The sequence below is a fragment of the Pseudomonas sp. CP4 genome, from assembly GCF_047758505.1.
GTDB lineage: Bacteria > Pseudomonadota > Gammaproteobacteria > Pseudomonadales > Pseudomonadaceae > Aquipseudomonas > Aquipseudomonas fluorescens_AO.
On sequence record NZ_CP180489.1, the window covers coordinates 3,344,397 to 3,459,165 of the forward strand.

98 protein-coding genes and 4 pseudogenes (2 of these 102 only partly in view) are annotated in these 114,769 nt (G+C 59.8%); 60 read left to right on the plus strand and 42 right to left on the minus strand.

Annotated elements, in window-relative coordinates; all coding sequences use genetic code 11:
• On the minus strand, positions 1–2,681 hold the 5' portion of the coding sequence (locus ACMYUN_RS14865) for a ZirU family protein (protein ID WP_415761002.1). It extends 586 nt beyond the left edge of the window; the window shows 2,681 of its 3,267 coding nt (coding positions 1–2,681); the start codon lies at positions 2,679–2,681; its stop codon lies off the left edge, out of view.
• Positions 2,682–2,839: 158 nt separating this feature from the next.
• Between ACMYUN_RS14865 and ACMYUN_RS14870 the strand changes: the two are divergent.
• A pseudogene (locus ACMYUN_RS14870) lies at positions 2,840–3,983 on the plus strand (IS3 family transposase).
• 815 nt (positions 3,984–4,798) lie between these two features.
• On the opposite strand, the gene ACMYUN_RS14875 reads toward ACMYUN_RS14870, so the two are convergent.
• Complete coding sequence (locus tag ACMYUN_RS14875; protein ID WP_415761004.1) at positions 4,799–5,557, minus strand: hypothetical protein; 759 nt, start codon at positions 5,555–5,557, stop codon at positions 4,799–4,801.
• A 317-nt stretch (positions 5,558–5,874) separates the two neighbouring features.
• Here ACMYUN_RS14875 and ACMYUN_RS14880 point away from each other — a divergent pair.
• Positions 5,875–6,840: pseudogene (locus ACMYUN_RS14880) on the plus strand (IS3 family transposase).
• 17 nt (positions 6,841–6,857) lie between these two features.
• Here ACMYUN_RS14880 and ACMYUN_RS14885 read toward each other — a convergent pair.
• Positions 6,858–7,442, minus strand: coding sequence for a response regulator (locus tag ACMYUN_RS14885; RefSeq protein WP_415761005.1), 585 nt, complete (start codon positions 7,440–7,442; stop codon positions 6,858–6,860).
• 559 nt (positions 7,443–8,001) lie between these two features.
• On the opposite strand from ACMYUN_RS14885, the gene ACMYUN_RS14890 reads away from it, so the two are divergent.
• On the plus strand, positions 8,002–8,187 hold the full coding sequence (locus tag ACMYUN_RS14890; RefSeq protein ID WP_415761006.1) for a hypothetical protein: 186 nt from the start codon (positions 8,002–8,004) through the stop codon (positions 8,185–8,187).
• A 699-nt stretch (positions 8,188–8,886) separates the two neighbouring features.
• Here ACMYUN_RS14890 and ACMYUN_RS14895 read toward each other — a convergent pair.
• Positions 8,887–10,074 (minus strand): EAL domain-containing protein, encoded by a 1,188-nt coding sequence (locus ACMYUN_RS14895; RefSeq protein ID WP_415761007.1) that lies wholly within the window; start codon positions 10,072–10,074, stop codon positions 8,887–8,889.
• A gap of 517 nt (positions 10,075–10,591) precedes the next feature.
• On the opposite strand from ACMYUN_RS14895, the gene ACMYUN_RS14900 reads away from it, so the two are divergent.
• The 3 genes from ACMYUN_RS14900 (at position 10,592) to ACMYUN_RS14910 (ending at position 12,894) form a co-directional block, all read left to right on the plus strand.
• A complete protein-coding gene (locus tag ACMYUN_RS14900) occupies positions 10,592–10,984 on the plus strand; it encodes a DUF6957 family protein (RefSeq protein ID WP_415761008.1) in 393 nt (130 codons plus the stop codon).
• 252 nt (positions 10,985–11,236) lie between these two features.
• Positions 11,237–12,163: a LysR family transcriptional regulator gene (locus tag ACMYUN_RS14905; RefSeq protein ID WP_415761009.1), complete on the plus strand. Its 927-nt coding sequence runs from the start codon at positions 11,237–11,239 to the stop codon at positions 12,161–12,163.
• Positions 12,164–12,267: 104 nt separating this feature from the next.
• Positions 12,268–12,894: a glutathione S-transferase family protein gene (locus ACMYUN_RS14910; protein ID WP_122692273.1), complete on the plus strand. Its 627-nt coding sequence runs from the start codon at positions 12,268–12,270 to the stop codon at positions 12,892–12,894.
• On the opposite strand, the gene ACMYUN_RS14915 is transcribed toward ACMYUN_RS14910, so the two are convergent.
• Positions 12,877–14,313, minus strand: coding sequence for a glycosyltransferase family 4 protein (locus ACMYUN_RS14915; RefSeq protein WP_080769338.1), 1,437 nt, complete (start codon positions 14,311–14,313; stop codon positions 12,877–12,879). The genes ACMYUN_RS14910 and ACMYUN_RS14915 overlap by 18 nt on opposite strands.
• Positions 14,314–14,838: 525 nt before the next feature.
• On the opposite strand from ACMYUN_RS14915, the gene ACMYUN_RS14920 reads away from it, so the two are divergent.
• The 6 genes from ACMYUN_RS14920 (at position 14,839) to ACMYUN_RS14945 (ending at position 23,125) form a co-directional block, all read left to right on the plus strand.
• The gene (locus ACMYUN_RS14920) at positions 14,839–16,416 is read left to right on the plus strand and encodes a glycosyltransferase (protein ID WP_415761010.1); all 1,578 of its coding nucleotides are present in this window, start codon (positions 14,839–14,841) and stop codon (positions 16,414–16,416) included.
• Positions 16,410–17,711: a glycosyltransferase gene (locus ACMYUN_RS14925; protein WP_415761012.1), complete on the plus strand. Its 1,302-nt coding sequence runs from the start codon at positions 16,410–16,412 to the stop codon at positions 17,709–17,711. Before ACMYUN_RS14920 ends, ACMYUN_RS14925 begins: the two co-directional genes overlap by 7 nt.
• The gene (locus ACMYUN_RS14930; protein WP_310402860.1) at positions 17,708–18,862 is read left to right on the plus strand and encodes an acyltransferase family protein; all 1,155 of its coding nucleotides are present in this window, start codon (positions 17,708–17,710) and stop codon (positions 18,860–18,862) included. The genes ACMYUN_RS14925 and ACMYUN_RS14930 overlap by 4 nt, the downstream gene beginning before the upstream one ends.
• Complete coding sequence (locus ACMYUN_RS14935; RefSeq protein ID WP_039757225.1) at positions 18,856–19,683, plus strand: class I SAM-dependent methyltransferase; 828 nt, start codon at positions 18,856–18,858, stop codon at positions 19,681–19,683. The genes ACMYUN_RS14930 and ACMYUN_RS14935 overlap by 7 nt, the downstream gene beginning before the upstream one ends.
• Before the next feature lie 135 nt (positions 19,684–19,818).
• The gene (locus ACMYUN_RS14940) at positions 19,819–21,003 is read left to right on the plus strand and encodes a DUF3142 domain-containing protein (protein ID WP_415761013.1); all 1,185 of its coding nucleotides are present in this window, start codon (positions 19,819–19,821) and stop codon (positions 21,001–21,003) included.
• Positions 20,990–23,125, plus strand: a complete 2,136-nt coding sequence (locus ACMYUN_RS14945; protein ID WP_415761014.1) for a hypothetical protein — start codon at positions 20,990–20,992, stop codon at positions 23,123–23,125. The genes ACMYUN_RS14940 and ACMYUN_RS14945 overlap by 14 nt, the downstream gene beginning before the upstream one ends.
• Here ACMYUN_RS14945 and ACMYUN_RS14950 read toward each other — a convergent pair.
• Positions 23,122–23,751: a LysE family translocator gene (locus ACMYUN_RS14950; RefSeq protein ID WP_415761015.1), complete on the minus strand. Its 630-nt coding sequence runs from the start codon at positions 23,749–23,751 to the stop codon at positions 23,122–23,124. The two genes, ACMYUN_RS14945 and ACMYUN_RS14950, sit on opposite strands and share 4 nt — an antisense overlap.
• Positions 23,752–23,896: 145 nt before the next feature.
• On the opposite strand from ACMYUN_RS14950, the gene ACMYUN_RS14955 reads away from it, so the two are divergent.
• Entirely contained in the window at positions 23,897–24,370 is a 474-nt protein-coding gene (locus ACMYUN_RS14955) for an Lrp/AsnC family transcriptional regulator (protein ID WP_024014870.1), read from the plus strand.
• Positions 24,371–24,471: 101 nt separating this feature from the next.
• Here ACMYUN_RS14955 and lpdA read toward each other — a convergent pair whose 3' ends face one another.
• Positions 24,472–25,872, minus strand: coding sequence for a dihydrolipoyl dehydrogenase (gene lpdA / locus ACMYUN_RS14960; RefSeq protein ID WP_415761016.1), 1,401 nt, complete (start codon positions 25,870–25,872; stop codon positions 24,472–24,474).
• A gap of 202 nt (positions 25,873–26,074) precedes the next feature.
• Here lpdA and hflK (ACMYUN_RS14965) point away from each other — a divergent pair, with 202 nt between their 5' ends.
• From hflK (ACMYUN_RS14965) to cfaB, 5 genes are all read left to right on the plus strand, one after another.
• Positions 26,075–28,036 (plus strand): protease modulator HflK, encoded by a 1,962-nt coding sequence (gene hflK, locus ACMYUN_RS14965; protein ID WP_415761017.1) that lies wholly within the window; start codon positions 26,075–26,077, stop codon positions 28,034–28,036.
• Positions 28,033–29,055: a protease modulator HflC gene (gene hflC / locus ACMYUN_RS14970; RefSeq protein ID WP_415761018.1), complete on the plus strand. Its 1,023-nt coding sequence runs from the start codon at positions 28,033–28,035 to the stop codon at positions 29,053–29,055. The genes hflK (ACMYUN_RS14965) and hflC overlap by 4 nt, the downstream gene beginning before the upstream one ends.
• Positions 29,052–30,101, plus strand: a complete 1,050-nt coding sequence (gene hflK, locus ACMYUN_RS14975; protein WP_415761019.1) for a protease modulator HflK — start codon at positions 29,052–29,054, stop codon at positions 30,099–30,101. Before hflC ends, hflK (ACMYUN_RS14975) begins: the two co-directional genes overlap by 4 nt.
• Positions 30,098–32,008 carry a cation-translocating P-type ATPase gene (locus ACMYUN_RS14980; protein WP_415761020.1) on the plus strand — a complete coding sequence of 637 codons (1,911 nt, stop codon included), beginning with the start codon at positions 30,098–30,100 and terminating at the stop codon, positions 32,006–32,008. Before hflK (ACMYUN_RS14975) ends, ACMYUN_RS14980 begins: the two co-directional genes overlap by 4 nt.
• Before the next feature lie 176 nt (positions 32,009–32,184).
• The gene (cfaB, locus tag ACMYUN_RS14985) at positions 32,185–33,372 is read left to right on the plus strand and encodes a C17 cyclopropane fatty acid synthase CfaB (protein WP_415761021.1); all 1,188 of its coding nucleotides are present in this window, start codon (positions 32,185–32,187) and stop codon (positions 33,370–33,372) included.
• Between the two features lie 10 nt (positions 33,373–33,382).
• On the opposite strand, the gene cls is transcribed toward cfaB, so the two are convergent.
• Positions 33,383–34,822, minus strand: a complete 1,440-nt coding sequence (cls, locus tag ACMYUN_RS14990; RefSeq protein WP_415761022.1) for a cardiolipin synthase — start codon at positions 34,820–34,822, stop codon at positions 33,383–33,385.
• A 131-nt stretch (positions 34,823–34,953) separates the two neighbouring features.
• Here cls and ACMYUN_RS14995 point away from each other — a divergent pair, with 131 nt between their 5' ends.
• Complete coding sequence (locus ACMYUN_RS14995) at positions 34,954–35,472, plus strand: DUF3617 domain-containing protein (RefSeq protein ID WP_415761023.1); 519 nt, start codon at positions 34,954–34,956, stop codon at positions 35,470–35,472.
• Positions 35,473–35,554: 82 nt separating this feature from the next.
• On the opposite strand, the gene ACMYUN_RS15000 is transcribed toward ACMYUN_RS14995, so the two are convergent.
• From ACMYUN_RS15000 to ACMYUN_RS15020, 5 genes are all read right to left on the minus strand, one after another.
• Positions 35,555–36,430, minus strand: a complete 876-nt coding sequence (locus tag ACMYUN_RS15000; RefSeq protein WP_415761024.1) for a metal ABC transporter substrate-binding protein — start codon at positions 36,428–36,430, stop codon at positions 35,555–35,557.
• Positions 36,431–36,441: 11 nt separating this feature from the next.
• The gene (locus tag ACMYUN_RS15005) at positions 36,442–37,311 is read right to left on the minus strand and encodes a metal ABC transporter permease (RefSeq protein WP_415761025.1); all 870 of its coding nucleotides are present in this window, start codon (positions 37,309–37,311) and stop codon (positions 36,442–36,444) included.
• Positions 37,311–37,979 carry a metal ABC transporter ATP-binding protein gene (locus tag ACMYUN_RS15010; protein ID WP_415761026.1) on the minus strand — a complete coding sequence of 223 codons (669 nt, stop codon included), beginning with the start codon at positions 37,977–37,979 and terminating at the stop codon, positions 37,311–37,313. Before ACMYUN_RS15010 ends, ACMYUN_RS15005 begins: the two co-directional genes overlap by 1 nt.
• The gene (folE2, locus tag ACMYUN_RS15015) at positions 37,976–38,872 is read right to left on the minus strand and encodes a GTP cyclohydrolase FolE2 (protein WP_415761027.1); all 897 of its coding nucleotides are present in this window, start codon (positions 38,870–38,872) and stop codon (positions 37,976–37,978) included. The genes ACMYUN_RS15010 and folE2 overlap by 4 nt, the downstream gene beginning before the upstream one ends.
• Before the next feature lie 83 nt (positions 38,873–38,955).
• Positions 38,956–39,333, minus strand: coding sequence for a glutamine synthetase (locus ACMYUN_RS15020; RefSeq protein WP_415761028.1), 378 nt, complete (start codon positions 39,331–39,333; stop codon positions 38,956–38,958).
• 203 nt (positions 39,334–39,536) lie between these two features.
• Here ACMYUN_RS15020 and zigA point away from each other — a divergent pair, with 203 nt between their 5' ends.
• Together zigA and ACMYUN_RS15030 are read left to right on the plus strand one after the other, a co-directional pair.
• Complete coding sequence (gene zigA, locus ACMYUN_RS15025) at positions 39,537–40,742, plus strand: zinc metallochaperone GTPase ZigA (protein ID WP_415761029.1); 1,206 nt, start codon at positions 39,537–39,539, stop codon at positions 40,740–40,742.
• Entirely contained in the window at positions 40,742–41,392 is a 651-nt protein-coding gene (locus ACMYUN_RS15030) for a DUF1826 domain-containing protein (RefSeq protein WP_039757254.1), read from the plus strand. The genes zigA and ACMYUN_RS15030 overlap by 1 nt, the downstream gene beginning before the upstream one ends.
• A 3-nt stretch (positions 41,393–41,395) precedes the next feature.
• On the opposite strand, the gene ACMYUN_RS15035 is transcribed toward ACMYUN_RS15030, so the two are convergent.
• On the minus strand, positions 41,396–41,752 hold the full coding sequence (locus ACMYUN_RS15035; RefSeq protein ID WP_039757255.1) for a hypothetical protein: 357 nt from the start codon (positions 41,750–41,752) through the stop codon (positions 41,396–41,398).
• A 40-nt stretch (positions 41,753–41,792) separates the two neighbouring features.
• On the opposite strand from ACMYUN_RS15035, the gene ACMYUN_RS15040 reads away from it, so the two are divergent.
• A complete protein-coding gene (locus ACMYUN_RS15040; protein WP_415761030.1) occupies positions 41,793–42,758 on the plus strand; it encodes a CobW family GTP-binding protein in 966 nt (321 codons plus the stop codon).
• 6 nt (positions 42,759–42,764) lie between these two features.
• Here ACMYUN_RS15040 and ACMYUN_RS15045 read toward each other — a convergent pair whose 3' ends face one another.
• Positions 42,765–43,178 carry a DUF3301 domain-containing protein gene (locus tag ACMYUN_RS15045; RefSeq protein ID WP_076564658.1) on the minus strand — a complete coding sequence of 138 codons (414 nt, stop codon included), beginning with the start codon at positions 43,176–43,178 and terminating at the stop codon, positions 42,765–42,767.
• A gap of 117 nt (positions 43,179–43,295) precedes the next feature.
• On the opposite strand from ACMYUN_RS15045, the gene pdxY reads away from it, so the two are divergent.
• A complete protein-coding gene (pdxY, locus tag ACMYUN_RS15050; RefSeq protein WP_415761031.1) occupies positions 43,296–44,168 on the plus strand; it encodes a pyridoxal kinase PdxY in 873 nt (290 codons plus the stop codon).
• Positions 44,169–44,283: 115 nt separating this feature from the next.
• Here the strand turns inward: pdxY and ACMYUN_RS15055 are convergent, their stop codons facing one another.
• Positions 44,284–44,766, minus strand: coding sequence for an acyl-CoA thioesterase (locus tag ACMYUN_RS15055; protein ID WP_016772447.1), 483 nt, complete (start codon positions 44,764–44,766; stop codon positions 44,284–44,286).
• A 278-nt stretch (positions 44,767–45,044) separates the two neighbouring features.
• Here ACMYUN_RS15055 and ACMYUN_RS15060 point away from each other — a divergent pair, with 278 nt between their 5' ends.
• Positions 45,045–46,808, plus strand: a complete 1,764-nt coding sequence (locus ACMYUN_RS15060; RefSeq protein WP_039757259.1) for a cation:proton antiporter — start codon at positions 45,045–45,047, stop codon at positions 46,806–46,808.
• A gap of 21 nt (positions 46,809–46,829) precedes the next feature.
• Here the strand turns inward: ACMYUN_RS15060 and ACMYUN_RS15065 are convergent, their stop codons facing one another.
• The 3 genes from ACMYUN_RS15065 to uvrD all read right to left on the minus strand — a co-directional run bounded on the left by ACMYUN_RS15065 (position 46,830) and on the right by uvrD (position 50,735).
• Positions 46,830–47,237 (minus strand): SMI1/KNR4 family protein, encoded by a 408-nt coding sequence (locus tag ACMYUN_RS15065; protein ID WP_024164487.1) that lies wholly within the window; start codon positions 47,235–47,237, stop codon positions 46,830–46,832.
• A 136-nt stretch (positions 47,238–47,373) separates the two neighbouring features.
• On the minus strand, positions 47,374–48,249 hold the full coding sequence (locus tag ACMYUN_RS15070) for a Tim44 domain-containing protein (RefSeq protein ID WP_039757261.1): 876 nt from the start codon (positions 48,247–48,249) through the stop codon (positions 47,374–47,376).
• 302 nt (positions 48,250–48,551) lie between these two features.
• On the minus strand, positions 48,552–50,735 hold the full coding sequence (uvrD, locus tag ACMYUN_RS15075) for a DNA helicase II (protein ID WP_415761032.1): 2,184 nt from the start codon (positions 50,733–50,735) through the stop codon (positions 48,552–48,554).
• A gap of 257 nt (positions 50,736–50,992) precedes the next feature.
• Between uvrD and ACMYUN_RS15080 the strand changes: the two genes are divergently transcribed.
• The 3 genes from ACMYUN_RS15080 (at position 50,993) to ACMYUN_RS15090 (ending at position 55,297) form a co-directional block, all read left to right on the plus strand.
• A complete protein-coding gene (locus ACMYUN_RS15080; protein ID WP_129997987.1) occupies positions 50,993–53,866 on the plus strand; it encodes a GGDEF domain-containing phosphodiesterase in 2,874 nt (957 codons plus the stop codon).
• Positions 53,867–53,993: 127 nt separating this feature from the next.
• On the plus strand, positions 53,994–54,860 hold the full coding sequence (gene hexR, locus ACMYUN_RS15085) for a transcriptional regulator HexR (protein WP_007962240.1): 867 nt from the start codon (positions 53,994–53,996) through the stop codon (positions 54,858–54,860).
• Positions 54,861–55,093: 233 nt separating this feature from the next.
• Positions 55,094–55,297 carry a PA3496 family putative envelope integrity protein gene (locus tag ACMYUN_RS15090; protein ID WP_080769340.1) on the plus strand — a complete coding sequence of 68 codons (204 nt, stop codon included), beginning with the start codon at positions 55,094–55,096 and terminating at the stop codon, positions 55,295–55,297.
• Here ACMYUN_RS15090 and ACMYUN_RS15095 read toward each other — a convergent pair.
• Positions 55,239–56,201, minus strand: a complete 963-nt coding sequence (locus tag ACMYUN_RS15095; RefSeq protein ID WP_415761033.1) for a LysR family transcriptional regulator — start codon at positions 56,199–56,201, stop codon at positions 55,239–55,241. The two genes, ACMYUN_RS15090 and ACMYUN_RS15095, sit on opposite strands and share 59 nt — an antisense overlap.
• Positions 56,202–56,391: 190 nt before the next feature.
• Between ACMYUN_RS15095 and ACMYUN_RS15100 the strand changes: the two genes are divergently transcribed.
• Positions 56,392–57,807, plus strand: a complete 1,416-nt coding sequence (locus ACMYUN_RS15100) for an acetyl-CoA carboxylase biotin carboxylase subunit (RefSeq protein WP_024014853.1) — start codon at positions 56,392–56,394, stop codon at positions 57,805–57,807.
• Positions 57,808–57,908: 101 nt separating this feature from the next.
• Positions 57,909–59,717 (plus strand): sodium-extruding oxaloacetate decarboxylase subunit alpha, encoded by a 1,809-nt coding sequence (gene oadA / locus ACMYUN_RS15105; protein ID WP_415761034.1) that lies wholly within the window; start codon positions 57,909–57,911, stop codon positions 59,715–59,717.
• A gap of 211 nt (positions 59,718–59,928) precedes the next feature.
• On the opposite strand, the gene ACMYUN_RS15110 is transcribed toward oadA, so the two are convergent.
• Both ACMYUN_RS15110 and ACMYUN_RS15115 read right to left on the minus strand, forming a co-directional pair.
• Entirely contained in the window at positions 59,929–62,118 is a 2,190-nt protein-coding gene (locus ACMYUN_RS15110; RefSeq protein ID WP_415761035.1) for an autotransporter domain-containing protein, read from the minus strand.
• Positions 62,039–62,314 carry a hypothetical protein gene (locus ACMYUN_RS15115; protein WP_415764021.1) on the minus strand — a complete coding sequence of 92 codons (276 nt, stop codon included), beginning with the start codon at positions 62,312–62,314 and terminating at the stop codon, positions 62,039–62,041. The genes ACMYUN_RS15110 and ACMYUN_RS15115 overlap by 80 nt, the downstream gene beginning before the upstream one ends.
• A 174-nt stretch (positions 62,315–62,488) precedes the next feature.
• Between ACMYUN_RS15115 and ACMYUN_RS15120 the strand changes: the two genes are divergently transcribed.
• From ACMYUN_RS15120 to ACMYUN_RS15130, 3 genes and pseudogenes are all read left to right on the plus strand, one after another.
• On the plus strand, positions 62,489–62,650 hold the full coding sequence (locus ACMYUN_RS15120) for a hypothetical protein (protein WP_415761036.1): 162 nt from the start codon (positions 62,489–62,491) through the stop codon (positions 62,648–62,650).
• Positions 62,635–63,231, plus strand: a pseudogene (locus tag ACMYUN_RS15125) (HipA domain-containing protein); the annotation flags it as partial. The gene ACMYUN_RS15120 and the pseudogene ACMYUN_RS15125, both read left to right, overlap by 16 nt.
• Positions 63,228–63,506: a helix-turn-helix domain-containing protein gene (locus tag ACMYUN_RS15130; protein WP_039757273.1), complete on the plus strand. Its 279-nt coding sequence runs from the start codon at positions 63,228–63,230 to the stop codon at positions 63,504–63,506. The pseudogene ACMYUN_RS15125 and the gene ACMYUN_RS15130, both read left to right, overlap by 4 nt.
• Before the next feature lie 6 nt (positions 63,507–63,512).
• On the opposite strand, the gene ACMYUN_RS15135 is transcribed toward ACMYUN_RS15130, so the two are convergent.
• Both ACMYUN_RS15135 and ACMYUN_RS15140 read right to left on the minus strand, forming a co-directional pair.
• Positions 63,513–64,349 (minus strand): amino acid ABC transporter permease, encoded by an 837-nt coding sequence (locus ACMYUN_RS15135; protein ID WP_039757274.1) that lies wholly within the window; start codon positions 64,347–64,349, stop codon positions 63,513–63,515.
• Positions 64,346–65,164, minus strand: a complete 819-nt coding sequence (locus ACMYUN_RS15140) for an ABC transporter substrate-binding protein (protein ID WP_415761037.1) — start codon at positions 65,162–65,164, stop codon at positions 64,346–64,348. Before ACMYUN_RS15140 ends, ACMYUN_RS15135 begins: the two co-directional genes overlap by 4 nt.
• Before the next feature lie 113 nt (positions 65,165–65,277).
• Here ACMYUN_RS15140 and ACMYUN_RS15145 point away from each other — a divergent pair, with 113 nt between their 5' ends.
• Entirely contained in the window at positions 65,278–66,180 is a 903-nt protein-coding gene (locus ACMYUN_RS15145; RefSeq protein WP_415761038.1) for a homocysteine S-methyltransferase family protein, read from the plus strand.
• A 121-nt stretch (positions 66,181–66,301) separates the two neighbouring features.
• Here the strand turns inward: ACMYUN_RS15145 and ACMYUN_RS15150 are convergent, their stop codons facing one another.
• Genes ACMYUN_RS15150 through ACMYUN_RS15160 form a run of 3 tightly spaced genes read right to left on the minus strand, consistent with a single transcriptional unit; the run spans position 66,302 to position 68,066 of the window.
• A complete protein-coding gene (locus tag ACMYUN_RS15150; RefSeq protein ID WP_415761039.1) occupies positions 66,302–66,973 on the minus strand; it encodes a GNAT family N-acetyltransferase in 672 nt (223 codons plus the stop codon).
• 12 nt (positions 66,974–66,985) lie between these two features.
• Positions 66,986–67,432: a GNAT family N-acetyltransferase gene (locus tag ACMYUN_RS15155; protein WP_415761040.1), complete on the minus strand. Its 447-nt coding sequence runs from the start codon at positions 67,430–67,432 to the stop codon at positions 66,986–66,988.
• 10 nt (positions 67,433–67,442) lie between these two features.
• The gene (locus ACMYUN_RS15160) at positions 67,443–68,066 is read right to left on the minus strand and encodes an FMN-binding negative transcriptional regulator (RefSeq protein WP_415761041.1); all 624 of its coding nucleotides are present in this window, start codon (positions 68,064–68,066) and stop codon (positions 67,443–67,445) included.
• 92 nt (positions 68,067–68,158) lie between these two features.
• Between ACMYUN_RS15160 and ACMYUN_RS15165 the strand changes: the two genes are divergently transcribed.
• The gene (locus ACMYUN_RS15165) at positions 68,159–69,709 is read left to right on the plus strand and encodes a PLP-dependent aminotransferase family protein (RefSeq protein ID WP_415761042.1); all 1,551 of its coding nucleotides are present in this window, start codon (positions 68,159–68,161) and stop codon (positions 69,707–69,709) included.
• On the opposite strand, the gene ACMYUN_RS15170 is transcribed toward ACMYUN_RS15165, so the two are convergent.
• The 7 genes from ACMYUN_RS15170 to aspA form a co-directional block, all read right to left on the minus strand.
• Positions 69,666–74,270, minus strand: coding sequence for a dermonecrotic toxin domain-containing protein (locus ACMYUN_RS15170; RefSeq protein WP_415761043.1), 4,605 nt, complete (start codon positions 74,268–74,270; stop codon positions 69,666–69,668). The two genes, ACMYUN_RS15165 and ACMYUN_RS15170, sit on opposite strands and share 44 nt — an antisense overlap.
• Before the next feature lie 138 nt (positions 74,271–74,408).
• Positions 74,409–75,503, minus strand: a complete 1,095-nt coding sequence (locus ACMYUN_RS15175; protein ID WP_415761044.1) for a polyamine ABC transporter substrate-binding protein — start codon at positions 75,501–75,503, stop codon at positions 74,409–74,411.
• Complete coding sequence (locus ACMYUN_RS15180; protein WP_415761045.1) at positions 75,500–76,525, minus strand: histone deacetylase family protein; 1,026 nt, start codon at positions 76,523–76,525, stop codon at positions 75,500–75,502. Before ACMYUN_RS15180 ends, ACMYUN_RS15175 begins: the two co-directional genes overlap by 4 nt.
• Before the next feature lie 155 nt (positions 76,526–76,680).
• On the minus strand, positions 76,681–77,676 hold the full coding sequence (locus ACMYUN_RS15185) for an AraC family transcriptional regulator (protein ID WP_415761046.1): 996 nt from the start codon (positions 77,674–77,676) through the stop codon (positions 76,681–76,683).
• Positions 77,677–77,848: 172 nt separating this feature from the next.
• Positions 77,849–78,853 (minus strand): asparaginase, encoded by a 1,005-nt coding sequence (locus tag ACMYUN_RS15190; protein WP_415761047.1) that lies wholly within the window; start codon positions 78,851–78,853, stop codon positions 77,849–77,851.
• A 171-nt stretch (positions 78,854–79,024) separates the two neighbouring features.
• Complete coding sequence (locus tag ACMYUN_RS15195) at positions 79,025–80,473, minus strand: alanine/glycine:cation symporter family protein (protein WP_039757286.1); 1,449 nt, start codon at positions 80,471–80,473, stop codon at positions 79,025–79,027.
• A gap of 559 nt (positions 80,474–81,032) precedes the next feature.
• On the minus strand, positions 81,033–82,457 hold the full coding sequence (aspA, locus tag ACMYUN_RS15200) for an aspartate ammonia-lyase (protein WP_016772472.1): 1,425 nt from the start codon (positions 82,455–82,457) through the stop codon (positions 81,033–81,035).
• A 180-nt stretch (positions 82,458–82,637) separates the two neighbouring features.
• Here aspA and ACMYUN_RS15205 point away from each other — a divergent pair, with 180 nt between their 5' ends.
• The 5 genes from ACMYUN_RS15205 to ACMYUN_RS15225 all read left to right on the plus strand — a co-directional run bounded on the left by ACMYUN_RS15205 (position 82,638) and on the right by ACMYUN_RS15225 (position 86,450).
• The gene (locus tag ACMYUN_RS15205; protein WP_122748256.1) at positions 82,638–83,546 is read left to right on the plus strand and encodes a LysR substrate-binding domain-containing protein; all 909 of its coding nucleotides are present in this window, start codon (positions 82,638–82,640) and stop codon (positions 83,544–83,546) included.
• A gap of 332 nt (positions 83,547–83,878) precedes the next feature.
• On the plus strand, positions 83,879–84,370 hold the full coding sequence (purE, locus tag ACMYUN_RS15210) for a 5-(carboxyamino)imidazole ribonucleotide mutase (protein ID WP_007920220.1): 492 nt from the start codon (positions 83,879–83,881) through the stop codon (positions 84,368–84,370).
• Between the two features lie 10 nt (positions 84,371–84,380).
• Positions 84,381–85,463: a 5-(carboxyamino)imidazole ribonucleotide synthase gene (locus ACMYUN_RS15215; RefSeq protein ID WP_039757289.1), complete on the plus strand. Its 1,083-nt coding sequence runs from the start codon at positions 84,381–84,383 to the stop codon at positions 85,461–85,463.
• A gap of 111 nt (positions 85,464–85,574) precedes the next feature.
• Positions 85,575–85,820, plus strand: a complete 246-nt coding sequence (locus ACMYUN_RS15220; protein ID WP_039757291.1) for a GlsB/YeaQ/YmgE family stress response membrane protein — start codon at positions 85,575–85,577, stop codon at positions 85,818–85,820.
• Positions 85,821–85,913: 93 nt separating this feature from the next.
• Positions 85,914–86,450, plus strand: a complete 537-nt coding sequence (locus tag ACMYUN_RS15225) for a DUF3299 domain-containing protein (protein ID WP_016772476.1) — start codon at positions 85,914–85,916, stop codon at positions 86,448–86,450.
• Positions 86,451–86,663: 213 nt separating this feature from the next.
• Here the strand turns inward: ACMYUN_RS15225 and ACMYUN_RS15230 are convergent, their stop codons facing one another.
• A complete protein-coding gene (locus ACMYUN_RS15230) occupies positions 86,664–87,563 on the minus strand; it encodes a D-hexose-6-phosphate mutarotase (RefSeq protein ID WP_415761048.1) in 900 nt (299 codons plus the stop codon).
• Between the two features lie 57 nt (positions 87,564–87,620).
• A complete protein-coding gene (locus ACMYUN_RS15235) occupies positions 87,621–88,025 on the minus strand; it encodes an acyl-CoA thioesterase (RefSeq protein WP_003229628.1) in 405 nt (134 codons plus the stop codon).
• Positions 88,026–88,402: 377 nt separating this feature from the next.
• Here ACMYUN_RS15235 and ACMYUN_RS15240 point away from each other — a divergent pair, with 377 nt between their 5' ends.
• The 8 genes from ACMYUN_RS15240 to ACMYUN_RS15275 all read left to right on the plus strand — a co-directional run bounded on the left by ACMYUN_RS15240 (position 88,403) and on the right by ACMYUN_RS15275 (position 99,163).
• The gene (locus ACMYUN_RS15240) at positions 88,403–89,701 is read left to right on the plus strand and encodes an MFS transporter (protein ID WP_039757299.1); all 1,299 of its coding nucleotides are present in this window, start codon (positions 88,403–88,405) and stop codon (positions 89,699–89,701) included.
• A 233-nt stretch (positions 89,702–89,934) separates the two neighbouring features.
• Complete coding sequence (locus tag ACMYUN_RS15245; protein ID WP_038359380.1) at positions 89,935–90,933, plus strand: phosphate ABC transporter substrate-binding protein PstS; 999 nt, start codon at positions 89,935–89,937, stop codon at positions 90,931–90,933.
• Between the two features lie 472 nt (positions 90,934–91,405).
• Positions 91,406–93,439 (plus strand): ABC transporter permease subunit, encoded by a 2,034-nt coding sequence (locus tag ACMYUN_RS15250; RefSeq protein WP_200890451.1) that lies wholly within the window; start codon positions 91,406–91,408, stop codon positions 93,437–93,439.
• Between the two features lie 16 nt (positions 93,440–93,455).
• Positions 93,456–95,126: a phosphate ABC transporter permease PstA gene (gene pstA / locus ACMYUN_RS15255; protein ID WP_129997970.1), complete on the plus strand. Its 1,671-nt coding sequence runs from the start codon at positions 93,456–93,458 to the stop codon at positions 95,124–95,126.
• 94 nt (positions 95,127–95,220) lie between these two features.
• A complete protein-coding gene (pstB, locus tag ACMYUN_RS15260; RefSeq protein WP_016772482.1) occupies positions 95,221–96,054 on the plus strand; it encodes a phosphate ABC transporter ATP-binding protein PstB in 834 nt (277 codons plus the stop codon).
• A 111-nt stretch (positions 96,055–96,165) separates the two neighbouring features.
• Positions 96,166–96,927 (plus strand): phosphate signaling complex protein PhoU, encoded by a 762-nt coding sequence (phoU, locus tag ACMYUN_RS15265; protein WP_039757305.1) that lies wholly within the window; start codon positions 96,166–96,168, stop codon positions 96,925–96,927.
• A gap of 177 nt (positions 96,928–97,104) precedes the next feature.
• Positions 97,105–98,058 (plus strand): response regulator, encoded by a 954-nt coding sequence (locus tag ACMYUN_RS15270; protein WP_415761049.1) that lies wholly within the window; start codon positions 97,105–97,107, stop codon positions 98,056–98,058.
• Between the two features lie 208 nt (positions 98,059–98,266).
• Positions 98,267–99,163 carry a peptidoglycan DD-metalloendopeptidase family protein gene (locus tag ACMYUN_RS15275; RefSeq protein ID WP_039757307.1) on the plus strand — a complete coding sequence of 299 codons (897 nt, stop codon included), beginning with the start codon at positions 98,267–98,269 and terminating at the stop codon, positions 99,161–99,163.
• Between the two features lie 172 nt (positions 99,164–99,335).
• On the opposite strand, the gene ACMYUN_RS15280 is transcribed toward ACMYUN_RS15275, so the two are convergent.
• The 3 genes from ACMYUN_RS15280 to phoB all read right to left on the minus strand — a co-directional run bounded on the left by ACMYUN_RS15280 (position 99,336) and on the right by phoB (position 102,914).
• On the minus strand, positions 99,336–100,676 hold the full coding sequence (locus tag ACMYUN_RS15280) for a hemolysin family protein (RefSeq protein ID WP_016772486.1): 1,341 nt from the start codon (positions 100,674–100,676) through the stop codon (positions 99,336–99,338).
• A gap of 123 nt (positions 100,677–100,799) precedes the next feature.
• Complete coding sequence (gene phoR / locus ACMYUN_RS15285; protein ID WP_310403681.1) at positions 100,800–102,086, minus strand: phosphate regulon sensor histidine kinase PhoR; 1,287 nt, start codon at positions 102,084–102,086, stop codon at positions 100,800–100,802.
• Between the two features lie 138 nt (positions 102,087–102,224).
• On the minus strand, positions 102,225–102,914 hold the full coding sequence (gene phoB, locus ACMYUN_RS15290; RefSeq protein ID WP_007896474.1) for a phosphate regulon transcriptional regulator PhoB: 690 nt from the start codon (positions 102,912–102,914) through the stop codon (positions 102,225–102,227).
• Positions 102,915–103,065: 151 nt separating this feature from the next.
• Here phoB and ACMYUN_RS15295 point away from each other — a divergent pair, with 151 nt between their 5' ends.
• Positions 103,066–103,449 (plus strand): hypothetical protein, encoded by a 384-nt coding sequence (locus tag ACMYUN_RS15295; protein ID WP_039757314.1) that lies wholly within the window; start codon positions 103,066–103,068, stop codon positions 103,447–103,449.
• 115 nt (positions 103,450–103,564) lie between these two features.
• On the opposite strand, the gene ubiA is transcribed toward ACMYUN_RS15295, so the two are convergent.
• Both ubiA and ACMYUN_RS15305 read right to left on the minus strand, forming a co-directional pair.
• Complete coding sequence (ubiA, locus tag ACMYUN_RS15300; RefSeq protein ID WP_415761050.1) at positions 103,565–104,455, minus strand: 4-hydroxybenzoate octaprenyltransferase; 891 nt, start codon at positions 104,453–104,455, stop codon at positions 103,565–103,567.
• Positions 104,455–105,015 carry a chorismate--pyruvate lyase family protein gene (locus tag ACMYUN_RS15305; protein WP_415761051.1) on the minus strand — a complete coding sequence of 187 codons (561 nt, stop codon included), beginning with the start codon at positions 105,013–105,015 and terminating at the stop codon, positions 104,455–104,457. Before ACMYUN_RS15305 ends, ubiA begins: the two co-directional genes overlap by 1 nt.
• 201 nt (positions 105,016–105,216) lie before the next feature.
• Between ACMYUN_RS15305 and ACMYUN_RS15310 the strand changes: the two genes are divergently transcribed.
• The 3 genes from ACMYUN_RS15310 (at position 105,217) to ACMYUN_RS15320 (ending at position 107,019) form a co-directional block, all read left to right on the plus strand.
• Positions 105,217–105,384: a rubredoxin gene (locus ACMYUN_RS15310; RefSeq protein ID WP_003177199.1), complete on the plus strand. Its 168-nt coding sequence runs from the start codon at positions 105,217–105,219 to the stop codon at positions 105,382–105,384.
• Positions 105,385–105,404: 20 nt separating this feature from the next.
• Entirely contained in the window at positions 105,405–106,553 is a 1,149-nt protein-coding gene (locus ACMYUN_RS15315) for an NAD(P)/FAD-dependent oxidoreductase (protein ID WP_415761053.1), read from the plus strand.
• Between the two features lie 190 nt (positions 106,554–106,743).
• Positions 106,744–107,019 carry an HU family DNA-binding protein gene (locus ACMYUN_RS15320; protein ID WP_003213368.1) on the plus strand — a complete coding sequence of 92 codons (276 nt, stop codon included), beginning with the start codon at positions 106,744–106,746 and terminating at the stop codon, positions 107,017–107,019.
• Positions 107,020–107,116: 97 nt separating this feature from the next.
• On the opposite strand, the gene ACMYUN_RS15325 is transcribed toward ACMYUN_RS15320, so the two are convergent.
• A complete protein-coding gene (locus ACMYUN_RS15325; RefSeq protein ID WP_415761054.1) occupies positions 107,117–107,473 on the minus strand; it encodes a hypothetical protein in 357 nt (118 codons plus the stop codon).
• Positions 107,474–108,095: 622 nt separating this feature from the next.
• Between ACMYUN_RS15325 and tssA the strand changes: the two genes are divergently transcribed.
• The 9 genes and pseudogenes from tssA to ACMYUN_RS15370 all read left to right on the plus strand — a co-directional run.
• A complete protein-coding gene (gene tssA / locus ACMYUN_RS15330) occupies positions 108,096–109,658 on the plus strand; it encodes a type VI secretion system protein TssA (RefSeq protein ID WP_415761055.1) in 1,563 nt (520 codons plus the stop codon).
• Between the two features lie 32 nt (positions 109,659–109,690).
• Positions 109,691–110,194, plus strand: coding sequence for a type VI secretion system contractile sheath small subunit (tssB, locus tag ACMYUN_RS15335; RefSeq protein ID WP_016772498.1), 504 nt, complete (start codon positions 109,691–109,693; stop codon positions 110,192–110,194).
• Positions 110,195–110,222: 28 nt separating this feature from the next.
• The gene (tssC, locus tag ACMYUN_RS15340) at positions 110,223–111,698 is read left to right on the plus strand and encodes a type VI secretion system contractile sheath large subunit (protein ID WP_016772499.1); all 1,476 of its coding nucleotides are present in this window, start codon (positions 110,223–110,225) and stop codon (positions 111,696–111,698) included.
• 9 nt (positions 111,699–111,707) lie between these two features.
• Positions 111,708–112,115, plus strand: a complete 408-nt coding sequence (tssE, locus tag ACMYUN_RS15345) for a type VI secretion system baseplate subunit TssE (protein ID WP_007920274.1) — start codon at positions 111,708–111,710, stop codon at positions 112,113–112,115.
• Between the two features lie 11 nt (positions 112,116–112,126).
• Positions 112,127–112,420: pseudogene (locus ACMYUN_RS15350) on the plus strand (PAAR domain-containing protein); the annotation flags it as partial.
• 1,108 nt (positions 112,421–113,528) lie between these two features.
• Entirely contained in the window at positions 113,529–113,912 is a 384-nt protein-coding gene (locus ACMYUN_RS15355; RefSeq protein ID WP_039757329.1) for a hypothetical protein, read from the plus strand.
• Entirely contained in the window at positions 113,909–114,316 is a 408-nt protein-coding gene (locus ACMYUN_RS15360) for a hypothetical protein (protein WP_205884319.1), read from the plus strand. The genes ACMYUN_RS15355 and ACMYUN_RS15360 overlap by 4 nt, the downstream gene beginning before the upstream one ends.
• Positions 114,317–114,338: 22 nt before the next feature.
• The gene (locus ACMYUN_RS15365) at positions 114,339–114,716 is read left to right on the plus strand and encodes a hypothetical protein (protein ID WP_039757332.1); all 378 of its coding nucleotides are present in this window, start codon (positions 114,339–114,341) and stop codon (positions 114,714–114,716) included.
• Between the two features lie 40 nt (positions 114,717–114,756).
• A protein-coding gene (locus ACMYUN_RS15370; protein WP_415761056.1) for a hypothetical protein crosses the window boundary here: on the plus strand, positions 114,757–114,769 show its 5' end (the start). The gene runs 347 nt beyond the window's last position; the window shows 13 of its 360 coding nt (coding positions 1–13); its start codon is at positions 114,757–114,759; its stop codon lies beyond the right edge, outside the window.

Genomic DNA, 114,769 nt, shown 5'->3' on the forward strand with positions numbered 1-114,769 from the left:
ATGCTATCGGTGTTACCCACTACACCAGCGCCGTTCTTCGCCGTTACTTCAAACTCCAGCACCAGCCCCACGTCGCTGGCATCCAGCAGGTAGGACGCGTCGGTGTCGGCATGACCACCGTTTTTCCATTGCATGGTCGAAGCATCAGTGGTGTTGCCACCGTTGGCATCGAAGGTGTACTCACCAGTCAGGGTTTGGCCAACCTGCAGCACACCCTTGATGTCAGTGACGTCCACAATCGGATTGCCTATCGGAATGATGATCGAAGGCGCAGTGGACGTGTCGATGCTGTCGGTGTTACCCACTACATCAGCGCCGTTCTTCGCCGTTACTTCAAACTCCAGCACCAGCCCCACGTCGCTGGCATCCAGCAGGTAGGACGCGTCGGTGTCGGCATGACCACCGTTTTTCCATTGCATGGTCGAAGCATCAGTGGTGTTGCCCCCGTTGGCATCGAAGGTGTACTCACCAGTCAGGGTTTGGCCAACCTGCAGCACACCCTTGATGTCAGTGACGTCCACAATCGGATTGCCTATCGGAATGATGATCGAAGGCGCAGTGGACGTGTCGATGCTGTCGGTGTTACCCACTACATCAGCGCCGTTCTTCGCCGTTACTTCAAACTCCAGCACCAGCCCCACGTCGCTGGCATCCAGCAGGTAGGACGCGTCGGTGTCGGCATGACCACCGTTTTTCCATTGCATGGTCGAAGCATCAGTGGTGTTGCCCCCGTTGGCATCGAAGGTGTACTCACCAGTCAAGGTTTGGCCAACCTGCAGCACACCCTTGATATCAGTAACATCAACAATCGGAGTCGCTTCCGGCTCGACAATAGGTGCATTGAGTATCAACGTGTAAGCGGCCTCCCTTACAATCTCTCCTTTATCCATTTCTTGCGCAATTATGTGCACGCTTCGCGGACTAATGCCCGGCGGGATATCAACATGCCCAGTAACAGGATCAACCGTTGTGTCAAGCTGAGTAGATCTCGAGGCTGCGCCACCACTAAAATCGATACCACCCTGGACATACGTGATCGGCATACTTGACCGAACTCCCTTCAGAGCTGGACTCGGTTGGCGAACAGCGCTCGCACCAGAGGCCGGAGCAAACAAAGTTAACGTGTTGACCACAAATTCCAGTGGATCGACTTTTTTCTCTTTCTGCTTATAGTCCAGCACTACGTTGTATTCGCGCTGAACAAAGTCCTTACGCGCCTCGGACAATGGCTTAAGCGCTGTTGCATTATCCGGATTAAGTTGCGATTGTAGTTCGCGATCAAAGGTCCAGGTAAAGCTGGCCCCGACCTGCCACTGCCCATCGCCTCCATGAATTTTCTGGTGCTCTGCGGTAAATCCAACGAGGGGAATCGGCTGCCACTTGGCGCCGATGCTATAACCCTTGGGGTCCTTTTCCAGCTGACCACCACCGAAGGCGTCGACCCCCTCACCATTCCATTGGAAATATTTGGCTGTACCCGCCAACTTGGGCGCACCAGGCAATGCCACTTCTGCCCGCACATCCCAGCCGGAAGCCGCGCGCTCAAGCAGATCAAAACGCTCTGGGTTAGTGTTCAGATGATCCCGACCTGACTTTTTCCAACCGCTCAAAGGAGCGTAAGCGTTGGCTGCCAGGCGAGCTTTTTCGGTCCAAGCCTCAATACCCGCGCCACCGCGGGTATGGTTATTGCTGAAATCTTGGTCAACAAAGGCGTTAGCACCCAGGATCAGGTCTGGGCTTACCTGTTTGCGATACCCCAAACCAACGTTTGCTATGTGGCGCTCATCGAAGGTGCGCGCACCTACCTGACCAAAAATGATGTCCTCATTACCTTCCAGCAGAGGATGAAGGTAGTCGAATTCAATGTCGGTATTTTTGGTATCAGCATTGATGCGCACATTAACCTTCGCCCGACCATGAGGACTGAGGAACTCCTCGACACCCTGTGATAAAGCGCTGCTCGCACTTGAGGCCGCCTGCTCCGTAAGCAGATTACTCGCCGACACACCACTGCCAGAATCCTGCGAGGCAGTGTAACTTTGAGCGACTTGCGACACGCCTTGCGCCAGGCGCTGTTCGAATGCGCGACTTTCGCGCTCAGCCAACTCGTCGACCGCTTTAAAATCCTTTGCCTGCTGGGCAGGCAACACAACTGCATCACCAGCTTTCAAGCCAGCGGCTGCGGCGTCGCCCATGACCTGAGCATTGAGGCGAACCAGCTCGCGAACGGAGCGGTTGACACGCAGCGCCAACGAGTCAAGGCGCTCGCCTTTCTTCAGGGTATAAAGCACATAGCCCGGATAAAGGGCCGCTTCGCCAGTTGCCTGCTTAGGCACCAGCCACACGCGCCCAAGCCAACCGTAGCCAGCCACCTGAGCTCGCGAGGCCGCCATTGCGGATTCTTCTACATTAAAGCGCTGCGCCACTTTGGCAAGAGTTTCTCCCTGCTGGGGGGAATACAGCAGATATGAGTTCTCTGCTGCAACATCAGTCACTTGCTGCGAGCTTTCGATTCGTGTCGCGGCTGCAGCAAGTGGCATCGCTAAAGCCTCGCAGCCATATATAGCAAGAATGACGCTGGCCGTCAGGAAGTTACGCTTACGCTTGGCAAACTCAGAATTCGCGGCATTAACCTGATCGCGGGCTACACGAGATCGACGTAGCTGATTTTTTTCTTTCACCGGGGGAGTACCGTCGTTTAATTTTTGATGGGAGCAATTTTGCCCCCTCCCCCTCTTAAACCCGACCAGCAAACCCTTCACTTAGCGTAGGGATTTCCTTAATCACCCCTAGTTTCATAAACCACTCCAGGCCCTAATACGGCCCATTAGGAGGTGCCATGAGCAACCCGCGTTATCCCGAAGAATTCAAAATCGAAGCAGTCAAACAGGTGAGCGAGGTCCGCCGATGGCTGAGGTAGCGGCTCGTTGGGCATGTCAACGCACAGCCTGTATGCTTGGATGAAGCGCTACAGCAAGCCCCTAGAACAGCGGGCGCAAGAGGATGATCAGCACGCAGAGCTACGTCGCCTGCGCGCTGAACTCAAGCGTGTGTCCGAAGAGCGAGACATCCTAAAAAAGGCCGCCGCGTACTTTGCCAAAGAGTGCGGCTGAAGTACGCCCTCATAATTCAGCTATCCGCAGACTATCCCGCTCGTCACCTGTGCCTGCCCCTTCAAGTACATGCCAGCGGTTATTACGCCTGGCTGGCTGAGCCGAAGTCGGCACGAGCTAAGGATGAGCAGCGACTGCTGGGATTAATCAAGCACCCCTAGTTAGAGAGCGGTGGCGCCCATGGTTACCGCAAAATCCATGACGACCTGCGTGAGCTTGTAGAACAGTGAGGCAGACATCGCGTTGCTCGATTAAGGCGCCAGGAAGGACTGCGCTCGCAGACAGGGTATCGGCGTCGACCGGGCAGTTATGATGGCAAGCCTCCGGCGGCCTCCCAGAATCATCTTGAGCGTCGATGCAATGCTACCGAACCCTACAAGATGGCGGTTACGGACATAACCTACATCCGCACCGATGAGAGCTGGTTATTTTTCGCGGTCTTGATCGATCTGTTTTCGCGGCGGGTAATGGCCTGGTCAATGAAGCCACAGATGACAAGCGATCTGGCTATCGATGCATTGCTGATGGCGGTTTGGCGGCGCAAACCCAGCAGGAGGCGATGATTCACTCAGACAGGGTAGTCATTTCAATGGCGGCGATTGGCAGAGCTTCCTGAAAGCCAACAACTTGCCTGGCAGCATGAGTCGACGTGGCAACTGCCATGACAATGCGGTGGCCGAAAGCTTTTTCCAGCTGCTGAAGCGGGAGCAGATCAGGCGAAAGATCTACAGTACCAGGCAGGATGCTCTCGCTGATGCTTTCGATTACATCGAGAAGTTCTACAACCCAAAACGCCGGCACGGTTTCAACAACCAACTGTCGCCGGCAGAGTTCGAAAAACGCTATTTCCTGAGCCTGAAGAGTGTTTAGAAAACTCGGGGCGATTAATCTCTTCAGGCTCATTGGGATCTGCCCATCACCATCAGAGTCAGCGGCACCGTCTAAGACAGCTACCTCAAGACCTTCCGAGGCATCGGTGATGGCAGCATAGGTGTGCGGCACAGCAAACAGCGCAATGTATTTGCCCGCATCGCGCGATTCAATTCCTTAAACCGCTGCGGTACTGACCTCAGTACCATCAACCATCCAGCGATATGTCGAAGCAAGGGTCACCGTCGCCAGTGCCGAGGCGCCGTAGCACCCATTGATAAAGCCAATAACTGACGCCGCATGTTCGTTATGCATTCATTTTTTTACTTCCCTCTTAAAAATCATCGCGATGCTTTTAGGGGCTGAATTAACGCCTAATCACTCGCAAACTTCCCGTAGCTGAACTCAGCCAATCGAAGCGCTCGCACACTTACTAGTGGTAGCCAATCGCCCCTGACAGCAACAGCCAAAGTGGAGTAATCCGCAGCTCACACAGTAAATTCGTCCAAAACATCACCTGCAATACGTTAATAGCCACACGCTGGTCATCTGCGACATCATGACCGAGTCATTAACTGACGCGAAAACAGACCGAGTATCACGGACACATATAACGCGGCCTCGCAGGTACGGATTACGTTATGTCCGTTACTCAGATCTCGCTGGGCTTACTGACGCTGAGCTGAATAGACGCTTTAGATAATTCGGTGACTCGATCAACTAACTCACTGAAGAGGGATCATTCCCGAGCGTCAATGCTGCCTCCTGCTCCGATCCAACCAGCCAAAAGCAGGGATAATTAAAGGCAAAAATCCTCAACGTATGCAAGTGACATGGCGGCCAGCAGCATCAGCAGAATCGAGTAAACTACCGTTGCTCAGGTCAACTGCGATGTGGCCGGTCGCGCTGGGGGCGCTGCTCGTCCAGTAGCGGTTGTCACCACCACCGCACGCCGCGTTGAGCGGCCAACCGTACTTTGAGCACATCTCAGTATTGGAAGAGTTGCTGGTTGCGCTTGCAAACAATTGCACCAATTCAGCAGATGTAGGAAGGCGCGCACTGTTACTCAAGCAGTAATTTTCGGCAACACTCCAGTTCTGCCGATTGGTGACCGGCGCTAGGAATCTACCGATATCCACTGCTCCCACACGCCCCCCATTAGCAACCACTGCGACACCCACGCTTGGGTCTGTATTTAGCGCTGAAGTACGCGGCGTTACAACAACACTCAGGCTGCTACTGGCAAAGACCCCTCTTGGGGTGAAGGTATCTCCCGTAGCGCCGTTAATGTCCCTGCCGTCTTGCTGCCACTGATAGGTGCTACCGCTTTGTGCATCACCATCCGGATCGCTAAAGGTATAATTAACCACCGCTGTATCACCCACCCTTAGGCCCAGACCGGGGTTAGTTTGATTGGCCACTACAGCGCCACTGGCCACTGGCGCACGCCCTTTAACTGTGCCGGTGGTTGATTCCACAGCCTGCGCCGCCAAGCAGGGCAGGCTAACGCCCACCACCACACGTGCCACCAGCAGGCTCAAGGACCAGGTGCGCAGTGTTTTCATCTTTGTCATCGGTGTTGTCCTCTTAAACAAATCATTGTGTATCGTGCAAGCCACAACGCACCCAACCTGATCACAGGCAGCACAGGATCGATTTGGCTGACTTTTTTCTTTCACTTGGGGAGTAACGTCGTTTAGTTTTTACGGGGAGTATTTTCCCCCTTTCCCTCTCTAACCCCAGCCAGCAAACACTTCACTTGACGTAGGGATTTCCCTCATTTGATCACTCTTCATTTCACAACCCGAGGACGTCGCGCACCACACATGTAGTTGTCTAATGAAACCGGACACCCATTTAGGCGAGAATGCTCGCCAGATAGAGGTGTCTGATGACCAAACAACGTCGTTCTTTTTCCGCTGAATTCAAACGCGAGGCCGCAGGCCTCGTGCTCGATCAAGGCTACCGCGCTCTTGATGTCTGAAAAGCACGAGCGCACGCGCTGATTGATCAACTGAGCCCCAAGAGCCGGTTGATTGGCTTTGCGCAGTCTTTGATGTCACTCGTTCGTGTTGCTACGCCCACCGTCTCAGGCGCCGAACTCCAGACGTTGAGCGGCTTCGGTTGCGCAGCCGGGTTAACGAACTGTTTACGCAAAGTCGAAGCGCCGCCGGTAGCCGCAGCATCGTGTCGATGATGCAGGAAGATGGCGAGCAAATTGGGCGGTTCAAGGTGCGAGGCCTGATGCGGGAGCTGGAGTTGGTCAGCAAACAACCTGGATCACATGCCTACAAACAAGCGACGGTTGAGCGGCCTGACATTCCGAACATTGAATCGAGAGTTTGATGTGCCGGAGCCGAATCAGGTTTGGTGTGGCGACATCACCTACATCTGGGCACAAGGGAGATGGCATTACCTGGCTGTGGTTATGGATCTTTACGCGCGCCCAGTGGTGGGCTGGGCGCTGTCGAACAAGCCGGATGCCGATCTGGTCATCAAGGCGTTGGACATGGCTTACGAGCAGCGTGGCAAGCCTCAAGGGCTTTTGTTTCGCTCGGATCAAGGCTCGCAATATGGCAGTCGCCAGTTTCGCCAACGACTCTGGCGTTACCGCATGCGCCAGAGCATGAGCCGTCGTGGAAACTGCTGGGATAACGCGCCGATGGAGCGTGTGTTTCGCAGCTTGAAAACTGAATGGATACCGACCGTGTGCTACATGACAACTCAAGAAGCGCACCGCGACATCAGTCATTACCTGATGCATCGGTACAACTGGATTAGACCGCACCAATTCAACAATGGACTGGCCCCAGCACAGGCCGAGAAAAAACTTAACGTCGTGTCCGGGATTAGTTGACCACTACATTACAACGCTCAAGCCAGCCCATTCCGCTTTGCCAACTCGACCAACTCAACAAAATTGCCCACCTGCAATTTAACGATAAGTCGAGCTTTATAGGTGCTAGCGGTTTTCTCACTCAACATCAACTCTCGAGCGATGTCCTTGACACGATGGCCGCGCGCTAAGCCCCGCAGAACAGATAGCTCTCTATCCGAAAGGGTTTTGAGCAGAGTTTCTTCCGATGCCAACATAGAAGAGCTGTCAACTGAAGAAAAATCCATTATAGGGAAAAGCGTATAGCCCGCCAGGACAATCTCAACAGCACTCAGCAACTCGGCCAGATCGCCGTCTTTACTGACAAACCCTGACGCCCCCGATCTGGAGCAGCGAATGGCATAGCGATCCGCCTGCAGGCCGGAAAAAACGACAATCTTACAGCGATCGCTTTCACCACAAAGCCTACGCAATACGGCAAAGCCATCCAACTGTGGAAGGTCAATGTCCAGTATGACCAACTCAGGAGCTAACTCTCTCGCAAGCGCAATAACATCTACTCCGCTACCAGCCTCTCCCACGACCTCATGGCCTGCTTTTTCGAGCAAAAGACGCACAGCCATGCGAACTACTGCATGGTCGTCTGCAACAAGAATTCTAGCCAAAAGTTACTCACTCCTAGAGAAGATGCGACAACCCCAACTCACCCATGAGAGCCAGAAATATTCTGGCGCGCTTGCTTTCAGGCTAGTTGGTAGCCTCGGACCATTAGACCTGGGAAGCAACGAATTTCAGCTTACCGAGTAAAGCATAGCTGCGACCAGCATGCCTAACCATCACGACAAACGACCCACCCGCCAGCCTGAAAAATAAAATACCAGATAGTCCCGCTTATCGCTGTAGGTAAACCCTTCAACTGCTGGCGACATGTGGTCCTTAGATGAGCGGTGAGCTTGCAGGGCTCACGGCAAGGGTGAGCGATTGCATGGCTAACGGAGAGGCGCGCGATTGACCCAGAAGTTGCTCCCATAATTACTTCGTTCCACGAATATCTGGCTATTTCATTGGCAGTGCGCCTTGCTTGAACGGATGTGGGGCGATCGCAAATCAGAAACCCCCTACGGTCAGTACCCCCTGAGAGCTGATAGCATTCGCACCTAATTTCGGAAAAGGGCAAAGCAAATGCGCGAGCTGAATGACACCGAGAGGAAACTGGCGGTACTGGTTATCCGTGAAATGAATAAGAACAAGCGAAGCTTGAAGGATTTGGAAAAGGGCGCAGATGAGGTCCTGAAGGTATTCCGCAAGGTAACCGCGGCGCCGAAACCAAGCCTATGGAAGCAGCTGCTTCCCCTTAGGAAGCACTGAGGACATCTGCAAACGTCCTGTTTTCAGGTGATGCATGGATACCAGCATTGAGGGGTCAAGGAGCTGAATTTGCAAAAGTAGTTGCTGATCGCGCTGTTGTTGCTATCTAGCACCGTCCAAGCGACCCTTCAAATCAAATGTCTCCGTCTTCCGGAAAGCCAAGATAACGCCCGAGCTTCGCTACTACCTCTAAGGTGCCTTTGCAGCTTGCGCCGTGGTCAGTGAAACCAAGGTGGTTAACCGCGTGGCAAAGCTCTATTGCCAACCACCAGGAATGGTCGACGCCAATGTCGACCTAATCGATCTGATCGAGGAACAGACTCCAGAGCCCTTGAAGAATTACGCAGGTGGCATCGATCGACTGCCGATTGAGTTCGTTCTGCTTGATTTGCTCCAAAGCCATTTCCCCCCCTCAATAGATTATTTGGCTTGACCGTGGGTTATGGAGTATTGAAGGGTGGTGATAATTTGACACGTGTGAAGCAGTCTAATCCGTACGCACTGGGTTACTGCAACGCAGCTCAGGGGGGCAGCAGGCGCACTGACTATTGGCTGGCTCAACCAAGAAGGGCCGTTGAAGGCTCCACTTGCAATTCGCTGTTTTTCATTCGGGATGATCTGCTCAATTCAGCCGAAGGGGACTTCACTGGTTACACCAAGGAAGTCAAAGGCTCCGGTGTAGTGCTTAAACTCCATCCATTAGAACCGGTACCGGTTCAAGCAATGCAGCCATGCCACAAAGCTACTCGCAGAAAGAGGGCGCGAAAAACGATCCCCCTGACCAATCGAGCAACCCAACGCACTCAACAATGAAAACTGCTCTGTAGTCTCAACCCCCTCTACGACCAACTGAATACCTAATTTCCTTGCAAGCAACAAAAGACTTTCTACTATCGCCAGCGTTCTTGAATTCAACGTCACACTTTGAGCGAAACTAGCACCCAACTTGAGCTCGCTACACGGCATCTCACAGATACGCTGCAGAGACGAAAATCCTGCCCCGAAGTTATCGATAGAAACCCCGCAACCCATAAGCCGCAGACGAACCAAGTTTTCAATACTTGTAATTGGTGCGTCCAAAAGCCCAGCTTCTGTCAACTCCAAAATCAAACAGCGGGCTGGTACAGCTGTTTCCTCCAAAAGCTGACGAACTATTTCTGGCAATCCAGGCAAGCCCAACTGCTCAGCCTCAAGGTTAATCGATAAGCTCATTTTCCCTGTCATATTTAGCTCGCGCCAGAAGCAGAGCGCCTCGCGAGCCACTCTCAAAGTCATATCGTTAAGAAAGCCGTAGTACTGTACCGTTTCAAGAAATTGTGCTGGTCTTAACAGACCTAGTCGCGGGTGCTGCCAGCGTACCAGAACTTCCGCACCGACAACTTCTAGTGTCTGCAGGTCAAGCTTGGGCTGATAGAAGGGAATAAACTCGCCACCCAGCAGCGCTTGCTGAATTTCGGTCGCCGAGTGCACCTCGTCAACTTGGAGACTGGCTACCTGAGGCACGCGCAGACAATACTTCAACAACTGTTGCTTCAGAACCGTCAGGCAAAGCGGTTTATTTAAAGTGCCCAGTACTTGGTAGCCCCTTAATCGAGCAAGCTGCTGGATTGCTACACACAAATCGGATGTTATAGAACTTGTAAAAATAACCGCAGCAATTTCGCCAAGCTCAGAGGCTTCACGCAAAAATGATAGACCATCTTTACTCGACATCCGTATATCGAAGATCAGAATATCGATGTACTTCTCAGTTTTCAGTACGGCGAAGGCTTGATCAGCACTTTCAGCAGTGTACACGTTATTGCAACCAAGCCTCCCCAATGCAAACACGAGTATTTGACGCGTTAACGGATGTTCTTCAAGTACAAGGATCTTAGTGCGGTTCATATACGCCCTCCCAAGTGAAGAAGTACATTAATCAAGCTTCCAAACGCTAAGGGTAAGCAGTTGCTGAGCTCTCTGTAGGGAATTCCTGAAATGCAAAAAATAATGGCGTACGCGCCCCTCATGCGCAGTAACCGGTGGATCCGTTTGATCGTGCTCTTTGTCAGCAGCTTGTACCAACCTCTGGAGAAACAGGGAGTTCATGCGGCCTATGTCGGCATCGCTCTCTCCACCACGGGAAGCGTAGGTATTCATGAGGCGCTCGGTTTCCCAAATCCTCACTTATCCTGAGGTTGGGTTAAAGCAAGGCCAATGGCAGAGCGTGGGCTATTGGCACAAACCATTTTGTGCAGTGACGCCACCCATGGAGATCGTCCCGTTCATTACGATAGAGAGTGTGTAAGGGACAGGCTGTGAGATGCCGTTGCTATCCGTCGGCAGTGGAACCAGGCGATTCACTGGGGGCTATGCTGAGGGATGATTCCCGTTCTAGTCATACTTTGATCGACTGGAGGAACGAATGAATTTGGCAGGGTTTATTTCACTGCTTTCTGCAGGTGAAGAAGTAGGCGGGAGCCAACTCGCCACCCCAGATGCTGTGGCATTCACCAATCTGCATTTTCCTTCCCGTGCTTATTGTCTTGTTGCTGAGTGGGCAATATTGGATCTCGATGTAACAACGCCTCAGCGGAAAGCGATCACCGATAGAGGGCTTATTCCTGCTCTGGTTTACGCTTTGACCGTTATCCGTGATAGCAAAGGCCGTTTCCAACGTGGTGATTGGGTCAGAACAACGCTCGGGGTTTCCTTCACCCACGCCTGCTTATTTGAGACGAAAAATACGGTTTATGTGCTTATGGGAACCGGCCGTAGGTTGCGCACAGATTTAGACATCGCACTGAGCTTGTGCTGAAGACCGCAGCTTGTGAGCTCCCCCTTCGTCACTGCTTAGTCTAGCCTTCGTGTCAAACTATATTGTGAGCAGCCGGGCCCTATATTTGAAGCGCAGTACATCTGTGTCAATCTATGTTGATGTTGTCTTTACCCCGAACCATCCTACAGACCCCGATTTAAGCGAGGGAGTGTGTCAAACTATGTTGGTGGCACCCAGCTCCCACAATCGCAGCCTCGGCTGCGATTGTCGTATCCGCCACCGAGGAATCCCATGGACCGCTTTCAGGAAATGCAGATCTTCGTTGTCGTTGCCCAGGAGCAAGGCTTTTCGGCGGCGTCGCGGCGTCTGGGTCTGTCGGCGGCAAGTGTCACGCGGGCGGTGGCGGCGCTGGAGCAGCACATTGGTACGCAGTTGCTGGTGCGCACTACGCGCACCGTGCATCTCACCGAAGCCGGGCAGCGATACTGCGATGACTGCCGGCGGATTCTCGCCGAAGTGCAGGAGGCCGAGGATTCGGCGGCTGGCAGCCATGCCTTGCCCCGTGGGCAATTGACGATTACTGCGCCGGTGTTGTTTGGCGATCTTTTTGTCACGCCGGTGATGGCCGATTACCTTTGTCGTTATCCGGATGTGTCGATCAACGCGCTGTTGCTGGATCGGGTCGTCAATATGGTCGAGGAGGGCATTGATGTCGCGGTGCGTATCGGTGAGCTGCCGGACAGCAATCAGCATGCGATTCGCGTCGGGGAAGTGCGGCGAGTGATCTGTGCCTCGCCGGATTTTCTCGCCGAGTATGGCCGACCCGAGCATCCGCAGGCCCTGGCCGGGCTGCCAGTGGTGGCAACGTCGGCGATCGGCCAGCAACGTAACTGGCCGTTTCTCGACGGCGGTGAAGCCCTCAGCGTGCGCACCGAACCGCGCCTGACCGTCACGGCCAATCAGTCGGCGATCACCGCCGCGCGCAAAGGCTTGGGCCTGACGCGAGTGCTGTCCTATCAAGTCGCGGACAAGGTGGCGACGGGCGAGCTGGAAATCGTCCTCGCCGAGTTTGAATTGCCGCCGTTGCCGATTCATGTGGTGTATCAGGGCGGGCGCAAGGCGCCGGCGCGGATCCGCAGTTTTGTCGACTTCGCCGTGAAGGCGCTGCGCGAACATCCGGCGTTGAACCCAGCGGCGTTATTGCAGGAGATGAAATAATCGATTGCAGCGGCTGGTTATTCTGTTGTTCCGGCAACCCATAGATGATGACTCCATCGGCGCGCTCATCCCCGTAGCGACGTCACTTTCCAGCGGAGTCGACCATGCAAGCGATCAAACTCTACAACTTCCCACGTTCCGGCCATGCCCATCGCGTCGAGTTGATGCTGTCGCTGCTGCAACTGCCGACCGAGCTGATCTTCGTCGATCTGGCCAAGGGTGAGCACAAGCAGCCGCAGTACCTGGCGATCAACAGCTTCGGCCAAGTGCCGGCGATTGATGACAACGGCGTGGTGCTGGCCGATTCCAACGCGATTCTGGTTTATCTGGCGCAGAAGTATGGCAACGGTCGCTGGCTGCCGACCGACCCGGTGGGCGCAGCCCATGTGCAGCGCTGGCTGTCGGCGGCGGCGGGACCGATCGCATTTGGCCCGGCGGCGGCGCGCCTGATCACGGTGTTCGGTGCGCAACTGAATGCCGAGGAGGTCATTGGCCGTGCGCACAACCTGCTCAAGGTCATGGAGCTGGAATTGGGCAAGACAGCGTATCTGGCGGGCGAAGAGCCGACCATCGCTGACGTGTCTGCCTACAGCTACATTGCCCACGCGCCGGAGGGCAATGTCTCGCTGGATGACTACGCCAACGTTCGCGCCTGGCTGGCGCGGATCGAAGCGTTGCCGGGTTTTGTCGCGATGCCGCGTACGGTGGCCGGGCTACAGAAAACTGCCTGACGGACGCAGTCGCGGATATTCGCCAAGCCCCGGCGGCTCATCTACCGCTTCACTTGCGCTCTCGCGGGTAACGCCGGCTTGCGTGGCCTGTCCCGCAAGGACGCGTCGCGCAATGCGCTCGACCAGTTGCTGACTTGCTTCGCGCCAGTCAATCCAGCGCCATTCGTTGACATCCTTGCTGGCGGGGAACTGGCCGCTGGCCTCGAAGGCCTTGATCAGGTCGGTCAGGCTTTGCGGCTCCTGCAGATCGAAATAGGCCATGAACTCGCCGCCTATTTCACGAAAGGCCGCGATGTCACTTCCCATGGCCGGCAAGCCTCGTTGCATGGCTTCCACCAGAGGCAGGCCGAAGCCTTCGACAAATGATGGAAAGACCAATGAGCTGGCTCGCGTATAAGCATGCTCGAGGCTGGTGTCGCTCAGGTTGTTGAACATGAACAGGCGTCGGTTGAGCTCGGGATGATGCCGTATTCGCGATAGCAACTCGTCGCACTTCCAGCCGATGCGCCCTGCGATGCATAGCCTGGCGCCGGAGCCGCCCGCCCAGGCACGCTCGAAAGCATCGAGCAGATACGCATGGTTCTTGCGCGGTTCGATCGTGCTGACCATCAGGAAAACCGGGCCGGGTGCCTCGAACATTTGGTGCAAAGCGGGTTCCACTGCTGCTGCCGAATTGTGCAAGTCCAGCTCGGAGCCCAAATGAAAGTAGTCGAACCAGCGCTTTTCAGCCTGCGCGGGGCCGAGTCGGCGCTGCAGTTCATGGCGCACCTCGTCGCGCACAGTGGCGGAAATGGCCATGTAACCGTCGGCAGTGCGGCACACCCAGTCAAACCACTCACTGAACACCTGCGCGGGCCGGGCTTCGTAGAAATGGGGATGCGTCAGGGGAATGAGGTCATAGATCACCGCAATGATTGCGACGCCTTCGCGCTTGAGCCGTTCGACATGGGGAAAGAAATCCGAATGCCACGACGAGTCCAGCAACACCAGTTGATCATCAGGCTGGTGCTGCAACGGTGAACAGCGCTTGAGTAACTGGAAATGCCGCAGGCGGGTGAACAATCGCAGCGGCACACCAAATACGGCGAATGAGGTCAGGCGATACGCCACATACAGCGCCCTCCGTGTCAGCTTCGACGGGCATTTGGCGTCGCGGCGCTGATGCCATTGCCAGAAGCGATGAGCGAGGCGTTCCAGGCGATCAGCGAATGTCGCGAGGGCGTTGAACACCGGCGTGTTCAGGGGCGCCAGGCGCAAGACCCGATAGAGCTGGCCATTGAGCAATACCACCGGTATGCACTCGCTATCACCAACACTGGAGGGCAGTTTGTTAATGACATTGCGCACCACCCGCTGAATCCCCGAATTGAGTTTCGGGTGGTTGAATACGTGTGTGCACTCCACCAACAGTCGAGTCATAGCGCGCGCTCCGAGTTCGCCGCTCCTGCGGACACCAAACTTAGGCGCGGAGAGTGATGCGCGAAACTGGCGAGACCCGTGACAAGCAGGCAATTTTTCAAAACCACGACCCCTTGGGCTGATCTTTCGCCATTTCCTACACGCGGTGTAGAAGGGGCTGTCAGACCGAGAGAAAAACCCGGTAGGACAACAGGCGAAACAGTTGTTGTATTTGTTCTGCGATCAATCTGTGCCAATTGCACGACAATTTCAACAGGCCAAACCGTGACCGGTCAGTTCTGGATAGCGTAGACCGATTTATTCACGCGGGACGGTTCCCGAACCCTCGATGGATGTGTTTAGAATGCCCCTTGTCGCGATAATCCGAACGGTGTTTCGGGGGTTGCGGCGCAGAGTGAAACTGACCACTAAAACAAGAACTAAGACGTGCCTGATGAAGGACGCGTGCCGGTACTACCGGGCCGATCCAGTATCTGGTCGTCACAGCATGAAGTTGCCGGTATGGCTGCTTTATCGTGGGATGCCATGAATTTCATTCTTTACTCAGACGTCAACGACAACTCCATCAGCCAGAGTCTTGGTCGTCCCGAATACAGTTATTACTTTGTGCTCAAGGCTTATCGTCCATTGCTGGAAGGCCTCGGTCGTGTGCACGTCGTATCCACGGTGGCAGAAGTCGACCCGCTCTATCGGCGACTGCTCGCCGCTGGCGAAGACAGCGTATTCCTGTCGTTCGCCCCTCCTCAGAAAACCCCGGCCGATCTTCATTGCCCGACGATGTGCGTCGTGGCGTGGGAGTTCGATTCGATTCCCGACGAACAGTGGGACAACGACCCACGCCAGGACTGGACGCAAATGCTCGCGCGCCAGGGCCGGGTTATCACCTTGTCGAGCCACACTGCCCGGGCGATCCGGCGAGCCATGGGTGAGGATTTTCCGGTGCTGGTGTTGCCGACAGCGCTATGGGAAAAGTTTTCCGATATTCGTCAGGCGCATGTCCCGGCATCGATCAACGCGGGCGCAACCTTGGCGATCAAAGGCTGTATTTTCGATAGCCGCGAACTCGACTTGTCGGCCGATGCGCTGATCCCCGCTCCGTTGACGCCTGAAGAAGAGGCTGCGCTGGCGGCTGAAATAGAAGCCGCGCGTCCACCGCCGCTGACACTCAAGCGCCGGTTCGTCATCGCCCGGCACTATCTGCGCCTGTGGGCACTGGATCTCGGGCGTGACCTGGCAGAGCCGGTCCCAAGGGTAAAATACCTGCAGAACTGGTACTGGGAAGGGGTTCGTGATCGCGTTCCCGACAACCTTCACGCTTGGCTCGAGCAACGTCTGCCCGCCATTTGCGGCGCGCAACCGATTCTGGTCAGCGAACCACCGCCGCTGGACCTGCCGGCCACCGACCGCATCGTTGAAACCCGTGTCGACGGTGTGGTGTACGTTTCGGTGTTCAATCCCAAGGATGGCCGCAAGAACTGGCATCAACTGATTACCGCGTTTTGCTGGGCATTTCGCGAGCAGCCAGACGCGACCCTGGTGGTCAAGATCACCCAGAACGATCTGGCCTTGTATTACAGCGAATTGATGACGTTGCTCGCGCAGCTCAGCCCGTTCGCTTGCCGCGTTGTGGTGATGCACGGCTACCTTGACGACGCGCAGTATGCCGAGCTCTACAAGGCGGCGACGTTCTACGTCAATGCCTCGCGCTGCGAAGGTTTGTGCCTGCCGTTGATGGAATTCATGTCCAGCGGCAAACCGGTGATCGCGCCTGCCCATACGGCCATGGAGGATTACATCGACGAGTCGGTGGCATTCGTGGTCAGGTCCAGCGAAGAGTTGACGATCTGGCCCCAGGACACGCGGATTATTTACCGCACCCTGCGCTACCGACCGGACTGGGGTTCGCTGAAAAGCGCCTACGAAAACAGTTACCGTATGGCCACTGCGCACCCGCAGGATTACCAGCGGATGTCGGCCGCCGCCATCGAGCGGATGCACGATTACTGTGCGTTCGCGCCATTGCAGACACGCCTGGCGGATTTTTTCGCGGTGGCTCCCAAGGCCGCTGATATCGAGCCTGTTCTGGATAACGCCTCATGCTGATCATCATTCATTCTGAAACCAATCAGCACACCATTACGCAAAATCTGGGGCGGTCGGAGTACAGCTATTACTTCGTGCTCAAGGAATATCGACCGGTTCTCGAACGAATCGGGCGCGTTATCGAAGTGGCTGATCCGCTGACGCAAGTCGACGCGCTCTATGGCGAATGCCTGGCGCGAGGCGAGCCTTGTGTATTCCTCTCGTTTTCGCCACCGCACCGCACTCCAGTCGATCTGGCGTGTCCGACCGTGCCGGTGTTTGCCTGGGAATTCAGCACGATCCCCAACGAGCCGTTCGCCGGTGAGCCACGCAACGACTGGCGCAGCGTTTTGCACGCCTGCGGAGCGGCTGTCACCCATTCCAGTTATACCGTCGCTGCGGTCCGCGAAGCCATGTCCGCGGACTACCCGATCAGCGCCATCCCGGCGCCGGTCTGGGACCGCTTCGCCGCACGCGGGATGCAAGCACAGGATCATTGCGCTGCCGAGCCGCTGCGCTTGACGATCAAAGGGCTGGTGGCCGACAGCCGTCAGCTCGACTTGAATGCCTTCGCCCCAGAGCATTTGCGCAGCGGCGAGGGCATTGATTTTGCCGCACCGGTGACCGAGCAGACCCTGTCCCTTGAGGGCGTGGTGTATACGTCAGTGTTCAATCCCGGCGATGGCCGCAAGAATTGGGAGGACATGCTCAGCGCGTTCTGTGTGAGCTTTCGCGAAGTCGAAGACGCTACCCTGGTGCTGAAACTCACACACTTCGATGCTGAAGAGGCGCTGGCTGACATCCTCCATCATTTGTACAAAAACCAGTCCTATCGGTGCCGTATCGTGTTGATTCACGGTTATCTCGCCGATCCGGACTACGAGCGACTCGTGCAGGCGACTCGTTATGTCGTGAACACGTCCTACGGGGAAGGCCAGTGCCTGCCTCTGATGGAGTTCATGTCTTGCGGCAAGCCCGCAGTAGCGCCTCGAACCACGGCAATGATCGATTACCTGAGCGCTGAGAACGCGTTTCTGATCGAGTCCACCGACGAACTGACAGCCTGGCCGCACGATCCGCGCAAGGCATTTCGCACGCTGCGGTACGTGACCAACTGGGCATCATTATGTGAGGCCTACCGGGCCAGTTACGACGTTGCAAAAAATCAGCCGCAGCGTTATGCCGCGATGTCCGCACAAGCGGTCGACAGCCTGCAGGCTTTTTGCAGTCAGGCCGTGGCAGAGCAGCGCCTGCGGGAATTTCTTGCACAGTTGTTCGAACACCGTGCCGCTGCAGGGGAAGCCTGCCAAGCATGAACGGCAAGCGCATCATGGATATAGAAGTGCTGCGCGCCGTCGCCGTACTGGGAGTATTGTTCCATCACCTGCAGGGCAGTCTGTTCGCGGACCCGGTGCCTTTGCTGGACAGCATTCACGGCAGTCTGCAAACGTGGTGGGGCGTCGATCTGTTTTTCGCCATCTCCGGTTTTGTCATCGCTCGCAGCCTGGTTCCGGCGTTGCAAGGTTGTACCAGTCGCCAGGAGTGTTGGCAGCAGACGCGCAACTTCTGGCTGCGCCGCGCCTTTCGCCTGCTGCCGTCGGCTTGGCTATGGCTCGCGCTGATGCTGCTGGCCTGTGTGTTCCTCAATCGCTCCGGCGCTTTCGGTACCTGGCATGCCAACGTGCAAGCGACCCTGGCCGGCGTGTTGCAATACGCCAATTTCCGTTTTGCCGACAGCTTCTTCCGATATGAATACGGCAGCAGTTTTGTCTACTGGAGCCTGGCGCTGGAGGAGCAGTTTTATCTGCTGTTTCCGCTGCTGATCCTGCTATTTCGCCAGCGCCTGGTCTGGGCGCTGCTGGCGCTGGTCGCGGTGCAGATTCTGACCGTGCGCACCCCGTTTTTGATGGTGGTGCGCACCGACGCGCTGGCCCTTGGCGTGCTGTTGGCGATGTGGAGCGCACGGCCCGGTTATCAGCGCTGGCAGCCAACCTGGCTGGCTCCACCGTGGGCGGGGATTTCAGCCTTGATCGCCCTCGCATTGCTGCTCAGCTTCATGGCCACCGATCGTTTCACCTTCGCGCCTTATCGCATCGGTTCAATCGCCCTGCTCAGTGCCGTGCTGGTGTGGATCGCTTCATACAACCGCGATTACCTGGTGCCTGCCGGTGCGGTGCAACGGTTACTCGCGTGGATCGGCAGCCGCTCCTATGGCATTTATCTGATCCATATCCCGGCCTATCAACTGGTGCGTGAAGTGATTTTCCGTTTGCAGAGCGCCGGTTTGCCGAGTCCTGCCGGGCATCCGGTGTGCACGCTGTTGCTGGCGTGCGCACTTATCGTGTTGCTCAGTGAACTGAACTACCGCTTGATCGAAATGCCGATGCGCAACCGTGGCGCCGCGTTGGTCAAGCGCCTCGGCACGCCCCGATCCGCCCTTCCATCCACTGGAGCCACCTCATGCTGAGCCTTTTGAAGAAACTCACGAACGCCTCGCCGGCGCAGCCTGTTGCGGCGGTTGCCGAGAAGACCGACCCGTACATGCTCGGCCTGCACGATGCGATGCTCAGCGGCTGGTTCAATCAGCAAACCGGCGAACTGTTCACAGGGTTTCCGGTAAGCCCCGACGACACGCTGCTCGACGTCGGCTGCGGCGATGGCGGTAACGTGCATTTTTGCGGCACGCGCGGGGCGAAGATCATCATTGCCGATATCGATGCGGCCAAGGTTGAAGCCACCCGCCAGCGCTTGAGCGATACTCCGGCGCGCGATGTTGAGTGCCACGTCACCGATTGCAATCCGCTGCCGATTGCCGACGCCACGGCGACACGTGTGGTCTCGACGGAAGTGATCGAACATGTCGACGACCCTGCGCAGTTTCTCGCTGAGCTGGTACGGGTTGGAAAACCTGGCGCGTTGTACCTGCTCAGTGTGCCGCACCCGAGCTCCGAAGACCTGCAAAAGGACATCGCCGCACCCGAGTACTTCCAGAAACCCAATCACATACGCATCATCAGCGAAGAGCAGTTCAAGGCGATGGTCAGCGACGCCGGGCTGGAAATCATCAGCCATAGCCAATACGGCTTTTACTGGTCGATGTGGATGATGCTGTTCTGGGAAGCCAAGGTCGAATTCAGCAACCCGGATCACCCACTGCTCAATCACTGGGCCGACACGTGGCAAGCGGTACTCGACTCCCCGCGCGGGGCGCAGATCAAACAGGCGCTGGATGCGGTGGTGGCGAAGAGTCAAGTGATCATCGCGCGTAAACCAGCGGCATCCGTGTAGGAGCTGCGGCACGCTGCGATCTTTTGACCTGGAGTCTTGAAGCAAGATCAAAAGATCGCAGCCTCGTTTCACTCGTCAGCTCCTACGGGTTTTTTGTGTAACTTTGCGGCCTGTGGTCTCAGGGATTTTCAGGGTATGCGGTTTATCGTGGGTCTGTTTCTTGGCGTCTTGCTTGCGGGTTGCGAGCAACACGTCGCGCTGCCTCTCGACCAACAACTTTACGTTTGGCAACGGCAATGGACGCCTGCCCATGAACCGGCGTTGCGCGACAGCCTCCATGGCTTCTCGACATTGCGCGTGCTGGCATTGCAGGCCTTTCCCGGCGAGCGGTGGAGCCGGGCGCGGGTTGATTCAGCCTTGTTGAAAGCCGATGGCCGCCCATTGATCGCAGTGATTCGCCTCGATGGCCAGCTGCAGTCGCTGGATGAAGAGCATGTCACCGCACAGATTCTGCAGGTCATCGCTGATTGGCAGGGGCGAGGCCTCACGCTGAACGGTATCGAAATCGACCACGATGCCGGCAATGCACGGCTGCCGGCGTACGCTGAATTCCTCAAACACTTGCGCGCGGTTTTGCCGCCATCTCTACCTTTGAGCATCACCGCGCTTCCGGCCTGGCTCGATAGCGCGCAGTTGCCAGCACTTTTGCACAGCGTCGACAGCAGTGTGCTGCAAGTCCACGCCGTGAGCGATCCGCGACTGGGTCTGTTCGATCCCGAGCAGGCGTTGAAATGGGCCAATGCGTGGGCACGTGTCAGCGACCAACCCTTCTATCTGGCGCTGCCGGCCTACGGCGTTGCGCTGTTGAGCGATGACGGTGGCGCGCCGGTGGTGGAAAGCGAAGTGCAAGTCGAGCGCGGCGGGCAGCGCCGGGAGCTGCTCGCCGATCCGCGGCAACTCAGCCAACTGGCCAAGACCTTGCGCGAAGATCCACCCGAGCATCTGGCCGGGTTGATCTGGTTTCGCTTGCCGCTAGCCAACGATCGGCGCGCCTGGAGCCTCACCACTTTGCGTGCCGTGGCTCGTGGCGATGTGTTGAGCAGTCAGTTGCGCTTGTCATTCAAAGAGCAGGGCGGTCTCTATGACATCCAGCTCGAAAACCATGGCAATCTCGACAGCCCGTGGCCCGCGCAAATCACGCTGAAGGCGCAGGATTGTGCAGGCGCCGACGCGCTCGCCGGTTATGCATTGCAACAAAGCGCCAATCTGCTTACCTTCACCCGCCTGCGAGACGGCCGCTTGCCGGCGGGCGGGCAGCGCGCTGTCGGTTGGGCGCGTTGTGCACATATTGATCAAGGAGGTTCGCATGTTGACCCGTAACTGGCCCCGTCATCTGCTTTGCCTGAGCCTCAGCCTGCCGCTGGGTTCGGCGCTGGCCTGCGGCCCGGACTTCCCGATGCGCCTGCTAGACAACCGCGCGCAGACTTTGGCCGATCTGCCCGAGGGCAGTTTCAGCTTCGAGGTCAGTCGCCTCGGTAAAACCATTGCCGGGCTGAAAAATGTCACTGCCGCGACCCATAACCCCAACGACTATGCCGAAGACAACGCGTCAGAGTTGGCGCGCGAACAGGCTGAGCAGGTGGGCCTGAGCGCTGAGCAATACGCCGTGGTCAAGCGACTGCGCGGACTCAGCGATGCGCATCAGGCCGAGGAACAGGGCGCCAGTCTGCCGGCGGAAATCCGTTTGTACGTCGCCGGCGCCGTGGCCTTTGCCACCGGCGATCAGCAATTGGCCACAGAGTATTTCAACAAAGTGCTGGCGCTGCCGGCAGACCAGCGCCCGTTGCGCAGCACGTGGGCGGCGTATTCCCTGGGACGCATCGCTTTTGCCCTGAGCAACGAGGCGCACGATCGTATCGAAGCGCTGGAACAGGCGCGTGATGCCTTTCGCCAGGCCCGGCAGTTGAGTATCGATGGCTTCAGCGATCCGCTGGAACTGGGCGTTGCCAGCCTCGGTGAGGAGGCGCGGGTGCTGCGCAGTGCCGGGGACTGGAGCGGCGCCATCGAACTGTACGAAGCACAGAACCTGCACGGTTCGGCCGTCGGTTACACCTCGCTCAAGCAACTGATGAACGAACTGGCCGAATTGCCGGAATCTCAGCTGGCGAAGCTGCTGCAGCAGCCAGCGGTGCAGCAACTGGTCACGGCATCGCTGGTCAGCCGTCAGGGCTGGTCATTTGGTGAGCAGCCGCCAAACGAGAAGAAACTGGTGACGCTGTTGCAGAACAGCACGCGTGGCAGCCTCGACAATGCCGATCGACTGGCGGCGATGAGTTATCAACAGGGCGACTACGCGTCCGCCAAGGCCTTTCTGGTAAACGCCGGCGACGGCGGGCTGGCCTGGTGGCTGCGGGCAAAACTCGCAGTGCGTGACGGCGATACGACTGCCGCTGCCGCCGCCTACGCCAAAGCCGCCCAGGCCTTCCCGCAAAACGAAGACTGGGGTTATCGCCGCACGCCGGACTGGGCGTTTGAAACGGTGCAGCCAAAATGTCGGGTCGAGGGCGAAAGCGCGATCCTGGCGCTGCAACGCGGCGAGTATCTGCAAGCCTTTGTGCAGTTGTATCGCAGCAATAGCCTTTACTGGTTCGATGCCGCGACAGTTGCCGAGCGCGTGATGACGGTCGATGAGCTCAAGCGTTATGTCGATGAGAACGTGCCGGCGCCGCCGCCATTGACCCAACAGGAGCGCGACAACTATGTGCCGCTGTCGGCGGCCGCCAATCTGCGCAATCTGCTCGGTCGGCGCTTGCTGCGTGAGGGGCGTTACGAGGAAGCGGTCGCTTATTTCGCCAGTGACGATCTGCAGCACAAGGCCAGGCTGTATGGCGAGCAACGGCTCAAGGCCGAGTCGGCGTGGTGGCCGAGCAAACGCGCCAGTGCGTTGTACAACGCCGCATGGACGGCCCGGGAGTGGGGCATGGACATCCTCGGTTATGAGATGGCGCCTGATTACGCCACCTTCGGCGGCAATTACACGCTGGAGAGCACGAAGCTGGATGTCGGCCCGCTGATTTCCACGGCGGAAGTGCAGCGCCAGCAGGCCAGCGCCGCGCAACCGGATCAGCGTTATCACTATCGTTTTGTCGCTACGGCATTGGCCAGTCGCGCCGCCGATAACCTGCCGCACACCAGTCAGGCGTTTGCGGCGGTGTTGTGCAACGCGGCCGGCTGGAACAGCAGCCTTGAAGACCAGAGTGCGCTGTACCAGCGCTACGTCAAGGAAGGTCCTTATGTGCTGTGGGCGGTGGACTTCGGTAATCAATGTCCTTACCCGGACTTCGAGAATGCTGACAAGCGCTACGTCACCCAGGTGACCGATGCTGTACGTGCGACGCTGCGGCCGTACAAGTGGCCGGTGCAGATTGGCGTCTTCGTCGTGGTCACGGCCATCGCGTTACTGCTCATTACCCGTCGTCAGCGCAAGGTACGCAAGGCTTAAGCCTGCTGAATGAAGCTCAGGCGCACGGCAAAACCAATCAACAGGCTGCCGAACAGCCATTGCTGAATGCGCTGGGCGGTCGGACTGTGTCGCAGCCAACGGCCCAGTGCCGCGCCGGTCATGGCGACAACACTGTCGAACAGCAGCCCGACGCTGACCAGCACCAGGCCGAGCACGGCGAACTGTGTCAGCACCGGCGCGCCGTCGCTGACGATAAACTGTGGCAACAGCACCGAGCAGAACAGCAAAGCTTTGGGGTTGAGCAGGTTGGTCAGCAGGCCGCGCCGGATCGCTTGGCGCCACTGATACTCGGTAGGTGTCGGTTCTCCTGTTTGCAGGTTGGGAACCAGTGAGCTGCGAAAGCATTGAATGCCGATCCACAGCAGATACGCCGCACCCGCGATGCGCACCACGTCAAACGTCCACGGTGCCGTTTTGAACAGCGCCGCCAGCCCCAACGCCGCCAGGGCCACATGACAGGCGCGGGCGATGGCCAGGCCCAGCGCTGTGGCCAGCGCTGCACCGCGACCTTGCCGCGCGCCGGTTTGCAACAGCAGGATCATGTCCGGTCCCGGCAGTAGCAGAACCACAGCCAGCGTCAGGATAAACAGCCACAGACTTGCCACATCACACCCCTTTTCGATGTCGATTTACTCGGGCCAGTCTAGAGCGAGAGGGCAGGGCAGGTGCTTGCGTAGTCGGCTTCAAACCGTGGCGGTTTTGGCATAACCTGCTGGTTTTACATCGCCAGACTATCGGGATCTGCCAAAGATGAAACTCGACGCCTATGACCGCAAGATTCTCGCCGCGCTGCAACGCAACGGCCGCTTGAGCAATGTCGAGCTGGCGGAGGAAATCGGCTTGTCGGCCTCGCCGTGTCTGCGCCGGGTGCGCATGCTGGAAGAGGCGGGGGTGATTCGAGGCTACCAGGCCAATCTCGATCGCGATGAAGTCGGGCTGGGGCTGACGGTGTTTGTCGGGGTCAAGGTCGAGCGGCACAACGAAGAACGTGCCGAGGCTTTTTATGCCGCTGTTACTGCGCTGCCTGAGGTGGTCTCGGCGTTTCTGGTGTCCGGTGAATCGGACTTTTTGTTGCAGGTAGTGGTGCCTGACTTGCGCGCTTATGACCGCTTTGTCAGTGCGCACCTCCTGAAACTGCCGGGGGTGAGCGATATTCGCAGCAACTTTGCCATTCATACGGTGAAAGCGCCGGGGGCGTTGCCGTTGGGGCATCTGCCGCTGTAGACCGAGTAGGGGCCATTCGCGAGCAGGCTGGCTCCCACAGGGGGAACGCATTCCAAAGTGGGAGCGAGCCTGCTCGCGAAGACGGCGGCAAGGTTTGAAACCTACATCTGCGTCGCCATCCCCTCGACATTCATCGCTGCCTGACGCAACGCTTCCGAACGCGTCGGGTGCGGATGGCAGGTCAGGGCAATGTCCTCGGCCGAGGCGCTGAACTCCATCGCCACACAGAACTCGCCGATCATCTCGCTCACGCTCGGCCCGACCAAGTGCACGCCGAGCACTTCGTCCGTGCGCTCGTCGGCGAGGACTTTGGCAAAGCCTTCTGTTTCGTGATTGATCTTCGCCCGGCTGTTGGCGGTGAAGGGAAACTTGCCAACCTTGTAGGCACGGCCCTCGGCCTTGAGCTGTTCTTCGGTCTGGCCGACGCTGGCCAGTTCCGGTTGGGTGTAGATGACGTTGGGGATCAGCGCGTAATTGACCTCGCCGGCCTTGCCGTGGATCTGCTCGACGCAGGCCATGGCCTCGTCTTCAGCCTTGTGCGCGAGCATCGGCCCGGACGTGACGTCGCCGATCACCCAGACCCCGGCGGCTTCGGTGCGATGTTGCTGGTTGGCGAGCATGCCGCGCTTGTCGGTACTCAGGCCGACGTTCTCCAGCCCTAGGCCCTGGGTGTATGGCCGGCGCCCGATAGCCACCAGCACATAGTCGGCTTCGATCAGCTCAGCCGTGCCACCGGCGGCAGGCTCGACGCTCAGCTGCACGCCTGTAGCTGAACTGGTGGCGCTGGTGACCTTCGAGCTCAATTTGAAGGCGATGCCTTGCTTGCTCAGCGCGCGCTGCAAGGTCTTGCCGGCCTCGCCATCGACGCCGGGGCAGATGCGATCAAGGTATTCGACCACGGTGACCTGCGCGCCGAGTCGCCGCCATACCGAACCCAGCTCCAGGCCGATCACCCCGGCGCCAATCACTACCAGGTGCTTGGGCACTTCACTCAGCGACAACGCGCCGGTGGAATCGAGGATGCGTTTGTTGTCGATTTCTACGCCGGGCAGGGGAGTGGGCTCGGAGCCGGTGGCGATGATGATGTCATTGGCGCTGAGCTCGGTCTTGTTGCCCTGATCATCGGTCACCGTGACCTTACCTGGGCCGTCGATGTGGCCCCAGCCCTTGATCCAGTCGACTTTGTTTTTGCGAAACAGAAATTCAATGCCCTTGGTCAGGCCAGCAACGCTTTCGTCCTTCTGCTTCATCATCTGCGCAAGGTTCAGCGTCGGTTTGACCTCGATGCCGAGATTGGCGAACTCCGTGCCCACCGCAGCGGCGTACAGCTCTGAGGCGTGCAATAAGGCCTTGGACGGCATGCAACCAACGTTGAGGCAGGTGCCGCCGAGGGTCGCACGTCCTTCGACGCAAGCAGCTTTGAGGCCAAGCTGGCCGGCGCGGATCGCTGCGTTATAACCGCCGGGGCCGCCGCCCAGAATCACTACGTCATAGTTGCTCATGCGCTTGCTCCAGATTGCTCGAAGGGGATAGCCAAGATTAGTCGCGATAAAAATTATGTACGTAATATGAGCTTTGCCGGACATTTCGGTCAAGGCTTCAGGCAAGCGACAGCTGCGGCATTTTTGAATAGCGGTAAATGTGTACGAATATTTCACAATTTTCGTTATATCGTAACGCTAAGACCAATTTAGCCGGGGTGATATGCAAGTCGATCTTGAGTTGGACGCTACGCCAGTAGCCGAGCTGCCGCGCTTTCAGCAAGCTGCCGAGCAGGGACGCAAGTTGCGTTGGCTGGCTTGCGGACTCGGCGGGTTGGCCGGGCTGGGCTGGTTGTTGGCGTTTTTCATCGGCTTATTTGCGCCGCAATCCGCGTGGTTGCCGTTGTTGGTCAATCAGAGCGCAGCGTTGCTGGTGCTGGTTGCCGGGCTGCAATCGGCCTGGTGGGTGGCGCAATGGCGCGCGCGGGTGATGCATCCGCCAACTGCGCAACTGGCCGCGGTGGAGGAGGGCGTCGCTACCGAAGGTTGGTACGAGAGGCTGCTGGAGCGATTGAGTCTGCGCGGCCGGTATTTGCTAGGACAAATCGGCGCGCCGGCATTGTGGCTCGCTGGCTGGGCATTGCTGGTTCTGCTCAGCACCGAGCAAGTGTGGAGTCTCGCTTTACCTGCGGCGGCCTTGGGCCTGTCGGCAAACGTTGGTGCAGCATTGACGTTGTTGCTGGCCTTCGCCTTGCTGGTGCTGGAGCGGCAACTGGCGCAGGAGCCGCCAGCGCAGTGGCCAGAAGCGGCTGCGCTGGCGCAACTGACCCGCGTGGTGATCATCACCCTGTTGATCGGTGCACTGTGTCTGTTGTTTGCCAGCGAGCACGCCGTCTGGCCGATTCGCGTTGCAGTGCTCAGCGCAATCTTGCCGATGCTGGTTGCCCTTGAACTGTTGTTGCGCGCGGCGCTGTCGGTCTTCAGCCCGCGCCGCGAACAGCTCGAACCGACCCTGCTGGCGCGCAGTTTTATCGCCGATATGCTGCGTTGGCCGCCGCAGCCTTTGCTGGTCTTGCAGCATGAAATGCACAATCGTTTCGGCATTGATCTGCGCCAGATCTGGGCGTTCAGTTACATGCGCCGGGCGTTGTTGCCGGTGTTGGCAGTGGTCGCCCTTAGCGGTTGGTTGCTGACTGGGGTACATGAAATTCCCCTGCAAGGTCGCGGCATCTATGAGCGCTTCGGTAAACCGGTACAGGTTTTCGGCCCGGGTTTGCATGCCGGTTTGCCTTGGCCATTGGGGCGTGTGATCTCCGTTGAAAACGGCGTGGTCCATGAACTGGCGACCAGTGTCAACGACAAGCCAATCACCGTGCCGTCCGACTCCGCTGAAGGCCCAGCGCCGCTGACCGCCAACCGTTTGTGGGACGCCAGCCACGTTAATGACAAGTCCCAGGTCATCGCCAGCAGCCGGGGCACGCAGCAGGGCCTGCAAATCGTCAACATGGACGTGCGCTTCGTTTATCGCATCGGTTTGAACGACGAGGCGGCACTCGCCGCGACTTATAACAGCGCCGATGTACCGACGCTGATTCGCAGCATCGCCAGCCGCATTCTGGTTCACGATTTTGCCTCGCGCACCCTCGACGGACTGCTCGGCGACGACAGGGCAGGGCTGGCCGAGGAAATCGGTCGCGCAGTGCAAAGTGATCTGAACAGATTGAACAGCGGCGTGGAGATCCTCGCCACAGTCGTCGAAGCGATTCATCCACCGGCCGGCGCGGCGAATGCCTATCACAGTGTGCAAGCGGCGCAGATCGGCGCGCGGGCGTTGATCGCTCGCGAACGCGGGGCGGCTGCGCAGGCCACTAACGAGGCGCAGTTGCAGGCGAGTACGGCGCGGGATCAGGCAACGGCCAATGCGCGGGAAATCAACGCCGCTGCGCAAACGGCAGACCTTAAATTCAGCGCCGAGCAAAAAGCCTTCGCCAGTGCTGGCCAGGCCTTCGTGCTGGAGCAATATTTCAACCAGCTCAGTCAGGGCTTGAGGAAAGCCAGGTTGCTGGTGCTCGATCATCGACTCGGCGGCAGCGCAAATGCGCCAACCATCGATCTGCGCACTTTCACGCTGCCGGCTGATCCGTCGCCCGCCCGTACCACCGCTCAACCAGGAGCCACCCATTGAGCCAGTCGCCTGTTCAAGACGTTCACGACCACAGCGGGCATCACCATCATCATGGTCATCACCATCATCACGGCGATCCGCAAGAGGCCGGTCCATTTCCATGGCGGCGTATGGCTTGGGCTGCGTTGCTGGTGGCGTTTGCCATTGCCGCCGCGAGTCTGGTGCAAGTGCGCTCCGGTGAAGCCACGGTCATCACCCGTTTCGGTAATCCTTCGCGGGTATTGCTTGATCCCGGTTTGAGTTGGCGATGGCCTGCACCGTTCGAGGCGGCGATCCCGGTGGACTTGCGTCTACGTACCACCTCAAGTGGTTTGCAGGACGTCGGTACCCGAGACGGTTTGCGCATCATCGTGCAGGCCTACGTCGCGTGGCAGGTGCAGGGTGATCCTGAACACGTGCAGCGCTTCATGCGGGCCGTGCAGAATCAGCCGGACGAAGCGGCGCGGCAGATTCGCACCTTTGTCGGCTCGGCACTGGAGACCACGGCCAGCAGTTTCGATCTGGCCAATCTGGTAAACACTGATGCCAAACAAGTGCGCATCGGCGATTTTGAAGCGCAGTTGCGTCAGCAGATCGATCACCAGTTGCTCGCCACTTATGGCGTGCGTGTGGTGCAGGTCGGTATCGAGCGGCTGACTTTGCCATCGGTCACGCTCAGTGCAACGGTCGACCGCATGCGCGCCGAGCGTGAAACCATTGCTACGGAACGTACAGCGATCGGCAAACGCGAAGCGGCGCAAATTCGCTCCGCCGCCGAGCGCGATGCGCGAATCGTCCAGGCTGATGCAACGGTGAAAGCCGCTGACATTGAAGCGCAATCGCGAGTCGAGGCTGCGCAGATTTATGGTCGCGCCTACGCCAGTGCGCCGCAGCTTTACAACCTGCTGCGCTCGCTCGATACCCTCGGCACCATTGTCACACCGGAAACCAAACTGATTCTGCGCACCGATGCTGCGCCGTTCCGTGTGTTGGTCGACGGCCCACCGGTGCTCGACAAAAAAGCCGGATCGCAACCATGAGCGAAGAAGTTCCACGTGGAACACATGCGTTGAACAGTCCGTGGATTCAGGCCGGCCGTCTGACCTTCATCGCCTTATATGTGATCACTGTTTTGGCCGCATTAGCATGGGCGGTCTCGAATGTCCGGCAGATTGATCCGCAAAACCGCGCGGTAGTACTGCACTTCGGTGCGCTGGACCGCGTTCAGAATGCCGGACTGTTATGGGCGTGGCCGCAGCCGTTTGAGCAGGTGGTTCTGTTGCCGGCGGCGGATCGGGTGATCGAGCATCGAGTAGGAAATCTGTTGCGCAGTGACGAGGCGCTGAAGGCAGACCGGGTAGCGTCCTTCGCCACGCCATTGAGCGATGCACTCGCTGGGTCTGGTTATTTATTGACCGGTGACGCCGGCGTAGTGCAATTGGACGTGCGAGTGTTTTACCAAGTCTCCGATCCCTATGCGTTCGTGTTACAGGGCGAACATGTGCTGCCAGCGCTCGATCGGTTGGTAACGCGCAGCGCCGTGGCCCTGACCGCCGCGCGAGATCTCGACACCATTCTGGTCGCTCGCCCGGAATTGATCGGCGCCGACAATCAGGCAGCCGAGCGCCGTGAGCGATTGCGCGGTGATCTGGTGCGAGGCATCAACGCGCGTCTCGCTGAACTGAAAGCGAGCGGGCAGGGCATCGGTATCGAGGTGTCGCGAGTCGATGTGCAATCGAGTCTGCCGGAGCCCGCGGTCAGTGCCTTCAATGCGGTCCTGACCGCCAGTCAGCAGGCCGATAAAGCCGTGGCCTACGCGCGAACCGAGGCGGAAAAGCTCACGCAATCTGCCAACGAACAGGCAGACCGCACGCTGCAGGTGGCTCACGCACAGGCGGGCGAGCGCCTCGCGAAATCCTCGGCCGATACTGCTACCGTCTCAAGTCTGGCCACGTCTGCCGATCCGCAAATGCTCCTGCGTCTGTATCGCGAGCGCATGCCGAAAATTCTCGGTCAGGCCGGCTCGGTCACTAGCGTGAACCCGAAAGACGATTCCCGGCTGATCATTCAAGGAGTCAGTCAATGACCACGAACATTGCTGCTCCAAGTCTGTTGTCGTCGGCCGAACAGCGTCGCGCCGCGCGGCAATTGACTCTGGCAATGCTTGCGCTCGGACTGCTGGGCCTGGGTTTGCTCTGGCGCTGGATGCTACCGGAGCAAAACGGTGTCAGCCAATTGCTGCTCGGTTTCGCCTCCTTGCTGGTCGCGGTCCCGGTCATGCGTTCGGCGTGGTACAGCCTGCGTTATCCAAGCCTGCACGGCATCACCGATCAGTTGATCGCGCTGGCCATGCTCGGTGCCTGGGCGACCGGTGATCTGCTCACCGCGGCGTTGTTGCCGATCATCATGATCTTCGGCCATGTGCTCGAGGAGCGCAGCGTCATCGGTTCCCAGGAAGCAATCAACGCGCTTGGCCAGTTGACCCGCAGCCATGCGCGCAAGCTACAAGCGGACGGTTCGATCATCGAAGTGGACAACGGCATGCTCAGCGCGGGCGATGTTGTCGAGGTGCGGGCCGGTGATCGGGTGCCGGCGGACGGTCGGGTGTTATCCGGCGAAGCGAGTCTCGATACGGCGTCGATTACCGGTGAGTCGGTACCGGTGGATGCGGACGTCGGCATGCTGGTGTTCGGCGGCGCGATCAACCTCGATGGATTGCTGCGTGTCGAAGTCACTCGCACCGGCGACGAATCCACTTTGGGCAAAGTCATCGCTTTGATGCAGAACGCCGAGCGCTCGAAACCGCCGATCACGCGATTGCTCGAACGCTATGCCGGCAGTTATATGGTGCTGGTCTTGTTGCTGTCAGCGGTGACCTGGTTCGCCACCAACGATGCACAGGCGATGCTCGCGGTGTTGGTGGCAGCGTGTCCGTGTGCATTGGTGCTGTCGGCGCCGGCCACGGCAATTGCCGGTGTCGCCGTTGCTGCGCGCCATGGGATTCTGATTCGCAGCTCGGCATTTCTTGAAGAGCTTGCCGATCTGACCTCGCTGGTGGTCGACAAGACCGGCACGCTGACTTACGGCACGTTGCGCTTGCAGGCGATCGACAGCCTGAATGCGGACACCGCCGAAGCGCAGACACTGGCCGCCAGTCTTGGCGCGGCAAGCAGTCATCCGGTGAGCCGGGCACTTGCGGGGATGGCCGATCAAGAGACCTATTGGCCTCTAACTGATATCCATGAGCGCCAAGGGTTGGGTGTAGTGGCGATGACAGGGAAGGGCGAAGCTGCGCTCGGTCGTCCAGAGTTGTTCGCGCAACTGGGCATCACTACAGCCCTTGTTCCCGAACATGATGGCCCGATCGCCGGCCTGGCTTTGAACGGCAAGTTCCTCGCCTGGCTGTTGCTCGCCGACAGCGTCAAACCGGAAGCACGCATTGCCTTGAACGAATTGCGCGAACTGGGGCTGGGACGACAACTGCTGCTGACGGGTGATCGTCAGAGTGTCGCCCGAACCTTGGCGCAGGAAGTCGGGCTGAATGAAGTCCAGGCGCAAGCGCTACCAGAAGACAAACTAAACCGAGTGCTCAAGGAAATCGACCACGGCTTCCGGCCGATGGTAGTTGGCGATGGCATCAACGATTCACTTGCGCTAAAGGCCGGGGTCGTCGGCGTGGCGATGGGCGCTGGCGGCGCCGACATTGCATTGGCGTCGGCGGACATTGTCCTGATCGGCAGCGATCTGCGTCGCCTCGGTACCTGTGTGCGCTTGAGCCGTCAGTGCCGGCGCGCCTTGCAGGTCAATGTAATCATCGGTCTCGGCTGGACGCTGGCCATCGTGGTCTTCGCGGCTTTCGGTTGGCTTGGCGCCGCAGGGGCGATGATCGCAGCGCTGCTGCATAACCTGAGTACCCTGTTGGTGTTGGGCAACGCCGGACGTTTGCTGCGTTTTCAGGAGCCATTGCTCAAGCTCGACGCTCAGGCGAAATGAAAGAAAATTCATCGAACCGCGGGCTGAACAGGCAGTCATTTATCGTAAGGCGCGTGGTATCTGCTGTTCAGCCGAGGCGCTTGTGACGATAGACACGGCTTATCGAATCGATAGCCTGCTATTTTTTCAGGTTGGTCTACCCTCAGATCAGACGTCTGAAACAAGGGGGATTTTCCATGCTCGCGCAACTTCCACCGGCCTTGCAGAACCTGCAGCTACCGCTTCGCCTGCGACTCTGGGACGGCCATGAGTTCAATCTGGGCCCGACGCCCAGCGTGACCATCGTCGTCAAGGACCCGCAGATGGTCACTCAATTTACCCACCCAAGCCTGGATGCGCTGGGTGCGGCGTTCGTCGAAGGCAAGCTGGAACTGGAGGGCTCGATCAGCGAGGTGATCCGGGTTTGCGACGAATTGAGCAGTGCGCTGCTCGACGAGGAAGAAGGCAGCCAGCCGGTGCGTGCACGTCACGACAAAGACACTGACGCCAAAGCTATTTCTTACCACTACGACCTGTCGAATGCGTTCTACCAGCTGTGGCTGGACAGCGACATGGTGTATTCCTGTGCCTATTTCGAAACCGGCAGCGAAACCCTCGAGCAGGCGCAGCAAGCCAAATTCCGCCATCTGTGCCGCAAGCTGCGTTTGCAGCCGGGCGAGTATCTGCTGGATGTCGGCTGTGGTTGGGGCGGTCTGGCGCGGTACGCGGCGCGCGAGTTCGGCGTAAAAGTGTTCGGCATCACTTTGAGCAAGGAGCAGTTGGCGCTGGCGCAGGAGCGGGTCAAGGCCGAAGGGCTGGAAGACCAGGTCGAGCTGCAGTTGCTCGACTATCGCGATCTGCCGCAGGACGGTCGCTTCGACAAGGTTGTCAGCGTCGGCATGTTCGAACACGTCGGCCACGCCAATCTCGCCGAGTATTGCGCGACGTTGTTCGGCGCGGTGAAGGAGGGCGGGCTGGTGATGAACCATGGCATCACCGCCAAGCACACCGATGGCCGTCCGGTTGGACGCGGTGCCGGGGACTTCATCGAGAAGTACGTGTTCCCCAACGGCGAGTTGCCGCATCTGTCGATGATCTCAGCCGAGATCAGTGAAGCCGGGCTGGAAATCGTCGATGTCGAAAGCCTGCGCCTGCATTACGCGCGCACGCTTGATCACTGGAGCGAGCGACTGGAAGACAACCTCGAAGCCGCGGCGAAGCTGGTACCCGAGCAAGCGTTACGTATCTGGCGCCTGTACCTGGCTGGTTGCGCATATGCATTCGCGCGGGGCTGGATCAATCTGCATCAGATCCTCGCCGTAAAAGCGCATGCGGATGGCAGCCACGAACTGCCTTGGACCCGCGACGACATCTACCACCCCTGAAACAGGGCGTTCAGAGTATCGGCGAAATCAGCCGGGCGATGCGCATGCCGACCTGTTGCAGGCGGTGGATCTCCCGGCTTTCTTCTTTGGCCACTTCATCGGCTTGGGCGAAGTCCTCGTTGAGCATGTGTTCCACGGAGGCGGCGAACACGCTGTCAACGGTCAGCAACATCACTTCGAAATTCAGGCGGAACGAGCGATTGTCCAGATTGGCGCTGCCGATGGCGCTGATCTCGCTGTCGATCAATACCACTTTCTGGTGCAGAAAACCCGGTCGATAGCGGAACACCCGAACGCCGGCACGCACCGCCTCAAAGGCATACAGGCTGGACGCGGCATAGACGATGCGGTGATCAGGCCGCGACGGCAACAGCAGTCGAACATCGACCCCGCGTAACACCGCCAGCCTCAGCGCGGCGAATACGGCTTCGTCCGGGACGAAGTAAGGGCTGGTGATCCATACGCGTTGAGTTGCCGCATGAATGGCTTCGACGAAAAACAGCGAGCAGGTTTCGTAGGCATCGGCCGGGCCGCTGGCGAGCAATTGGCAAAGCACGCCATCCTCCGGATACGCATCCGGGAGGATCAACGGTGGCAATGTTCGAGCAGCCCAGAACCAGTCTTCGGCAAACGATTCCTGCATGCAGGCCACCACCGGCCCGCGTACCTTGACGTGGGTGTCACGCCACGGCGCCAATGGCGGCTTCTCACCCATGTATTCATCGCCGACGTTATGCCCGCCGACGAACCCGACTACGCCATCGACCACGACGATTTTGCGGTGGTTGCGGAAGTTGACCTGAAAGCGGTTGAGCCAGCCGCTGCGTGTGGCGAAGGCTTTGACCTCGACGCCGGCATCACGCAGCGCTTGCACGTAATGATGGGGCAGGGCGTGGCTGCCAATGCGGTCGTAGAGCAAATGAATGGACACGCCTTCGGCGGCCTTCTTCAACAACAAGTCACGCAAGCGCTGGCCGAGCCGATCGTCGTGGATGATGAAAAACTGGATCAGCACGGCTTCCTTCGCTTGTGCGATCGCCTGGAAAATCGCATCGAAGGTCGCGGTGCCGTTCACCAGCAGTTGCACTTCGTTGTTCGCCAGGCACGGCATGCGCCCCAGTTTAGGCATCGCGCGCAGTGAGGCGTAGGCACTCGAAGCGCGAGCGGCGAGGGCTTCTTCCACCCACGGGCGCCAGTTCAATTCGGAGATGGCCAGGCGCATCTGCTCGTTGGCCTGGCGCCGGGCCTTGATGTAGCCATCGAAGGTGCTGCGACCAAAGACCAGATACGGAATAAGCGTGAGGTAAGGAATGAAGATCAGCGACAATGCCCAGGCGATCGAGCCTTGCGCGGTGCGCACGGTGAGCACCGCATGGATCGCCGCGATCGACCCGAGTGTGTGCAACAGGGCGATCAGGTAACCGAAAATGTGCGGTCCGAAAAAATCCATGGGGCAGCCTTGCTCCGCGAAATGCAATGCTTAACAGACCATGTTCCGCGGCGAATGTCTCTATTTAATCGGTGCATGAACCGACGCAACCGGCCGGCGTCTAACGGCCACAACTGATCAGGAGTTTCTCGATGAACGTTCGTCTGCTGGGTTTGGCGCTGGGCATGAGTTTGGCTTTGCCGGTGGTTGCACAGGCACAGATGCTGCAGCCAGGATTGTGGGAGATGACTTCGAGCAATCTGAAGGTCGATGATCAGGCCATGGACGTGCAATCGATTCTTGGCCAGATCCAAGGCCAGATCACTCCCCAGCAACGCGCGGCGCTGGAGAAGAATGGCATCAATATCGGCGGCAAAGGCATCCGCGCCTGCCTGACTCCGCAGCAAGTGGCGACCAACGACATTCCGTTGGCCGACCCGCAATCGGGCTGCAAACAACAGATCACCGAGCGCACTGGCAACCAATGGAAATTCCGCTTCAGCTGCCCGAAAGCCCAAGGCACTGGCGTAGCGACATTCCTCAGTGACCGCGAATTCACCACCGTCGCCAAAGGCACCTTCAACGCCATTGGCATCAACCAGAAAGGCAGTCTGGAAACCCGTGCGGTGTGGCTGGGTCAGGATTGCGGTACGGTAAAACCTCGCGCATAAATCCTTCGCCGCGCTCCCCGGCTGGAACCCATTCCAACTGTGGGAGCGAGCCTGCTTGCGAAACGCCAGAACACCACACAGCTCATGGCTGGCTCAACGCCTTGTACAGCGTATTGAGGTTGTATTCGAACAGCCCGGTGAAGGTGCTCGCCGGTCCACTCTCCGCCAGTGCATCCGAGTACAGCGTGCCGCCGATGTGCGCACCGCTTTCATCTGCGATCTGCTTGAGCAGGCGCGCGTCCTTGATGTTTTCCATGAATACCGCTTTGACCTTGGCCTGGCGAATCTGCGTGATCAGCGCAGCCACTTCGGCGGCGGACGGCTCGCGTTCGGTGGACAGACCCTGTGGCGCGATAAAGTCGATGCCATAGGCCTGACCTAGATAGCCGAACGCGTCGTGGCTGGTAACAATCCTGCGACTGCCCGGCGGCAGCGCGCCAAGTTTGCTCTTGGCTTCGGCGAGCAGAGTGTAGATCTGTTTGAGATAGGTCTGGCTGTTGCGCTCGTAGTCAGCCTTGTTGGCCGGGTCAGCGGCAATCAGCGCTTTGGTGATGTTGGCGACATACAACTCGGCGTTCGCCAGATTGTGCCAGGCGTGTGGATCCGGAACGGTTTCGCCGTCTTCATCGAGCGAACGTGGAATCACCCCGTGACTGGCACTGATCACCGTCGCCCTGCTGTCGGTGCTGCTCACCAGGCGATCCAGCCAAGGCTCGAAACCGAGGCCATTCTTGATGATCACTTTGGCTTTGAGCAACGCCTTGGCGTCATCCGGGGTCGGCTCGTAGGTGTGCGCATCGGCATCCGCGCCGACCATGTTGGTGATCTGAACGTGCTCGCCGCCGACCTGATGAACCATGTCGGCGAGGATGCTGAAGCTGGTGACCACCGGCAGTTTTTCGGCGGCCGACAAGGACATCGACAGCATCAGGCTGAACAGCACGAGTAGAGCGCGCATCGGGAAACACCTCATTGGGATGTGAGCAAAGGCGGGCGGCGCAGCAAACCGTGAACCGGTCCGCACACCACCGACAGCAGATAGCCGACCCCCGCGACCAGCACGATGGCCGGGCCGCTGGGCAGCGAGTAGTAGAACGACAGCAGCAAACCCAGCCACACCGACACGCAGCCCATGACGGCGGCGACGGCAATCAGTATCGGCAGACGACGACTCCAGAATCTCGACGCGGCAGCCGGAAGCATCATCAGCCCGACTACCATCAGTGCGCCGATGGCCTGAAAGCCGATCACCAGATTCAGCACGACCAGAGTCAGGAACACGCCATGAGCCAGCGGCCCGAGACGACTGACCGTGCGCAAGAACAGCGGGTCGAGTGTGTCCAACAGCAGGGGTTTGTAGATCGCGGCCATGGCCATGAGGCTGATCGCCGAGACCCAAAGCATGCCGGTCAGCGTCGGTCCATCCACGGCTAGCGCCGAGCCGAACAACAGATGCAAAAGATCGAGGCGTTTGCCGGCGAGGCCGAGAATCAGCACGCCGCTGGCCAGTGAGATCGGATAGATCGCGGCGAGGCTGGCGTCCTCGCGCAAACCCGTACGCCGGGTGATCCAGGCCGCCAGTCCGGCCATGCTCAGACCGGCTCCCAGGCCACCGAGGGTGAGGGCGGGAAGGCTCAGACCGGCAAACCAGAATCCCAGCGCTGCACCGGGGAGAATGCCGTGGGCGACAGCGTCACCGATCAGACTCATCCGTCTGAGAATCAGAAACACGCCCAAGGGTGCCGTGCTGCACGCCAGCACCAAGCCGCCAAGCAAGGCCCTGCGCATGAACACGAAGTCGCCGAAGGGTTGCCAGAAATGGCTGAGGGTGGCGAGCATCAGGCCACCTGCATGCGCGCTGTCGGCTGGATCAGTTCCCGACTGGTTCCGTACACGCAGTGGCCGTTTTTGATCAGCAGGGTATTCGGAATGTGTTGGCGGACAGCCGCGAGATCATGGCAGATCACGACCAGTGTCCGGCCCTCGGCGTGCCAGTGGTGGATGTGTTGCCAGAGCAGTTGCTGGCCAAGTTCGTCGAGCGCGGCGTGCGGTTCATCGAGCAACAGCACCGGGGCGTCAGCGAGGCTCAGGCGTGCGAGCAAGGCGCGTTGTAACTCACCGCCTGACAGAGCCATCAACGGGCGCTGTTCGAGCCCACTCAAGTGCCAGTCTTCCAATGCGTTTTTCAGTCGCTGTGTGCGCAGTTGTGTCGAGAGCCGACGGCCCCAGAAACCTGCGGCGATGAGCTCTTCGAGGCTGATTGGAAATTGGCGATCAAGGTGCTGCTGTTGCGGCAGAAAGGAAATTCCGCTTTGTCGTGGAACAGCCATGTCTACTTTGCCAGCCAAAGGTTTTTGCAAACCGGCGATGACTTTCAGCAGGCTGCTTTTGCCGCAGCCGTTGGCGCCGATGATGGCGGTCAGGCTGGCGCTTTCGAACTCAAGACTGAGAGGCGTCGTCAGCGGTTGGCCAGGCGTGCCCCAGACCAGCGATTGGCAGCGGATCATGGCTGCTCCCGTTGCCAACTGCTCTCTGCAACAGCGTCGTGGGCATGCAGGCTTTCGGCGTGGATCACGCGAATGTGGAATTGGTTGATGCCGGGCGTGCGTTGCAGTGCCAGGTTGAGACGGCGCGCGGCGTCTTCGCAGAACATCAGGTTCTGCCCATTAGCGAGTGCGAAGGCTTGCTCGTCGGGGCGTTTTACTGCGGTCTGCACGGCGGTGCCGAGGGCTGCTTCAGCGTCATTGATGATCGCGGTCAGCGGTAGCTCATCGATGAAGTTGTCGAGTTGCAGGTGCAGTTGTGCGTAGCTGCGTTGGCTGTGCGGTGTCGCTACGATCCCTTTGGTTGAGCCGAGCCATGCCAGGACATCTTCATGTTGCAGAGTCTTGTTAGCGAAATCGTCAATGAATTGCTGTTGGATCAGCTGTCTTGCCAAGGCTGCGGAGCATGGGCAAGTCGAGGAATAGGGCAGTTCAATTTTTAGTTCCACGTGGAACATTTGCTGTTTCAGGCTCGCTGAAATGAACGCCGGATAGGATTTCCAGCCGGCTAAGGGGCTGACCAACGCGGGTCGTTTCAGCAGCAAGTCAGTGTGAACATTCAGATATGCGCACTCGGATAAGCCTCGGTGGCTTGCCAAAAAACACTCGAGTACTTGACGCAATAAAGCGGGAGAAAGGCTCCGCTGTTCGAGCGCTTCGAGTGCCAAATACAAGCGCGACATGTGAATCCCGCGCGCTTCACTATCATCCAGACTGACGCCAGCGTCGACTCTGGCGCTGAGGCGCTGGCCTTCAAGCAAAACGGGCAGAGCGATCTCACGCATTCCCACCCAATCGAGAGGCATTGCCTGGCGTGCAGATTGTGCGGCGATATCCGGGAGAGTAAGAGCATTCATGGTTGAGACCGTCGTATTGACCTCTTTTAACGTTACATTATAACAATCCGTTGGGCGATGCTTTTTTCATGAAAAGGTTTTCACTAGCAGCCCGTCATTCGGCTACAAGTGAACCTTGCGCTGCTACCGCCTGAACTGGAAAAGCGGTTGATGGTCGTCCAGCCGACACGACGGGTATAGCCAACCCAAGCCTCGCCATCGGAGGCGATTCCGGTAAAAAAGGTTAATTGGCCGAAACGGCTGTTGGTCTGCGCCCAATAGCGATGGCCGTCCTTCTCGTATCCGCGCAGGTAAAGCGTGGTGCCCACCGTATTGACGCTATAGGCATTGCCGTCGGCGTCCACGCACGCCAGCAGAATAGCGCTGCGTGTGCAGTGCGCGAGCGCCGGCATCTGCGCTTGGGCTTGGCCGGCCAGCGATATAGCAAAGCTCAAAAGCAGGTATTTCAACCCGTTGTTCATTGGGAATTCCCACGGTCGGTGGTGCGGCAATTTGCGAAATCCTGGGTCGGACTGGCAAGATTTAGTTGTTATACTATAACATAATCAGCTACCAGCCTGAGTTGCCGATCAATCGATTGCCTTCATTGCCCCGCATACATGAAGCGCGATACGCCAAGAGCGATCTAAAGCGCAGATCGGCTGCCCTTAACAAGGATTATCCAATGTCAGCCAAATTGCCCGTCACCGTACTTTCAGGATTTCTCGGTGCTGGAAAAAGTACACTTTTAAATTACGTACTACGTAACCGAGACGGCTTGCGCGTTGCGGTGATCGTCAACGATATGAGCGAAATCAACATCGATGGCAGTGAAGTCCAGCGCGATGTCCGCCTGAACCGCGCTGAGGAAAAGCTCATCGAAATGAGCAATGGCTGTATCTGCTGTACGTTACGTGAAGACCTTCTTGAAGAAGTCAGCAAACTCGCTCGCGAGGATCGTTTCGATTACCTGCTGATCGAATCCACCGGCATTTCCGAATCGCTTCCGGTCGCTGAAACCTTCACCTTCCTTGATGAACAGGGGCAAAGCCTCGCTGACATCGCGCGCCTGGATACCATGGTCACGGTCGTCGACGGGGTGAATTTCCTGCTGGATTACCAGGCGGCCGAGAGCCTTGCCTCTCGCGACGAAATGCTCGGTGAAGAAGACGAGCGATCCATCACCGATCTGCTGATCGAGCAGATCGAATTCGCCGACGTCTTGCTGATCAGCAAAATCGACCTGATCAGCCAGCACGAGCGTGAAGAACTCACCGCCATCCTCAAGCGCCTGAATACCCAGGCTGAAATCATCCCAATGACGATGGGCGAAATCTCCTTGGAGAAAATCCTCAACACCGGTCGTTTCGATTTCGAACAGGCCGCACAAGCGCCCGGATGGCTACAGGAATTGCGCGGTGAGCACGTCCCGGAAACACAGGAATACGGCATCGCCTCCACGGCGTACCGCGCCCGCCGGCCATTTCACCCACAACGCTTTTTCAGCTTCATCGATCGGCCTTGGCTGAACGGCAAGCTGCTGCGCTCCAAAGGCTTCTTCTGGCTCGCCAGCAAACCCACCGATGCCGGTAGCTGGTCGCAGGCCGGCGGGCTGATGCGGCATGGATTCGCCGGTCGCTGGTGGCGTTTCGTGCCAAAGAATCAATGGCCCGAGGATCAGGAAAGCGTCCAGACGATCATGGAAAATTGGACCCAAAGCGTAGGAGACTGCCGGCAGGAGCTGGTTTTCATCGGTCAAAACATAGATTTCCTACAACTGTCCGCCGAACTCGATGCCTGCCTTTTGACCGACGAAGAAATGGCAACGGGTGTAGAAGGCTGGCGCTTGCTGCCTGATCCATTCGGTCCTTGGCACGAAGAGGCCGCCTGATGCTCGCACTCAAAGATCAGCCGCTGCTTACCCGTCATCAGCACCAGGGCGTGACCCCGCAAACGTTGACGCGAATCCTGGAAGACCAGACCAATCTCGCCGTCTGGCAACGTCAGCTGCCCGTGCACATTGCCGATTTTGCGCAATTGGTGCTGTCACTCAACGAGCCCTTGGCCGAGTCGCTGTGTCTGGAATTGCCCGACGAAGATGCCGAACCGGATCTCGCCGGTCTGGCTGCAGGGCTGCGTGATCTGCAAGGTTTCGAAGGTTTCATGAGCGATCTTAAATGGCTGATCAGTGCCTTCGCCTGCCTGCTCGGTGCGCGGCGTATCGGCGTGCGTTTGCGTGTGCTGGACAAGGCCATGTGTCCGCGTTTCCACGTCGATCACGTGCCGGTGCGCTTGATCACTACTTACGCTGGCATTGGCAGCCAATGGCTTGAGGAGGGCGCGATGGATCGCCTGCAACTTGGCCAGGCCAATGCCGAACCGCAAGGTGCAGCGTCGATTCGCCAGCTCAACAGCGGCGACGTCGCGTTGCTCAAAGGCGAAAAATGGCACGGCAATGAAGGCTTCGGCCTGATCCATCGTTCGCCGCAACCGGCGCCCGGTGAGCGCCGTCTGCTGCTGACCCTCGACTGGCTCGGCTGAAATTCAGGGCTTGCGCCAGGCGCCCTGGCTCTGGCCTTCGCAATACGGCTTGAGATACGCCGCATCAGTGGCCACGCCGTAATAGTGGATATCCTGGCGATAGGGCATATTGGCGACTTGCGCGTTGCTGCACACGCCGAAAGCGCCGCTGGGGCACTGGTCGACGTATCGCACCTCGACCTTCTGCCCGGCCAGCGTCGGTTGGCAGAAGCCATCATTGAACAATTTCTGCGGAATCGTCCGGTTCTGCTGACAGACTTTGACGTCGAGCCGTTCGCCCTGTGTGTGCACCACGCAGGCCTGAGCCCACGCTTCACTCGACAGCAGCGCCAACAGCAACGACCATCCCGACCAGCGCATCTTCGATCTCCTCAATAACTGTCCGCAGAAAGTACCCGCCATGTTGCAGAACATTCCGACCCACGTCATCGCCGGCCCGTTGGGCGCCGGCAAGACCAGCCTGATTCGCCAGTTGCTGGCGCAACGGCCTGCGGATGAACGCTGGGCGGTGCTGATCAACGAGTTCGGCCAGATCGGTCTGGATGCAGCATTGCTGACGAATGACGCCGATGGTATCGCACTGGGCGAGGTGGCCGGGGGCTGCCTGTGTTGCGTCAATGGCGCGCCATTCCAGATCGGCCTCGGCCGCCTGCTGCGCAAGGCCAGGCCAGATCGACTGTTTATCGAGCCATCCGGGCTGGGCCATCCGGCGCAGTTGCTCAAGCAATTGAACGAGGCGCCGTGGCTGGGCGTGCTGGCGGTTCAGCCCTGTGTGCTGGTTCTGGACGCTCAGGCATTGCACGCGGGTAGAGCCTTGCCGGACGCCCAGCAGCAAGCGTTGGCCAGCGCGGGTTTGCTGTTGTTGAACAAGGCGGAAGATCTCGATGAAGCGGTTCGAGAGAAAATCGCCAGCCAGTTGCCGCCCGTCAGGCTGATCTGGACGCAGCAAGCCCAGCTATCTCTGAGCGAGCTGCCGGGGCTGAAAGCAAAAGCAAACGAAGGCGCAGGTAACCTGCCGCTGCCCACTGGATTGGCACAGCTGCCAGCGGTCTGGGGCGATCCGGCCGAACCGATTTGCCTGAGTCAGGCGCAGGAGGGTGGGTGGAGCATCGGTTGGCGCTGGCATCCGCGGCAGGTATTTGATCAAGCACGCATCGCCTATTGGCTGAGCGCGCTGGACTGGAAGCGGGCGAAACTGGTTATCCACAGCACGGATGGCTGGGTTTCGGGCAATGCGCTGGAGCATGCCGAGCTGAGTTGGCAAGCCAGCGAATGGCGTAAAGACTCAAGAATCGAGCTGATCTTTGCCGAGCCGCAGAACATCGAACAGCTGAAGATCGATTTGGCTGCATGCCGGATTCAGTGAGTCAGCTCAAGGCTTCCACTTGGTATGTTCCTGGCGCCACTGGCTCAGCTCGATGACTTCCGCGCGAGGCTTGTGCACTTCGACCACCGGCGGTGTGTCGTCGAACGGCGCCGGGTAGGGCGCCAGTTCAATCTGCGCACTGTGCGCGCCGAACTGGGTGACGGTGCCGTTATGGCGGCTTTCGCCGGTCACGGTGAACTCGAAGTTGTAGACCCGCGCCAGTCGTCGGCGACCGTTGGCATCCTTGATCAAACCGATTTTTTTCAGCGCGACGTTACCGTCCAGCAGCTCGACGCCGACATTGGTGCAATGCTGCTTGACCCGCTCCAGCGCGCGCTCGCGCAGGCCGTGGTTGTGCCATAGCCAGGCACCGGCAGCGGCGAACAGCATCAGCACGAAGATGTTTTCCAGGGTCAGCATCTACATCGAACTCCAAATGATGGCGTCAGCTTAACTGTCTCGCCGGTCTGTCGTACAGGCTGTGTTTCGTCGCATACTGCGCGGCTTGAATTTCAATCGTTTTACGGAATGACCCGAATGAAACGTACGCCTCATCTGCTCGCCATCCAGTCCCACGTGGTGTTTGGCCACGCCGGCAACAGCGCTGCGGTTTTTCCGATGCAGCGCGTCGGGGTCAACGTCTGGCCGCTCAATACCGTGCAGTTCTCCAACCACACCCAGTATGGTCAGTGGGCCGGTGAAGTGCTGGCGCCACAGCAGATTCCCGAGCTGATCGAAGGCATCGCCGCGATTGGCGAGCTGGGCAACTGCGACGCGGTGCTCTCCGGCTACCTCGGCAGCGCCGCGCAGGGTCGGGCAATTCTCAGCGGCGTGGCGCGGATCAAAGCGGTCAATCCAAAGATGCTGTACCTGTGTGATCCGGTGATGGGCCATCCGGAGAAGGGCTGCAGTGTGCCGACGGAAGTCAGCGACTTTCTGCTCGATGAGGCTGCTGCTGTGGCGGACATCATGTGTCCGAACCAGTTGGAGCTGGACAGCTTTTCCGGGCGCAAGCCGCAGTCGTTGTTCGATTGCCTGGCGATGGCTCGGACGCTGCTGGCGCGGGGGCCGAAAGCGGTGCTGGTCAAGCATCTGGATTACCCGGGCAAGCCGGCGGATGGTTTTGAAATGCTGCTGGTGACCGCCGAGGGCAGCTGGCATCTGCGCCGTCCGTTGCTGGCGTTTCCGCGTCAGCCAGTGGGCGTCGGCGATCTGACCTCTGGTCTGTTCCTGGCACGGGTGCTGCTGGGCGACAGCCTGCTGGCAGCGTTCGAATTCACCGCAGCGGCGGTGCATGAGGTCTTGCTGGAAACCCAGGCGTGCGCCAGTTATGAGCTGCAACTGGTGCGGGCGCAGGATCGCATTGCGCATCCGCGGGTGAAATTCGAGGCTACAGCGATCAGTCTCTGAGACCGGGTCGTCTTTATTCGCGAGCAGGCTCGCTCCCACAGGAAGAATGCATTCCAAATGTGGGAGCGAGCCTGCTCGCGAAAGCCATTTGTCAGGCAACATCAATCAAGGCTGATCAGGCGTCGCCCTTGATCTCCTGATAACGCTTCTCCAGCTCCTGGCGAATCTGCCGGCGCTGCTGCGCCTGCATGAAGCGGCGTTTGTCTTCGCTGTTCTGCGGTTGCAGCGGCGGCACGGCGGCCGGCTTGCGCTGATCATCCACCGCGACCATGGTGAAGAAGCAGCTGTTGGTGTGGCGCACCGAGCGTTCGCGAATGTTTTCGGTGACGACTTTGATACCGACTTCCATCGACGTGTTGCCGGTGTAGTTGACCGAGGCCAGGAACGTCACCAGTTCGCCGACATGAATCGGCTCGCGGAAAATCACCTGATCCACCGAAAGCGTTACCACGTAGCGCCCGGCATAACGGCTGGCGCAAGCGTAGGCCACTTCGTCGAGGTATTTGAGCAGGGTGCCGCCGTGGACATTGCCAGAGAAGTTGGCCATGTCGGGGGTCATCAGTACCGTCATCGACAGCTGGGCGTTTCCGGGTTCCATAACGTTCTCACGGATCAAGGCTGATAGCAGGAAGCGCCTCTGCGGGCACCTGGTGGCTTTTCAATAAGCACCGTTATCGGGACGCCGCGCGGCGGGCCGCCGTCACGCCGGTAGCGATCTGTTTCCATATATTGCACCGGCTTCCAGAGCGAAGTCGCGGTGTTAACCTGCAAAAGCCCTGCCCAAGGGCAATTCCTACATCAAAAGCGGATTTTACCCTGCACGCGCAGAACGCACTGACGTCTGTCCGCGCGCCTCGTCATCAAGGAGCCCACGCCATGCATGCCATCAGTTTTATTCAGGACCTGGCAGTGATCATGCTGGTCGCAGGCGTGGTGACCGTGCTGTTCCACCGTTTCAAGCAGCCTGTGGTACTCGGCTACATCGTTGCCGGCTTTATCATCGGCCCGCACACACCGCCGTTCGGCCTGATCCACGACGAAGAAACCATCAAGACCCTGGCCGAACTCGGGGTGATTTTCCTGATGTTCTGCCTCGGCCTGGAGTTCAGCCTGCGCAAGTTGTTCAAGGTCGGGGCGACGGCGTTCATTGCCGCGTTCCTCGAGATCATCCTGATGATCTGGATCGGCTACGAGATCGGCCGCTGGTTCGACTGGAGCACTATGGATTCGTTGTTCCTCGGAGCGATTCTGGCGATTTCCTCAACCACCATCATCGTCAAAGCGCTGAATGACCTGAAGATGAAAAACGAGCGCTTTGCGCAGTTGATCTTCGGTGTGCTGATTGTCGAGGACATCCTTGGCATCGGCATCATCGCGCTGCTGTCGAGCATCGCCGTCAGTGGCACCGTGAGTTCAGGGGAGGTGTTTTCCACGGTCGGCAAGCTGTCGCTGTTCATGATCGTCGCGCTGGTCATCGGCATTCTGCTGGTGCCGCGTTTGCTGGCTTATGTGGCGAAGTTCGAAAGCAACGAGATGCTGCTGATCACCGTGCTCGGCCTGTGTTTCGGCTTCTGCCTGCTGGTGGTCAAGCTCGAATACAGCATGGTGCTCGGCGCTTTCCTGATCGGCGCGATCATGGCCGAGTCTCGGCAACTGTTGAAAATCGAACGACTGGTCGAGCCGGTTCGCGACTTGTTCAGTGCGATCTTTTTTGTCGCGATCGGGCTGATGCTCGACCCGCTGATTCTCATCGAATACGCCTGGCCGATTGCGGTCATTACGGTGGCCGTGGTGCTCGGCAAGATGTTGTCCTGCGGCCTCGGTGCGTTTATCGCTGGCAACGACGGACGAACCTCGCTACGGGTCGGCATGGGGCTGTCACAGATTGGCGAATTTTCCTTCATCATCGCCGCGCTGGGCATGACCTTGCAGGTGACCAGCAACTTCCTCTACCCGGTCGCTGTAGCCGTTTCGGTGATCACCACACTGCTGACGCCGTATCTGATCCGCGCGGCGGACCCGCTGTCGATCAAACTCTCGGCGGCCGTGCCCAAGCGGCTCGGGCGGGTGCTCGGCATGTATGGTGAATGGTTGCGCAGTATTCAGCCGCAAGGGGAGGGCGCGCTGCTGGCGTCGATGATCCGGCGGATCCTGTTGCAGGTCGGGGTCAATCTGGCACTGGTGATTGCGATCTTCTTTGCCGGCGCATACTTCGCCGAGCGCATGTCGTTGTGGCTGCAGGACTGGATCAGCGATCCGAGCTGGCAGAAGGCACTGATCTGGGGCGGGGCGTTGCTGGTCTCGCTACCGTTCCTGATTGCGGCTTATCGCAAGCTCAAGGCGCTGTCGATGCTGCTGGCGGAGATGGGCGTCAAGCCGGAGATGGCCGGGCGTCACACGCAGCGAGTGCGCCGGGTGATCGCCGAAGTGATCCCGATTCTCTCGCTGCTGGTGATTTTCCTGCTGTTGGCAGCCTTGTCGGCCAGTATCCTGCCGACCAACAAGCTGCTGGTGCTGATCGCCGTCGTGGCGGCCGCCGTAGCGGCGCTGCTGTGGCGCTGGTTCATCCGCGTGCATACGCGCATGCAGGTGGCGCTGCTGGAAACCCTCGACAACCACAAGGAGTCGTCGGGGCATTGACCCTCAGGGGCGTCTGGCGGCTCAGCTTTCCAGCCAGACGTCCCGCGCCCAGTGCCACACCGATTCCCATGATTCTTCGGTGATCAGCTCTTCTTCGCCGGACCACAGCACCACGGTGCCGTCTTCTTCAACGCAGTAGTAATTGTCGCCGTCCTGGCAGATCGGAATCAGGTCGCGCGGCACGCCGGCGTCCCAGGCATTAGCGGCAACGTCCGGCAGGTAAGTGTGCGATTGCGGGTCGGTGACGGTTACCGGCTCGAGGCTGCCATAGACCACGTCGCTGACGGTCAGCAAAAACTCTTTGAAGACGAACGGAATGTTGATGAAGAGTTCTTCTTCGATCTCCACCAATTGGTCTTCGTCAGGCAATTCCAATGGAACCGGCACGGGTTCGTTGGCTTCGCGCAGTTGTTCGATGATTTCTTCCACGTCCGGGATCCTCTTGCTTGAATGGCGCGGTTTATATGGGCCGGTTTATACAGTAGCTCGCTATAGATGCAACCGTGAAATGAAAAACCCCGGCCGAGGCCGGGGTTCTGTTACCGCAAGTGAAGCGCAGCAGGGATCAGCCGTTCTGGCGGATACCGGCGACCAGCCAAGGCTGGTTGTCGCCCTGCGGACGTTCCATGTTCCAGCTTTCGCTGAACACTTCGCCCTGGTCGAAACGCGAGGTTTTCGACACGCCGGTGAAGGTCAGGGTGGCGATGGTCTTGTCGGCACGATCGTCGACGCCGTCCAGTTGCACCTGCAGGTTGTCGATGTAGGTCGACTGGAAGCCGTCGCCCAGATCCGCACGCTCACGCTTGAGGAACTCAAGCATTTGCGGGGTCACGAACTCGGCGATCTTGTCCATTTCGTTGGCGTCCCAGTGCTGCTGCAGCGACTGGAAGTGGCTGCGCGCAGCTTCAAGGAAGCGCTGTTCGTTGAACCAGGCCGGTGCATTGATCACTGGACGGGCGGCAACCGGAGCAGCCGAACCACCGAAGATCGAACCCATGGCGGCAGGCTTCTGCTCGAACACTTCACGCTGCATCGGCGCGCCGGCCGGAGCGAATTGCTCCTGCTGCTTGCGACGACGGGCGGCGATGAAGCGGAAGATCACGAACGCGATCAGGGCCATGATCAGGATGTCGAAGATCTGCATGCCCTGGAAGCCGTCGCCCATGAACATCGATGCGAGCAGGCCACCGGCGGCAATACCCGCCAGTGGGCCGAGCCAGCGCGAAGCACCGCCGGCCTTGGCCGCGGCGCCAGCAGCACCGGCAGCGCCAGCGGTCGCTGCTGCGCCGCCCACGCCAGGAGAAGAAGGAGCCATCTGGCTGGTCTGGTGCGTCGGCGCAGCGCCGGCGCTTTTGCCACCACCAAAGCGCTTGGCGTTGGCGTCGAGGCTCATCGTCAGGCCGATGCACAACGCCATGGCGATGCTAAGAAAACGTTTCATAAAGGGTATTCCCGTTTTGTGGAGACACGCGCGCCATGTTGCACAGCTGAAGTGTTACTGGCTAGCGAGAGAGTGTTTCGGGCTTTTGCCTGACAGGTCGCGTTCAGCTTGGCGAGGCAATCAGTCGATGTACTTTTGTCTGTAGGAAAAGGCGATAGGTTCAGAGGGATTGATGCACTTGCGTCGCATAACCTGTGGGAGCGAGCCTGCTCGCGAAGGCGCCGTGTCAGGCAAATGAATGCTTGATGGACACAGCGCTTTCCGCGAGCAGGCTCGCGCCCACAGGGGTTCAGTGCCGGTGGTTAGATCGCTTCCAGCTTGGCATAACCGAGCATCAGCCACTTGCTGCCTTCGCTGAAGTTCACCTGCACCCGGGCCTGGGCGCCGGAACCTTCGAAATTGAGGATCACCCCTTCGCCGAAGATCGAGTGACGTACAGCCTGACCGAGCACAAGACCGGTTTCCGGGATCTCGCTGCCGCTGAACAGATTGCTGCCGCTCATCGACTGGTTGCCGCCGAACGGACGGCTGACGCTGTTGGACAGGCGCACTTCCTGAATCAGGCCTTTGGGCACTTCGCGGACGAAACGCGACACCTTGTTGTAGGTTTCGCTGCCGTACAGGCGCCGGGTTTCCGCGTAGGTCATCACCAGATTCTGCATCGCCCGGGTGATACCGACGTAAGCCAGACGCCGTTCTTCCTCGAGACGCCCCGGTTCTTCCAGGCTCATCTTGTGCGGGAACAGGCCTTCCTCCATGCCCACCAGGAACACGTAAGGGAATTCCAGGCCTTTGGCGCTGTGCAGGGTCATCAGCTGAACGCTGTCTTCGTGCTCGTCGGCCTGAGTGTCGCCGGCCTCCAGCGATGCGTGGCCGAGGAACGCCGCCAGTGGCGTCAGTTCTTCGTCTTCTTCGGTGTTCTCGAAGTTGCGTGCGGCGCTGACCAGTTCTTCAAGGTTTTCCACCCGGGCCTGGCCTTTCTCGCCTTTTTCCGCTTCGTGATAGGCGATGAGGCCGGATTGCTCGATGACGGTTTGCGTCATCAGGTGCAGCGGCATCTCGGCGCACTTGGCAGCGAGGTTCTCGATCAGTTCGATAAACGCACCGAGCGCACTCGCGGCGCGCCCGGTCAGGCCTTTGTTGGCGACCAGTTGGCGCATCGCTTCCCACATCGACACATCGCTGTGTCGCGCATGTTCGCGAATCGCTTCGACGGTTTTTTCACCGATGCCACGGGCCGGTACGTTGATCACCCGTTCCAGCGCCGCATCGTTGCCGCGACCTTCAAGCAAACGCAGATAGGCCATGGCGTTCTTGATTTCCGCGCGTTCGAAGAAGCGCTGACCGCCATAGATGCGGTACGGGATGCGCTCGCGCAGCAGGGCTTCTTCAAGCACCCGCGACTGGGCGTTGGAGCGGTACAGAATGGCGATATCGTTACGGGCCAGACCCGTTTTCAGCGCGCTTTCGATGGTTTCCACCACGTAACGGGCTTCGTCGTGTTCGTTGAACGCGGCGTACAGATTGATCGCTTCGCCGTCGCCACCGTCGGTCCACAGCTCTTTACCGAGACGCCCGGTGTTGTTGGCGATCAGCGCGTTGGCGGCTTTGAGGATGCCAGCGGTGGAGCGGTAGTTCTGCTCCAGACGAATCGTCTCGGAATCCGGGAAGTCGGAAGAGTACTGATGAATGTTTTCGATCTTCGCGCCGCGCCAGCCGTAAATCGACTGGTCGTCGTCGCCGACCACCATCAGGCTGTCGCCGCCCTTGCCGAGCAGGCGCAACCAGGCGTACTGCACGGCGTTGGTGTCCTGGAACTCGTCGACCAGAATATGCCGGAAGCGCTTTTGGTAGTGCGCCAGCAGGCCCGGGTGATCACGCCACAGGTCGAGGGCGCGCAGCAGCAGTTCGGAGAAATCGATCACGCCGGCCCGCAGGCACGCTGCCTCGTAGGCTTCGTAGATGCCGCGCATGGTGGCGAGGAACAGGTCGCCGCTGGCTTGAATGTGTTGCGGCCGCAGACCTTCGTCTTTCTGGCCGTTGATGAACCACTGCGCCTGTCGCGCCGGCCAGCGTTGCTCGTCCAGGCCCAGCTCGCGGATCACCCGTTTGACCAGACGCTGCTGGTCATCGCTGTCGAGAATCTGGAAGGTCTGGCTCAGGCCCGCTTCCTGCCAATGCGCCCGCAGCAAGCGGTGCGCGAGGCCGTGGAAGGTGCCGACCCACATGCCGGCCGGGTTGATGCCCAGCAACTGCTCGATGCGATGGCGCATCTCGGCAGCGGCCTTGTTGGTGAAGGTCACCGACAGGATAGAGTGAGGCGAGGCGTTTTCGACCTGGATCAACCAGGCGATACGGTGCACCAGCACTCGGGTTTTACCGGAACCGGCGCCGGCCAGGACCAACTGACGGCCAACGGGGGCCGCTACGGCCTGGCGTTGGGCATCGTTGAGGGAGTTCAGCAGAAGGGAGAGATCATCGCGCATCGGGGCATTCTAGGGTGCGCCGCAGGCCCGGGCAAACCGCGTGTTGCATTAGCCGATGAAAGTGCTGCCGATGACGACCGGTCGGTCATTGGCTGCAGGCTTCGGCCCGTCTCGCTTGAGGGCTTGCCTCCATGCGCAAGCGGCGGAAAAAATCCCTGAAATTGTGATCCGCGGCAGTTTGGCAACGGGATCGGCTTGTGTATGCTCCGTGCACGTTTCGGGCGCACGCCCTCCTTATAAGAACAAGAACGTTGCCCATGACCCTCAGCGCCGAACTGTCGGGCCCCTCCGTGGAGCCCCGGCTAATCCGCAAGCACTATGCCGTCGAAATGGCGGTGGAGCGCACGCGTCTGCTGTATCAGGGCTCGTTGTTGCCCACGCTGTTCATGTTGATTAACGGTCTGGTCTGCGCCGCTCTGCTCTGGAGCCCGCAGCGCTACTTCGTGGTCAGCGTCTGGCTGGTCTGGCTGCTGTCGCTGGTCGCGTTGCGGGTGATTCAGGTGGCCGCGTTCGATTCGGCGATTCCCGATCGCCAGGCCCAGCCGATCTGGTTCCGCATGTTCTTGCTCGGTTCGACCATGACCGGCCTGACGCTGGCTGGAGCCGGTATCGCTCTGGTACCCGCCGACAATTTCATTCAGCAAGCCTGGGTGTTCGGCCTGATCGGCGCGGCGACGCTGTCGGCCAGTGTCGCCTACGCGGTGAGCCTGCCGGCGTTTCTCTCGTTTACCTTGCCGTGCCTGCTGCCAGCGATCGGCTACCTGTTCTGGGGCGGCGACGATCAGGCCCGGGGCTGGGGCTGGCTGGGGCTGATCCTGCTCGGTTCGTTGAGCGTGGTGGCGTGGCAGGTCAATCGGCTGATTGATCGCGGCTTGCTCCGGCGTTTTCAGAATCAGCACCTGATCGAGCATTTGCAGCAAGCACAAACGCGCAGCGAACAACTCAATCAGGAGCTGGGCAAAGAGATCGAACAGCGCCGCTGTGCCGAGGCGCAATTGCGTGAAGCACAGGTTGATCTTGAAAATCGCGTGGCCCAGCGCAGCCGCGAACTGGATGCGGCCAATCAGGCCCTGAGCAAAAGCGAAGCGCGCCTGGCGCTGGCGCTCAAGGCCAGTGAGCTCGGGCTGTGGGACTGGAACCTGCAGACCGACGAAGTCCACCACACACAGATTCAGGAACTGTTCGGCCTCGCCCCGGAATACGTCACCGCGCTGCTGCGCGACCTCAAGCCGCGACTGCACCCCGAAGACGTGCCGTCACTCAAGTTCGCCCTGGTCGAGCATTTGAAAGGGCGCACCGAGGATTATCAGGTCGAATATCGCCTGCGCCACGGCGACGGCCACTGGGTGTGGATCGAGGACCGTGGTCGCGCCGTGGAGCGCAGCGCCAGCGGCCGGGTGATCCGCATGGTCGGCACCCGCCGCGATATCAGCGCCAGCAAAAACCTCGAAGAGCAGCAGCGGTTGGCGGCAACGGTGTTCGAAGCAGCCAGCGAAGGCATCGTGATTCTCGACCCGGACTACGCGCTGATTGCGATCAACCAGGCGTTCAGCCGTGTCAGCGGTTACGAAATCGACGACATGCTTGGGCGCAACGTCGTCGAGTTGCCGTGCAGCCGCGATGCCCGTCGTCACTACGTGGCGATCCGTCATGCGCTGGAGCAGTACGGCAGTTGGCAGGGCGAACTGGTGGAAACCCGCAAGAATGGTGAGCTGTACCCGCAGTGGCTGCAGCTCAATGCGGTGCGCGACAGTCGCGGCAATGTCAGCCATATCGTCGGCTTCTTCGCCGATCTCTCGGCGCGGCGGGCATCGGAAGAGCGCATGCGCTATCTGACCCATTACGACGAGCTCACCGGCCTGGCCAACCGTGCACTGTTCCGCGAGCGTCTGCACGAAGCCCATCAGCGGGTGCGGCAGGGCGGGCGCCGCAGTCTGGCGTTGCTGCACATCAATCTGGATCGCTTCAAATTGCTCAATGACAGCCTCGGTCATGAAGTCGCCGATCAGCTGCTGCAGAAGATGGCGCGGCGGCTGGTCAATGCCTTGCCGGAAGCTGACACCATTGCGCGCCTGTCCGGTGACGAATTTGCCGTGCTGTTCGATGCCTACGGCAATCTGTCGAGCCTGGCGCGGGTGGCGACGCGGTTGTCGGCCAAGCTGCGTTTGCCGCTGAGTGTCGACGGGCATGAACTGGTGGTCAGCGCTTCCATGGGCATCAGCCTGTTGCCGGACAATGCGCGGGAGATTTCAGCGCTGGTCAGCCAGGCGAACATGGCCATGCAGCACGCCAAACATCTGGGCGGCAACAATTTCCAGTTCTTCACCGACAGCTTGCAGGCCAGCACACTCGAACGCTTGCAGCTGGAAAACCACTTGCGCAGGGCTATTGAAGAACGGCAGCTGACCGTGTTCTACCAACCGAAACTGTGCCTGCAGAGCGGTCGCCTGAATGCCGCTGAAGCGCTGGTGCGCTGGGATCATCCGAGCATGGGCCAGGTGCCGCCGGCGGATTTCATTGGCCTCGCCGAGGAGACCGGTCTGATCGGGCCGATCGGTGAATTCGTCTTGCGTCAGGCGTGCTGGCAGGCGTGCGAATGGCAGCGCCAGGGCCTGGCGCCGATCCGCGTGTCGGTGAACCTGTCGGTGCATCAGCTGCGCCAGGGCAAGCTGGTCAGTCTGGTGCGGCAGGTGCTGGAAGAAACCGGGCTGGCGCCGCACTGCCTTGAGCTCGAATTGACCGAAAGCCATTTGCTCGACAGCGTCGAACACATCATTGCGACGTTCCAGCAACTGCGCGATCTGGGGGTGAAACTGGCGATCGATGATTTCGGTACCGGTTATTCCTCGTTGAGTTACCTCAAGCGAATTCCGGTGGATTACGTGAAGATCGATCAGGCGTTCATTCGCGGCTTGAGCGTCGGCAGTGCGGACGCTGCGATCACTCGCGCGATCATCGCCATGGCTCACGGGCTGGCGCTGAAAGTCGTGGCAGAGGGCGTTGAGCGGCAGGATCAGCTGGAATTTCTGCGCGTGGAGCGTTGCGACGAGGTGCAGGGTTATCTGATCAGCCGGCCGGTGGACGCTGCCAGTCTGGCCGGGCTTTTGCGCGATCAGGGAAATCCGCAGTAAGGGCTACATACAGCTCAGCGTGCCTGATGCCGGGACATCGAGTTACGCTTTGAGCAGGCAAAATGCCCATTCATGTAGTATAACTACAAGCTTGCTACATCCTTGCCCACAAGAAGAGTCCAGCCCCTTGAATCTGCTGCAACACATCGCCCAGTCACGTCACCTGTTACGCAAGTCGGAGCTCAAGGTCGCCGACCACGTGCTGCTTGACCCTGCGGCAGTGATGCACAGTTCCATGGCCGACCTGGCTCACAGCGTCGGTATCAGCGAGCCGACCATCGTGCGCTTCTGCCGCGCGATCGGTTGTTCCGGCTTTCAGGATCTCAAACTGAAACTGGCGCAAAGCCTGGCCGCCGGTGCCAGCTTCGGCCAGTTCGCGATCCACGAAGACGACTCCGTCGCCGACTACAGCCTGAAGATTTTCGACACCACGCTGCACACCCTGATGGAAGTGCGCGAGAAACTCGACCCGGTGGAGTTGCAGCGCGCAGTGACGCTGATGTCCCAAGCGCAGCGTGTCGAGTTCTACGGCTTCGGTGCTTCCGGTGCGGTGGCAGCGGATGCACAGCACAAGTTCTTCCGTTTGCTGTTGACCGCGGCGGCGTATTCCGACCCGCACATGCAGGCGATGTCAGCGGTGACGCTGAAGCCCACCGATGTGGCGATCTGTATTTCCCAGTCGGGGCGTTCAAAGGATTTGTTGATCACCGCAAACCTTGTTCGCGAGAGCGGGGCATCGCTGATCACCCTGTGCCCGAGCCAGACGCCATTGGCGGAGTTGTCGACGGTGAACCTCGCGATCGATGTACATGAAGACACCGAAATCTATACACCACTGACTTCGCGTATCGCCCACCTGGTGGTGATCGACGTTCTGGCGATGGGCGTGGCCATGGCGCGCGGGCCGAGCCTGGTCAATCACCTCAAGAGCGTCAAGCGCAGTCTGCGCAGTTTGCGTTTGTCTCCAAAAGCCGTGAAAGCCCTGGATGATTGAGCAAGGTCGTTCCGACCTTGTTCGCGAGCAGGCTCGCTCCCACAGGGGATCTCCTGAGAACATAAATTCTGGGTCATAACGGGATCAAATGTGGGAGCGAGCCTGCTCGCGAAAGCGTCTTCAACAACAGCACATCCCTGCGCACATTTCATCACATTGTCATCCCCGCGCAGCCAAACCGTCATCCCCCACGCCTATCGTGAAACTCCCGTACTCGCCCTGGGAGACTCGAAATGGCTCAGCCCTACGAAGAACGCAACAGCGCCGCGAAAACCCGTCGTCAGCAGGAAGATCAGCGCCGCATGGAATTTCGCCGCGCAATTGAAGATCGCTTCGAACTTCGCCAGCTTCAGGCCGAGATCGGCGATTTTCCCGAGATCACTCACTGGCAGGCAGCGCCCGCAGCTTCCCGTCGAAACGCTCAACCAACGCAATAATCTGCGCCCGTTCGCTGCGGATAAACGCCAGGAAGGCGTGCGCCACCGGTGACAGCCGTTTGGCTTTGGCCTGCACCAGACACCAGCTGCGCATCAGCGGCAACTCTTCGACCGGCAGCTCGACCAGGCCGCCGGTCGCCAGCTCCAGGTTCAGGGCGTGGCGCGTCAACAGCGCCAGGCCCAGACCCGCCAACACGCATTCGCGCTGGGCTTCGGCGGACGCCACTTCCTGGATCTGGGTGAAGTGCACGCGCTTTTCCTTGAAGTATTCCTCGCAGGCCAGACGCGTGCCCGAGCCTGGCTCGCGGATCAGCAGCGTATACGGCTCCAGATCCTGCAAGCGCAACGGGCCCATGTGCGCCAGCGGGTGATCCGGGCGCGCCACGGCGACAATCGGATTGTTCAGAAACGGCAGAAACTCCAGGCCCATGTCCTGCGGCACCATCGACATGATCACCAAGTCATCGCGGTTGTCCGAGAGACGGCGAATGACTTGGCCACGGTTGACCACGGTCAGCTGCAAATTGACTTCCGGATGCTGGCGCTTGAACGCAGCGAACAGGTGCGGCACAAAATATTTGGCGCTCGATTCCACTGCCAGTTTCAGTTGGCCCTGCAGTGATCCCTGCATGTCCGACAGTTGCATATCGAGGTTTTCCAGGCGCCCGAAAATGTCGCGACTGGCACGTTGAAGCGCTTCCGCCGCCTCGGTCATGTAGAGTTTTTTGCCGACATAATCGAATAGCGGCTGGCCGATCAGCTCTTCAAGCTGACGAATCTGTAGGCTGACGGCCGGTTGTGTGAGGGACATTTCCTCGGCGGCGCGGCTGTAGGAGCGCAGATCGCACACTTCATTGAAGATTTGCAGTTGACGCAAGGTCATACGCATCAATGACTTACGCATATTATTCGGGCTCGGTTGGCGGTCGGATATTTCGACTATAAGTGTTTACTTATGCATGACCCAATTATTATTCATTTTTGTTAATCCCTTGGCAGCGCTAGTGTGGACCTGCGACCGAATTGAAACATTTGGTCACGCGTCGACCTGGGTCTAGCAGGTCGTGGTGCCACCGGCTCAAGGGAACCTCCAAGTGATAAAAAAGATCCTGATCGCCAACCGTGGTGAGATTGCCGTACGAATCGTACGAGCCTGCGCCGAAATGGGCATTCGCTCGGTTGCGATTTTCTCCGATGCCGATCGTCATGCCTTGCATGTGAAGCGTGCGGACGAGGCCCACAGCGTCGGAGCCGAGCCGCTGGCCGGCTACCTGAACCCGCGCAAGCTGGTGAACCTGGCGGTGGAAACCGGCTGCGATGCGCTGCACCCCGGCTACGGTTTTCTTTCGGAAAACGCCGAGCTGGCGGAGATCTGCGCCGAGCGCGGCATCAAATTCATCGGCCCTTCGGCGGAAGTCATCCGGCGCATGGGCGACAAGACCGAAGCGCGGCGCAGCATGATCAAGGCCGGCGTACCGGTGACGCCCGGTACCGAGGGCAATGTCTCGGGTATCGAAGAAGCCCTGGTCGAAGGCGACCGCATCGGTTACCCGGTAATGCTCAAGGCCACCTCCGGTGGTGGCGGTCGCGGTATCCGTCGCTGCAACAGCCGCGAAGAACTCGAACAGAACTTCCCTCGTGTCATATCAGAGGCCACCAAGGCGTTCGGTTCGGCGGAAGTGTTCCTGGAAAAATGCATCGTCAATCCCAAGCACATCGAAGCGCAGATCCTCGGCGACAGCTTCGGCAACGTCGTGCACCTGTTCGAGCGTGACTGCTCGATCCAGCGCCGCAACCAGAAGCTGATCGAGATCGCGCCGAGCCCGCAACTGACCCCGGAACAGCGCGCCTACATCGGCGACCTGTCGGTGCGTGCGGCCAAAGCCGTGGGTTACGAGAACGCCGGCACCGTGGAGTTTCTGCTCGCCGAGGGCGAGGTGTACTTCATGGAAATGAATACTCGGGTGCAGGTGGAACACACCATCACCGAAGAAATCACTGGCATCGACATCGTCCGCGAACAGATTCGCATCGCTTCCGGCCTGCCGCTGTCGGTGAAGCAGGAAGACATCCAGCACCGTGGCTTTGCATTGCAGTTCCGTATCAACGCCGAAGACCCGAAGAACAACTTCCTGCCGAGCTTCGGCAAGATCACCCGTTACTACGCCCCCGGCGGCCCGGGCGTGCGCACCGACACGGCGATCTACACCGGCTACACCATTCCGCCGTTCTACGATTCGATGTGCCTGAAACTGGTGGTCTGGGCGCTGACCTGGGAAGAGGCGATGGACCGGGGCCTGCGCGCCCTCGACGACATGCGTCTGCAGGGCGTGAAGACCACCGCCGCGTACTACCAGGAAATTCTGCGCAACCCGGAATTCCGTAGCGGCCAGTTCAACACCAGCTTCGTTGAAAGCCACCCGGAACTGACCAACTACTCGATCAAGCGCAAACCCGAAGAGCTGGCCCTGGCCATCGCCGCCGCCATCGCCGCCCACGCAGGCCTATGAATGAAGCAGCTGCGAGCTTTCAGCTGCAAGCGGCAAGTAAAAGCAGATTGGCTTTTTCTTGCAGCTCGTAGCTTGAAGTTCGCCGCTATGAGGAGATACCAATGACTAAGAAGATCTTCGTTACCGACACCATCCTGCGCGACGCTCACCAATCGCTGCTCGCCACCCGCATGCGCACCGAAGACATGCTGCCGATCTGCGACAAGCTCGACAAGGTCGGCTACTGGTCGCTGGAGTGCTGGGGCGGCGCGACGTTCGACGCCTGCGTGCGCTTCCTCAAGGAAGACCCGTGGGAGCGCCTGCGCCAACTGCGCGCCGCACTGCCCAATACCCGCCTGCAAATGCTCTTGCGCGGGCAGAATCTGCTCGGCTATCGCCATTACAGCGACGACGTGGTCAAAGCCTTCGTCGCCAAAGCAGCGGTGAACGGCATCGACGTGTTCCGCATCTTCGATGCCATGAACGATGTGCGTAATCTGCGTGTCGCCATCGAAGCGGTGAAAGCTGCCGGCAAACATGCGCAAGGCACCATCGCCTATACCACCAGCCCGGTGCACACCATCGACGCTTTCGTCACCCAGGCCAAGCAAATGGAGTCCATGGGTTGCGACTCGGTGGCGATCAAGGACATGGCCGGTCTGCTCACGCCATACGCCACCGGTGAACTGGTGCGCGCATTGAAAGCCGAGCAGTCGCTGCCGGTGTTCATCCACTCCCACGACACCGCTGGCCTGGCCGCCATGTGCCAGCTCAAGGCGATCGAAAACGGTGCCGATCACATCGATACCGCAATCTCCAGCTTCGCCTCGGGCACCAGCCATCCGGGCACCGAGTCGATGGTCGCCGCGCTCAAAGGCACCGAATATGACACCGGCCTGAATCTGGAGCTGCTCCAGGAAATCGGCCTGTACTTCTATGCCGTGCGCAAGAAGTACCATCAGTTCGAAAGCGAATTCACCGCCGTCGACACCCGTGTGCAGGTCAACCAGGTGCCGGGCGGGATGATTTCCAACCTCGCCAACCAGTTGAAAGAGCAGGGCGCCCTGAATCGCATGAGCGAAGTGCTCGCGGAAATCCCGCGCGTACGCGAAGACCTTGGGTTCCCGCCGCTGGTGACGCCGACTTCGCAGATCGTCGGCACCCAGGCATTTTTCAACGTACTGGCCGGCGAGCGCTACAAGACCATCACCAACGAAGTGAAGCTGTATCTGCAGGGCGGCTATGGCAAGGCGCCGGGCGTGGTCAATGAAAAGCTGCGGCGTCAGGCGATCGGCAGCGAAGACGTCATCGACGTGCGCCCGGCCGATCTGCTCAAACCGGAAATGACCAAGCTGCGTGCCGACATCGGCGCACTGGCCAAGTCCGAAGAAGACGTACTCACCTTCGCCATGTTCCCCGACATCGGCCGCAAGTTCCTTGAAGAACGCGCCGCCGGCACTCTTACGCCGGAAGTGCTGTTGCCGATCCCGGAAGCAGGTGCCGTTGCCTCGGCGGGCGGCGAGGGCGTGCCGACCGAGTTCGTCATCGACGTCCACGGCGAAACCTACCGCGTCGATATCACCGGTGTCGGCGTCAAGGCCGAAGGCAAGCGCCACTTCTATCTGTCCATCGATGGCATGCCGGAAGAAGTGGTGTTCGAACCGCTCAACGAGTTCGTCGGCGGTGGCAGCAGCAAACGCAAACAGGCCTCGGCGCCAGGCCACGTCAGCACCACCATGCCCGGCAACATCGTCGATGTGCTGGTCAAGGAAGGCGACACCGTCAAGGCTGGCCAGGCGGTACTGATCACCGAAGCGATGAAGATGGAAACCGAAGTCCAGGCTGCCATTGCCGGCAAGGTCACTGCGATTCATGTGGCCAAGGGCGATCGGGTCAACCCGGGCGAAATCCTCGTCGAGATCGAAGGCTGAGATAACAGTCGCGATCCAACGCTTTAAACCTCGGGGGAGCAGGTGCTCCCCTTTTTTTTGCCTGTGATTTTCGATATTTCTCAGCTCGCTTGAGGAGCCGATGTGGGAGCGAGCCTGCTCGCGAATGCGTCGGACCAGCCAACATCATCTGCAAGTGATCCACCGCTATCGCGAGCAGGCTCACTCCTACATCGGGAGCGTGCTTAATCCATCAGAACGCCATGCGCCATTGACCCGCTACGCCATACGTTCGGCTGTCGTTGCCCAGCTCACCCGTCAAGCCCACGCCCAGCGTGTGCGTCGCTGAAATACCAAGATCGACCCCCGCATCCACCGACAGAGCGTTCCTATCCAGTGCCGCGCCGGTCACTTCGAAACGCTTGCCCCCCTTGAGCAGTTGTTGGCGAGTGTCGCTGTCGATCTCGCCGAAGGTATGTTTCCAGCCGGCGCTCAATCGCGGGGTCAAATGCATGCCGTTATCCAGCGTGTTGACCTGCGCAACCCGCAGACCGAAGGTGCTGCTGAAGTTGTCGCGGGTCTGGCCGTAGACTTTCAATGCCGCGTCGCCTCCTTTTTCGTTGTAGCTGTCGCGCTGATAACGCTGATAGCCGAGGCTGGCGAAGGGTTCGAGGGTCACGTTGTTGCGGCCCAGGTTGAACCCGGCCTCGGCAAATGCTTGCTGAGTATTGGCGTCGTAATTGCCCTTGAGACGATCGCTGAAACGCTTGAACGCTACCCGCCGTGTGCTGCTGCCGTCATGGCTGGCGTAGGTAGCGCCGAGACGCAGCGATAGCGGGCCATCCTGACGCACGGCGTAGGCGCCGAGGTGCCAGCTGTCGAGGTCGCCGTCGTACTGGCGGGCATCGAGTTTCGTCTGCGATTTGCCGCCGAGCAGGCCGACATGCCAGTGCTCGTCGAGTCGCCAGTCAGCGCCCATGACCAGCCCTTGAGTGGCATGTTGAAGGATGCCGTCGGCGTCGCGGTCAATCTTGCCGCCGTGGCCCAATGCCTGAAACCACACCCGCCCGGAGCCTTCGCTGCCCGAGGCCTGATGAGTTGAACTGCGCGAGCCGTCAGTAGAGCCGGAACGGTTGGCCAGTTGGCGCATCGCCGAGAGCATGCTCGCACTGACCGGCGTGACACTGCTCAGTGTGGCTTTGGCGAGATTGGCATTGCTGCCGGCGGCGAGTTGATCGAGCGCGATCGGAGCCGTGGCTTTGTCACTGATCAGCAGCGCGGCGACGGCGGTGTTGATGGGCTTTGCAGGCTCGGACGCGGGCTGTGCGGTGGTTTGTGCAGTCATGATTTCGTTGGGTATCGATGATTCCACCGATGCGGAGTCTTCAATCAAGGTCGCAACTGAGGTCAGGGCAGGGGCTGGAGCTGCGATCACCGCTGTCATTGAAGCTGGAGCGGGCGTTGTCGCGATCGGTACAGTGGGAGAAGTCGGCTGCTCTGGCTCGATAATACTGCCTGCAAGTTCGCCTGCATTTTCTGTAAGAGCGAGGCTTTGAAGCGGTTCACCATTGCGAGCGTAAGTCAGTCCAACCGACTTCTTGTTGTATTGAGCTGTGGCGGTCATATAGGCCAGATCGTTCTCTATCCTGCCGAATTCGCCTTTTACCTCTCGGGCCTCAATGATTTTGTATTGGCTGCTCTGCGGATATTCACCGGGAGCCGAAACAATCTTCAGGGTGGCACCTTCGAGTTGGGCTGTACCATCGACCTTGATCGTCTGACCACCAGCGGGAGTGACCTCGTAAGCCAATTCGGCACCAGGCGCCAAGTGCAAATTACCTTTCACTCGCGGTGCGCCAAGCGCTGCATTGACGGTGAGCAGCCCACCCACCTCAAGATTTCCCACCGTGCCTTTACCGGCGAAACTGCCGCCATTCTGGACATACACATCGCCCTTGATGCTGCCGAGGTTGGTCAACGCTCCACCGCTGTTGACCAGAACACCTTCATGGAAATCGCCTTTGGAGCTCAGCGTCCAGTTGCCTTGGGCGACGAATAACCCATTGAAGTTGCGCGTGTCGTTCAACGTGCCGCCATTCGCAGCATTCAGGAACAACACATTATCGCCCTTGCCGCCATCCAGCCGACCCGTGAAGCTTGCGCCGTCGGTTAGGGTAATCAGGTCGTTGACGTCAGTCCCTTTGAACAAGGTTTCCGGTGTCGTAAAGGTTATCGGTACCGTGCTCGCGTCGGTGAGAAAACCCTTTAGCCGTTCCATCGCCTGTTGCTTGGGGTTGGTTTCGGGCTGCTCCGTCGTTTCCATGCTTGGGGGCTGCTCTATTGCTTCAGTGGATTGCTCGGCGTTAGCCAGCGCTACGCCACCCATTGCCAATGAAATAGCCAGAGCCAAGTGTTTTGGTGCGAATAGGTTTTGAGTGGGCATCAAGTTCGACTTCCTTATCGAGAAGACCCAACTCTATTGCTGCCCGAAAAAAACCGATGTCGGCCGCTTCCCACATCCGCGCAGGCGACATCAGATCGTTGTGTAGAAAATCGTCACTGGTTTTCACAAAACAGAGCTTTTGCGCAGTGGTGGCTGTTCTTTTTCCTACGGCTTTCTCCCGTTGAAGAACCTTCACCGGTGGCACGTCAGACGCTTAACTGCATTAATTTGCGTTCAGCCAGCCACATGGGAATGCTAATCTGCATTTTGTTGCAGATATTCCTGCGCACAAGACTGCTTGGATGCACTATATTGCATGTTATGGGGATTTTTCCTCGTTTAACTGCATTAAAATGCAAATGGAATCAACATGTACAGCCTGACACTCCAGATCTTCACCGCCGGGCAATGGCACGACGCGATGATTCTTGATTTCGATAATCCGGAAAAAGGCTTCGAAAGCCGCTGCAGTTTTGGCTATGAAGCGGACTATCTGGTGGAAAACATTGAGTTGATTTTGATCGACAAGTGAAAGATGGGGCGGTGTCGCGTTTCGCCGTCGAATCGGTTTATTCGCTGGCTGGAGTGACGACGCCAGGCAGTGCCATGAATCATCTGGAAGTGATCCGCATGCTCGCCGGGCTCTGGCGCAAAGCGGGTCAGGCCAGCCAGATTCCCAGCCTCGTCGCCGATTATCTGCGTCGCGACCTGATCAATAAAATCCTCGGAAACTCCGATAACCACGGTCGTAACACGGCGATTATCCGGCAAGAGAACGCTTTCCAGCTCGCGCCTATTTATGACCTCGCCCCGATGGTCATGGATGACGAAGGCGTGACTCGTACGACCAAGTGGCCAAAAGAGTTGGAGCGGGCGGGAGATGTCGATTGGCGAGGTGTCTGCCGCGTATTGGCCGATAGCGCGGATCCGCACGAATCGTTGACGGGGCTGGATGCCTCAGCGCTGTTCGAAGGCCTGCGCGCGGATGCCCGCCGTCTGGCCGCACTGCCGGATATTCTTGCAGCCAGCGGTTTGCCCGCCAGAACCATGAATCACCCGAGCGTTCACCTGAAAAACCTCGAGCAACGTTTGAAAGAGTGGGACCTGCAATGAGTCTGACCGTCCTCGAGCGCACGGCGCTCATCGAAAGCATTCAGCAAGCGCTGGCCGAAGGCACTCTGGAAATCGGTGACGCCGTGCGCCGTTTACGGGTCGAAGTCACCGGTCTGCATCAGACTCAGTTCGCGAAGATGTGCAAGATTTCAGTGCGCACGCTGGTGCATATCGAACATGGCGAAGGCAATCAGACACTGAAGTCGCTGAACGCGGTGTTCCGCCCCTTCGGCATGAAAATGGGCGTAGTGCGAATACGCCGGGACACCATTTGATGCACCTCAACTACGGCGCAAATATGCCTTGCCGTAATGCCGCTCCATCCGTGCCTGAATCAGCTCCAGCCCGATCGACATCAGCCAGTAGATGATCGCCGCCGTGGTGAGCATTTCGATGTAGCGATAACTTGAGCGCCCATACGACTGGGCGAGAAACATCACTTCCCAGACGCCCATCACCGAGATCAGCGACGAGTCCTTGAGCATCGAGATGAACTGGTTGGTGGTCGGCGGGATGATGGTGCGCATGGCCTGGGGCAGGGTGATGCGCCAGAAGATCACGCTTTCGCGCAGACCCAGTGCCAGGGAGGCTTCGCGTTGGCCGTGATCGACGCCGAGGATCCCGGCGCGGAAGATTTCGCTCAGGTAGGCGCCGTAATTCAGCGACAGGGCAATGATGCCGGCGACGATGGCGCCCGGGACGATGCCCAGTTGCGGCAGGCCGAGGTAGATCAGCAGGATCTGGATCAGCAGCGGCGTGCCGCGAAAGAACGAGGTGTAGAAACTGGCGATGCCGAACGCCACGGCGCTGTTCGACAGGCGCGCCAGCGCGGTGATGAAACCCAGCAGCGAGGAGGCGATGATCGAGCAGGCGCAGAGGAACAGCGTCAGCGCTGCGCCTTGCAGAAATCCGTTCGGCGCCAGCTTCAGGCCGACCAGGTTGGGCAACTTGTCGAGGATGATCGCGAACTTCAGGTCGAAGCTGAGAAAGAATCCGGCGAACAGGCAGAACAGCGCAGCCCAGGTCAGATAAAGGCGCGTACGGAAACCGAAGAGCTTTTGCAGGCGTGTCTCAGCCACCGGTTGCGGTGGCTGTGGCGGGGTCGGAAAGGAAGTCATTGGCTGATATCGGCGCCGATCCATTTCTGCGACAGCTTGCTCAGGGTGCCGTCCTGTTTCAGCTGGGCAAACACCTCGCGTACCTTGGCGTCCCACTGCGGGTCACCCTTTTCGATGGCCACCGAGTTGGGTTCCGAGTAGAGCGGTTCGCCGGCCAGTTTGAAACGCTGGTCCTGGTTCAGGCGCGGCTGCGCGGTGACCAGATTGGTGAGGATCGCATCCAGGCGCACGCCGGCGCCCAGGCCCAGATCCTGGAAGGCGACGTTGTCGGTATCGTACGGAGCGATCTGCACATCCTCGAACGGATACTCCAACTGGGTATCCTCGGCGCCTTCGATGATCAGATTCTTGTTCAGATAGCTTTCGTAGCTGGAGGCGCTGGTCAGGCCGACCTTTTTGCCGCTCAGGTCCTTGGCGCTGTGGATGCGCTCGTCCTTGGCATTGACCACAATCACCGCTGGCGAAGCGTAGTACTCGACCGGGAAGTCGAACACTTCGGCGCGGGCCTTGCTCGGGGTCATCGAGCAGATGCAGATGTCGTAGCGCCCGCTCCAGCGGCCGGCGGCGATCACATCCCAGGACGGCGTTTCCAGACGCAGTTTGACGCCAAGCTTGTCCGCCACCGCTTTGGCAACGCCGACATCGAAACCGTCGAGTTGATTCTGCTCATTGAGAAACGAGAAGGGCGGATAACTCTCCATCAGCACACCGACCAGCTCTTTTTTCTGCTCGACACGGTCCAGCGTCGCGCCGCCGAAGGCTTGGGTGGAGGCCAGAATGGTCAGGCCCAAGGCCAATAGCGGTTGGAATTTCACAGTCGCTTCCTGTTGAAAAAAGTGGTTGTCATTAACCGAATGGTGCGTATTAAATAGTTATAAGAACGACTCCGGTAGTGAGTTATTTTCATAAGCATATGAGTGAATCGCATATGAGCGCAGCAGCAACGGTCATTCTCGATGGCGGCATGGGCCGTGAACTGCAACGCGCCGGCGCGCCGTTTCGCCAACCGGAGTGGTCGGCACTGGCGCTGAGTGAAGCGCCGCAGGCGGTCGAGGCGGTGCATGCCGCTTACATCAACAGCGGCGCGGACCTGATCACCAGCAACAGTTACGCGGTGGTGCCGTTTCACATTGGCGAGGCGCGCTTTGCGGCTGAAGGCCAGGCGCTTGCGGCACTGGCTGGGGAGTTGGCGCGGCGGGCCGTGCAGGCATCGGGCAAGCCAGTGCGTGTTGCCGGTTCGTTGCCGCCGCTGTTCGGCTCGTACCGTCCGGACCTGTTCGAAGCGGATCGGGTAAGCGAATTGCTGACGCCGCTGATCAAGGGGCTGGCCCCGCACGTTGATCTATGGCTGGCCGAAACCCAGAGCTCGATCGTCGAGGCGCGCTCCATTCACGCCGGGCTGCCGAAGGATGGCAAACCATTCTGGCTGTCATTCACCCTCAAGGATGAAGATACCGATGCAGTGCCGCGCCTGCGCTCCGGTGAGCCAGTAGCCGTCGCGGCTGCGGTGGCGGCTGAACTCGGCGTCGAAACCCTGCTGTTCAATTGCAGTCAGCCGGAAGTGATTGGCGCGGCCATCGACGCAGCGCGCGCAACGTTCGAGCGTCTCGGTGTGAAGATCAACATCGGCGCGTATGCCAACGCGTTTCCTCCGCAACCGAAAGAAGCCACGGCCAATGACGGGCTCGACCCGTTGCGTGACGATCTTGATCCGCCAGGGTATCTGCACTGGGCGCTGGACTGGCAACAGCGCGGCGCCAGTCATCTGGGTGGTTGCTGTGGGATCGGCCCGGAGCACATTGCGGTGCTGGCGCAAGAACTGCGTCGTTAAGAAAGACCCCGCCAATTGTGGGAGCGAGCCTGCTCGCGAAAGCGGTCAGTCAGTCAATATTTGCGGTGACTGACACACCGCCTTCGCGAGCAGGCTCGCTCCCACAGGGGCTTTGTGACGATCAGCTACGGCACTCGGCCAAGCCTTTCACTTGGCCATCAGGCGTCTGGTTTTCATTGCTCAGCCAGCGCTCGAACCCGGCACCAATCGCCGGCCATTCCGCATCCAGAATCGAATACCACGCGGTGTCGCGGTTCTGCCCTTTAACCACCATGTGCTGGCGGAACACGCCTTCGAAGCTGAAGCCCAGACGTTCGGCCGCGTATTTGGAGCGGGCGTTGCCGTTGTTGCACTTCCATTCCAGGCGCCGGTATCCCAGCTCGAACGAGTACTTGGCCAGCAGGTACACCGCCTCGGTGCTTTTCGGCGAGCGTTGCATTGGCGCACCGAAAGTGACGTGGCCGATTTCGATGCGGCCCTGGGCCGCGACGATCGACATCAGGCTGAGGATGCCTTGGACCTGACCCGTCGCACGGTCGACGACGCTGAAAAAATAAGGGTCGCAGTTGGCCGCATGATTGTTCAGCCAATCGTTGAACGCGCTGCGCTCGGGAAACGGCCCGTAAGGCAAGTAATCCCAGAGTTTCGGATCAGCCCCTGGCCCTTCGAGGGCGGCGAAGAGTTGATCGGCATGGCGCGCCGGGTCGAGTTTTTCCAGGCGAATGAAGCGGCCTTCGAGCAGCGTGGCGGAGGGGGCGGGGACGCCTTTCCAGTCAGCGAGTGAAGCGGTCATGTGCGCGTCTCCTTAAAGGGCTTTACGAAACTGGATGAAGCCCGGGCGTTCAGCGATGCGCTCGTAGAGCTGGATCGCCGTTGCATTGGTTTCGTGGGTCAGCCAGTGGACTTTGCAGCAGCCATCGGCCTTGGCGGTAGCGTAGACATGCTCGATCAACAGCCGGCCGACGCCAGTGCCACGGGACTCGGGTACTACCAGCAGATCCTGGAGATAGCAGGAATTTTCGACGCTCCAGTTCGAGCGGTGATAGATGTAGTGCACCATGCCCAGCGCTTTGCCCTCGGCCCAGGCGAGGGCGGCGTGGGTCGGTTCGTTCGGGTCGAGAAAGCGCTGCCAGGTGCTTTGGGTGACGGCGTCTGGCAGCTCGGTATTGTAGAAGCGCAGGTAGGCCTGCCACAGGGGCAGCCAGGTGGCGTGGTCATTGGCGCTGACCGGGCGAATGTCGATCTGGGTCATGCGGGTTTCCTTAGCGCATCAAGCGGGCGAGGGTCTGGTCATTGGCGTCGGGGCTGGCGGCAAGGCCGTCGCGCACGCCGGCGATATCTTCGGCGCTGCGGTTCTGGCTGAGCTTGCGTTTGCCCTCGAGGCGCTCGATGGGAATGGCAAAACCGACAATGGCCTTGAGCATGCCATCAATGTAATCGGCCGGTGCATCATCGACCGACCATGGCTGGGCACGGCCCGCTTCGTGACGGTCAGTGAGGGTGCTGACGATATCGAGCAGGCGCCCGCCATCACTGAAGGTTTCGGCATGGCCGTAGGCGTGCACGGCGATATAGTTCCAGGTCGGCACGACCTTGCCGTGCTCGGCTTTGCTCGGGTAGAAGCTCGGGCTGACGTAGGCGTCTGGTCCGGCAAAGATCAGCATCGCCTCGGCGCCGTCCCGCAGGTCCTTCCACTGCGGATTGGCCTTGGCCAGATGGCCATAGAGCGTGCCGTACTCACCCTGTTCGCGATGCAGCAGCACCGGCACGTGGCTGGCTTGCAGGCCGCTCGCACCGTGGCTGACGAGAATGGCCAGGCGCGTGGCGAGGATCAGTTCGTGCAGTTGGGACAAGTCTTCGATGGCAAAGGCGCGTGGCGTGTACATGGACAGATTTTCCTTGGCGAATGCCTGCATCCTAGGCAGGCTATTGGTCCGTTGTAAGAGCCATTGATGAGCCATTTCATAGGTCCATTGCCATGCCTGAACTACCGCCGCTGTCGATGCCTTTCAATCCGGCCGGAATCGAACTCGATCGCCGTCAGGGCCTGAGCCGCCAGCTCTATCAGGCCTTGCGCCAGCGGGTGCTTGATAGGCGCCTCGTTAGCGGCACGCGATTGCCGGCCAGCCGTGACCTGGCCGCGGCGCTGGGCATTTCCCGCAACAGTGTGGTGCGCGCCTACGATCAGTTGTATGCCGAAGGCTTTATCGAAGGACGCGTCGGCGACGGTACTTACGTGGCGCAATTGGTGCAGGCATCCACGCCGAAGAAAAAACTATCCACAAATTCATCCACAGGCTTGTCAACATGCTTACCCACAGCGTTATCCACAAATTGGCTGGATTTACCTGTGAATCCATCCAGCAAAGTTATCCACAGCGACGGATTTTCCCGCATCGAAAAGCATCATTTGCCGCGACCACCGAGCGGTCCGCCGCGCGCTTTTCGGGTGGGCGTGCCGGCATTCGATCTGTTTCCGTTCGAGGTCTGGGCCAAGCTGAACGCGGCTTTCTGGCGTAAACCGGATCTGCAGCAACTGTGTTACGGCGATCCGGCCGGCGATGCACGACTGCGCGGCATGATCGCCGCTTATTTGCGCAGTTCCCGCGGCATGCAGTGCACGGCTGAGCAAATTGTGATCACCAGTGGCGCGCAGCAGGGCATCAGCCTTTGTGCACAGTTGCTGGTCGAGCCTGGGGACGGCGTGGCGATCGAGAATCCGGGCTATCGCGCGGCCGGGCATGCCTTCGCTGTAGCGGGGGCGAAATTGCATGGGGTGGCGGTAGACAGCGATGGCATCGACTGCAGCGCTATGGCTCAGCTCAGCGATTGTCGGGTGGCTTACGTCACGCCGTCCCATCAGTACCCGACCGGCGTGGTGATGAGCCTGGCCCGGCGTCTGGAGTTGCTCGCCTGGGCCGAGCGTGTCGGTGGCTGGATCGTCGAGGATGATTACGATGGCGAGTACCGCTACACCGGCGCACCGCTGGCGCCGTTGGCGGCACTTGATCGTCAGGGTCGTGTGCTCTACGTCGGCACGTTTGGCAAAGTCGCTTTTCCGGCTTTGCGCCTTGGTTATCTGGTGCTGCCGCCCGCGCTGGTCGACGCGTTCGCGCAACGCCGCGCCGTCGATGTTCGGCACTCGGAGGTCAGCACCCAAGCGGTGATGGCCGAGTTCATGGCTGCCGGACACTTCCAGCGGCATATCCGCCGCATGCGCCGGGCTGCGCTGAGCCGGCGCAACTGCCTGCTCGAAGGCTGGCCGACGGTCGCCGGCGTCGGTCAACTGCCCGCCGTGCCGGCCGGGCTGCACCTGACCGTCGCTGTCGACAGCATTGAGCGCGAGCAACAATTGATCGCCCAGGCCGCTGAGGTCGATGTCGAAATCAACGGCTTGAGCAGTTACTGGTTGCCGGACTCGACTACACCGATGGCCCAGCGCGCCGGCCTGGTGCTGGGTTTTGCCGCTGTGCCGGAGTCTGCGATCACAGCGGCACTGGCGCGCTTGCGACAGGTTTGGCGAGATTGAAGAACAACGCTTCGGCCGAGCGACTGGAAATTTCGCTGCGATGGATTTCAATCAGTTGCTGGTTGCTCGGCTGGCTGGGCTCGTAGGCGCCGCCCATCCGTTGTTGGGCGACGGTTTTCATGTGCCCGCGAATGAACGATGGATCAGGCGCGTCGGCGCTGCTGTAGTGAAAATGGGCGTAGCACAGGACCTTGTCATTGTGAGCATCACGAATCCGGTACTCGTCGAGGAAATCATGCTGGCGGTGTCGGATGGGCCGCCGGGTCACGGTTTTATCGATGGATATTTCCCCCTTTTCCTTCAGCCACTGCACGCCCGCCGCCGTGGGTAGCTGCTGTTTGACCAGACGAATGCGCGTGCTGGTGCCTTTCTCTTCCAGGTTTTTCGCCGCCTTGTCGAGCGCGTGATTGAGCGTTTCGGAGGGTTCATGCTGGCCGGCGGTAAGGTTCTTGGCGGTCAGGGATTCGTCGATCGCCGCGATGGCCGTGCGCAGAAGTGCGGCGTGCTGGTGGTATTCCTCCTCGACCTCCACCGGTATCCGCGCGCCGCGTTTGAGGCGCGCCTCGATGCGCCGATGGAATGCCGCCAGACCATCGATCAGCGCCTGGCCGTCGCGAACGCTTTTCTTCAAGTCGGCTGCGGATGTTGGTGTCGGTGCAGGCGGCGTTCGCTGTTCGACCCAGACACCGGGCGACTCTTCGTGAAAAGTGGCGATGACACCCGTCAGAGGAGCGCGAACTTCCATCAGGTCGGTCGTGTTATCACCGACGCTTTTCTTGCGTTCGCCGACCACGGTGCCTTTTGATCGTGTCTGGAAAATCTGTCGATTCGAGGCAGACGCGGATGACCTTGACGTTCCGGCCTGCGGCACCAGCAAATGCCGGTAGCGCAGCAGGTCGGCGAGGCGTTTGTCGGCGGCCGCTTTGAATGCAATCACCCGCGTTTGTACATGTTTGAGTCGGTCAGTGTGGAGCTGGTCGGAGTATTCGCTGGCCAGATCGTTGAAGCGCTGGTCTACCGAGTCGAACTGTTGTGCAACGTTGCTCAAGGCGTCAATGCGTCCGCGCAGATCGCCCAGGCCTTCATCGGCGCTCAGGTCCAGCGAGCTCTGGATATTCAGTGCAGCGTCTTCGACCAGATCGGCCAACGCCTGTTGAGCGCTGGCATGATCCGCGGTGTCGCCAGGCTTGATACATATTCGCTCGGCGAGGCTGATTTGCAGCACCTTGAGGTCATCCAACTGGTAATCCGGCAGGGCGTTCTGATACACACGCATTGCCTCCACAGCGTCTTTTCCCAACAGCTTCATTTCTTCGAAGCAGGCTTGTGCGGCCTCCATTTTCTCGATGATGCTTTGAGTGACGTCATTCAGGCTCACGGCCGCCAGACTGAATGCCTCTGGATCGGCGTTGGTCCCATCCGCGATCATCGTCTGCATACCCTCGACACTCTGTTGAAACTGAGAAGAGTGCTCGCTGAGCCACTCCTGGCCCAAAAACAACTGCATCTGCAAGCGCTCGGTCATGACGGTGCGGTAATTGGGAATAGTCTGGTTGAGGTTCAACTCTCTGATCTGTTGAATGTTCGACGCGTACTCCTGATGTTGTGCATCCAGTGTGGCGAGATATTCGGTGCGTGCCTGTGCACGGGCCTGCGGCAGAGCATCGCGCAAGGCATCTCGATCGGCGTTCAGGCGGGTCTCCTTGGTATGCAGTGTTGTATCGAACTTGGCAATTTTCTCGCAGAGCGCTTTCGCGACGGCCTGCCTGCTGTCCCGGGATTTTTGCAGTGCCGAGTCCAGGCCGCCGCCGCGCAGACGCAGGCGCAAATCGATCACCCACTCGCCCCTGGCGGAATAGGCCAGCGTCGGACCGATGCGGTGTGGTTGTTGGCGCGAGTCGATAATCTGTACGTTGCCGAGCGCGTTGCGCATCACTTCGAACCAGCGCCGACCGACCTGGGCGTACCAGGTCTTACCGTGGGCGTAGAGGCCTTGATGCGTGCCTTTGCTTGCAGCGGCGCCGAGACCTTTGGGAGGGTCGACGGTGAATCCGTCGAGGAGCTTGGCCAGTGCCTGCGGCGACCGTTTCAGTGCGGTGATGATGTCGATGGAGGTAGTGTGGGCGCCGGGCAGTTCAGCGCTGGTGATATCTGGCAATTGCAGTGCTTTGGCGACTTTGGCGGCCGCTTTGATGGGCTTTGTTTCTTCTTCTGCCTGGGCCACCCGTTCACGTGGCGGTGCTTCGCCAACGGCCGCTCGATGTGCGAGCACCATGCCCAAGGCCAGGAGGATGTCGGCAATTGCGGTCCATGCGACCTTGCCCGACGGCTGGTTGGCGACATCGGTAACCTCTTGCAGATCGTCCATGATTTGCCAGATCCATGCCGCCGTGCCGACGCTGCGTCCCAGGAACGGCAGAGCGGCATTGAACATCAGCCAGCCGCCCTGTTTCAGGGTGGCCCAGCGTGCCTCGGCGTTGGACACCGATTGGCGGTCGGCTTGGGTGAGCAGGGCCTTCACGTTGCGCTCATGCAGCGTGTCCAGCACATTGCCGGTCAGCGCTTGTGTGCCCAGCGCGACCGGGCCGGACATGTCCAGAGCCGTCGTCGGATTGACCAGCATCTGCGGGATTGTCCATATCGATGGCAGCCTGGCGGTAAAGACGAACTGGCTGTAGTTGAAACGTACATCATCGGCCAGCCACGCCAGCACCGAATCGCGCAGATGTCGCGAATGCTGGATCGCGTAGAGGAGGTTGGCGTATCCGGGGAATTGCATCAACGTCATCTCGAAGAGCGGACGGTAAAGCAGGCAGGGACCTTTGTTCGCCTCGCGCGGGCCGATGACGTACATATTGGCCACGCTGTCGGCTGCGCAGCTGCTGCGGTGTGCAACGAAGGCCAGTGGACGGACCACGATTTCCTGACCATCGACGTATCGTTCTGCGTCGGTCGCCGCCAGTGCTGCTGCAACGTAGCGATACCCCGCATCATCAATGTCTGCTCTGCCCTGGATCTTGTGTTGCAACGCCAGCAATGGCAGCTCGATGCGTAGCTGGCCGGTGTATAACGCTTTCAAGGCTGACGCCTGATCGGCGTCGTCTATCAGGCGCGCCTTCAGGTACGCCGGATAGGTCTTGCCGATATCCACGGCGCTGACCAGTTTTTCCAGATAGGCCACAGTCATCCAGTCAGGCGCTGAGCTGGCAGCTTTGTAGTTCACGGTCTTGTTGCCCAATGGCAGGCCGGCAAGGTTCTGCAGCGCCAGTTCCGGCAACGTCAGGGTCTGGGTGCTGGTATTGCCGGGCAATACGAACGTTCCCCAGACCACGAGGCTGGTGATCGTAATCTCGATGTCATCGAGCTTGATGTCCTTGGCACTCGGCTGGTCCTTCGACATCTGCTCCATCAGGGCATCACGAGTGTATGCGTGCAGGCCGATGACCTCGCTTTGAAACGTTTTGCCGTTGTGTTCATGTTGCACCGTGGTCAGGTCCAGCAGATGCCGGCTGTAGCGCGCCTGATCGACGGCCGACGCATCGTTCAGCCACGGCGGCAGCATCGGTCGCAGACGTTCGAAATGTTCCTCAAGGCGCGGGGTTGGTTCGGCGCTCTGGCCCTGGGTACCGGTGTGCGGATAGGCGCGGTTGAGCGGCCGGTCAGCAAAAAAATTGATTCTGCCCAGGGCGTCGGCCTCGAGCGAAATCAAGGTGCAGGCCTGATGGTCAAAAAAGTTGCCCTGCGGTTCGACCAGCCGCCACGTGAGTTTCGGATCTGCGGGGGTTGCGCCGAAGCGTTGCTGCAGATCTTCGCCAAGCGCTTGCAGCGAATCGAAGGACTGGAAACCCCGGGTGACCGCGTGGGTGAGAACCACGGTACGTTGTGCATCCGTACCAATCAGCACCGCCATATCGAGCAGGGTCATGTGTGCGTTCTGTCCGGCGCCCTCCCGGTCGAGGTCGATCAGGCAGGCGCGGGTGGTGTATTTGTCGGTGGCCATGCGCTGCAGTCTGTCGGGCTCCCGGAAAACCGCCTCGGCGACGGCGGCTTGAGTGGCATCCCGGCCAAGGCTGGCATCGGCTTTCCATAAATTGCGCAACGCTTGCGACAATTGCTGCCAGCGCGGCTGCCCGGGGTAGGTGAACTCATCCCAGTATTTGACGTGCTGTTCTTTGTAAGCGATGAACAACAGGGGGGCGAGTTCATTGAGCAGCAGGCTGATCGCTTCGATTTTAACTGGCAGTTGAACGGGGGCAGGCCACGCGGGCTGCTGGGTCAGATAGTGCTCGCCGTCCAGGTACGTCACGGTTTTGCCGGTCATGCCGAGGCGTACGAGCGCATCCGTCAGCGTTTCAACGTTGGGCCGACCGGCGAAGACCTGATCGTTGTCGATCTCCCACGTCGGCTCTACGACCATGGCCAGTTGCGGATCGATCTCGAGGTCGGGATACAGCGTCTTCAGTGCCGGGACCAGCGTTTTCGCGGCGACTTCATGGAGTGAAGGGCCGGTGACCAGTTGGGTCACGATATCGACGGCACTGGGTGTGGGGAGTTCGGGCATCAGTGATTCCTGCTCTGTCGGGCGCCGAAAGCCGGCGGATCAGGGCAAGGTAAAAGGCGCTACGTTCGCGCGTGCGGTACATAGATCTGCCAGGCAAAAAAAGACCCGCGTGTGCGGGTCCTGGATGCGGCGCGGGAATCAGGTCCCGGATTTGATTTTGGTCCACGCCCGCGTCCGCGCGCGTTCGGCATCCCGAGGCAGCGGTTGCAAGGTGTACAGCGTGTTCATGGCAGCGTCGGTCGGGTACAGGTTCGGGTTGTTGCGTATCGCCGGATCGACCAGGCCAGTGGCGTCCTTGTTCGGGTTTGGATAGCCGACAAAATCGCTGACCGGGGCAATCACCGCCGGTTGCAGCAGATAGTTGATGAAGGTGTAAGCGTCCTCGGTGTTCTTCGCGCCTTTGGGAATGGCGAGCATGTCGAACCAGATCGGCGCACCCTCTTTGGGCAAGCGCATGTCGACCACCACGCCGTTTTTCGCTTCCTTGGCGCGGTTGGCTGCTTGCGAGAAGCTGCCGGAATAACCGACGGCCACGCAGATGTCGCCGTTGGCGATATCGGCCATGTATTTGGAGGAATGGAAGTAGGTCACGTAAGGACGAATCTCCATCAGCAGCGCTTCGGCCCTGGCGTAATCCGCCGGCTTCTTGCTGTTGGGGTCGAGGCCGAGGTGTTGCAGGGCCAGCGGCAGAATCTCCGACGGCGAGTCGAGCAGGGCGACGCCGCACTGCTTGAGCTTGCTGATGTTCTCCTCCTTGAAGATCAGGTCCCAACTGTCCACGGGCGCGTTGTCACCCAGCGCTGCCTTGATCTTGGCCGGGTTGAAACCAATGAGGATGGTGCCGTACATGTACGGCACGGCAAACTTGTTTCCCGGATCATTGGCTTCGATCAGCTTCATCAGTTTCGGATCAAGATGATTCCAGTTCGGTAGCTTGCTGCGGTCCAGCGGCTGGAACACCCCGGCCTCGATCTGCTTGGCGAGAAACACGTTGGACGGCACCACCACGTCATAGCCAGAATTGCCGGTGAGCAACTTGGCCTCGAGTGCTTCGTTGGTGTCAAAGATGTCGTAGATCAGTTTGGTCTGGCTGTTCTGTGCCTTGAAGTCGTCCAGCGCCTTGGGCGTGATGTAATCGAACCAGTTATAGACGCGCAATGTGCGTTCTTCGGCGTGGGTGCCAGCACTCAGCAGGGCCGCGCACAGCGCCGAGGCGATCAGTCGCTTTCTCATTGTTCAAAACCTTCCAGCACGTTCACTGCGTTGATGCCGATTTCTTCTACCGCGTAGCCACCTTCCATGACGAACAGGGTCGGCTTGCCGAGGGCGGCGATGCGTTTGCCCATGGCCAGGTAATCCGGGCTGTCGAGTTTGAACTGCGAGATCGGATCGTCCTTGAACGTGTCGACCCCGAGGGAGACGACGATGATGTCCGCGCCGTAACTGTCGATCTCATCGCAGGCCTGATCCAGCGCCGCGCTCCAGACATCCCAGCCAGAACCGGCCGGCAGCGGATAGTTGACATTGAAACCTTCACCGGCGCCTTCGCCGCGTTCGTCGTCGTAGCCGAGGAAGAACGGAAACTCCGCTTCCGGGTGGCCGTGGATCGACGTGAACAGGACGTCGCTGCGTTCGTAGAAGATCGACTGGGTGCCGTTGCCGTGGTGGTAATCGACGTCAAGGATCGCGACTTTCTTGTGGCCCTGATCGAGGAAGGCCTGAGCGGCGATGGCGGCGTTGTTGAGGTAGCAATAACCGCCCATCAAGTCGCTGGCGGCATGGTGTCCTGGTGGACGGCACAATGCGAAGGCCGCGCGTGCGCCACGCTGGATTTCTGCCTGCGCGGTAAGCGCCACTTGCGCCGCGCTGTAGGCCGCTTGCCAGGTGCCGGCGGTAATGGGCGCGCCGCCATCGAAGCTGTAATAACCGAGCTGGCCGTGCAGGCTGGTCGGTTTGATCGCACGCAGGGTGCGCGCCGGCCAAGTGTAGGGCAGCAAGTCGCCGTCGGTGTTGAACTCGGTCCAGCGTTGCCATGCACCTTTGAAAAATTCCAGATAGTCACGGCTGTGAATGCGCGCGATCGGCTCCAGGCCGAAATCCTTCGGCGCTTCGACTGCACCGAGGTTTTGCTTCTGCACACGTTGCAACACATGGTCGGCACGCGACGGCATCTCGAAGCACGGCTTGAGCTGGCCATCGATAAGTTCGCAGCGGCCATGGTGCAAGTGGTGATCGTCTGAGTAGATCGTCAGCATTTGTTGTTCTCCGCAAGGCTGATTCGGTGGCTTTCAGTGTTGCGGCGCGGGGCGAATCGGAAAACGTCGTGAGCGGCCAAAAGGGGATCGATATGGCCAAAACCTCTGACCGAAATTCGCCCCTTGTTGATCCTGGCTCATGCCTGGAGCAGACATCAATGCGGCCGGAACTGACTCGGCGCCACGCCGCTCCAGCGCACAAACGCATGCCGGAAACTCGCGGTCTCGCTGAAGCCCAGCGTCTCGGCGATCCGATAGATCGGCAACTGATCCTCACACAACATCTGTTTGGCTCGCTCGAAGCGCAGTTCGTCGAGCAGTTCCTGATAACTGCTGCCCATGTCTTTCAAATGCCGGCGCAGGGTCCGCGGTGAGCACTTCATCTGCTGCGCCAGCCCCTCCAGGCCCGGCGCGGCATTCAATTGCGCGCTGAGCAACTGCCGAATCCGCCCCAGCCAGGCCTGACGTCCGGTGAACTCCAGATTCTGCTTGCGGCAGCGCTCGGCCATCGCTTGATGGGTAATGGCGTCGGCCAGCGGCAGCGGCTGATCGAGCCAGTGGCGGTCGAAGGCGAAGGCGTTGTCCTTGGCCGAAAAGTGCAGCGGCGAGTTGAAGGGTTCAGCGTAGCTGGCGCGGTAGTCCGGTGCGGCATGTTCGAAGCGCGTGGCGCGCAGCGGCAACGGGTGGCCGAGCAAGTCGTCGCAGATGACTTTCAGCGACACCAGACAGAATTCGGCGTTGAACACCGCCATCGCCGCGCTTTCACGGTAATCAGCAGCGACGAACCAGACCTGCTCGCCATCGTCTTCCAGGCTCAGTTCGAACAACGTGCCCAACAGCGCCGGATAACGGATCGCCAGCCGCAAAGCGTCACCGAAGGTGGCACAGGTCAGCAGGGCGTAACCGAGCATGCCGTAACAGGACACGTGCATGCGCCGGCCCAATTCGAGGCCGATGTCACGCTTGAGCGCGACCGCATTGGTGCAGACCTGCATCTCCTGATGGGTGGTGATGCGCGTATCGGCTCGCTGCAAATCCGCCGCCACGATGCCGCTGCCAGCCAGCAAGGCCTCGCTCGACAGACCTTGGGCCTTGAATGTGTTGAGGATCAGCGAGACCGCATTGAGGGTGGTGAGGTGGGAGTGGAGCATGAGGTCTTCCAGCCTGGAGGTGGCTGGGACGCAGCAATTTATATGCCGTACAAAAATCCCTTGTGGGAGCGAGCCTGCTCGCGAAAGCGGTGTGTCAGCCACACGAATGCCGAATGTGTCATGGCTTTCGCGAGCAGGCTCGCTCCCACAGGGGGATTTGCGTTATGACAGATCAGCTCAGTTCGCCGCAGAGATCCAGTTCGATCAATCGTCGCACTTCCGCCGTTTCCAGCCCGGCCCCCAGCAAGCCATGCAATTTGCCGAACGCCGCCTCGCGGGTCATGCCGCCACCGGACAACACGCCCACGCCCCGCAAGCGGCTTCCCGCCTCGTAGACATCCAGCTCTACCCCGCCTTCATGGCATTGCGTCACTGCAACCACTACCACGCCGTTATCCCGTGCGCGGCCAAGGCTGGCGAGGAACTCGGGGTTGTCGCTCGGCCCTGTACCGCTGCCGTAGCACTCCAGCACCAGGCCTTGAATGCCGCTGTCGAGGAGACCGTTCAGCACTTCTGCGCTGACGCCCGGGAAAAGCGGCAGTACGGCGACCTTGGCCAATTGCTTCGGCTGGTTATAGTTCAGCGACGCTGGAATTGAAGTGGCTTTGACGCCGCCGCCCTGACGCTCCAGGCGCTTGAACGGATGCCGCCCGAAGCTGCGCACTTTCGCGCAGCGGGCCGGTGCCAGCAGTTCGCCGTGGAAGTACAGATGCACGCCCGGCGCCAGGCCCTGGCCGAGGGCGCCCAGCGCGCCGCCGAGGTTTTCCCAGGCATCGCTGTCGGTCACGCCTGCCGGCAACATCGAGCCGGTGAAACACACGCGGGCATGCAGGCCGAGCAACTGAAAACTCATCGCCGCCGCGCTGTACGCCAGCGTGTCGGTGCCGTGCAGGATCAGCACGCTGTCGCAGCCTCGCACGTCTACGGCATCGACTACCGCTTCGCGCAGTTGCTGCCAGTAGGCCGGGGTCATGTTGGCGCTGTCGATCAGCGGCGACATTTCGCGGAATTGCCACTGCGGCACCACCAGCTCAGGCTGGCTGTGCAGGTAGTCGCGCATCCGCGCTTCGAAACCGGACGCCGGGGCCAGACCGTTGGCGCTGGCCTGCATGCCGATGGTGCCACCGGTGTAGAGCACCATGACGTGTTGAGCGGCGGGATAGGTCGACGAGCTCATAGGATTCTCCGAAACGATGAGGGTCCTGTGGGAGCGAGCCTGCTCGCGAAAGCGGTGTGTCATTCAACAATGATGTTGGCTGAAAGCCCGCCATCGCGAGCAGGCTCGCTCCTACAGGTTATTGCATCACAATAACTGACGGGCGCAGGGGATGCGCCCGTCATTCACCTGTCAGCGTTGCGCTGCAGGTACGCCTTGCGGCGCAGTTTCAGTTTGGCCCGCTGCTGCTGGCGGGTTGGCCGGCCAGGCGTTGCGATCCAGGTCCAGGTCGGCGAACTTGCTCGAATCGAACACTGGCTGTTTGACGCCGGCGCGGCGCTGCTCGTCGTAGTCGCGCATCACCCGCAGGCCGACCTTGAACAGCATGGCCAGGGCCACCAGGTTGACGAAGGCCAGGCAGGTCATGGTGATGTCGGCGAAGGCGAATACCGTCGTCAGGTCCTGCATCGAACCCCACACCACCAACGCCAGCACCAAGCCACGGAACAGCATCAGCAAAGCGCGGTTGCGGCTGAGGAACTGCAGGCTGTTTTCACCCAGGTAGTAGTTGTAGAGGATGCAGGTGAAGACGAAGAGTGACAGCGCGACGCTGACGAACATGCGACCCCAGTCACCGACCACTGCAGCCAGCGAGTTCTGGGTCAGAACGATACCGTCACCCTCGAAGCCCGGGGTGTAGAAGCCTGAGAGAAGGATCAGCAGCGCGGTGCAGGTGCAGATCACGAAGGTGTCGAGGAACACGCTGAAAGCCTGGACCACGCCCTGCGCGCCCGGGTGCTTGACGGCGGCCACAGCGGCGACGTTCGGCGCACTGCCCAAGCCCGCTTCGTTGGCGAACACGCCACGCTTCACGCCCATGACAATGGCGCTGCCGAGCAGACCGGCAAAGGCCGGGTCGAGGCCGAAGGCGCTCTTGAAGATGGTTTCCAGCATGGCCGGCACGTGTTCGATCTGGGTGCCGATCACGTACAGGGTCACGCCGATGTAGGCCAGGGTCTTGATCGGTACCAGCAGGTCGGAGACCGAGGCGATGCGCTTGATCCCGCCGATAAAGGTGATGGCCAGCAGCACCGCGAGGACAATCCCGGTGTGTTGTGGGTTGAAGTCAAAGGCGTTCTGCAGCGAGTGGGTCACGGTATAGGACTGCAGGCCAATGAAGGCGAAGCCGTAGGTGACCAGCAGCAGAACAGAGAAAACGATCGCCATGCCTTTGAGCTTGAGCCCGTGCTGGATGTAGTAGGCCGGGCCACCACGGTACAGGCCGTCGCCATCGGCGCGCTTGTAGACCTGGGCCAGGGTGCACTCGAAGAAGCTGCTGGACATGCCGACCAGTGCGGTCACCCACATCCAGAACACCGCACCCGGACCACCAAGGGTCACGGCGATGCCGACACCGGCAATGTTGCCTGCACCGACGCGGCCGGCAAGGCTGAGCATCAAGGCCTGGAACGAGCTGAGTTGCCCGGCGCTGCCTTTGAGGCTGTCGCGGAACACCGCGAACATGTGGAAGAAGTGACGCAGTTGAACGAAACGCGAGCGAATCGTGAAGTAGCTACCGAGCCCGACAATGAGCACGATCAGTACTTTCCCTGAGAGGAAGTCGTTGATGACTTCGAGCATGGATTTATCCTCGCTGTTTTTTGTGGGTGCAAATGCTGGATCGGAGAAACATCGTGTTACACCGGTCTGCGCGCGGCACGACGGGCGAGGCGAAGGTTTCGTCCCGGATCCATATCGCGGGTTTTGTTATTAGTTCGGGTTTCGCATGGGTTATGGCCTCGTTACCGACGACCGCTCACGCGAAGAGGGGCGGCACTATACCGATCAGTGGCGCGCCCGTCTGCACGGTAGTGGTGCAAGCGACGAAACGAAGCTTTGAAACACTTGGCGTTTGTGGCGAGGGGATTTATCCCCGTTCGGCTGCGAAGCAGTCGTAAACCATTGCACGCGGTGTTTCTGGTACATCCTTATTGTTGGTATCGGGGCCGCTTCGCAGCCCAACGGGGATAAATCCCCTTGCCACAAGGGCTCACCTCCATATTGTTCAGTCCCCCTACATTCGGGTCTCAGGATCAAACAGTTAAAAAAAAGGGCTCGGGGACAAAATCCCCAAGCCCTCAAAAGGTGAGAGGTGTCTAGTCCCTCGACCTGGTGAGCGGTGCTGCAAGTTCGCGTCGGCTCAGGCTTTGAGCGGAACCAGACGCGGGGCGATCATGTTTTCCGGGCGCAGGATGTCGGCGAGCATGGCTTCGTCGAGCAGACCTTCTTCGCGCACCAGTTCCAGCACGCCGCGGCCGCTTTCGAGGGCGATACGGGCGATGCGGGTGGCGTTCTTGTAGCCGATGTACGGGTTCAGTGCGGTAACCAGACCGATCGAATGTTCGACCAGTTCACGGCAGCGCGCTTCGTTGGCGGTGATGCCGACGATGCAGTGCTCGCGCAGCATGTCCATGGCGCGCTGCAGCAGGCGGATCGAGTCGAGGATCTTGAAAGCGATCAGCGGCTCCATCACGTTCAGCTGCAATTGGCCGCCTTCGGCTGCCATGGTCAGCGCCAGATCGTTACCGATGACCTGGAACGCGACCTGGTTCACGGCTTCCGGGATCACCGGGTTGACCTTGCCGGGCATGATCGAGCTGCCTGGCTGACGCGCCGGCAGGTTGATTTCATTGATGCCGGTACGTGGGCCGCTGGACAGCAAGCGCAGGTCGTTGCAGATCTTCGACAGCTTGACCGCGGTGCGCTTGAGCATGCCGGAGAACAGCACGAACGCGCCCATGTCGGAGGTCGCTTCGATCAGGTCGGCAGCCGGTACCAGCGGTTGGCCGCTGATCAATGCCAGACGCTGAACGGCCAGTGCCTGATAACGCGGGTCGGCGTTGATGCCGGTGCCGATCGCGGTGCCGCCGAGGTTGACTTCGGTCAGCAATTCCGGGGCCAGCGTCTTCAGGCGCGCGAGGTCTTCGCCCATAGTGGTGGCGAAGGCGCGGAATTCCTGGCCGAGGGTCATCGGCACGGCGTCTTGCAGCTGGGTACGGCCCATTTTCAGGACGTGGTCGAACTCTTTGCCCTTGGCCGCGAAGGCCTGGATCAGGCTGTCGAGACTGGCCAGCAGCGCGTCGTGACCGAGCAGCAGACCCAGACGGATCGCCGTCGGGTAGGCGTCGTTGGTCGACTGCGCCATGTTCACGTCGTCGTTCGGATGCAGGTACTGGTATTCGCCTTTCTCGTGACCCATCGCTTCCAGAGCAATGTTGGCGATCACTTCGTTGGCGTTCATGTTGGTGGAAGTACCGGCGCCACCTTGAATCATGTCGACCACGAACTCTTCGTGGTAATCGCCGCGGATCAATCGGGCACAGGCTTCGCTGATGGCAGCGTGCTTGGCTTCGCTCAGGTGACCCAGCTCGCGGTTGGCGTCAGCGGCGGCCTGTTTGACCATCGCCAGGCCCACAACCAGTTTCGGGTAATGCGAAATCGGAACGCCCGAGAGGCGGAAGTTGTTCACCGCTCGCAGGGTCTGGATGCCGTAGTACGCATGGGCCGGTACTTCGAGGGCGCCAAGCAGGTCGGTTTCTGTGCGGAAAGATGCAGCGGAGGACATGATAGAAATCATCTCGATAAGGACCCAGTCTGTGCCGGAACGCTGCGAATGCTAGGCTTGTGGGGATTTTTGGGCCAATGCTGTTCAGCACTGCCCTATGCACATTCGGCATAATGCCCATGTGACGCCGCCTGTGCGGCAGACGTGTGACCTGTTTTGGTGCGTGTCCGGGAGGACGTGATGAATCTGGAAAGCAAATGGCTCGAGGACTTCAGTGCCCTGGCCGCCACCCGCAGCTTCTCGCAGGCGGCCGAACGGCGCTTCGTGACCCAACCGGCGTTCAGTCGGCGGATCCGCAGCCTCGAAGCGGCGCTGGGGCTGACCCTGGTCAACCGCTCGCGCACGCCGGTCGAACTGACGGCGGCGGGGCAGTTGTTTCTGGTGACCGCGCGCACCGTGGTCGAACAACTCGGTGAAGTGCTGCGCCATCTGCATCATCTGGAAGGCGGGCAGGGCGAAGTGATGCAAGTCGCTGCCGCGCACTCGTTGGCCTTGGGCTTTTTTCCGCGCTGGATCGCCCAGTTGCGCAACGAAGGACTGAACATCGCCACGCGACTGGTGGCCACCAACGTTGGCGACGCCGTGCATGCGCTGCGTGAAGGCGGCTGTGATCTGATGTTGGCGTTCTACGACCCGGACTCGGCGATGCAGATGGACCCGGAAATCTTCCCGTCGCTGCATCTCGGCCAGACGGAAATGCTGCCAGTGTGCGCGGCGGATCTGGATGGCAAACCGCTGTTCGATCTGGAAGGCGAGGCGAGCGTGCCTTTACTGGCTTACAGCGCCGGGGCGTTTCTCGGCCGTTCGGTCAACGGCCTGCTGCGCCAGCGCCAGTTGCGCTTCACCACGATCTACGAAACCGCCATGGCCGACAGCCTGAAAAGCATGGCGCTGGAAGGCCTCGGCATTGCCTGGGTACCGCAACTGAGCGTACGCGCCGAACTGGCCCGCGGTGAGCTGGTGGTGTGCGGCGGCCCGCAGTGGCATGTGCCGCTGGAGATCCGCCTGTACCGCTGCGCATTGGTGCGCAAGGCCAACGTGCGCTTGCTGTGGCGCAAGCTTGAGGGCGGTGCTGCCCAAAACACCTGACCCCATCGAAGAACCCTGTGGGAGCTGGCTTGCCAGCGATTGCGGTGGTTCAGTCACCCTCTCTTTTTACTGATGCGACGCCATCGCTGGCAAGCCAGCTCCCACAGGGATCGGGGGATGTCTTTTCGCTGACCGCAAGGTCAATAAAACCGGGCCTTTTGCTCATTTGACAGATGGTCGTTTCGGGGGCTGTTTATTGCTTTCTTTGCGGTATACTGCGCGGCCTTCGGCCGGCACGTCCGGCCATTTTTCGTACAATCAAGCCACGCAACCTGCGTGGCTTGTTGTTTTATGACGCGCCTGCGGGCGCTCCAGAGAGAAGAGGCGCGACGATGAGTGCACTGGTTGGCGTGATCATGGGCTCCAAGTCCGATTGGTCCACCCTTAGCCACACCGCCGATATGCTGGAAAAGCTCGGCATCCCGTACGAGGTCAAGGTGGTTTCCGCTCACCGCACCCCGGATCTGCTGTTCCAGTACGCCGAAGAGGCTGAAAGCCGCGGCATCGAGGTGATCATCGCCGGTGCCGGTGGCGCAGCCCACTTGCCAGGCATGTGTGCGGCGAAGACCCACTTGCCGGTGCTGGGCGTGCCGGTTCAGTCGGCCATGCTCTCGGGCGTCGATTCGCTGCTGTCGATCGTGCAAATGCCGGCCGGCATTCCGGTTGCCACCCTGGCCATCGGCAAGGCCGGCGCGATCAACGCCGCGCTGCTCTCGGCGAGCATCCTCGGCGCCAAGCACCCGCAATTCCACGCGGTACTGAAAACCTTCCGTGCCGAACAGACAGACAGCGTCCTGGACAATCCAGACCCACGTATTGCCTGAGGTTGTTGAGATGAAGATCGGTGTAATCGGTGGCGGCCAGTTGGGTCGCATGTTGGCTCTGGCGGGCACTCCGCTGGGGATGAACTTCGCTTTTCTCGACCCTGCGCCGGACGCCTGTGCGGCCGCGCTGGGCGAACACCTGCGGGCCGATTACGGCGATCAGGAGCATCTGCGCCAGCTGGCCGATGAAGTCGATCTGGTGACCTTCGAATTCGAAAGCGTTCCGGCCGAAACCGTGGCGTTTCTCTCGCAATTCGTGCCGGTCTACCCGAGCGCCGAAGCCCTGCGCATCGCTCGTGACCGCTGGTTCGAAAAGAGCATGTTCAAGGACCTCGGCATTCCGACCCCGGCCTTCGCCGACATCCAGTCGCAAGCCGACCTGGACGCCGCCGTCGCTTCGATCGGCCTGCCGGCCGTGCTGAAAACCCGCACCCTGGGTTATGACGGCAAGGGCCAGAAAGTCCTGCGCAAGCCGGAAGAGGTTGCCGGTACGTTCGCCGAGCTGGGCAGCGTTGCCTGCCTGTTGGAAGGCTTCGTGCCGTTCACCGGTGAAGTGTCGCTGATCGCCGTGCGTGCCCGCGATGGCGAAACGAAGTTCTACCCACTGGTGCACAACACCCACGACAGCGGCATTCTCAAGCTGTCGGTAGCCAGCACCGATCACCCGTTGCAGGCACTGGCCGAAGATTATTCCAGTCGCGTGCTCAAACATCTCGACTACGTCGGCGTGATGGCTTTCGAGTTCTTCGAAGTCGACGGTGGCCTGAAAGCCAACGAAATCGCCCCGCGCGTGCACAACTCCGGGCACTGGACCACCGAAGGCGCCGAGTGCAGTCAATTCGAAAACCACCTGCGTGCCGTGGCCGGCCTGCCGCTGGGTTCGACCGCCAAGGTCGGCGAGAGCGCGATGCTCAACTTCATCGGCGTGGTACCGCCGGTTGAGAAAGTCATCGCCATCGAAGACTGCCATCTGCATCACTACGGCAAAGCCTTCAAGGCCGGACGCAAGGTCGGCCACGCCAACCTGCGCTGCGCCGACATGGCCACGCTGCAGGCGCAGATCATCAAGGTCGAAGCGCTGATCGCCGAGTAAAACAGTTTCATGTGGCAGCGGCGGAACCATTCAGGGGCCGCCGTTCTCTCATGGCAGGATGCCAAAGTCTGTCTAGGCTTTGGCATATCTACCAAATCAGAGGGAAATGCCATGGGAATTATCGGAACCATCTTTATCGGCTTGATCGTCGGCCTGCTGGCTCGGTTCCTGAAACCGGGCGATGACAGCATGGGCTGGATCATGACCATCCTGCTCGGTATCGGCGGTTCGCTGGCGGCCACCTACGGCGGCCAGGCTCTGGGCATCTATCAGGCAGGCGAGGGCGCAGGTTTCCTTGGCGCACTGGTCGGCGCGATCGTGTTGCTGGTGATCTACGGTCTGATCAAAAAGAACTGATCGAAAGCGACAAAGCCCTCTCGGCCATCGCGGTCGGGAGGGCTAGAATGCGCGGCGACTCACCGTCCATTCCTTTGCCTGCCGAGCACCTTCATGCGCCGTCTTCTGTTGACTCTCCTCTTGCTGGGCAGCTATCTCGCCCACGCCGGCGAACTGCCGGAAACCGACTGGCTGGAACTGATGCCCAAGTCGGATCAAAAGGCCCTTGAGGCCATGCCTGAAATCGATCACAACTCGCCCGAAGCCACCGGCACCTTCACCGAGAAGGGCGGGATGAAGCAGGCCAAAGGTCTGCCAGCGGTGATGTATTCGACAAAAACCGTGGCGTCGATGAATGACAAACACATCCGCATCGGTGGTTACCCGGTGCCGCTGGAGTCCGATGCCAAGGGGCGCAGCACGTTGTTCTTCCTCGTGCCGTATCCGGGCGCCTGCATCCACGTGCCGCCACCGCCGCCGAATCAACTGGTGCTGGTGCGATATCCCAAGGGCTTGAAGCTGGACGACATCTACACGCCGCTGTGGGTGACCGGCACGCTGAAAATCGAGAAGGTCAGCAATGACCTGGCGGACGCGGCGTATGCGCTGGAGGCAGAGAAGGTGCGGGTGGTGCAGGAGGCTGACCTCTAAGGCGCGCCGCACATAAATTTGGGAGCGAGCCTTTTTGGTGAGGGGATTTATCTGTGGTGAAGGGATTTATCTGTGGCGAGGGGATTTATCCCCGCTGGACTGCGCAGCAGGCCCCCAGCTTTTGATTTAGAAAAAGCGGGGGCCGCTGCGCGACCCAGCGGGGATAAATCCCCTCGCCACAGGGCTCTTTGCCCTTTTGTATGGTGCTAGAGCTTAGAGCGGCGTAGCAGCTACGCTGACACCCATGGTATGGCTCGCCCCCGGCGCCAGTGTGACCAGGTCATCCATCACATTCGCCGTTTCGATGCACAGCATGCGCTGCCAGCCGTCGTCGTCCATGTCCGGCAGGGCGGCGGCGCGGTCGATCCATGGGTTCCAGATCACCGCCGTGCGCGAGCCGGTGGAGGTCAGCACAATGCGTCGTTCCCACGTCGGATCAACGATGTTCAATTGCCGCGGAACGTCGAGGTAGATGCGGTCGGTCTCGCCGCTGAAATGCAGATCGCCGCTCTGGCTGGCTGTATTCCAGTCATCCAGGGTCTCGATGTAATCCAGCCCGGCGACACCATCAACGTGCACGTTACGCACATCACTGACGGCGAAATAGGTGTGCAGCGCCTGACTCAGCGTGACGCTGTCAGTGCCCCGGTTATGGCTGGTCAGGCTGTAATGCAGTTGCTCCGCCAGATGCAGGGTCAGGGTCAGATCGACCTCGTGGGGCCAGCCCGGCAGGCCACCTTCCGGGTAGGGCAGCTTGAACTCGACCTTGATACCATCAGCCTCTGATTCAATGTTGCCCAACTGCCAATCCATCGCCCGCACCAGACCGTGCGCGGGCGCCGGTTGCTCGCCGGTGTACATGGCCTGCACGCTGTGCGGGTTGCGTTCGAACTTGCCGAACCACGGCCAGCACACCGGCACACCGGCGCGGATGCTTTTGCCGGTCTTGAACTCGGCCTTGTCGTTGAGCCAGATGATCGGCGGCTGGCCGTCGATCTGATAACTGAGGATGTGCGCGCCTTGCTGGGCCACCAGCACTTCGGCCTTGCCGTGGCGGATGCGCCAGCAGTTCAGTTCATCCTGTTTGACGGCTTCAACGTTGGGCGTGTTCATGGGCAACTCTCGATCAGACACTGGGGACGACTATCGACCGCAAAACGGCGGCGAGGTTTAACGCGCGCGTGGTGGCACCGAACGGGTGCGACCGCTGCCGTCGATGGCGACGAAGACGAAAACCGCTTCGGTGACCTTGCGCCATTCGCTGGACAGTGGGTCATCGCTCCACACTTCGACCATCATCTGGATCGAGCTGCGGCCGATTTCCAGGGTCTGGGTATAAAAGGACAGCTGCGCGCCGACCGCGACCGGGACGAGAAACGCCATGCGGTCAATGGCGACAGTGGCGACGCGACCGCCGGCAACGCGGCTGGCCATCGCGGTGCCGGCCAGATCCATCTGCGCGACCAGCCAGCCGCCGAAAATATCGCCGAAGCCGTTGGTTTCGCGCGGAAGGGCGGTGATTTGCAGGGCCAGGTCGCCCTGTGGGATCGGATCTTCTTGTTCGAGCTCTATCATGCCGAGGGGCCTCTGACCCGTGACTCTTCGTGGGTATTGCGGGTGGTAGCCGTCTTCAAGAAAAACGATTCAACACCGAACACACTGCGTTCGTCACGTTTTCCATCAGGCGCCTAAAGGGAAACTCTGCGAAAAAGGCTAAATCCCGAGCAAAGGACGGGCCAACAACGTTTTCGCACAGTAACCTCTTACAAATCCTGCGCAGGTGGCGAGTATATCGGTCGATAGACCCCGCGACGACCACCCGGTTCTGATTTCGACCGTCAATTACGCGCCTCTATGTGCTTTTTCGAACAATTTGCTATGGTGCCGAACCTGTCCGAGCCACCGCCAGCGTTGTTGTGGCGACAGATTCGACTATAAGAGAAGCCCTTGCCATGACCACAGCGCCTTCGAGCCTCGCGCAGCCCGAGCAACCCGCACGACCGTTGACCCGCAATGACTACAAGACTCTGTCGCTGTCCGCCCTCGGCGGGGCGCTGGAGTTCTACGATTTCATCATCTTCGTCTTTTTCGCCACCGTCGTCGGCAAACTGTTCTTTCCTGCCGACATGCCCGAGTGGCTGCGCTTGATGCAGACCTTCGGCATCTTTGCTGCGGGCTATCTGGCGCGGCCGTTGGGCGGCATCGTCATGGCGCACTTCGGTGACCTGCTGGGGCGCAAGAAGATGTTCACCCTGAGCATTTTCATGATGGCCGTGCCGACGCTGATCATGGGCCTGCTGCCGACCTACGCGCAGATCGGCATCTGGGCGCCGATCCTGTTGCTGCTCATGCGGGTGATCCAGGGCGCGGCGATTGGCGGTGAAGTGCCGGGGGCGTGGGTCTTCGTTTCCGAACACGTACCGCAAAAGCACATCGGCTACGCCTGCGGCACCCTCACCAGCGGCCTGACTGCCGGCATCCTCCTCGGCTCGCTGGTCGCCACGGCGATCAACAGCATTTATACGCCAGCCGAAGTGGCGGATTACGCCTGGCGGATCCCGTTCCTCCTCGGCGGCGTGTTCGGCCTGTTCTCGGTGTACCTGCGCCGCTGGCTGCACGAGACACCGGTGTTCGCTGAGCTGCAACTGCGCAAGGCACTGGCCGAAGAAGTGCCGCTGCGCGCAGTGCTGCGTGATCATCGCGGCGCCATTGCCATTTCGATGCTGCTGACCTGGTTGCTGTCGGCCGGTGTTGTCGTGGTGATTCTGATGACGCCGACCGTGCTGCAAACGGTCTACCACTTTTCGCCAACCACAGCCTTGCAAGCCAACAGCCTGGCCATCGTGTTCCTCAGCCTCGGCTGCATTGGTGCCGGCGCATTGGCCGACCGCTTCGGCGCCGGTCGGGTATTCGTGTTCGGTTGCCTGGGCCTGCTGATCAGCTCGTGGACCTTCTACCACAGCCTCGCCGATCATCCGGACTGGCTGTTCCCGCTGTACGCGCTGACTGGTCTGCTGGTCGGCACCATCGGCGCAGTGCCGTACGTGATGGTCAAGGCGTTCCCGCCGGTGGTGCGTTTCAGTGGGCTGTCGTTCTCCTACAACGTTGCGTACGCAATCTTCGGTGGCCTGACGCCGATGGTGGTGAGCCTGCTGCTCAAGGAAAGCGCGATGGGGCCGGCTTACTATGTAGCGGTGTTGTGCGGCGTGGGGATGGTGGTCGGTGCGTGGCTCTGGAAAAACGGCCGCTGATTAACGGCTGATCGTTCCCACGCTCTGCGTGGGAATGCATCCCGTGACGCTCTGCGTCACCTCTCGAAGCGGACGCGGAGCGTCCCTGGCGGCATTCCCACGCGGAGCGTGGGAACGATCTGTCGCGACATACTGGCCTTTCATCCAATTGTCATATTTCAGCCATAGAGTGTTCACATGGCCTGCTGATACTTGGCCCCGACTTAACACACCCTATCTGCTAGGAGTAAGGCATGAAACTGAAGCGTTTGATGGCGGCAATGACTTTTGTCGCTGCTGGCGTTGCGACTGCCAACGCGTTCGCCGCTGTTGACCCTGCTATCCCGAGCTACACCAAGACCACTGGTGTGTCGGGCAACCTGTCCAGCGTCGGTTCCGATACCCTGGCCAACCTCATGACCCTGTGGGCTGAGAACTACAAAAAAGAATACCCGAACGTCAACATCCAGATTCAGGCTGCAGGTTCGGCTACCGCGCCACCTGCGCTGACCGAAGGCACCTCTAACCTGGGCCCGATGAGCCGCAAGATGAAGGACACCGAACTGGCGGCCTTCGAGCAGAAATACGGCTACAAGCCAACCGCCATCCCGGTTGCCGTGGATGCCCTGGCCGTGTTCGTGCACAAGGACAACCCGATCCAGCACCTGACCATGGAACAGGTTGATGCGATCTTCTCGTCGACCCGTCTGTGCGGCGCCAAGGCCGACGTGAAAACCTGGGGCGACCTGGGTGTGACCGGCGATCTGGCCAACAAGCCAGTGCAACTGTTCGGCCGCAACTCGGTATCCGGCACCTACGGCTACTTCAAGGAAGAAGCCCTGTGCAAAGGCGACTACAAGCCTAACGTCAACGAACAACCAGGTTCGGCGTCGGTAGTGCAGTCGATCAGCTCCTCGCTCAACGGCATCGGTTACTCGGGCATCGGTTACAAGACCGCCAGCGTGAAAACCGTACCGCTGGCCAAGAAAGGCAGCACTGACTTTATCGAAGACACCGAAGAAAACGCCCTGAACGGCAAGTATCCGCTGTCGCGCTTCCTCTACGTTTACGTCAACAAAGCCCCGAACAAGCCTCTGGCCCCGCTGGAAGCCGAGTTCGTGAAGCTGGTGCTGTCGAAACAGGGCCAGGAAGTGGTAGTGAAAGACGGCTACATCCCGCTGCCAGCCAAGGTTGCTGCCAAAGCACTGGCTGACCTCGGTCTGCAGGAAGGCGGCGCAGTCGCCAAGAAGTAACACCCTGAGGCCGGCCTGAAGCCGGACTCCTGTGGGAGCGAGCCTGCTCGCGAAGGGGTGGTCACATGCAGCATAAATGTGACTGACCCGACGCTTTGGCGAACAGACGCGCTCCTGCAACCACCAAATTTTCGACTCCGCTGCCGGACTTCCGGCTGGCGGATTTGCTGCGTCACTGCATTGTCATCTTTCTGTCATACAGGATCGCTAGGGTGTGCGCATGAATGATCTGGCCAATTCCCCAATGACTACGACTTCCCCTCCCAAGCGCATTGATTTCAATACGCCTGAGCTGCAACGCAAGCGCCGTATTCGTGCGCTCAAGGATCGCTTCACCCGTTGGTACGTCCTCGTCGGCGGCCTGGCGGTGCTCGCGGCCATCACCCTGATTTTCTTTTTCCTCGCTTACGTCGTCGCGCCGTTGTTTCAAGGCGCTGACCTGACTGCGAAAGACTCGATCACCCCGGCCTGGATGCAGGACGCCGGCAAGCCGCTGATGATCTCGCTCGAAGAGCAGAATCAGGTGGCCATGCGCGTCTCCGACAAGGGCCAGGCGCTGTTTTTTGATATCGACAGTGGCGCTGAATTGAAGCGCGTCGATCTGCCATTGCCGGCCGGTGCCAGCGTAACGTCCATTGGCGAAGACCAGCCGGGTCATCCGCTGGTGGCCGTGGGCTTGTCCAACGGTCAGGCGCTGGTGTTCCGTCATACCTATAAAGTCAGCTACCCGGACGGTAAGAAAACCATCAGCCCGGCCATCGAATACCCGTACGGCGAGGCGCCGATTGCGCTGAACGAGAGCGGCGGTGCGCTGGAACATGTCAGCCTCAACGCCACTGATTCGACACTGATGCTGGTTGGCTCCACTGGCTCGCAACTCAATGTGCTGTCGCTGACCAGCGAAGAAAACATGATGACCGGCGAAGTCACCAACGAGCAGAAGCGTATTGATCTGCCGCAGATGACCGAGCCTGTGAAAAACATCTTCGTCGACCCGCGCCAGCAGTGGCTGTATGTAGTCAACGGGCGTGCCCAGGCCGACGTGTTCAGCCTGCGCGACAAGAGCCTCAACGGGCGTTACAAGTTGCTGGAAAATGCTGACGCCGAAGTCACTGCCACCACGCAACTGGTCGGTGGCATTTCGCTGATCGTCGGTGACTCCAAGGGTGGTCTGGCGCAGTGGTTCATGGCCCGTGACACCGATGGCGAGCTGCGCCTGAAGCAGATCCGCACCTTCCAGATGGGCACCACGCCGATCGTTGAAATCGCTGCCGAAGAGCGCCGCAAAGGCTTCCTCGCCCTGGATGCCAGCGGCAAGCTCGGCGTGTTCCACAGCACCGCGCACCGCACTTTGCTGGTCGATCAGGTGGTTGAAGGCCAGGGTCTGTTCGGTCTGTCGCCGCGCGCCAACCGCGTGATCGTCGAAGCCGGCGGCAAGCTGCAACCGCTGCTGCTCGACAACCCGCACCCGGAAGTCTCGTGGAGCGCGTTGTGGAGCAAGGTCTGGTACGAGAACTACGACGAGCCTAAGTACGTCTGGCAATCGACCGCGGCCAACACCGATTTCGAACCGAAACTGAGCCTGTCGCCACTGACCTTCGGCACCCTGAAAGCTGCGTTCTACGCGATGCTGCTGGCCGCGCCACTGGCCGTTGCGGCAGCGATCTACACCGCGTATTTCATGGCTCCAGGCATGCGCCGCAAGGTCAAACCGGTGATCGAGCTGATGGAAGCGATGCCGACGGTGATCCTCGGTTTCTTCGCCGGCCTGTTCCTTGCGCCGTATGTCGAGGGCCATTTGCCGGGCATCTTCAGCCTGCTGATGTTGCTGCCGATCGGCATTCTGGTGGCCGGTTTCACCTTCAGTCGCCTGCCTGAATCGATCCGCCTGAAAGTCCCGGATGGCTGGGAAAGTGCGCTGCTGATTCCGGTGATCCTGTTTGTGGGCTGGCTGTCGCTGTACATGAGCCCGTTCATGGAGAACTGGTTCTTCGGCGGCGACATGCGCATGTGGATCTCCCACGACCTGGGCATCACCTACGACCAGCGCAACGCTCTGGTGGTCGGTCTGGCCATGGGTTTTGCGGTGATCCCGAACATCTACTCGATCGCTGAAGACGCCGTGTTCAGCGTGCCGCGCGGCCTGACCCTGGGTTCGCTGGCCCTGGGTGCGACGCCATGGCAGACCATGACTCGCGTGGTGATCCTGACGGCCAGCCCGGGCATCTTCTCGGCGCTGATGATCGGCATGGGCCGTGCGGTCGGCGAAACCATGATCGTGCTGATGGCCACCGGCAATACCCCGGTCATGGAGATGAACCTGTTCGAAGGCCTGCGCACCCTGGCCGCCAACGTCGCGGTGGAAATGCCCGAGTCGGAAGTCGGCGGCAGCCACTACCGCGTGCTGTTCCTCTCGGCGCTGGTGCTGCTGTTGTTCACCTTCGTCATGAACACCCTGGCAGAACTGATTCGTCAGCGTCTGCGCAAGAAATACTCGTCGCTTTAAGCAAAGGTAGAAGTCTGTGAAACAGAACTCCCTGAAAGGATGGTTCAAGAGCGGCGCCCCGGGCGTCTGGATCAGCGGTGGCGCGGTGTCCATCGCGGTCATCATGACCATTGGCCTGTTGGCGGTGATTGCCGTGCGCGGTCTCGGTCACTTCTGGCCGGCGGACCTGATCCACGCTCACTACGACGTACCGGGCCAGGCCAATCACCTGGTGATCGGCGAAGTGGTACAGAAAGAAGAAGTGCCGCGCGCGCGTCTGAAGAGTGCCGGTTTGCCGGTGCCGGACGAGGGTCCGGAGTTCATGACTCGCGAGCTGATCAAGGTCGGCAACCGTGACCTGAACGGCAACGACTTCACCTGGATCGTCGGCGAGTGGCTGACCAACCAGACCACGCCGCCGGAGTTGATGGCGATCGAGCGTCGTGAGTGGGGTAACTTCTACGGCTACCTGGTCAACGTCAAACAGGACGGCAAGGTCATCGCGGAGGGCGAGGCCGCATGGCCTGAGCTGCAGGCGCGCATTGATCGTGTGAACGGCCTCGCTGCGCAACTGAAGTCGTTGGAAAAAACCGACATCGGCGCGATCAACGCCGGCCTCGAACGCATCCGTCTGCACGGCCGCAAGCTGGAGCTGGAAGGCAAACTCGACGCCACCGCACAAGCGGACATGGAATCCGAGCGCGCCGAGCTGAACGCGCGCTATCAGGACATCGAAGCACGTCTGGCTGATCTGCATGCGCAGTTCAACCGCGACGCACTGACTGCTCGCGATGCCAACGGCAAGGAAATCGAAATCGGTCTGGGCAAAGTGGTTCACGCCTACCAGCCGAACGCGATGAGCACACTGACCAAACTCGGTTTCTACTTCAGCAAAATCTGGGAATTCCTCTCCGACGACCCGCGTGAAGCGAACACCGAAGGCGGGATTTTCCCGGCGATCTTCGGCACCGTGATGATGACCCTGATCATGGCGATGATCGTCACCCCGTTCGGCGTGCTGGCGGCGGTGTACCTGCGTGAATATGCCAAGCAGAACACCCTGACCCGGGTGATCCGCATTGCGGTGAACAACCTCGCCGGCGTACCGGCGATCGTTTACGGCGTATTCGGTCTGGGTTTCTTCGTTTACGTCCTCGGTGGTTCGGTGGACCGCTTGTTCTTCCCTGAAGCACTGCCGGCGCCGACCTTCGGTACCCCGGGCCTGCTCTGGGCCTCGCTGACCTTGGCGTTGCTGGCCGTGCCGGTGGTGATCGTGGCGACCGAAGAAGGTCTGGCGCGCATCCCGCGCACCGTGCGTGAAGGTTCGTTGGCCCTGGGCGCGACCAAGGCGGAAACGCTGTGGAAGATCGTTATCCCGATGGCCAGCCCGGCGATGATGACCGGCATGATCCTCGCTGTGGCGCGTGCCGCCGGTGAAGTGGCGCCTTTGATGCTGGTGGGTGTGGTGAAACTGGCGCCGTCGCTGCCGGTGGACGGCAACTACCCGTATCTGCACCTGGACCAGAAGATCATGCACCTGGGCTTCCACATTTATGACGTCGGCTTCCAGAGCCCCAACGTCGAAGCAGCCCGCCCGCTGGTGTACGCCACCGCGCTGCTGCTGGTGCTGGTGATCGCGACGCTGAACCTGTCGGCGGTGTATATCCGCAACCACCTGCGCGAAAAATACAAAGCACTGGACAGCTAAAGCCATTAGCCACAAGCGGCAAGCTACAAGCCGCTTTTGCTCAAACTTGCAGCTTGCAGCTAGAAGCTTGCAGCTACGAACGGAGTGAGACCCCATGCAGCACGAAACACACAGCCACGGCATCAACATGTCTGCCCTGGGCCGCGACAAGCAGAGCCTGGACCTGGCGCAGGAAACCGTCGCCATCGAAGTGCCGGGCCTGAGCCTGTACTACGGCGAAAAACAGGCACTGTTCGACGTCAGCATGAACATCCCCAAGCAGCGTGTGACTGCGTTCATCGGCCCGTCCGGCTGCGGCAAGTCGACGCTGCTGCGTACCTTCAACCGGATGAACGATCTGGTCGACGGCTGCCGTGTCGAGGGCGCGATCAACCTGTACGGCAACAACATCTATCGCAAGGGCGAAGACGTGGCCGAGCTGCGTCGTCGCGTCGGCATGGTGTTCCAGAAGCCCAACCCGTTCCCGAAGACCATCTACGAAAACGTGGTCTATGGCCTGCGCATCCAGGGCATCAACAAGAAGCGCATCCTCGACGAAGCCGTTGAATGGGCGTTGAAAGGCGCGGCATTGTGGGACGAGGTCAAAGACCGCCTGCACGACTCGGCCCTCGGCCTTTCCGGCGGTCAGCAACAGCGTCTGGTGATCGCGCGCACCATCGCGGTCGAGCCGGAAGTACTGCTGCTCGACGAACCGTGCTCGGCTCTCGACCCGATCTCGACGCTGAAAGTCGAGGAGCTGATCTACGAGCTGAAGTCCAAGTTCACCATCGTCATTGTTACCCACAACATGCAACAGGCGGCACGGGTGTCCGACTACACCGCGTTCATGTACATGGGCAAACTGGTGGAATTCGGCGACACCGATACCCTGTTCACCAATCCGGCGAAGAAGCAGACCGAAGACTACATCACCGGTCGTTATGGCTGATCGAACAGCTGCAAGCCGCAAGTTTCAAGCGGCAAGAAAGAGCGGTTCGAGTACGACACAAATCAGCTTGCAGCTTGTAGCTTGCAGCTCATGGCTTTTGCGGAGCAAATCATGATTTCGAAGGAAGGTTTAACCCATCACATTTCCGCGCAGTTCAACGCCGAACTGGAAGAAGTGCGCAGCCACCTGCTGGCCATGGGCGGGCTGGTCGAGAAGCAGGTCAACGACGCGGTCACGGCGCTGATCGAGGCCGACTCCGGCCTGGCTCAGCAGGTGCGTGAGATCGACGACCAGATCAACCAGATGGAACGCAACATCGACGAAGAATGCCTGCGTATTCTCGCCCGTCGTCAGCCGGCGGCGTCCGACCTGCGTTTGATCATCAGCATTTCCAAGTCGGTGATCGACCTTGAGCGCATCGGCGACGAAGCGACCAAGATCGCCCGCCGTGCCATCCAGTTGTGCGAAGAAGGTGAAGCGCCGCGCGGTTACGTCGAGGTTCGTCATATTGGCGACCAGGTGCGCAACATGGTCCGCGATGCGCTGGACGCCTTCGCCCGTTTCGATGCCGATCTGGCGTTGTCGGTGGCGCAGTACGACAAGATCATCGACCGCGAATACAAAACCGCCTTGCGTGAGCTGGCCACCTACATGATGGAAGATCCGCGCTCGATCTCGCGGGTGTTGAGCATCATCTGGGTCCTGCGTTCGCTGGAGCGCATCGGCGATCATGCGCGCAACATCTCCGAACTGGTGATCTACCTGGTGCGCGGCACCGACGTGCGCCACATGGGCCTCAAGCGCATGAAGGAAGAAGTTGAAGGCACAAGCACTGAAACCGCTAATGTTCCGGGCGAAGCTGACGATAAGTAAGATTGCCTGAGAAAAGCGCCCGGCCCTCTGGCCGGGCGTTTTTGTTTGCGCTTTACACAAGGCAGATCGAATTAAAAAGCAGCACCCGCGAACGAAAAGTCCCGGCGTGACTGAAGAGTTTTGGCAATGTGCCATCAGCCAGCGTTATGCTTGCCGGGATTTTAATAGGGGTGTTGGATGAGCAAGATCAGTGTGTTGGTCGTGGACGATGCTTCGTTCATTCGTGACCTGGTGAAAAAGTGCCTGCGTAATTACTTCCCGGGAATCCGCACCGAGGACGCCATCAACGGCAAAAAGGCCCAGGCCATGCTGGCCAAAGAGGCTTTTGACCTGGTGCTGTGTGACTGGGAGATGCCGGAAATGTCCGGCCTCGAACTGCTGACCTGGTGCCGCGAGCAGGACAACCTCAAGACCATGCCGTTCGTCATGGTCACCAGCCGTGGCGACAAGGAAAACGTCGTGCAGGCGATTCAGGCCGGCGTTTCCGGCTACGTCAGCAAGCCGTTCACCAACGAGCAACTGCTGACCAAGGTCAAGCAGGCACTGAACAAGGTCGGCAAGCTCGACACCCTGATGAACAGCGCGCCGACCAAGATGAATTCGGCGTTCGGCAACGACTCGCTGAGCGCACTGACCGGCGGCAAGCCTGCCGTGGTCGGTGGTGCTCCGGCTGCTTCGGCGGCCAACCCGTTTGCCAAGCCTGCCGCTGCAGCTGCGGCAGCCGCTGCGCCATCGCGCGGTTTGCTCAACAGCCCACCAGTTCAGGCACCCGGTGCATCCAAGGCGCCGGTGGGCGGTCGCGGTCAGGGCCAGTTGCGCCTTCCAAGCGGTACTCAGCAATGCGTGATCAAGGCCTTGAGCATCAAGGAGGCGCTGCTGGTAGTGAAACGCACCGAGACCCTGCCGCAGATCCTCGACAGCGCTGTGCTTGATCTTGAGCAGGGCGACAACGCCGAGATTGCGCGCCTCAACGGTTACCTGCACGCCATCGTCGCCCACGAGCAGAAAGCCGACAGCGACTGGCTGCAACTGACCTTCCGCTTCGTCGACCAGGACGCGCAGAAGCTCGACTACATCTCGCGCCTGATCGCTCGTGGCACGGCGCAGAAGCACTTCGTACCCGGCGCGTGATCTTCATCGCCTGATAGGCCGCCTTCGCGAGCAGGCTCGCTCCCACCTTGGAACGCATTCCAAATGTGGGAGCGAGCCTGCTCGCGAAGGGGCCAGCCAAAACACCAACCATCTCCCGTGCAGGCGAATTTGAAACATCTGTCGACTAGCCTGGTCTGTCTCAGCTGCTAGGCTGATTCCCAGGCCTTCCTTCGACAGACTTTTGCCCATGCTCGCGCGCCTGCTGTTTTTCTGCGGTCTCTGCCTGGCCTCCGGGCTGGCGATGGCCATGACCATCTACAAATCCACCGACGCCAATGGTGTGGTCTCGTACAGCGACCGCCCGAGCAAGGGCGCGAAAGTCTTCGTGTTCCAGGACCGGATGGTCGAGCACCTTGATCGCCAGGTGTACCTGGACATCAAAAAGCAGAAGGGCGTCGACGTGGTGTTTGCGCGCAACGATCTGTATGCGCCGGTCGAGGTTGCCTTGGCCTTCATCGGCACGAGCAATGTGCGTGGCGCGCCCGCGCAGGCGATCCGTCGCGTGCTGCCACCGCGCAGCAACACGCGGCTGGCGCTGCTGACGGCGATCAGCCGTGACCAGCCGCTGGTGTATTCGCCGCAGTTCCAATATTCGCTGGGCGACCCCGCAGGCACCGCGCAGAGCTATCGCTATCCGCTGCCCTGGCGTGGCGGGCCGTTTCGCCTGAGTCAAGGCGCCAACGGCCAGTACAGCCACTACGGGCCGAAGAATCGTTACGCCATGGACATCGCCATGCCGGTGGGCACGCCGATCATCGCCGCGCGAGCGGGAGTGGTGGTCAAGACCGAGAACTCCCAGAGCGGGCGCGGCACCGATGCCTCCGGCAATTTCGTCCGGGTGCTGCACGACGACGGCACCATGGGCGTGTACCTGCATCTGAAACAGGGTTCGGTGAGCGTGCGCGAAGGCCAGCGGGTCAAGGTCGGCAGCCCGCTGGCGCTGTCCGGCAACACCGGCAACAGCAGCGGCCCGCACCTGCACTTCGTGGTGCAGCGCAATACCGGAGAGGGGCTGGTGTCGATACCGTATCAGTTCAACCAGCCGCTGGGGGCGTTACCCAACTTTGCGTTGGGCAAGCAGTAGGCGCGATAGGGTGTTGAGGGTTTTTGTGGCGAGGGGATTTATCCCCGTTGGGCCGCGAAGCGGCCCCAAATATTGCAACTCTGTACTAACTGACTGCATTCAATGGTTTTGGGACGGCTGCGCCGTCCAACGGGGATAAATCCCCTCGCCACAAGAGCCCCCCAAACTCCCATCAATCGAGCATCAACACCTTGGCCAGGACAATCTTCGGCCCTTTCATCTTCTTGATGATGATCCGCAGGCCTTCAACTTCCAGCACTTCTTCCTCTTCCGGCACCCGTTTCAGGGTTTCGTAGACCAGCCCGGCGAGGGTTTCCGCTTCAATGTGATCAAGATCGATGCCCAACAGGCGCTCGACCTTGAACAAAGGCGTATCGCCGCGCACCAGCAGCTTGCCCGGCTGATAGGCGAGGATGCCGCGTTCAGCCTTGCGGTGTTCGTCCTGAATATCGCCGACCAGCACTTCCAGCACGTCTTCCATGGTCAGGTAGCCGATGATGTTGCCGTCAGCCTCCTCGACCACGGCGAAGTGCGAGCCACCCTTGCGGAACTGCTCCAGCAGCTGCGACAGCGGCATGTGCCGCGATACGCGCTCCAGCGGGCGGGTCAGCTCGGCCAGGTTGAACGACTCGGGAATGTGGTCCAGCGCCGCCAGTTCCAGCAGCAGATCCTTGATGTGCAGCAGGCCGACGAACTCCTGGCGCTCGCTGTCGTACACCGGATAACGGCTGAACTTGTGGCGACGGAACATCGCCAGGATTTCCTTCAGCGGCGCGTTGAACTCCAGGGTGATCAAGTCTTCGCGGGAGTTGGCCCAGTCGACCACTTCCAGCTCGCCCATTTCCACCGCCGAAGCCAACACGCGCATGCCCTGATCGCTCGGATCCTGGCCACGGCTGGAGTGCAGGATCAGTTTCAGCTCTTCGCGGCTGTAATGGTGTTCATGGTGCGGGCCGGGTTCACCTTGCCCGGCGATACGCAGAATCGCGTTGGCGCTGGCGTTGAGCAGGTAGATCGCCGGGTACATCGCCCAGTAGAACAGGTACAGCGGCACTGCCGTCCACAACGACAGCAGCTCGGGTTTGCGGATCGCCCACGACTTGGGCGCCAGCTCACCGACCACGATGTGCAGGTACGAAATGATGAAGAACGCGGTGAAGAACGACACGCCTTTGATGATCTCGGGCGAGTCGACGCCGACCGCGCTCAGCAGCGGTTCGAGAATGTGCGCGAACGCCGGCTCACCGACCCAGCCCAGACCGAGGGAGGCAAGGGTGATGCCAAGCTGACACGCCGACAGGTAGGCATCGAGCTGACTGTGCACGGTGCGCAGGATGTGCCCGCGCCAGCCGTGTTGTTCAGCGATGGCCTCGACCCGGGTCGAGCGCAATTTGACCATGGCGAATTCCGCCGCAACGAAAAAGCCGTTGAGCAACACCAGGATCAGAGCAAAAAGGATCATGCCGAAGTCGGCGAAAATGGTAGCGAGGGACAAGCCAGGGGAAGGGTCCATGATGGAGTTTTGCGGGTTCCGTGTGATTCGATAGTAGGGAGAAACAGCACCTGAAAGGCAGGCACAAGGCAGCCAATGTAGCGGCTGACTGTACGATTGCCTAGTGGCGTGTGCCGGGCGGCATCACTCGGTGGCGCTGATCGCCCGTGCGCTGGCCACCTGGGCCGGGGCGAAATGGCAGGTGAACGTGCTGCCGTGGCCGGGCACGCTGCTGATTTCCATCCGCGCGCGGTGGCGCAGCAGCACGTGCTTGACGATGGCCAGGCCTAAGCCGGTGCCGCCGGTATTGGAATTGCGACTGGAGTCGACACGGTAGAAGCGTTCGGTCAGGCGCGGCAGGTGTTTGCTGTCGATACCGATGCCGGAATCCTGCACGCTCAGGTGCGCGCCTTGCTCGTCGCCCCACCAGCGAATGCGGATGTTGCCCTCGGCCGGGGTGTACTTGACCGCGTTGAACACCAGATTGGAAAACGCACTGCGCAGCTCGGCTTCGCTGCCCTTGAGCAGCAGGCGCGCGTCGGCTTCGAGGCTGATGCGCTGGTTTTTCGCCCCGGACAACTGCTGCGCATCGCTGGTGATCGATTGCAGCAGCGTGTCGATCTGCACTGGCTGGTTGTCCGACGGATAGTCGGTGGCTTCCAGTTTCGCCAGCAGCAACAGATCGTTGAGCAACGTCTGCATGCGCCCGCCCTGTTGCTGCATCTGCTGTAGCGCCCGGCTCCAGCGCGGGTTCACTTCTTCGACATTGTCCAGCAGGGTTTCCAGATAGCCGCAGATCACCGTCAGCGGTGTGCGCAGCTCGTGGGAGACGTTGGCGATGAAGTCCTTGCGCATCTGTTCCAGCTGATGAATGCGTGTGACATCGCGCACCAGCATCAGGTGTTCATTGTTGCCGTAGCGGGTCAGGTACAGCTGAATGCGCACGCGATCGTTGGTCGGCGAAGGGATTTCCAATGGCTCGGCAAAGCTGTCCTGCTCGAAGTATTCCTTGAAGCGCGGATGGCGCACCAGGTTGGTCACCGGTTGGCCGCTGTCCTGCGGAGTCTTCAGGCCGAGCAGGGTTTCAGCGGCGCGGTTCCACCATTCGAGGTTGCCGTCGCTGTCGAGCATGATCACCGCGTCTTTCAGCGCAGCGGTGGATTCCTGCACCCGGTCGATCACCGCCTGCAGACGCCCGCGCACCCGTTGGTCGCGGCGTTGCAGGTGATAAATGCTGTCGAACACCTCGCCCCACAGGCCATAACCATCGGGCGGTGCTTCGTCGGGTTGATGCTGGCGCAGCCATTCGTGCAGACGCAGCAATTGCTTGAGCGTCCAGGCCAGATAAAGCCCCAGACCCGCCGCCAGGCTCCAGCCGTAATAGCCGGTGATCAGACCGATCACCAGGCAGGCGGTGACCAGCAACAGCATGTGGCGAATCAGGGTGCCATGCCAGTTTTGATTCACAGAGGCGTCCTTAGCCGCAGCTTCGAGTTTCAAGCCGCAAGCTCCAAGCTAAAACGGATCGGCTTTCACTTGCCGCTTGTAGCTGAAAGCTTGCAGCTGCTTTTATGCTTTTGTGGAGAACCGATAACCGGTGCCGCGCACGGTTTGTACCAGATTTTCGTAAGCGTCGCCGAGGGCCTTCCGCAGGCGGCGGATGTGCACATCGACGGTGCGCTCTTCGACATAGACGTTGCCGCCCCAGACCTGGTCGAGCAACTGGCCACGGGTGTAGGCGCGTTCCTGATGGGTCATGAAGAATTGCAGCAGGCGGTATTCGGTCGGGCCCATCTCGGCAGGTTTGCCGTCGATGGTCACGCGGTGGCTGATCGGGTCGAGCAGCAGGCCGCCGACTTCGATCGGCGCTTCGCCATCGGTCGGCCCGGCACGGCGCAGTACAGCCTTGAGGCGGGCGACCAGTTCACGTGGGGAAAACGGTTTGGTGATGTAATCGTCGGCGCCGACTTCCAGGCCCTGGATCTTGTTGTCTTCTTCGCCCTTGGCGGTGAGCATGATGATCGGGATGTCCCCGGTCAGCTCGTCACGCTTGAGGCGTCGGGCCAGTTCGATGCCCGAGGTGCCGGGCAGCATCCAGTCGAGCAGGATCAGGTCCGGCTTGCGGTCAACGATGATGGCGTGGGCCTGCTGCGAGTTCTCCGCCTCGAGGCAGTCATAGCCGGCCATTTCCAACGCCACGGCGATCATTTCGCGAATGGGCGCTTCGTCGTCGACGATCAGAATGCTCCTGCCAACCATGCCTTAATCCTCTTGTCATTTAACTGTCTTGCGCCGCATTAGATAACGGAATTATTGCAGTCGTGTGACAGTATTTCAGCGCGACGGCGTTTGTGCCGATCCTGAACTAAGCTCTAAGTCCGAATCCTGACAACCACAAAAGAAGGTTTCCATGACTCAGATGACTGTTTCTTTCAAAGCCCTGCTGATGGCCGCAGCCCTGACATTACCGGGGCTGGCCATGGCGGCCGATCCGGCGATGGAAAAGGACGGCATGTACACCGACCACAAGGGCATGACCCTGTACACCTTCGCCAAGGACTCCGCTGGCAAGTCTGCCTGCAATGACAAATGCGCGGCGAACTGGCCGCCGTTGATGGCGCAGGCGGGTGACAAATCCATGGGCGACTGGACGGTGATCAAGCGTGACGACGGTTCGATGCAGTGGGCCTACCAGGGCATGCCGCTGTACACCTTCGTGATGGACAAGAAGGCCGGCGACATGACCGGCGACGGCAAAATGGACGGCGCCTGGAAAGTCGCCAAGGCCAAATAACCACGGTCCAAAACCCTGTGGGAGCGAGCCTGCTCGCGAAGCGTTGTGTCAGTTATCGCAGAGGTGACTGACATGACGCCTTCGCGAGCAGGCTCGCTCCCACAGGTGTCATGCATTAGCGCAGCGCGTAATCCAGCACGATCCCGACAAATATCGCCAACCCTGCCCAGTGGTTGTGCAAGAACGCCTGGAAGCAACGCATGCGGTCCTTGCTGCGCGTGTACCAGAACTCCCACGCATAACACCCGGCCGCCACCAGCAAGCCGAAGTGGAACCAGATCCCCAGCTCGAACTTCGACCCGGCCAGAATCAGGCAGGCCAGCGACAATGCCTGCAAGCTAAGGATGATCATTCGATCCGCCTCGCCAAACAGAATCGCCGTGGATTTCACGCCGATCTTCAGGTCGTCATCGCGATCGGTCATTGCGTAATAAGTGTCATAACCCACCGTCCACAGCAAATTGGCAATCCACAGCAGCCACGCCGCCGCCGGCAACTCGCCGGTCTCGGCGGTGAACGCCATTGGCATGCCCCAGGAAAACGCCGCCCCCAGCACCACTTGCGGGTAATAGGTGTAGCGCTTCATGAACGGATACGTGAATGCCAGCGCCAGACCGCCCAGCGACAGCCAGATCGTCGGCGCGTTGGTGCACAGCACCAGTAGAAAACTGATGCCCATCAGCACGGCAAAGAACACCAGCGCTTCCTTCGAGCTGATCCGGCCAGCAGCGAGCGGCCGTTGCGCGGTGCGTTTGACGTGGCCGTCGACCTTGCGGTCGGCCCAGTCGTTGATCACACAGCCGCCGGCACGGGTCAGCACTACGCCAAGAACAAAAATCACCACGTTGGCCAGCGACGGCGAGCCCTTGCCGGCAATCCACAATGCCCACAGCGTCGGCCACAGCAGCAGGTAAATGCCGATCGGCTTGTCCATGCGCGTCAACTGAACGAAATCCCAGGCGCGCGGGTTCAGCCGGTTGAGGGACTTGAGCAGGCTCTGATACATCAGCAATTCTCCGGATGGGCGCGGGCGGCGTCCCACAGGCTCGGCAGGAAGATTTCCGCGACCAGCACGCTCAGCGCGCCACGATCGAAACGCGAACGCCGGCCCCACAATTCAGGGGCTTGCACCGCTGGCGGCAACCATTGTTCAGGGTAGTGGCAGACTTCAATGGCGCGGCGCTGAAATGCCCGATCACAAAACAGCAGTTCACCCAACGAGCGGCTGCCCAGTTCATCCATGTGCAAGCCATCACCTTGCAGGGCCGCCCGCGAGGCAACGCTGCGGGCAAACACCCAGGCTTCGCCGTGGCCGCGCAAATAAACCTCACGGACCCAGCCTTCGCTGCCCTCGGCCAGCTCCAGTGCCGCGCATTCATCAGCGCGCAAGGTGTCCCAGCCTTCGAACAGCGGCGACACACTGAAGCCGTCCTCGGACAAACGGGTCAAACGGCGGGTCAGCGAACCTTCGTCGAACAACCAGTCGAGGGTAAGAGGATCGGGGCGAGGCGTCAGGCGGTCTTGGGTCAGCCAGAGCGGGGCGAGGCAGGCATTTGAATGTTGCACAATGAGTCATTATTGGCCGCAAATGAGGCGGCGAGCTTACCATGGCGGGCGACAAGATCGAGCGGCGCCGGCCGCCGTTGCGCCGAACAGGCTTGCATCTGCCCGGCACCCTCAGTACAAAACGCCCTGAGCCGGATGGCAACGCTGCACCCATCGACCGTCCGCGCCGGCACTACGCCTGAACCCCGAGGAAGTACCTGAATGAAGAAGTGGCAATGTATCGTCTGTGGCCTGATCTATAACGAAGCCGACGGCTGGCCGGATGACGGCATCGCGCCGGGCACCCGCTGGGAAGACGTTCCGGCAGACTGGCTGTGCCCCGACTGCGGCGTCGGCAAGATGGACTTCGAAATGATCGAAATCAACTAAGCAAATCAGAGGAGTAAGGCATGAGCGCACCAGTCGTCATCATCGGCACCGGGCTTGCGGGCTACAACCTGGCCCGCGAGTTTCGCAAGCTCGACAGCGAAACCCCGCTACTGCTGATCACCGCCGACGACGGCCGCTCTTACTCCAAGCCGATGCTCTCCACCGGTTTCGGCAAGCACAAGGACGCCGATGGCCTGAGCATGGCCGAACCCGGCGCCATGGCCGAGCAGTTGAAAGCCGAGGTGCGCACCCACACGCGCATCAGCGGTATCGACGCCGGCCACAAACGCTTGTGGATCGGTGAAGAAGCCGTGCCCTATCGCGACCTGATTCTGGCCTGGGGCGCGGAAACCGTGCGCGTGCCGATCGAAGGCGACGGCGCGGAACTGGTATTCCCGATCAACGATCTCGAAGACTACGCGCGCTTCCGTGCCGCGGCGGCGGGCAAGCGTCGAGTGTTGTTGCTCGGCGCCGGGTTGATCGGCTGCGAATTCGCCAATGACCTGATTCTCGGCGGCTACGAAGTGCAACTGGTCGCGCCGTGCGAACAGGTCATGCCGATGCTCTTGCATCCCGCCGCTGCGGCGGCCGTGCAGGCCGGGCTGGAAAGTATCGGGGCGAAGTTTCACCTCGGCCCGGTGTTGACCCGGCTGGAGAAAGTCGCCGATGGCCTCGAAGCGCACCTGTCCGATGGTCAGGTCATCCCTTGCGATGTCGTGGTCTCGGCGATCGGCCTGCGCCCACGCATCGATCTGGCGGCGGCTGCCGGCGTGCTGGTCAATCGCGGCGTGATGGTCGATCGTTACCTGAAGACTTCCCACGCCAACATTTACGCCTTGGGCGATTGCGCCGAAGTCGACGGGCTCAATCTGCTTTACGTGATGCCACTGATGAGCTGCGCGCGTGCCTTGGCGCAAACCCTCGCTGGAAACCCGACCGCGGTCAGCTACGGGCCGATGCCGATTACCGTGAAAACCCCGGTGTGCCCGCTAGTGGTTTCGCCGCCGCCGCGCGGTAGCGAAGGTGTCTGGAGCGTGGAAGGGCAGGGCGCCGACATCAAAGCGCTGTGCCACGGTGCCGACGGTCAGTTGCTCGGTTACGCCCTGACCGGCGGGGCGGTCATGGAAAAACTGGCCCTGAACAAACAGCTGCCGCCACTGCTGGCGTAAATGCCGGTCGTTCTGTCGTAAACACCGCTCTTTTGCCCCGACAAAGGTCGTGGGGAGACTGGCGCCGCCGTTGGCGGCGTGCCATTCTCACTCCCGTCTGCCGCAGAGTAGAGCCTGCGGCGCCTTGGGCGCTGTTCCAACGAGAACAGCACGGACATAACAACAAAAAACCGTCAAAGGGGCTTCACTAATGCGTAAACCAGAACTCGCCGCTGCAATCGCCGAAAAGGCAGACTTGACCAAAGAACAGGCCAACCGCGTCCTGAACGCTGTCCTCGAAGAAATCACCGGCGCCCTGCACCGCAAGGACAGCGTGACGCTGGTCGGCTTCGGCACCTTCCTGCAACGCCACCGCGGCGCCCGCACCGGCAAAAACCCGCAGACCGGCGAGCCGGTCAAGATCAAGGCCAGCAACACCGTGGCGTTCAAGCCAGGCAAGTCGTTGAAAGACAGCGTCAATCCTTGATGGCGGCGTACTCCCCTGAATAACGGGGAGAACCGCAAATGAAAAATGGGCACACCGATTGCGGTCGGGTGCCCATTTTTTGTGGCTGTCTGTTGGCTTACTGGCGTCGGAAGCAGGCCTTGCCGTTGCCGAAATCCACGGCCAGGCAGTTTGGCTCGATCGCCAGTTGCAGGTCCTGGAACAGTCCGCCCAGATCGCTGTTGGAGGCAGGCTTGGTTTTGCTTTCCAGCACTACTGTCTGGTTCTCGACTTTCCAGGTGCCTTTGGCAAAGCCATCGGCGCTGCCATACGCCACACCGGCATCAAAGGTGCCGTCCTTGCGCAAGAGCAACTCGGCGCCCATTTCCATCGCGCCGGTCAGGTAGTAATGGCCGTCCAAAGGTGGGGTTTCCGCTGACGCTTGGGTGATGGGCAGCCACATAAGCGCGGCGAAAAATATGGGTTTCAATTCCATGAGTTAAAGCTCCTGACCATTGGTTTTCATGTAAGAAGTATCCCTGAGTTTTGTCAGAGTATTCTCCGGCATGAAGTGAAGGGATTTCTGGAGACGGATGCATCGATAACTATCGAGTTTGCACTGCAGGGGCGTGTTTCTTGAAGATAAAAGTTTCAAGTTAATGAAATGCCATCATTGTGCTAGCACTTTTCGTGTTGTTCGTTGTCGCGGGCGAATGGTTGAAAGATGGCTATCCGTATTCGGAAGTGTCCTACTTCTATTTTTTTTTGAATTTGGCATGCTGCACGCCACTCGAGGATACGAGCGTCAGGTAAACTCGCCCGGCCGTGGCGCAGGGCTCTGGGTCAAGGGTTTGGCAGGGTCATGGAAAATTCGTCGTGTATTAATCGGCCTCAGGGAAACCCCTGCGACATATAGGGCGATCTCCTACAGACCTCAACGAACAGTTCGTCTTGTTGTTTAATCAGATGCTTGCTAGTGGCCATCATAGTGATTACGATGCGCCCACTTGAAAGAGCACATCTCAATTGGATGAGTCGCTGAACTGCTCTTCGATACTGTCCCGCGTTGCTGAAACTCTATTCGCACGCATGACTGTAAACCTTAATAAAGGCCATGGATGTCCTACTCAAGCAAACTTTCCGCCCATTACCTCGAACTCGCAAAAGTCTCTGTTTCCAAAGAGAATTTCGCGGGCGAAGACGTTCGTTTCTCGAGCGAATTCGAGGCGCTGGAAAGTGAGCTGGCCAAGGCTTCGTCGATGCACGAAAGCGGGCAGATCGACTGGCTGAAAATCCGCGAAAACAGCGAAAATCTGCTGCGTACCCAATCCAAGGATCTGCGTGTCGGCGCCTGGCTGACCTGGTCGCTGTACCAGCGCGAATCCTTCCCCGGGCTGCTGGCCGGCCTCGGTCTGCTGCACCATCTGTCGGAAAACAACTGGGCCGACGTCCACCCGCTCAAACCCCGTACCCGTGCCGCCGCGATCGGCTGGCTGGTACCGCGTCTCGAGCAGGTCATCACCGAAAACATTGCGATCAAAGAGCAGTTGCCGATGTTCCGGCAGCTCTCCGAGCACCTGGCCGGTCTTGAGGCAGCGTGCACTGCACATCTGGGCGATGACGCGCCGCTGTTATTGCCGATCTCCCGCCGCCTGAAAACCATGATCCAGCGTGCCGCCGACAACCAGCCGGCCCCCGGCGTGGTGGGCGCGGCGGTGGCGCAGGTCAAGCAGGCCGCGAGTCAGTTGCTCACCCCCGGCGCGCCGATCGACAACGAACGCGATGCGCACAAAGCCCTGCGCGCGCAGCAGGACAGCGCCCGCCCCTTGTGCGCGTGGTGGCTCAAACAGAAGGCCACCGACTTGCGCGCTCTGCGCCTCAATCGCACGCTGCTGTGGATGACCATCGACGCGGTGCCCGAGCGCAACGCCGAGCAGATCACCGTATTGCGCGGCCTGCCGCTGGAAAAGCTCAAGCTCTATCAGGACCGTTTCGATCAGGGCAAATACGCCGACCTGCTGGTGGAACTGGAGGCGAGCCTGGCGAAGGCGCCGTTCTGGTTCGATGGCCAGAGGATGGTCTGGGAATGTCTCCAGAACCTCAACGCCGAATTGGCAATGCGCGAAGTGGAAATCCACTTCGCGCTTTTGATTCAGCGCCTGCCGGGCATCATCGAGTTGCGCTTCCATGACGGCGCGCCGTTTGCCGATCCGTCCACCCGGGCGTGGATCGCCGCCAACGTCATGCCGCACCTGCAAAGCGCCAGCGCGCCGCGCAAGGTCGAAAGCGAGAACGTCGAAACCCAGCCGGCGTGGGAAAAAGCCCTCGAGGAAGTCCAGCCGATCCTGCGCAAGGAAGGTTTGAAGCCGGCCGTGCAGATTCTCAAGCAGGGTCTGCAATCTGCCCACGGTGGCCGTGAACGCTTCTTCTGGCAGTTCAGCCTCGCGCGGCTGTGTTTCCTGGCCAAGAAATACGAACTGGCCAAGAACCAGCTCGAAACCCTCGATCAGACACTACAGGACTCAGGCCTGCACGCCTGGGAGCCCGATCTTGCATTGCAAGTGCTGCACCTGCTGCACAGTTGCTGCGAGTTGTTGCCGCAGAACCACGCCGTACGTGAAAGCAAGGAAGAGATTTATCGCAGGCTGTGCCACCTCGACCTCGAAGTGGTACTCGAATAGGCCCCAGGGCCACAACCGCAAGGAGAAAAGCCATGGCCAAAGAAGGCTCGGTAGCCCCCAAGGAACGCATCAACGTCACCTTCAAACCCGCCACCGGCGGTGCTCAGGAAGAGATTGAACTGCCGCTGAAGCTGCTGGCAATCGGTGACTACACCCACCGCAAGGACGATCGCAAAATCGAAGATCGCAAGCCGATCAGCATCGACAAGATGACCTTCGACGAAGTGTTGGCCAAGCAAGAGCTGGGTCTGACGCTGAGCGTGCCGAACCGTCTGCAGGAAGATGGCGAGGCTGAAGAGCTGGCCGTGCAATTGCGCGTCAATTCGATGAAGGACTTCAACCCGGCCAGCCTGGTCGAGCAAGTGCCTGAGCTGAAAAAACTGATGGAACTGCGCGATGCGCTGGTGGCCCTCAAAGGCCCGCTGGGTAACGCACCTGCGTTCCGTAAAGCGATCGAAGGCGTGCTCGCCGACGACGAATCCCGCGGTCGCGTACTCGGTGAGCTGGGCCTGAACGCCGCAGCCCCGGACGCCTGAGACTCCAGTAGCCAAGGAAGCCAACACAATGAGCACTAGCGCAGCACAAGAGAAGAGCGCCGCCAGCGGCGAATACAGCATTCTCGACAGCATCATCGCCGAAACCCGTCTGACCCCGGACGACGAAGCCTACGACATCGCCAAGCGTGGCGTGTCGGCGTTCATCGAAGAGCTGCTCAAGCCGCAGAACAACGGTGAGCCGGTCAAGAAAGCCATGGTTGACCGCATGATCGCCGAGATCGATGCCAAGCTCAGCCGTCAGATGGACGAGATCCTGCACCACCCGGATTTCCAGGCGCTGGAATCGTCGTGGCGTGGTCTGCAGTTGCTGGTCGACCGCACCAACTTCCGCGAAAACATCAAGATCGAAATCCTCAACGTCTCCAAAGAAGACCTGCTGGACGATTTCGAAGATTCGCCGGAAGTCATGCAGTCGGGCCTGTACAAGCACATCTACACCGCTGAATACGGCCAGTTCGGTGGTCAGCCGGTGGGCGCGATCATCGCCAACTACTACATGTCGCCAAGCTCGCCAGACGTCAAGCTGATGCAGTACGTGGCCAGCGTTTCGTGCATGTCCCACGCGCCGTTCATCGCTGCTGCCGGGCCGAAATTCTTCGGCCTGGAAAGCTTCACCGGCCTGCCGGATCTGAAAGATCTGAAAGACCACTTCGAAGGCCCGCAATTCGCCAAATGGCAGAGCTTCCGTACCTCGGAAGACTCGCGCTACGTTGGCCTGACCGTGCCGCGTTTCCTGCTGCGTAACCCGTACGATCCGGAAGAAAACCCGGTCAAGTCGTTCGTGTACAAGGAAACCGTTGCCAACAGCCACGAGCACTACCTGTGGGGCAACACCGCTTACGCGTTCGGCACCAAGCTGACCGACAGCTTCGCCAAATTCCGCTGGTGCCCGAACATCATCGGCCCGCAGAGCGGTGGCGCGGTTGAAGACCTGCCGTTGCACCACTTCGAAAGCATGGGCGAAATCGAAACCAAGATCCCTACTGAAGTTCTGGTTTCCGACCGTCGTGAATACGAACTGGCCGAGGAAGGCTTCATCTCCCTGACCATGCGCAAAGGCTCCGACAACGCGGCGTTCTTCTCCGCAAGCTCGGTGCAGAAGCCGAAGTTCTTCGGCATCAGCGCAGAAGGCAAGGCGGCAGAGCTGAACTACAAGCTCGGCACCCAACTGCCGTACATGATGATCGTCAACCGTCTGGCTCACTACTTGAAAGTGCTGCAGCGCGAGCAACTCGGTTCGTGGAAAGAGCGTACCGACCTCGAGCTGGAACTGAACAAGTGGATCCGTCAGTACGTTGCCGACCAGGAAAACCCGAGCGCCGAAGTCCGTGGCCGTCGTCCGCTGCGTGCTGCGCAAGTGATCGTCAGCGACGTTGAAGGCGAGCCGGGCTGGTATCGCGTGAGCTTGAACGTGCGTCCGCACTTCAAATACATGGGTGCCGATTTCACCCTGTCGCTGGTTGGCAAGCTGGACAAAGAGTAAGAGCGACTCATGGACGGATACGGCAGCCTGTTCGAACGCCTCAACGGCGACGCACAACTACGCAAGGGCAACAGCCTTGAGGCTTGTGCCATGGCGTCAGTGGCTGCCCATCTGGCCAAAATGCTCAGCACCCGGGCCGGCAGCGTGCAAACGCTGGCCGACTACGGGTTGCCCGATCTCAATGACATGCGCCTGAGCCTGCACGACTCCCTGAGTCAGGCCCGCCTGGCCATCGAAAACTTCATCGAAGCCTACGAGCCGCGCCTGAGCAACGTGCGTGTCATTTCCCTGCCGCGTGACCACGATCAACTTCGCCTGGCCTTCAGTATCGAAGGCCTGCTGGAAGTCGAGGGTTTCAAGCGTCAGGTCAGTTTCTCCGCGCGCCTGGATGGCAGCGGTCAAGTCAAGGTCACCTAAGGAGATCCCCGATGTCTGGCAAACCCGCAGCACGCGTATCCGACCCCACCGCTTGCCCGCTCCCCGGCCACGGCACCAACCCGATCGCCGCCGGTTCCGGCGACGTGTTCTTCGACGGCCTCGCGGCCGCCCGCCAAGGCGATGTCTCGGCGTGTGGTGGTGCGATGGTCGGCGATCTTGCGACAACCGTGTTGATCAACGGAAAACCGGCCGCCACGGTCGGCTCCGTTGGCTCTCACGGGAACAAGGTTACGGCGGGTTCAGGGACGGTGATTATCGGCAATTCGCATACGCCAGCGCCATTTTCGGGGCTTGCCGCTATAGCGCTTGTCGCGGCGCTGGATTACCGACTGGGTTTGAAGTCCGGTGGCAACTCGGTACTGACGCCGCTGGAAATTCCAGACTTCGACGAGCTGAAATCAGGAACATCGAAAAACCGTGAGTTGGTCGATTTCGTTGTCGAGAACCGCATGGACGCAGCTGACAGTGTGAAGCTGGAAGTGCTGGACGGCGAGAAGCTGGTATACGCCGAAGCCAACACTGCGCCGTTCCTGCCACCAGGCAAGCATCCATGGCAATGGGACGGCTACGACACGGCCGGCATCCTTGATACCAAAGTCCTGAAAAGCCCGAACCTGAAAGTGCGCCTCACCGCGACCGGGGCGGGGAAACAGCACGTGACTGAAGTGAAGCTTGATTGCTCGGCTGGAGAGGTGAAGTGGGTCGATACGCGCATCGACCGCAACGCCAAGACCGTTGAAGTCACGTTACGCCCGAGCTTTTCAGACGGCGGCAGTAGTGGTTCCACCGCCGGACTGGTACCCACGCCTTTCAGCACGTTGCTCGGCTGGGCCAAGGAAGGTATCGAGTTGTACTGGTCGCGTAATGGCTCACGCGGCGGCGGTATCGCTGAGGGCATCACGACCAGCAAAGGCCTGTACAAAGTCACCGTCAAAACCGAGATCAACGTCGAGCCCAAAGCCGGGAATTTCCCTCTGATTGATTCGCTGTCGGCGGACTTCGGTCGTTCCACCAGTCTTGCGATTGCCAGAAAGGTTTATCACAACGCCGGTTATGCCTTTGACCAACTCGTCAAGCGGCAAGGCCTCACGGCTGCGAATGCTGCCAACTTTGCCCGGGAGGAGTTCAAAGAGACCTCGGCCCACGAGTTTGGGCATTTGATTCTCAACGAATACGGTGGCGGACTCATCCCGAGTTATTCCTGGACCCACAAAGAAACCTCTACGTTGATGCAGAACCCCAAGGCGAACCACCCGACGCCAGGCACGGGGGAAGTGGATGTCATGCATTATTTCAGCAGCTATACCCAGTCGGCTTCCAGTTTGCAGATGCGCATGGCCGCTTCCGAGCAAGACGTTAAAAGCCTGCTCTGGCTGGCAAGGATCGAATTTGATGACTAGATTCGCCGGCTTCATCCTGATGGTTTTTTCTCTGTACGGCTGCGCTGCGCAGCAGGTTTACAACAACCACGTGTACATCGAAAACCGCTGCGGCCAGCTTCTGGAATTGAAGGCTTCCAACAGCTCCAACATGCATTCGCTGGACCGCAACATGAAGGTCGGGGAAGGCGAGCGCGCGCTGGTGGCAAGCTTTGTCTCTTATGGCGAAGACGTGTTTGAGCAAATTCCGGGCAATTACCTGCTGACGATCAAGGACGCCGCTGGTACCAGGACCATCGACGGCCATGAGTTGAGTACGCGCCTGAATGGTGTGCGAAAGGTCAGCGAAGGGACACAGCGCGAGTGGACAATCAGCGAGGCATCGGTTTGTCCATGAAACTGCCAAGGACGATTTTGATGATGAGATGGGCAAGCTTCTTCGCGTGCTTCGTTTCGCTGACTGCATGCGCTGCGCAGCAGGTCTATCGCAATGATGTTTACCTGCTGAACACTTGTGGAGTACCACTGGAGCTGACGCTGGCGAACGACTCCAACTATGACGATCAGCCACGCAGTTTCACGTTAAACCAGAACCAGCGCAGTTCCATCGGTAACTACCAGTCATTCGGTGAAGACGTATCGGGTCAGATCAGCGACCAGTACAGCCTGTCGATCAGAAGCCAGAACGCGACTAAGTCTATCGATGCGCAGACCTTGCGAAATGAAATAGCGAGCACCAAAAAAACCGAAGAAAAAGCAGTCCGTTCGTGGACAGTCGATAACGGGGCTCTCTGCCCATGAAGCACTTGTTCGGGTTGGCTCGATGAAACTCAGAGCCTGGCAATGCCTCATCGCTTTTCTCAGCTCGGTCGGTTTGCTGACGATTGTGGTCGGCTTGACGCTGCTGGTGCGAATGGAAAGCTCGACCGAGCCAAAGCTGTTCGCTCATCCCCACGCGTTGTGGGTTGGAGCCGAGGATGGCGGGGTATTCGTCGAGATTACCAAGCACGAAGCGCCGGACTATTACGTGGAAATTCGTCACGAAAATGGTGGGATGTGGACTGAAGGCTGGGTTCGATATGGCACCAGGGACAGCCATCCACTCAGCGCTGCGGCAATTGGTGGCTACGGCGGTGAAGAGCTCTATGTCTATACGGGTGTCGCGATCACGCCGCAAAAACAGGGAGTTGCGCAGCGATGAATAGATACGTGCCAGCGACCCCGGGGCAGGAGGCGGATGCATGACCGATTCAG

Coding starts and splice junctions, on each gene's coding strand:
- ACMYUN_RS15310 (WP_003177199.1), top strand. CDS start 105,217: ATGAAGAAGTGGCAATGTATCGTCTGTGGCCTGATCTATAACGAAGCC.
- ACMYUN_RS15365 (WP_039757332.1), top strand. CDS start 114,339: ATGAAACTCAGAGCCTGGCAATGCCTCATCGCTTTTCTCAGCTCGGTC.
- ACMYUN_RS15095 (WP_415761033.1), bottom strand. CDS start 56,201: ATGCGTAAGTCATTGATGCGTATGACCTTGCGTCAACTGCAAATCTTC.
- ACMYUN_RS15080 (WP_129997987.1), top strand. CDS start 50,993: ATGACCCTCAGCGCCGAACTGTCGGGCCCCTCCGTGGAGCCCCGGCTA.
- ACMYUN_RS15060 (WP_039757259.1), top strand. CDS start 45,045: ATGCATGCCATCAGTTTTATTCAGGACCTGGCAGTGATCATGCTGGTC.
- ACMYUN_RS15055 (WP_016772447.1), bottom strand. CDS start 44,766: ATGGAACCCGGAAACGCCCAGCTGTCGATGACGGTACTGATGACCCCC.
- ACMYUN_RS15175 (WP_415761044.1), bottom strand. CDS start 75,503: ATGAGAAAGCGACTGATCGCCTCGGCGCTGTGCGCGGCCCTGCTGAGT.
- ACMYUN_RS14875 (WP_415761004.1), bottom strand. CDS start 5,557: ATGACAAAGATGAAAACACTGCGCACCTGGTCCTTGAGCCTGCTGGTG.
- phoB (WP_007896474.1), bottom strand. CDS start 102,914: ATGGTTGGCAGGAGCATTCTGATCGTCGACGACGAAGCGCCCATTCGC.
- ACMYUN_RS15090 (WP_080769340.1), top strand. CDS start 55,094: ATGGCTCAGCCCTACGAAGAACGCAACAGCGCCGCGAAAACCCGTCGT.
- ACMYUN_RS14940 (WP_415761013.1), top strand. CDS start 19,819: ATGCGGTTTATCGTGGGTCTGTTTCTTGGCGTCTTGCTTGCGGGTTGC.
- ACMYUN_RS14995 (WP_415761023.1), top strand. CDS start 34,954: ATGAACGTTCGTCTGCTGGGTTTGGCGCTGGGCATGAGTTTGGCTTTG.
- cfaB (WP_415761021.1), top strand. CDS start 32,185: ATGCTCGCGCAACTTCCACCGGCCTTGCAGAACCTGCAGCTACCGCTT.
- zigA (WP_415761029.1), top strand. CDS start 39,537: ATGTCAGCCAAATTGCCCGTCACCGTACTTTCAGGATTTCTCGGTGCT.
- ACMYUN_RS15250 (WP_200890451.1), top strand. CDS start 91,406: ATGCAGGACGCCGGCAAGCCGCTGATGATCTCGCTCGAAGAGCAGAAT.
- ubiA (WP_415761050.1), bottom strand. CDS start 104,455: ATGTATCAGAGCCTGCTCAAGTCCCTCAACCGGCTGAACCCGCGCGCC.
- ACMYUN_RS14930 (WP_310402860.1), top strand. CDS start 17,708: ATGAACGGCAAGCGCATCATGGATATAGAAGTGCTGCGCGCCGTCGCC.
- aspA (WP_016772472.1), bottom strand. CDS start 82,457: ATGTCCTCCGCTGCATCTTTCCGCACAGAAACCGACCTGCTTGGCGCC.
- ACMYUN_RS15160 (WP_415761041.1), bottom strand. CDS start 68,066: ATGTACACGCCACGCGCCTTTGCCATCGAAGACTTGTCCCAACTGCAC.
- ACMYUN_RS15275 (WP_039757307.1), top strand. CDS start 98,267: ATGCTCGCGCGCCTGCTGTTTTTCTGCGGTCTCTGCCTGGCCTCCGGG.
- ACMYUN_RS15135 (WP_039757274.1), bottom strand. CDS start 64,349: ATGACTTCCTTTCCGACCCCGCCACAGCCACCGCAACCGGTGGCTGAG.
- lpdA (WP_415761016.1), bottom strand. CDS start 25,872: ATGAGCAACTATGACGTAGTGATTCTGGGCGGCGGCCCCGGCGGTTAT.
- phoR (WP_310403681.1), bottom strand. CDS start 102,086: ATGCTGTTGCTGGTCACCGCCTGCCTGGTGATCGGTCTGATCACCGGC.
- ACMYUN_RS15195 (WP_039757286.1), bottom strand. CDS start 80,473: ATGCTCGAAGTCATCAACGACTTCCTCTCAGGGAAAGTACTGATCGTG.
- ACMYUN_RS15070 (WP_039757261.1), bottom strand. CDS start 48,249: ATGAAACGTTTTCTTAGCATCGCCATGGCGTTGTGCATCGGCCTGACG.
- ACMYUN_RS15130 (WP_039757273.1), top strand. CDS start 63,228: ATGAGTCTGACCGTCCTCGAGCGCACGGCGCTCATCGAAAGCATTCAG.
- ACMYUN_RS15110 (WP_415761035.1), bottom strand. CDS start 62,118: ATGCCCACTCAAAACCTATTCGCACCAAAACACTTGGCTCTGGCTATT.
- ACMYUN_RS15225 (WP_016772476.1), top strand. CDS start 85,914: ATGCGCCGTCTTCTGTTGACTCTCCTCTTGCTGGGCAGCTATCTCGCC.
- ACMYUN_RS15180 (WP_415761045.1), bottom strand. CDS start 76,525: ATGCTGACGATCTACTCAGACGATCACCACTTGCACCATGGCCGCTGC.
- ACMYUN_RS15030 (WP_039757254.1), top strand. CDS start 40,742: ATGCTCGCACTCAAAGATCAGCCGCTGCTTACCCGTCATCAGCACCAG.
- ACMYUN_RS14905 (WP_415761009.1), top strand. CDS start 11,237: ATGGACCGCTTTCAGGAAATGCAGATCTTCGTTGTCGTTGCCCAGGAG.
- ACMYUN_RS15005 (WP_415761025.1), bottom strand. CDS start 37,311: ATGCTCGCCACCCTCAGCCATTTCTGGCAACCCTTCGGCGACTTCGTG.
- ACMYUN_RS15020 (WP_415761028.1), bottom strand. CDS start 39,333: ATGAACAACGGGTTGAAATACCTGCTTTTGAGCTTTGCTATATCGCTG.
- ACMYUN_RS14900 (WP_415761008.1), top strand. CDS start 10,592: ATGAATTTGGCAGGGTTTATTTCACTGCTTTCTGCAGGTGAAGAAGTA.
- ACMYUN_RS15205 (WP_122748256.1), top strand. CDS start 82,638: ATGAATCTGGAAAGCAAATGGCTCGAGGACTTCAGTGCCCTGGCCGCC.
- ACMYUN_RS15185 (WP_415761046.1), bottom strand. CDS start 77,676: ATGCTCCACTCCCACCTCACCACCCTCAATGCGGTCTCGCTGATCCTC.
- ACMYUN_RS14910 (WP_122692273.1), top strand. CDS start 12,268: ATGCAAGCGATCAAACTCTACAACTTCCCACGTTCCGGCCATGCCCAT.
- ACMYUN_RS14890 (WP_415761006.1), top strand. CDS start 8,002: ATGCGCGAGCTGAATGACACCGAGAGGAAACTGGCGGTACTGGTTATC.
- hflK (WP_415761017.1), top strand. CDS start 26,075: ATGCAAGTCGATCTTGAGTTGGACGCTACGCCAGTAGCCGAGCTGCCG.
- ACMYUN_RS14935 (WP_039757225.1), top strand. CDS start 18,856: ATGCTGAGCCTTTTGAAGAAACTCACGAACGCCTCGCCGGCGCAGCCT.
- ACMYUN_RS15155 (WP_415761040.1), bottom strand. CDS start 67,432: ATGACCCAGATCGACATTCGCCCGGTCAGCGCCAATGACCACGCCACC.
- pstB (WP_016772482.1), top strand. CDS start 95,221: ATGCAGCACGAAACACACAGCCACGGCATCAACATGTCTGCCCTGGGC.
- ACMYUN_RS15170 (WP_415761043.1), bottom strand. CDS start 74,270: ATGCCCGAACTCCCCACACCCAGTGCCGTCGATATCGTGACCCAACTG.
- hflK (WP_415761019.1), top strand. CDS start 29,052: ATGAGCGAAGAAGTTCCACGTGGAACACATGCGTTGAACAGTCCGTGG.
- ACMYUN_RS15120 (WP_415761036.1), top strand. CDS start 62,489: ATGTACAGCCTGACACTCCAGATCTTCACCGCCGGGCAATGGCACGAC.
- ACMYUN_RS14920 (WP_415761010.1), top strand. CDS start 14,839: ATGAATTTCATTCTTTACTCAGACGTCAACGACAACTCCATCAGCCAG.
- ACMYUN_RS15215 (WP_039757289.1), top strand. CDS start 84,381: ATGAAGATCGGTGTAATCGGTGGCGGCCAGTTGGGTCGCATGTTGGCT.
- ACMYUN_RS15220 (WP_039757291.1), top strand. CDS start 85,575: ATGGGAATTATCGGAACCATCTTTATCGGCTTGATCGTCGGCCTGCTG.
- ACMYUN_RS15315 (WP_415761053.1), top strand. CDS start 105,405: ATGAGCGCACCAGTCGTCATCATCGGCACCGGGCTTGCGGGCTACAAC.
- ACMYUN_RS15240 (WP_039757299.1), top strand. CDS start 88,403: ATGACCACAGCGCCTTCGAGCCTCGCGCAGCCCGAGCAACCCGCACGA.
- oadA (WP_415761034.1), top strand. CDS start 57,909: ATGACTAAGAAGATCTTCGTTACCGACACCATCCTGCGCGACGCTCAC.
- ACMYUN_RS15325 (WP_415761054.1), bottom strand. CDS start 107,473: ATGGAATTGAAACCCATATTTTTCGCCGCGCTTATGTGGCTGCCCATC.
- ACMYUN_RS15360 (WP_205884319.1), top strand. CDS start 113,909: ATGAAACTGCCAAGGACGATTTTGATGATGAGATGGGCAAGCTTCTTC.
- cls (WP_415761022.1), bottom strand. CDS start 34,822: ATGGATTTTTTCGGACCGCACATTTTCGGTTACCTGATCGCCCTGTTG.
- ACMYUN_RS14885 (WP_415761005.1), bottom strand. CDS start 7,442: ATGGCTGTGCGTCTTTTGCTCGAAAAAGCAGGCCATGAGGTCGTGGGA.
- tssA (WP_415761055.1), top strand. CDS start 108,096: ATGTCCTACTCAAGCAAACTTTCCGCCCATTACCTCGAACTCGCAAAA.
- ACMYUN_RS15235 (WP_003229628.1), bottom strand. CDS start 88,025: ATGATAGAGCTCGAACAAGAAGATCCGATCCCACAGGGCGACCTGGCC.
- ACMYUN_RS15280 (WP_016772486.1), bottom strand. CDS start 100,676: ATGGACCCTTCCCCTGGCTTGTCCCTCGCTACCATTTTCGCCGACTTC.
- tssE (WP_007920274.1), top strand. CDS start 111,708: ATGGACGGATACGGCAGCCTGTTCGAACGCCTCAACGGCGACGCACAA.
- ACMYUN_RS14915 (WP_080769338.1), bottom strand. CDS start 14,313: ATGACTCGACTGTTGGTGGAGTGCACACACGTATTCAACCACCCGAAA.
- ACMYUN_RS15145 (WP_415761038.1), top strand. CDS start 65,278: ATGAGCGCAGCAGCAACGGTCATTCTCGATGGCGGCATGGGCCGTGAA.
- purE (WP_007920220.1), top strand. CDS start 83,879: ATGAGTGCACTGGTTGGCGTGATCATGGGCTCCAAGTCCGATTGGTCC.
- ACMYUN_RS15010 (WP_415761026.1), bottom strand. CDS start 37,979: ATGATCCGCTGCCAATCGCTGGTCTGGGGCACGCCTGGCCAACCGCTG.
- ACMYUN_RS15245 (WP_038359380.1), top strand. CDS start 89,935: ATGAAACTGAAGCGTTTGATGGCGGCAATGACTTTTGTCGCTGCTGGC.
- ACMYUN_RS14895 (WP_415761007.1), bottom strand. CDS start 10,074: ATGAACCGCACTAAGATCCTTGTACTTGAAGAACATCCGTTAACGCGT.
- ACMYUN_RS14945 (WP_415761014.1), top strand. CDS start 20,990: ATGTTGACCCGTAACTGGCCCCGTCATCTGCTTTGCCTGAGCCTCAGC.
- ACMYUN_RS14955 (WP_024014870.1), top strand. CDS start 23,897: ATGAAACTCGACGCCTATGACCGCAAGATTCTCGCCGCGCTGCAACGC.
- ACMYUN_RS15150 (WP_415761039.1), bottom strand. CDS start 66,973: ATGACCGCTTCACTCGCTGACTGGAAAGGCGTCCCCGCCCCCTCCGCC.
- tssB (WP_016772498.1), top strand. CDS start 109,691: ATGGCCAAAGAAGGCTCGGTAGCCCCCAAGGAACGCATCAACGTCACC.
- ACMYUN_RS15165 (WP_415761042.1), top strand. CDS start 68,159: ATGCCTGAACTACCGCCGCTGTCGATGCCTTTCAATCCGGCCGGAATC.
- ACMYUN_RS15320 (WP_003213368.1), top strand. CDS start 106,744: ATGCGTAAACCAGAACTCGCCGCTGCAATCGCCGAAAAGGCAGACTTG.
- ACMYUN_RS15040 (WP_415761030.1), top strand. CDS start 41,793: ATGTTGCAGAACATTCCGACCCACGTCATCGCCGGCCCGTTGGGCGCC.
- uvrD (WP_415761032.1), bottom strand. CDS start 50,735: ATGCGCGATGATCTCTCCCTTCTGCTGAACTCCCTCAACGATGCCCAA.
- ACMYUN_RS15035 (WP_039757255.1), bottom strand. CDS start 41,752: ATGCGCTGGTCGGGATGGTCGTTGCTGTTGGCGCTGCTGTCGAGTGAA.
- phoU (WP_039757305.1), top strand. CDS start 96,166: ATGATTTCGAAGGAAGGTTTAACCCATCACATTTCCGCGCAGTTCAAC.
- ACMYUN_RS15230 (WP_415761048.1), bottom strand. CDS start 87,563: ATGAACACGCCCAACGTTGAAGCCGTCAAACAGGATGAACTGAACTGC.
- ACMYUN_RS15270 (WP_415761049.1), top strand. CDS start 97,105: ATGAGCAAGATCAGTGTGTTGGTCGTGGACGATGCTTCGTTCATTCGT.
- ACMYUN_RS15190 (WP_415761047.1), bottom strand. CDS start 78,853: ATGAGCTCGTCGACCTATCCCGCCGCTCAACACGTCATGGTGCTCTAC.
- ACMYUN_RS15045 (WP_076564658.1), bottom strand. CDS start 43,178: ATGCTGACCCTGGAAAACATCTTCGTGCTGATGCTGTTCGCCGCTGCC.
- ACMYUN_RS15295 (WP_039757314.1), top strand. CDS start 103,066: ATGACTCAGATGACTGTTTCTTTCAAAGCCCTGCTGATGGCCGCAGCC.
- ACMYUN_RS14980 (WP_415761020.1), top strand. CDS start 30,098: ATGACCACGAACATTGCTGCTCCAAGTCTGTTGTCGTCGGCCGAACAG.
- ACMYUN_RS15355 (WP_039757329.1), top strand. CDS start 113,529: ATGACTAGATTCGCCGGCTTCATCCTGATGGTTTTTTCTCTGTACGGC.
- ACMYUN_RS14925 (WP_415761012.1), top strand. CDS start 16,410: ATGCTGATCATCATTCATTCTGAAACCAATCAGCACACCATTACGCAA.
- folE2 (WP_415761027.1), bottom strand. CDS start 38,872: ATGAATGCTCTTACTCTCCCGGATATCGCCGCACAATCTGCACGCCAG.
- tssC (WP_016772499.1), top strand. CDS start 110,223: ATGAGCACTAGCGCAGCACAAGAGAAGAGCGCCGCCAGCGGCGAATAC.
- ACMYUN_RS15000 (WP_415761024.1), bottom strand. CDS start 36,430: ATGCGCGCTCTACTCGTGCTGTTCAGCCTGATGCTGTCGATGTCCTTG.
- pdxY (WP_415761031.1), top strand. CDS start 43,296: ATGAAACGTACGCCTCATCTGCTCGCCATCCAGTCCCACGTGGTGTTT.